105 protein-coding genes and 6 pseudogenes are annotated in these 113679 nt (G+C 59.4%); 69 read left to right on the plus strand and 42 right to left on the minus strand.

Translation table 11 applies throughout. The annotated features are described in order from the left end of the window. The first annotated feature begins 113 nt into the window (after positions 1 to 113). From HP062_RS08325 to HP062_RS08335, 3 genes are read left to right on the plus strand one after another with little or no spacing between them, the layout of a single operon-like run. Positions 114 to 1628: a TolC family protein gene (locus HP062_RS08325; RefSeq protein WP_172792557.1), complete on the plus strand. Its 1515-nt coding sequence runs from the start codon at positions 114 to 116 to the stop codon at positions 1626 to 1628. A gap of 28 nt (positions 1629 to 1656) precedes the next feature. Beyond that, positions 1657 to 2769 (plus strand): efflux RND transporter periplasmic adaptor subunit, encoded by a 1113-nt coding sequence (locus tag HP062_RS08330; protein ID WP_172791242.1) that lies wholly within the window; start codon positions 1657 to 1659, stop codon positions 2767 to 2769. After that, positions 2766 to 5864 carry an efflux RND transporter permease subunit gene (locus HP062_RS08335; RefSeq protein ID WP_172791243.1) on the plus strand — a complete coding sequence of 1033 codons (3099 nt, stop codon included), beginning with the start codon at positions 2766 to 2768 and terminating at the stop codon, positions 5862 to 5864. Before HP062_RS08330 ends, HP062_RS08335 begins: the two co-directional genes overlap by 4 nt. Positions 5865 to 5982: 118 nt before the next feature. Here the strand turns inward: HP062_RS08335 and ppk2 are convergent, their stop codons facing one another. Next, complete coding sequence (gene ppk2, locus HP062_RS08340; RefSeq protein ID WP_172791244.1) at positions 5983 to 6900, minus strand: polyphosphate kinase 2; 918 nt, start codon at positions 6898 to 6900, stop codon at positions 5983 to 5985. Positions 6901 to 7134: 234 nt separating this feature from the next. On the opposite strand from ppk2, the gene pstS reads away from it, so the two are divergent. The 6 genes from pstS to HP062_RS08370 all read left to right on the plus strand — a co-directional run bounded on the left by pstS (position 7135) and on the right by HP062_RS08370 (position 12363). Further along, positions 7135 to 8166 (plus strand): phosphate ABC transporter substrate-binding protein PstS, encoded by a 1032-nt coding sequence (pstS, locus tag HP062_RS08345; protein WP_172791245.1) that lies wholly within the window; start codon positions 7135 to 7137, stop codon positions 8164 to 8166. A gap of 70 nt (positions 8167 to 8236) precedes the next feature. Next, positions 8237 to 9202 (plus strand): phosphate ABC transporter permease subunit PstC, encoded by a 966-nt coding sequence (gene pstC, locus HP062_RS08350; RefSeq protein WP_090454569.1) that lies wholly within the window; start codon positions 8237 to 8239, stop codon positions 9200 to 9202. Beyond that, positions 9202 to 10095: a phosphate ABC transporter permease PstA gene (gene pstA / locus HP062_RS08355; RefSeq protein ID WP_090457824.1), complete on the plus strand. Its 894-nt coding sequence runs from the start codon at positions 9202 to 9204 to the stop codon at positions 10093 to 10095. Before pstC ends, pstA begins: the two co-directional genes overlap by 1 nt. Positions 10096 to 10097: 2 nt before the next feature. Then, entirely contained in the window at positions 10098 to 10931 is an 834-nt protein-coding gene (gene pstB, locus HP062_RS08360; RefSeq protein WP_372242820.1) for a phosphate ABC transporter ATP-binding protein PstB, read from the plus strand. Positions 10932 to 11029: 98 nt separating this feature from the next. Next, positions 11030 to 11728, plus strand: coding sequence for a hypothetical protein (locus HP062_RS08365; protein ID WP_172791246.1), 699 nt, complete (start codon positions 11030 to 11032; stop codon positions 11726 to 11728). Then, positions 11728 to 12363 (plus strand): hypothetical protein, encoded by a 636-nt coding sequence (locus tag HP062_RS08370; RefSeq protein WP_372242821.1) that lies wholly within the window; start codon positions 11728 to 11730, stop codon positions 12361 to 12363. Before HP062_RS08365 ends, HP062_RS08370 begins: the two co-directional genes overlap by 1 nt. An 11-nt stretch (positions 12364 to 12374) precedes the next feature. Here HP062_RS08370 and HP062_RS08375 read toward each other — a convergent pair whose 3' ends face one another. Then, complete coding sequence (locus HP062_RS08375) at positions 12375 to 12788, minus strand: arsenate reductase ArsC (RefSeq protein ID WP_172791248.1); 414 nt, start codon at positions 12786 to 12788, stop codon at positions 12375 to 12377. 125 nt (positions 12789 to 12913) lie between these two features. Next, positions 12914 to 13687, minus strand: coding sequence for a ParA family protein (locus tag HP062_RS08380; RefSeq protein ID WP_172791249.1), 774 nt, complete (start codon positions 13685 to 13687; stop codon positions 12914 to 12916). A 157-nt stretch (positions 13688 to 13844) separates the two neighbouring features. On the opposite strand from HP062_RS08380, the gene HP062_RS08385 reads away from it, so the two are divergent. Further along, positions 13845 to 14627 (plus strand): CHAD domain-containing protein, encoded by a 783-nt coding sequence (locus HP062_RS08385; protein ID WP_172791250.1) that lies wholly within the window; start codon positions 13845 to 13847, stop codon positions 14625 to 14627. Between the two features lie 395 nt (positions 14628 to 15022). Here HP062_RS08385 and HP062_RS08390 read toward each other — a convergent pair whose 3' ends face one another. Together HP062_RS08390 and HP062_RS08395 are read right to left on the minus strand one after the other, a co-directional pair. Beyond that, positions 15023 to 15619, minus strand: coding sequence for a DJ-1/PfpI family protein (locus tag HP062_RS08390; RefSeq protein ID WP_172791251.1), 597 nt, complete (start codon positions 15617 to 15619; stop codon positions 15023 to 15025). A gap of 747 nt (positions 15620 to 16366) precedes the next feature. After that, positions 16367 to 16831 carry a GNAT family N-acetyltransferase gene (locus tag HP062_RS08395; RefSeq protein WP_172791252.1) on the minus strand — a complete coding sequence of 155 codons (465 nt, stop codon included), beginning with the start codon at positions 16829 to 16831 and terminating at the stop codon, positions 16367 to 16369. Positions 16832 to 17200: 369 nt separating this feature from the next. Between HP062_RS08395 and HP062_RS08400 the strand changes: the two genes are divergently transcribed. Further along, positions 17201 to 17710, plus strand: a complete 510-nt coding sequence (locus HP062_RS08400; protein WP_172791253.1) for a hypothetical protein — start codon at positions 17201 to 17203, stop codon at positions 17708 to 17710. Positions 17711 to 17789: 79 nt separating this feature from the next. Then, positions 17790 to 18221 (plus strand): hypothetical protein, encoded by a 432-nt coding sequence (locus tag HP062_RS08405; protein ID WP_172791254.1) that lies wholly within the window; start codon positions 17790 to 17792, stop codon positions 18219 to 18221. Between the two features lie 333 nt (positions 18222 to 18554). Here HP062_RS08405 and HP062_RS08410 read toward each other — a convergent pair whose 3' ends face one another. The 5 genes and pseudogenes from HP062_RS08410 to HP062_RS08430 all read right to left on the minus strand — a co-directional run bounded on the left by HP062_RS08410 (position 18555) and on the right by HP062_RS08430 (position 24524). Then, positions 18555 to 18986 (minus strand): hypothetical protein, encoded by a 432-nt coding sequence (locus tag HP062_RS08410; RefSeq protein WP_172791255.1) that lies wholly within the window; start codon positions 18984 to 18986, stop codon positions 18555 to 18557. Between the two features lie 45 nt (positions 18987 to 19031). After that, positions 19032 to 19579, minus strand: a pseudogene (locus HP062_RS08415) (cupin domain-containing protein). A 553-nt stretch (positions 19580 to 20132) separates the two neighbouring features. Continuing rightward, positions 20133 to 21416: an FAD-binding oxidoreductase gene (locus HP062_RS08420; protein ID WP_010455430.1), complete on the minus strand. Its 1284-nt coding sequence runs from the start codon at positions 21414 to 21416 to the stop codon at positions 20133 to 20135. 52 nt (positions 21417 to 21468) lie between these two features. Next, positions 21469 to 22959, minus strand: coding sequence for an aldehyde dehydrogenase (locus HP062_RS08425; RefSeq protein WP_154913580.1), 1491 nt, complete (start codon positions 22957 to 22959; stop codon positions 21469 to 21471). Positions 22960 to 23147: 188 nt separating this feature from the next. Further along, a complete protein-coding gene (locus HP062_RS08430) occupies positions 23148 to 24524 on the minus strand; it encodes a glutamine synthetase family protein (protein WP_010455434.1) in 1377 nt (458 codons plus the stop codon). A 280-nt stretch (positions 24525 to 24804) separates the two neighbouring features. Between HP062_RS08430 and HP062_RS08435 the strand changes: the two genes are divergently transcribed. From HP062_RS08435 to HP062_RS08455, 5 genes are all read left to right on the plus strand, one after another. Further along, positions 24805 to 25566 carry a gamma-glutamyl-gamma-aminobutyrate hydrolase family protein gene (locus HP062_RS08435; RefSeq protein WP_077749123.1) on the plus strand — a complete coding sequence of 254 codons (762 nt, stop codon included), beginning with the start codon at positions 24805 to 24807 and terminating at the stop codon, positions 25564 to 25566. A gap of 349 nt (positions 25567 to 25915) precedes the next feature. Continuing rightward, positions 25916 to 27058, plus strand: a complete 1143-nt coding sequence (locus HP062_RS08440) for an ABC transporter ATP-binding protein (RefSeq protein ID WP_154913582.1) — start codon at positions 25916 to 25918, stop codon at positions 27056 to 27058. A 29-nt stretch (positions 27059 to 27087) separates the two neighbouring features. Then, positions 27088 to 27969 carry an ABC transporter permease subunit gene (locus HP062_RS08445; protein ID WP_167362304.1) on the plus strand — a complete coding sequence of 294 codons (882 nt, stop codon included), beginning with the start codon at positions 27088 to 27090 and terminating at the stop codon, positions 27967 to 27969. Beyond that, complete coding sequence (locus tag HP062_RS08450; protein WP_010455442.1) at positions 27966 to 28850, plus strand: ABC transporter permease subunit; 885 nt, start codon at positions 27966 to 27968, stop codon at positions 28848 to 28850. The genes HP062_RS08445 and HP062_RS08450 overlap by 4 nt, the downstream gene beginning before the upstream one ends. Positions 28851 to 29057: 207 nt before the next feature. Continuing rightward, positions 29058 to 30155 carry a polyamine ABC transporter substrate-binding protein gene (locus tag HP062_RS08455; protein WP_077749119.1) on the plus strand — a complete coding sequence of 366 codons (1098 nt, stop codon included), beginning with the start codon at positions 29058 to 29060 and terminating at the stop codon, positions 30153 to 30155. 237 nt (positions 30156 to 30392) lie between these two features. Here the strand turns inward: HP062_RS08455 and thpR are convergent, their stop codons facing one another. After that, the gene (gene thpR, locus HP062_RS08460; RefSeq protein WP_154501172.1) at positions 30393 to 30932 is read right to left on the minus strand and encodes an RNA 2',3'-cyclic phosphodiesterase; all 540 of its coding nucleotides are present in this window, start codon (positions 30930 to 30932) and stop codon (positions 30393 to 30395) included. Positions 30933 to 30992: 60 nt separating this feature from the next. On the opposite strand from thpR, the gene HP062_RS08465 reads away from it, so the two are divergent. Then, on the plus strand, positions 30993 to 31187 hold the full coding sequence (locus HP062_RS08465) for a hypothetical protein (RefSeq protein WP_010455448.1): 195 nt from the start codon (positions 30993 to 30995) through the stop codon (positions 31185 to 31187). A gap of 14 nt (positions 31188 to 31201) precedes the next feature. Here HP062_RS08465 and HP062_RS08470 read toward each other — a convergent pair whose 3' ends face one another. Together HP062_RS08470 and HP062_RS08475 are read right to left on the minus strand one after the other, a co-directional pair. Beyond that, positions 31202 to 31555 carry a DUF1428 domain-containing protein gene (locus HP062_RS08470; protein WP_010455450.1) on the minus strand — a complete coding sequence of 118 codons (354 nt, stop codon included), beginning with the start codon at positions 31553 to 31555 and terminating at the stop codon, positions 31202 to 31204. Positions 31556 to 31571: 16 nt separating this feature from the next. Continuing rightward, positions 31572 to 32639, minus strand: coding sequence for a hypothetical protein (locus HP062_RS08475; RefSeq protein WP_010455451.1), 1068 nt, complete (start codon positions 32637 to 32639; stop codon positions 31572 to 31574). A 422-nt stretch (positions 32640 to 33061) separates the two neighbouring features. Here HP062_RS08475 and HP062_RS08480 point away from each other — a divergent pair, with 422 nt between their 5' ends. Continuing rightward, positions 33062 to 33331 carry a hypothetical protein gene (locus HP062_RS08480; RefSeq protein WP_010455456.1) on the plus strand — a complete coding sequence of 90 codons (270 nt, stop codon included), beginning with the start codon at positions 33062 to 33064 and terminating at the stop codon, positions 33329 to 33331. 2 nt (positions 33332 to 33333) lie between these two features. Here the strand turns inward: HP062_RS08480 and HP062_RS08485 are convergent, their stop codons facing one another. The 3 genes from HP062_RS08485 to HP062_RS08495 form a co-directional block, all read right to left on the minus strand. Then, positions 33334 to 33966 carry a PQQ-binding-like beta-propeller repeat protein gene (locus HP062_RS08485; protein ID WP_172791256.1) on the minus strand — a complete coding sequence of 211 codons (633 nt, stop codon included), beginning with the start codon at positions 33964 to 33966 and terminating at the stop codon, positions 33334 to 33336. A 35-nt stretch (positions 33967 to 34001) separates the two neighbouring features. After that, on the minus strand, positions 34002 to 35222 hold the full coding sequence (locus tag HP062_RS08490) for a helix-turn-helix domain-containing protein (protein ID WP_077749114.1): 1221 nt from the start codon (positions 35220 to 35222) through the stop codon (positions 34002 to 34004). A gap of 189 nt (positions 35223 to 35411) precedes the next feature. After that, complete coding sequence (locus tag HP062_RS08495; RefSeq protein WP_077749113.1) at positions 35412 to 36242, minus strand: AraC family transcriptional regulator; 831 nt, start codon at positions 36240 to 36242, stop codon at positions 35412 to 35414. 136 nt (positions 36243 to 36378) lie between these two features. On the opposite strand from HP062_RS08495, the gene HP062_RS08500 reads away from it, so the two are divergent. The 3 genes from HP062_RS08500 (at position 36379) to HP062_RS08510 (ending at position 37757) form a co-directional block, all read left to right on the plus strand. Continuing rightward, on the plus strand, positions 36379 to 36897 hold the full coding sequence (locus tag HP062_RS08500; RefSeq protein WP_169858078.1) for a carboxymuconolactone decarboxylase family protein: 519 nt from the start codon (positions 36379 to 36381) through the stop codon (positions 36895 to 36897). Positions 36898 to 36927: 30 nt separating this feature from the next. Next, entirely contained in the window at positions 36928 to 37179 is a 252-nt protein-coding gene (gene grxC, locus HP062_RS08505) for a glutaredoxin 3 (RefSeq protein ID WP_154912696.1), read from the plus strand. 146 nt (positions 37180 to 37325) lie between these two features. Next, positions 37326 to 37757 carry a nuclear transport factor 2 family protein gene (locus HP062_RS08510; RefSeq protein ID WP_172791257.1) on the plus strand — a complete coding sequence of 144 codons (432 nt, stop codon included), beginning with the start codon at positions 37326 to 37328 and terminating at the stop codon, positions 37755 to 37757. 72 nt (positions 37758 to 37829) lie between these two features. Here HP062_RS08510 and HP062_RS08515 read toward each other — a convergent pair whose 3' ends face one another. After that, positions 37830 to 39035 carry an NAD(P)/FAD-dependent oxidoreductase gene (locus tag HP062_RS08515; protein WP_172791258.1) on the minus strand — a complete coding sequence of 402 codons (1206 nt, stop codon included), beginning with the start codon at positions 39033 to 39035 and terminating at the stop codon, positions 37830 to 37832. A gap of 256 nt (positions 39036 to 39291) precedes the next feature. Here HP062_RS08515 and HP062_RS08520 point away from each other — a divergent pair, with 256 nt between their 5' ends. The 6 genes from HP062_RS08520 to HP062_RS08545 all read left to right on the plus strand — a co-directional run bounded on the left by HP062_RS08520 (position 39292) and on the right by HP062_RS08545 (position 44732). Next, entirely contained in the window at positions 39292 to 39861 is a 570-nt protein-coding gene (locus tag HP062_RS08520) for an Rrf2 family transcriptional regulator (RefSeq protein ID WP_102595026.1), read from the plus strand. 33 nt (positions 39862 to 39894) lie between these two features. Continuing rightward, positions 39895 to 40296, plus strand: coding sequence for a hypothetical protein (locus HP062_RS08525; RefSeq protein ID WP_010455472.1), 402 nt, complete (start codon positions 39895 to 39897; stop codon positions 40294 to 40296). Between the two features lie 11 nt (positions 40297 to 40307). Next, the gene (locus tag HP062_RS08530; protein ID WP_172791259.1) at positions 40308 to 40847 is read left to right on the plus strand and encodes an HD domain-containing protein; all 540 of its coding nucleotides are present in this window, start codon (positions 40308 to 40310) and stop codon (positions 40845 to 40847) included. Positions 40848 to 41054: 207 nt separating this feature from the next. Continuing rightward, the gene (locus HP062_RS08535) at positions 41055 to 42671 is read left to right on the plus strand and encodes an arylsulfatase (RefSeq protein WP_172791260.1); all 1617 of its coding nucleotides are present in this window, start codon (positions 41055 to 41057) and stop codon (positions 42669 to 42671) included. A gap of 68 nt (positions 42672 to 42739) precedes the next feature. Beyond that, positions 42740 to 44008 carry an OmpP1/FadL family transporter gene (locus HP062_RS08540; protein WP_172791261.1) on the plus strand — a complete coding sequence of 423 codons (1269 nt, stop codon included), beginning with the start codon at positions 42740 to 42742 and terminating at the stop codon, positions 44006 to 44008. A 49-nt stretch (positions 44009 to 44057) separates the two neighbouring features. Continuing rightward, positions 44058 to 44732 (plus strand): DUF3313 domain-containing protein, encoded by a 675-nt coding sequence (locus tag HP062_RS08545; protein ID WP_010455479.1) that lies wholly within the window; start codon positions 44058 to 44060, stop codon positions 44730 to 44732. Positions 44733 to 44765: 33 nt separating this feature from the next. Here the strand turns inward: HP062_RS08545 and ligD are convergent, their stop codons facing one another. Genes ligD through HP062_RS08560 form a run of 3 tightly spaced genes read right to left on the minus strand, consistent with a single transcriptional unit; the run spans position 44766 to position 49750 of the window. Beyond that, positions 44766 to 47366: a DNA ligase D gene (ligD, locus tag HP062_RS08550; protein WP_172791262.1), complete on the minus strand. Its 2601-nt coding sequence runs from the start codon at positions 47364 to 47366 to the stop codon at positions 44766 to 44768. Further along, positions 47363 to 48355 carry a class I SAM-dependent methyltransferase gene (locus HP062_RS08555; RefSeq protein WP_010455482.1) on the minus strand — a complete coding sequence of 331 codons (993 nt, stop codon included), beginning with the start codon at positions 48353 to 48355 and terminating at the stop codon, positions 47363 to 47365. Before HP062_RS08555 ends, ligD begins: the two co-directional genes overlap by 4 nt. A 9-nt stretch (positions 48356 to 48364) precedes the next feature. Next, a complete protein-coding gene (locus HP062_RS08560) occupies positions 48365 to 49750 on the minus strand; it encodes an iron-containing redox enzyme family protein (RefSeq protein WP_172791263.1) in 1386 nt (461 codons plus the stop codon). 192 nt (positions 49751 to 49942) lie between these two features. Between HP062_RS08560 and HP062_RS08565 the strand changes: the two are divergent. Continuing rightward, positions 49943 to 50382, plus strand: a pseudogene (locus tag HP062_RS08565) (cupin domain-containing protein). 123 nt (positions 50383 to 50505) lie between these two features. Here HP062_RS08565 and HP062_RS08570 read toward each other — a convergent pair. Beyond that, complete coding sequence (locus HP062_RS08570; protein WP_077749100.1) at positions 50506 to 51228, minus strand: tellurite resistance TerB family protein; 723 nt, start codon at positions 51226 to 51228, stop codon at positions 50506 to 50508. 399 nt (positions 51229 to 51627) lie between these two features. On the opposite strand from HP062_RS08570, the gene pcsA reads away from it, so the two are divergent. From pcsA to HP062_RS08590, 4 genes are all read left to right on the plus strand, one after another. Beyond that, on the plus strand, positions 51628 to 52350 hold the full coding sequence (gene pcsA, locus HP062_RS08575) for a phosphatidylcholine synthase (RefSeq protein WP_010455490.1): 723 nt from the start codon (positions 51628 to 51630) through the stop codon (positions 52348 to 52350). 6 nt (positions 52351 to 52356) lie between these two features. Further along, the gene (locus HP062_RS08580; protein ID WP_010455492.1) at positions 52357 to 52743 is read left to right on the plus strand and encodes a DUF488 domain-containing protein; all 387 of its coding nucleotides are present in this window, start codon (positions 52357 to 52359) and stop codon (positions 52741 to 52743) included. 130 nt (positions 52744 to 52873) lie between these two features. Then, positions 52874 to 53332: a GNAT family N-acetyltransferase gene (locus HP062_RS08585; RefSeq protein ID WP_172791264.1), complete on the plus strand. Its 459-nt coding sequence runs from the start codon at positions 52874 to 52876 to the stop codon at positions 53330 to 53332. A 91-nt stretch (positions 53333 to 53423) separates the two neighbouring features. Next, positions 53424 to 54350 (plus strand): universal stress protein, encoded by a 927-nt coding sequence (locus tag HP062_RS08590; protein WP_010455496.1) that lies wholly within the window; start codon positions 53424 to 53426, stop codon positions 54348 to 54350. 136 nt (positions 54351 to 54486) lie between these two features. On the opposite strand, the gene HP062_RS08595 is transcribed toward HP062_RS08590, so the two are convergent. Next, on the minus strand, positions 54487 to 55299 hold the full coding sequence (locus HP062_RS08595) for a class I SAM-dependent methyltransferase (RefSeq protein WP_077749098.1): 813 nt from the start codon (positions 55297 to 55299) through the stop codon (positions 54487 to 54489). A 37-nt stretch (positions 55300 to 55336) separates the two neighbouring features. Further along, positions 55337 to 55606: a DUF4242 domain-containing protein gene (locus HP062_RS08600; protein WP_172791265.1), complete on the minus strand. Its 270-nt coding sequence runs from the start codon at positions 55604 to 55606 to the stop codon at positions 55337 to 55339. A 183-nt stretch (positions 55607 to 55789) separates the two neighbouring features. Here HP062_RS08600 and HP062_RS08605 point away from each other — a divergent pair, with 183 nt between their 5' ends. Further along, positions 55790 to 56782: an AraC family transcriptional regulator gene (locus tag HP062_RS08605; protein WP_083376418.1), complete on the plus strand. Its 993-nt coding sequence runs from the start codon at positions 55790 to 55792 to the stop codon at positions 56780 to 56782. 9 nt (positions 56783 to 56791) lie between these two features. On the opposite strand, the gene HP062_RS08610 is transcribed toward HP062_RS08605, so the two are convergent. The 3 genes from HP062_RS08610 to HP062_RS08620 form a co-directional block, all read right to left on the minus strand. Next, positions 56792 to 58000 carry a cytochrome c biogenesis protein DipZ gene (locus HP062_RS08610; protein ID WP_172791266.1) on the minus strand — a complete coding sequence of 403 codons (1209 nt, stop codon included), beginning with the start codon at positions 57998 to 58000 and terminating at the stop codon, positions 56792 to 56794. A gap of 171 nt (positions 58001 to 58171) precedes the next feature. Further along, a complete protein-coding gene (locus HP062_RS08615) occupies positions 58172 to 58384 on the minus strand; it encodes a hypothetical protein (protein WP_010455503.1) in 213 nt (70 codons plus the stop codon). 48 nt (positions 58385 to 58432) lie between these two features. Continuing rightward, positions 58433 to 58699, minus strand: a complete 267-nt coding sequence (locus tag HP062_RS08620) for a DUF2790 domain-containing protein (RefSeq protein WP_145308264.1) — start codon at positions 58697 to 58699, stop codon at positions 58433 to 58435. Between the two features lie 307 nt (positions 58700 to 59006). On the opposite strand from HP062_RS08620, the gene HP062_RS08625 reads away from it, so the two are divergent. The 5 genes from HP062_RS08625 (at position 59007) to HP062_RS08645 (ending at position 63322) form a co-directional block, all read left to right on the plus strand. After that, positions 59007 to 59747, plus strand: a complete 741-nt coding sequence (locus tag HP062_RS08625; RefSeq protein ID WP_010455506.1) for a response regulator — start codon at positions 59007 to 59009, stop codon at positions 59745 to 59747. After that, positions 59744 to 61054, plus strand: a complete 1311-nt coding sequence (locus tag HP062_RS08630; protein WP_154501186.1) for a HAMP domain-containing sensor histidine kinase — start codon at positions 59744 to 59746, stop codon at positions 61052 to 61054. Before HP062_RS08625 ends, HP062_RS08630 begins: the two co-directional genes overlap by 4 nt. Before the next feature lie 105 nt (positions 61055 to 61159). Next, complete coding sequence (locus tag HP062_RS08635) at positions 61160 to 61792, plus strand: CDP-alcohol phosphatidyltransferase family protein (RefSeq protein WP_172791267.1); 633 nt, start codon at positions 61160 to 61162, stop codon at positions 61790 to 61792. Continuing rightward, complete coding sequence (locus HP062_RS08640; RefSeq protein WP_077749092.1) at positions 61779 to 62378, plus strand: 1-acyl-sn-glycerol-3-phosphate acyltransferase; 600 nt, start codon at positions 61779 to 61781, stop codon at positions 62376 to 62378. The genes HP062_RS08635 and HP062_RS08640 overlap by 14 nt, the downstream gene beginning before the upstream one ends. Next, positions 62375 to 63322, plus strand: a complete 948-nt coding sequence (locus HP062_RS08645) for a phosphatidate cytidylyltransferase (RefSeq protein WP_010455511.1) — start codon at positions 62375 to 62377, stop codon at positions 63320 to 63322. The genes HP062_RS08640 and HP062_RS08645 overlap by 4 nt, the downstream gene beginning before the upstream one ends. 51 nt (positions 63323 to 63373) lie before the next feature. On the opposite strand, the gene HP062_RS08650 is transcribed toward HP062_RS08645, so the two are convergent. The 3 genes and pseudogenes from HP062_RS08650 to HP062_RS08660 form a co-directional block, all read right to left on the minus strand. Further along, entirely contained in the window at positions 63374 to 64129 is a 756-nt protein-coding gene (locus tag HP062_RS08650; RefSeq protein WP_172791268.1) for a DUF2063 domain-containing protein, read from the minus strand. Then, complete coding sequence (locus tag HP062_RS08655; RefSeq protein ID WP_172791269.1) at positions 64122 to 64961, minus strand: DUF692 domain-containing protein; 840 nt, start codon at positions 64959 to 64961, stop codon at positions 64122 to 64124. Before HP062_RS08655 ends, HP062_RS08650 begins: the two co-directional genes overlap by 8 nt. Before the next feature lie 144 nt (positions 64962 to 65105). Then, positions 65106 to 66439 (minus strand): annotated as a pseudogene (locus HP062_RS08660) (acetamidase/formamidase family protein). Positions 66440 to 66926: 487 nt separating this feature from the next. On the opposite strand from HP062_RS08660, the gene HP062_RS08665 reads away from it, so the two are divergent. Together HP062_RS08665 and HP062_RS08670 are read left to right on the plus strand one after the other, a co-directional pair. After that, entirely contained in the window at positions 66927 to 67973 is a 1047-nt protein-coding gene (locus HP062_RS08665; RefSeq protein WP_172791270.1) for a class I SAM-dependent methyltransferase, read from the plus strand. 79 nt (positions 67974 to 68052) lie between these two features. Beyond that, positions 68053 to 68904, plus strand: a complete 852-nt coding sequence (locus HP062_RS08670; RefSeq protein WP_145308257.1) for an NAD-dependent protein deacetylase — start codon at positions 68053 to 68055, stop codon at positions 68902 to 68904. A 108-nt stretch (positions 68905 to 69012) separates the two neighbouring features. Here HP062_RS08670 and HP062_RS08675 read toward each other — a convergent pair whose 3' ends face one another. Then, a complete protein-coding gene (locus HP062_RS08675; protein WP_102595014.1) occupies positions 69013 to 69915 on the minus strand; it encodes a LysR family transcriptional regulator in 903 nt (300 codons plus the stop codon). A gap of 151 nt (positions 69916 to 70066) precedes the next feature. Between HP062_RS08675 and HP062_RS08680 the strand changes: the two genes are divergently transcribed. The 3 genes from HP062_RS08680 to HP062_RS08690 are packed head-to-tail and all read left to right on the plus strand — an operon-like array spanning position 70067 to position 72657. Continuing rightward, positions 70067 to 70765: a CoA transferase subunit A gene (locus HP062_RS08680; protein ID WP_010455522.1), complete on the plus strand. Its 699-nt coding sequence runs from the start codon at positions 70067 to 70069 to the stop codon at positions 70763 to 70765. A 33-nt stretch (positions 70766 to 70798) separates the two neighbouring features. Continuing rightward, complete coding sequence (locus HP062_RS08685) at positions 70799 to 71464, plus strand: CoA transferase subunit B (RefSeq protein WP_010455523.1); 666 nt, start codon at positions 70799 to 70801, stop codon at positions 71462 to 71464. A gap of 11 nt (positions 71465 to 71475) precedes the next feature. Beyond that, on the plus strand, positions 71476 to 72657 hold the full coding sequence (locus HP062_RS08690) for an acetyl-CoA C-acetyltransferase (protein WP_083376409.1): 1182 nt from the start codon (positions 71476 to 71478) through the stop codon (positions 72655 to 72657). Positions 72658 to 73062: 405 nt separating this feature from the next. Here the strand turns inward: HP062_RS08690 and HP062_RS08695 are convergent, their stop codons facing one another. The 3 genes from HP062_RS08695 to HP062_RS08705 form a co-directional block, all read right to left on the minus strand. Then, on the minus strand, positions 73063 to 74382 hold the full coding sequence (locus HP062_RS08695) for an Nramp family divalent metal transporter (RefSeq protein WP_077749086.1): 1320 nt from the start codon (positions 74380 to 74382) through the stop codon (positions 73063 to 73065). Positions 74383 to 74459: 77 nt separating this feature from the next. Further along, positions 74460 to 74984: a DUF3833 domain-containing protein gene (locus tag HP062_RS08700; RefSeq protein WP_010455527.1), complete on the minus strand. Its 525-nt coding sequence runs from the start codon at positions 74982 to 74984 to the stop codon at positions 74460 to 74462. A 10-nt stretch (positions 74985 to 74994) separates the two neighbouring features. Continuing rightward, positions 74995 to 75528 carry a chalcone isomerase family protein gene (locus tag HP062_RS08705; RefSeq protein ID WP_010455529.1) on the minus strand — a complete coding sequence of 178 codons (534 nt, stop codon included), beginning with the start codon at positions 75526 to 75528 and terminating at the stop codon, positions 74995 to 74997. A gap of 164 nt (positions 75529 to 75692) precedes the next feature. Here HP062_RS08705 and HP062_RS08710 point away from each other — a divergent pair, with 164 nt between their 5' ends. From HP062_RS08710 to HP062_RS08720, 4 genes and pseudogenes are all read left to right on the plus strand, one after another. Beyond that, a complete protein-coding gene (locus HP062_RS08710) occupies positions 75693 to 76487 on the plus strand; it encodes a hypothetical protein (RefSeq protein ID WP_172791271.1) in 795 nt (264 codons plus the stop codon). A gap of 109 nt (positions 76488 to 76596) precedes the next feature. Beyond that, positions 76597 to 77466, plus strand: coding sequence for a DMT family transporter (locus HP062_RS08715; protein WP_256666145.1), 870 nt, complete (start codon positions 76597 to 76599; stop codon positions 77464 to 77466). A 41-nt stretch (positions 77467 to 77507) separates the two neighbouring features. Further along, a pseudogene (locus HP062_RS31310) lies at positions 77508 to 77695 on the plus strand (glutathione S-transferase family protein); the annotation flags it as partial. Between the two features lie 91 nt (positions 77696 to 77786). Then, positions 77787 to 78374: a hypothetical protein gene (locus tag HP062_RS08720; RefSeq protein WP_010455538.1), complete on the plus strand. Its 588-nt coding sequence runs from the start codon at positions 77787 to 77789 to the stop codon at positions 78372 to 78374. A 3-nt stretch (positions 78375 to 78377) separates the two neighbouring features. Here HP062_RS08720 and HP062_RS08725 read toward each other — a convergent pair whose 3' ends face one another. The 3 genes from HP062_RS08725 to HP062_RS08735 form a co-directional block, all read right to left on the minus strand. Beyond that, positions 78378 to 79094: an alpha/beta hydrolase gene (locus HP062_RS08725; protein WP_145308252.1), complete on the minus strand. Its 717-nt coding sequence runs from the start codon at positions 79092 to 79094 to the stop codon at positions 78378 to 78380. A gap of 183 nt (positions 79095 to 79277) precedes the next feature. Beyond that, on the minus strand, positions 79278 to 80390 hold the full coding sequence (locus tag HP062_RS08730; RefSeq protein ID WP_010455542.1) for a succinylglutamate desuccinylase/aspartoacylase family protein: 1113 nt from the start codon (positions 80388 to 80390) through the stop codon (positions 79278 to 79280). A 202-nt stretch (positions 80391 to 80592) separates the two neighbouring features. Beyond that, on the minus strand, positions 80593 to 81372 hold the full coding sequence (locus HP062_RS08735; protein WP_077749081.1) for an ABC transporter substrate-binding protein: 780 nt from the start codon (positions 81370 to 81372) through the stop codon (positions 80593 to 80595). A gap of 245 nt (positions 81373 to 81617) precedes the next feature. On the opposite strand from HP062_RS08735, the pseudogene HP062_RS08740 reads away from it, so the two are divergent. Beyond that, a pseudogene (locus HP062_RS08740) lies at positions 81618 to 82261 on the plus strand (type 1 glutamine amidotransferase). A gap of 190 nt (positions 82262 to 82451) precedes the next feature. On the opposite strand, the gene HP062_RS08745 reads toward HP062_RS08740, so the two are convergent. Further along, positions 82452 to 82886, minus strand: a complete 435-nt coding sequence (locus tag HP062_RS08745; protein ID WP_083376405.1) for a rhodanese-like domain-containing protein — start codon at positions 82884 to 82886, stop codon at positions 82452 to 82454. A gap of 102 nt (positions 82887 to 82988) precedes the next feature. Here HP062_RS08745 and ftrA point away from each other — a divergent pair, with 102 nt between their 5' ends. Beyond that, complete coding sequence (gene ftrA, locus HP062_RS08750; RefSeq protein ID WP_172791272.1) at positions 82989 to 83963, plus strand: transcriptional regulator FtrA; 975 nt, start codon at positions 82989 to 82991, stop codon at positions 83961 to 83963. Between the two features lie 109 nt (positions 83964 to 84072). Here the strand turns inward: ftrA and cobF are convergent, their stop codons facing one another. Together cobF and HP062_RS08760 are read right to left on the minus strand one after the other, a co-directional pair. Continuing rightward, positions 84073 to 84828 carry a precorrin-6A synthase (deacetylating) gene (gene cobF, locus HP062_RS08755; protein WP_169858089.1) on the minus strand — a complete coding sequence of 252 codons (756 nt, stop codon included), beginning with the start codon at positions 84826 to 84828 and terminating at the stop codon, positions 84073 to 84075. After that, positions 84828 to 85388 (minus strand): histidine phosphatase family protein, encoded by a 561-nt coding sequence (locus HP062_RS08760; protein ID WP_172791273.1) that lies wholly within the window; start codon positions 85386 to 85388, stop codon positions 84828 to 84830. Before HP062_RS08760 ends, cobF begins: the two co-directional genes overlap by 1 nt. Before the next feature lie 341 nt (positions 85389 to 85729). On the opposite strand from HP062_RS08760, the gene HP062_RS08765 reads away from it, so the two are divergent. From HP062_RS08765 to HP062_RS08800, 8 genes are all read left to right on the plus strand, one after another. Next, positions 85730 to 86584, plus strand: coding sequence for a MurR/RpiR family transcriptional regulator (locus tag HP062_RS08765; protein ID WP_077749076.1), 855 nt, complete (start codon positions 85730 to 85732; stop codon positions 86582 to 86584). A gap of 2 nt (positions 86585 to 86586) precedes the next feature. Then, entirely contained in the window at positions 86587 to 87231 is a 645-nt protein-coding gene (locus HP062_RS08770) for an isochorismatase family cysteine hydrolase (RefSeq protein WP_172791274.1), read from the plus strand. Next, positions 87228 to 88559: a glutamine synthetase family protein gene (locus tag HP062_RS08775; RefSeq protein WP_077749074.1), complete on the plus strand. Its 1332-nt coding sequence runs from the start codon at positions 87228 to 87230 to the stop codon at positions 88557 to 88559. Before HP062_RS08770 ends, HP062_RS08775 begins: the two co-directional genes overlap by 4 nt. Then, on the plus strand, positions 88543 to 89295 hold the full coding sequence (locus tag HP062_RS08780) for an N-formylglutamate amidohydrolase (protein WP_172791275.1): 753 nt from the start codon (positions 88543 to 88545) through the stop codon (positions 89293 to 89295). The genes HP062_RS08775 and HP062_RS08780 overlap by 17 nt, the downstream gene beginning before the upstream one ends. A gap of 56 nt (positions 89296 to 89351) precedes the next feature. Next, positions 89352 to 90701, plus strand: a complete 1350-nt coding sequence (locus tag HP062_RS08785) for an APC family permease (protein WP_077749072.1) — start codon at positions 89352 to 89354, stop codon at positions 90699 to 90701. 119 nt (positions 90702 to 90820) lie between these two features. After that, positions 90821 to 91837 (plus strand): arginine N-succinyltransferase, encoded by a 1017-nt coding sequence (locus HP062_RS08790; RefSeq protein WP_010455565.1) that lies wholly within the window; start codon positions 90821 to 90823, stop codon positions 91835 to 91837. A gap of 61 nt (positions 91838 to 91898) precedes the next feature. Further along, positions 91899 to 92933, plus strand: coding sequence for an arginine N-succinyltransferase (astA, locus tag HP062_RS08795; protein WP_010455566.1), 1035 nt, complete (start codon positions 91899 to 91901; stop codon positions 92931 to 92933). A 333-nt stretch (positions 92934 to 93266) separates the two neighbouring features. Beyond that, complete coding sequence (locus HP062_RS08800; protein WP_010455567.1) at positions 93267 to 94136, plus strand: oxaloacetate decarboxylase; 870 nt, start codon at positions 93267 to 93269, stop codon at positions 94134 to 94136. 94 nt (positions 94137 to 94230) lie between these two features. On the opposite strand, the gene HP062_RS08805 is transcribed toward HP062_RS08800, so the two are convergent. Both HP062_RS08805 and HP062_RS08810 read right to left on the minus strand, forming a co-directional pair. Further along, positions 94231 to 95472, minus strand: coding sequence for a M20/M25/M40 family metallo-hydrolase (locus tag HP062_RS08805; protein ID WP_172791276.1), 1242 nt, complete (start codon positions 95470 to 95472; stop codon positions 94231 to 94233). A gap of 123 nt (positions 95473 to 95595) precedes the next feature. After that, complete coding sequence (locus tag HP062_RS08810; RefSeq protein ID WP_172791277.1) at positions 95596 to 96669, minus strand: diguanylate cyclase; 1074 nt, start codon at positions 96667 to 96669, stop codon at positions 95596 to 95598. A 182-nt stretch (positions 96670 to 96851) separates the two neighbouring features. On the opposite strand from HP062_RS08810, the gene HP062_RS08815 reads away from it, so the two are divergent. The 3 genes and pseudogenes from HP062_RS08815 (at position 96852) to HP062_RS08825 (ending at position 100844) form a co-directional block, all read left to right on the plus strand. Continuing rightward, positions 96852 to 98306, plus strand: coding sequence for an NAD(P)/FAD-dependent oxidoreductase (locus HP062_RS08815; protein ID WP_172791278.1), 1455 nt, complete (start codon positions 96852 to 96854; stop codon positions 98304 to 98306). 22 nt (positions 98307 to 98328) lie between these two features. After that, positions 98329 to 99275, plus strand: a pseudogene (locus tag HP062_RS08820) (alpha/beta fold hydrolase). Between the two features lie 177 nt (positions 99276 to 99452). Beyond that, positions 99453 to 100844: a VOC family protein gene (locus HP062_RS08825; protein WP_145308224.1), complete on the plus strand. Its 1392-nt coding sequence runs from the start codon at positions 99453 to 99455 to the stop codon at positions 100842 to 100844. A gap of 171 nt (positions 100845 to 101015) precedes the next feature. Here HP062_RS08825 and HP062_RS08830 read toward each other — a convergent pair whose 3' ends face one another. Beyond that, positions 101016 to 101693: a type 1 glutamine amidotransferase domain-containing protein gene (locus HP062_RS08830; protein ID WP_010455574.1), complete on the minus strand. Its 678-nt coding sequence runs from the start codon at positions 101691 to 101693 to the stop codon at positions 101016 to 101018. A 416-nt stretch (positions 101694 to 102109) separates the two neighbouring features. On the opposite strand from HP062_RS08830, the gene HP062_RS08835 reads away from it, so the two are divergent. The 8 genes from HP062_RS08835 (at position 102110) to HP062_RS08870 (ending at position 113664) form a co-directional block, all read left to right on the plus strand. Further along, positions 102110 to 102625, plus strand: coding sequence for an Hcp family type VI secretion system effector (locus tag HP062_RS08835; RefSeq protein ID WP_033058787.1), 516 nt, complete (start codon positions 102110 to 102112; stop codon positions 102623 to 102625). Positions 102626 to 102756: 131 nt separating this feature from the next. Continuing rightward, the gene (gene tssI, locus HP062_RS08840) at positions 102757 to 104799 is read left to right on the plus strand and encodes a type VI secretion system tip protein VgrG (RefSeq protein ID WP_172791279.1); all 2043 of its coding nucleotides are present in this window, start codon (positions 102757 to 102759) and stop codon (positions 104797 to 104799) included. Next, entirely contained in the window at positions 104792 to 105691 is a 900-nt protein-coding gene (locus HP062_RS08845; protein ID WP_172791280.1) for a DUF4123 domain-containing protein, read from the plus strand. The genes tssI and HP062_RS08845 overlap by 8 nt, the downstream gene beginning before the upstream one ends. After that, positions 105688 to 109050, plus strand: a complete 3363-nt coding sequence (locus tag HP062_RS08850; protein WP_172791281.1) for a toxin VasX — start codon at positions 105688 to 105690, stop codon at positions 109048 to 109050. Before HP062_RS08845 ends, HP062_RS08850 begins: the two co-directional genes overlap by 4 nt. Further along, complete coding sequence (locus HP062_RS08855; RefSeq protein ID WP_372242815.1) at positions 109050 to 110150, plus strand: DUF6708 domain-containing protein; 1101 nt, start codon at positions 109050 to 109052, stop codon at positions 110148 to 110150. The genes HP062_RS08850 and HP062_RS08855 overlap by 1 nt, the downstream gene beginning before the upstream one ends. Positions 110151 to 110576: 426 nt before the next feature. Next, the gene (locus tag HP062_RS31020) at positions 110577 to 111626 is read left to right on the plus strand and encodes a DUF6708 domain-containing protein (RefSeq protein WP_245006759.1); all 1050 of its coding nucleotides are present in this window, start codon (positions 110577 to 110579) and stop codon (positions 111624 to 111626) included. 71 nt (positions 111627 to 111697) lie between these two features. Then, positions 111698 to 112792, plus strand: coding sequence for a DUF6708 domain-containing protein (locus HP062_RS08865; RefSeq protein WP_372242816.1), 1095 nt, complete (start codon positions 111698 to 111700; stop codon positions 112790 to 112792). Positions 112793 to 113286: 494 nt separating this feature from the next. Then, positions 113287 to 113664, plus strand: a complete 378-nt coding sequence (locus HP062_RS08870; protein WP_172791282.1) for a DUF6124 family protein — start codon at positions 113287 to 113289, stop codon at positions 113662 to 113664. The last annotated feature ends 15 nt before the right edge of the window (positions 113665 to 113679 follow it).

Here is a 113679-nt window from a genome sequence, read left to right on the forward strand (position 1 = left end):
TCCACCACGAACGAGCGCTCGATATGGCGACCGAACGGCGACCCTTCGCTGACGACTTTGCGCACACCGAGCCCTACGCTGATGCCACCTCGAATTTTCACGAGTCCAATCCGATGTCGCGACTTCCTACTTTCCATCTGTTGACCCGCAACGGGCAGACGCCCCTGCAATATGCCGAACGCGTGGTCAGCGTCGTCATGGGGGCAGCGCTCGCCGCATCTGTTGCCCTGGTCTTGAACGGTTGCTCCACGGAGGTGCTCACGCCGTCGGTAGAACTGCCGAGCAACTTTTCCACGAGCACGGCCTCCGAAATGGAACCTGAGGCGGCATGGTGGGAGGTCTACCACGACCCCGTGCTGACGGATCTGGTGCGCCGGGCAGCGCGCGAGAATCGCGACGTCAAGATTGCCGCCGAGCGCCTGCGCGCCGCGCGTGCCGGCGAAACGGTCAGCCGTTCATGGCTGTTCCCGAGTGTCGGCGCATCCGCCTCCGGCAGTGATCGCAGCAGCGGCTACAGCTCGGCCACGAAACAGGGTTATCCGGATACCAAGACCACCAGTGCGGGCCTGGACGTCTCGTGGGAGCTCGACTTGAGCGGCCGCCTGCGCGCCGGCGCAGCGGCGGCCGACGCCGATGCGCTGGCCGCGGAGCACAGCATGCGCGGCGTACGCCTGCTGGTGATGAGCGACGTCGTCAGCAACTACTTCACACTGGTCGGCGCGCAACGCCAGGTCGCGACGCTGCGCGCCATCTCAGCGATGCAGGACGAGACACTGCGTCTGGTTTCCGCTCGCCAGCAGGTGGGGCTGGCATCCGCCTTCGACGTCGAACGTGCGCAGACCGACGCCTTGTCGGCGCGGGCGCAGATTCCGCCGCTGGAAACACAGGTGGCTGTGTCGCGCCATCGTATTGCGGTGCTGATTGCCGACCAGTCCTTCAATACCGCGAACATCCAGTCTTCGATCAGCGATGTGGCAGTGGTGCCCGAGGCCAAGCCAGGCCAGCCCGCAGAGCTGCTGCAACGTCGACCTGACGTGCTGGCGTTGATGGCGCAGCTCGATGCAGCCAATGCGCGCCGCAAGCAGGCCGCGGCCGAGTGGTTTCCGCGGCTGTTCCTCGACGCCTCCTTCGGCCGCCAGGGCTTGAGCCTGAACGGCGCCGATCTCGGCGTTGCACGCTTCACTAACGTGGCGGGTTTGCTGGCGATGCCGCTCTTTAACGCTGGGCGCACGCAAGCAATCAACGATGCGGCCGAAAGTGCTCAAAAAGAGGCGCTGCTGCGCGCCGAAGACGGCATCGTGCGGGCGCTCGAAGATGTAGAGAACGCCCTCGTCACGCTGGCGCAAGAGCGGCGCCGCGCCGGGTCGCTGCAATTGGCCGCCGCGTCCGCCGAGGCTGCACAGAACCGCGCCCAGTCGCTCTATAACCGCGGGCAGATCGACCTGTTGCCACTGCTGGATTCGCAGCGCGCGCGCCTGGCGGCACGCTTGAATTCCAACGAAAGCAACACCCGCCTGCTGATCGATAGCGTGCAGCTCTATAAGGCACTGGGCGGGGGCTGGCAGGTGTTCGAACAACCCGCTACTCCCACAGCAGCCACCGCAGCCGACCGGCCACCACTTTCCTGAGAATTTCGTTTTACAAAGAGGAACCGCCTTGAAAACCTCCCTTACTGCGGCCGGCGCTCTGGCCGTAGCCGTCATGCTTTGCGCGTGCAGCCCGGACCAGCCAGCGGTACAGGCACCCCGACCGGTGCGCACAGCTGAAATCAGCTACTACAACGCTCGCGACATCAATCGCTACGTGGGTACCGTGCAGTCGCGGCACGAAGTAGACCAAGCCTTCCGCGTGGGCGGCAAGATCGCCCAGCGCAAGGTCGATGTCGGCCAGTTTGTGCGCAAAGGCGACATACTGGCGGTACTGGATGACAGCGACTACCGCCTCGCCGAAGAAGCGTCGCGACAGCAGTGGACAGTTGCCGTCGAGCAGACACGCCAGGCCGACTCGGACCGCCAGCGTCTGACCGCACTGAAGGCTGACGGCTCGGTCAGTGCGGCCGACGCCGAGCGCGCGCAGACCAATGCGCAAACCGCGCATGCAACTGCCGAGGCCGAGGCACGCAAGCTCGAACTCGCGCGCAACCGGCTCAAGTACACCGCATTGCGCGCCTCGCGCAGCGGGGTCGTCACGGCTGTGCGCTTTGAGGCCGGGCAGGTTGTGCCGGAGGGTCAAGCGGTTGTCTCGATCGCGAATCCGGATGAGTCCGAGATCGTCATCGATGTGCCCGAGAATCAACTGGCCGTCTTCAAGGACGCGCGTTTCAAGGCGTCGCTGGCCAGTGCGCCGGGCGAGGTCTTCGATGTCACGCTGCGTGAGCTATCGCCGCAAGCCGCAGCGCAGACGCGTACCTATCGCGCGCGGCTCAAGCCGTTGCAAGCGCTGCCGCTGGGCGCCACCGCCACGGTGACGGCCGAGCGAGTCATGACAAGTGTCTCTGTGGCGGCAGTGCCAGCCACGGCATTGACGCAGAACGGCGGTCAGCCGGCGCTGTGGGTGGTCACGCCTACGGGCAAGGATCCGGCAGGCATAGTTGATCTGGAGCGTGTGGCCGTTTGGGGTTACCGCAACGACGAGGTGCTCGTCTCTGGGCCGCAGGCCGGCGCATTGGTCGTCACCGCCGGCGTCCAGAAGATGACGTCCGGATTGAAGGTCGCGCTCCCCGGTGCGGCGATCGTTGACGCCAATACCACGCAGCAGGCAGCCCGATGAACAACTTCAACCTCACCGACTGGGCGCTGCGCCACCGCGCTATCGTTCTGTTCATGCTCCTCATTGTCGCGGTGGCTGGCGCCTTCAGCTTCACCCGACTCGGCCAGCTCGAGGATCCGAACTTTTCCGTGCCGTCCATGACCGCCATGGTCATCTGGCCGGGCGCCACTGCCCAGCAGTTGCAGGACCAGGTCCTAAACCGCATGGAGAAGAAATTCGAGCAGATCGACAACTTCGAGAAGGTGGTCACCTACGCGCGGCAAGGCTACGCAGGCATGACGCTCACCGTACGCGGCGGCACTTCCAAGGCTGACCAGCGCGAAGCCTGGTACCAGGCGCGCAAGAAACTCAACGACCTGAGCCTCGAGATGCCTGACGGCGTGATCGGCCCGATCCTGAACGACGAGTACGGCGACGTGTATGGCCTGATGTACGCCATCAAGGGCGACGGCGTCGGTCAGGCCGACCTGTCGCACGCGGCCGAGGACATCAAGCGCCAGATGCTGAAAGTGCCGATGGTCAAGAAGATCGATCTCATCGGCAAGCAGGCCGAGCGTGTCTACGTCGAGTTCTCGCACGAGCGCCTGGCCGCGCTGGGCATTACACCGCTGACCATTGCCGAAAGCCTCAAGAGCCAGAACGCCATGGTGCCGGCGGGCCAGATCGACACCCGCGGCGACCGCGTCATGGTGCGCGTGAGCGGCCAGTTCGCCAGCGAAGAGGCGATCCGCAACGTGCCCATCTCTGCGAGCGGCCGGCAGATCAAGCTCGGCGACATTGCGACCGTTACACGTGGATTCGAAGATCCGCCCACCTACACGGTCCGCCACAACGGCCAGCCCGTGCTGATGCTCGGCATCACGATGACCAGCGACGGCAACATCGTGGACCTTGGCAAGGCGATGGACGCGGCGGTCGCCAAGATCCAGTCCGAGCTGCCGCACGGCGTGGAACTGGAACTCGTGGCCGACCAACCCACCACAGTGAGGGATGCAATCCTGGACTTCGGCCGCGCGCTGGCCGAGGCGTTGATCATCGTGATCGCGGTGAGCCTGGCCAGCCTGGGCTGGCGCGCCGGCCTCGTGGTCGCGGCCACGGTGCCGCTGGTGCTGGGCGGCGTGGCACTGGTGATGCTGGCGATGGGCTGGAACCTCGAGCGTATTTCGCTCGGCTCACTGATTATCGCGTTGGGACTGTTGGTGGATGACGCCATCATCGCCATCGAGATGATGGTGGCGAAGATGGAAACCGGTATGGACCGCGTGAAGGCGGCCGCCTTCTCCTATCAGTCCACCGCGATGCCGCGCCTGACCGGCGCACTCATCACGGTCGTAGGCTTCCTGCCGATCGGCCTCTCGAAGTCCACCACCGGCGAATACGCGGGTGGCATTTTCTGGATCGTTGGCGCCGCGGTGCTGTTCTCGTGGATCTGTTCCGGCATCTTCACACCGTACCTGGCGGTCAAGATGCTGCCCAACGACTTGGGCACGCACCAGCACGCCGATCCGCACGACACCAAGTTCTACCGCAGCTTGCGCCGCTTGATCGATACCGCCATCGAGCGTCGCTGGGTAGTCATCGGTGCGACGGTTGCCGCTCTGGTGCTTGCTCTGGCCTGTATCAAGCTGGTGCCGCAGCAATTCTTCCCCAACAGTTCGCGTCCGGAGCTGGTCATAGACCTGCGCGTCAAGGAAGGCTCCTCGTTCGCGGCGACGACCGAGCAGGTCAAGCACATGGAGGAGATCCTGGCGAAGGACGAGGACGTGCGTTTCTATACCGCCTATACCGGCGCCGGCGCACCGCGCTTCTATCTCTCGCTCAACCCCGAACTGCCCAATCCGGGATTTGCCCAGTTCGTTGTGATGACCAAAGACCTGGACGCACGCGAGCGGGTACGTGCGCGACTGGTGGCCTCCGCTGACCAACAATTCCCCCAGGCGTGGGTGCGCGTGACCCGGCTCGAATTGGGCCCACCTGTCGGCTACCCGGTGCAGTTCCGCGTCGTCGGGCCTGATACCCAGAAGGTGCGGCAGATCGCTCGCGAGGTGGAGAACGTGATTGCGTCCAACCCGAAGGTGCGCGACCTCCAGCTCGACTGGAACGACCCGGTGCGCACGCTGAAGGTCGAGCTTGATCAAGACAAGGCAAACGCACTCGGTCTCACGCCGGCGGACGTGTCGCTGGCGACCCAGACTGTGATGAACGGCGCAACCTTGTCGCAGCTGCGTGAGCACGAGGAGCTGATCGACATCGTCGCTCGCGCCGTGCCCGCCGAGCGCCTGAGCCTCGACACGCTGAAAGACATCAACCTCTACACGCGCCAGGGAACGGTGGTGCCACTGTCGCAAGTCGCACAAGTACGCTCTGAGCTGGAAGAGCCAGTGCTTTGGCGCCGGAACCGCGATATGGCAATCACGGTGCGTGCCGACGTGAAGGATGGCGAGCAAGGTGTATCGGTGACTCAGGAGATCCAGCCGTTGCTCAAGGACATCGAAGCGAAGCTGCCCTCGGGCTACCGCATCGACACGGGCGGAGCCGTTGAGGAAAGTGACAAGGCCAACAAAGCGCTGCTCGCGGTGGCCCCGCTGATGCTGATCACCATCCTGCTGTTGCTCATGCTGCAACTGCAGAATTTCTCTCGCATGTGGATGGTCGTGCTGACCGCACCGCTGGGGCTGATCGGTGTGGTGCCGACGCTGCTGGTGTTCCAGTCGCCGCTGGGCTTCGTTGCAATCCTGGGTATCATCGCACTGGGTGGCATGATCATGCGCAACGCAGTGATCCTGATCGATCAAGTGCAGATCGAAATCACTGAAGGGCGCGACCCGTGGAATGCTGTGCTGGATGCCGCCATACACCGGGCCCGTCCGGTGATGCTGACGGCGCTGGCGACCGTACTTGCAATGATCCCGCTGACGCGCAGTGTGTTTTGGGGGCCGATGGCAATTGCGATCATGGGCGGTCTTACGGTGGCGACGCTGCTAACGATTTTCTTCGTCCCTGCATTGTACGCCGCATGGTTCAAGGTGGTTCGCCAGACGACCGCTGACGCTCATCAGTTACAGGGGGACGCCACGTTCGCTTCTGACTTGTAAATGCCGGGGCACTGTGCCCCGATTTCACCGCAATTAGAAGGCTTGCGAGGCGGTCGTTCAGGCTATCCGGCTTCGAATGCTGCTCTCCAATCGAAGGGCGCCTCGCTCCAGCCTCTCTTTAATAGACTTGAGGAACGATGAGTTCCGGTGGCGTCGGACTGCGGGAGTAATCCTCCTGTCTTACGCGTTGCGGTAGTTCGATCACCGGTAACTCTACTTCTTCATAGGGCATCTGCCCGAGCAGGTGGTGGATGCAGTTAAGTCTTGCTTTCTTCTTATCATCGGCTTGCACCACCCACCATGGCGCTTCGGCGATGTGGGTGCGTTCCAGCATTACTTCCTTGGCCTTGGTATAGGCTTCCCAGCGCCGACGGGACTCCAGATCCATTGGGCTGAGTTTCCACTGCTTGAGCGGGTCGTGAATGCGACTGAGAAAGCGCAGGTGCTGTTCCTGGTCGGAAATGGAGAACCAATATTTGATTAGCTGAATGCCGGAGCGTGCAAGCATTCTTTCGAACTCTGGCACAGTGCGGAAGAACTCTTCGTACTGATCGGCGTTGCAAAAACCCATCACCTGTTCGACGCCTGCGCGATTGTACCAACTACGGTCGAAGAGCACGATCTCACCCGCTGCCGGCAGGTGTGAGACGTAGCGCTGGAAGTACCACTGAGTACGTTCGCGGTCATTGGGTGCAGGCAACGCGGCAACCCGACACACGCGAGGATTGAGCCGTTGGGTAATGCGCTTGATGACACCACCTTTGCCCGCGGCATCACGACCTTCGAACAGAATGACTACTTTGTGGCCTGTCTTTACCACCCAGCTTTGCAGCTTCACCAATTCGCCTTGCAGGCGGAATAGTTCGCTGAAATAAACTCTTCGAGCTTCCTTCTCACTTCCTTCCTCTACCGGCTCATCGAACAGAGCATTCAGGTCAGTGCCGTCTTCGGATAATTCCAGTTCCAGCTCTTCGTCACTGTGATCAAGCAGCTCACGGCGGATGCGCTGTATCAGTGTGTCTTCGGTTGATAGCATAGGAGCAACTCGCGTCGGGAAGGGCCTGACTCAGTGTTAGTCGTACTTGGTTACGAAGTAATTACAAAAACTTTTGCTTCAAAGCAGGCCCGTATCAAGGGAGGCTACGGGTGCAAGGCGATATCGAGCTGGCAGACAAGTCAATCAGCGAGATCTTGTGCCATCGGACTTTCATAAAGGCGTAACAAGATTGTTGCAGAGTTTCGGAGCCCGCTATCACAAGGAGTTCCTTCGATGAAAAATTTGATGAAGTCTGTTGCGCTCGCCATTACGGTTTCTCTTTGTGCAACCTCAGTGTCTTTCGCTGCTGAAAGCGTTCGACTGACAGGTTCCGGCGCCAGTTTTCCGGCTCCGATTTACCTCACTTGGTTCAAGGATTTCAGCAAGAAAACCGCTGGCGTCACCGTGGATTATCAATCCAAGGGCAGCGGTGCAGGTGTGCAGGACTTTTTGAACAAAACGGTCGATTTCGCCGCCAGCGACTCGGCGATGAAAGACGAGGACATCGCCAAGGTTGCCGAAGGCGCGCAGTTGCTGCCGATGACAGCGGGTGAAATCGTCCTGGCCTATAACCTGCCAGGCAGTCCTAAAGGGCTGAAATTGCCACGCGATGTTTACTCCAACATCTTCCTGGGCAAGATCACCCAATGGAACGACCCGCAGATCGTCGCGGCCAACCCGGAGCTGAAACTGCCTGCTACACCGATCACCGTTGTCGTGCGTGCAGATTCCAGCGGCACCACCGCGGTATTCACCAAGCATTTGGCGGCAATCAACCCGGCGTTCAAGCAGGAGTTGGGTGAAGGCAACACCGTCAACTGGCCAGCCAGCGACAAATTCATCAAATCGCCTAAAAACGATGGCGTGACCGCTACCGTACGTCAGACCCCGGGCGCCATTGGCTACATCGAGTACGGCTTCGCCAAGCTGGCCAAGGTCGACTTTGCCCAATTGCAGAACAAGGCCGGTCACTACGTTGTGCCGAATGCCGAGAGCGGTGCCGAGGCTCTGGCTGCGGTGAAGATGCCTGAAAACCTGGTGGCCTGGCTGCCTGATCCGGATGGCGCCAAGTCCTACCCGATCACTTCCTACACCTGGATGATCTTCCGCAAGCAGAATGAAAGCCCGGCCAAGGCCAAAGCCATGCGTGAAATGGTCGAGTACAGCCTGACTGAAGGTCAGAAAATCGCCGATTCGATGGGCTACATCCCCCTGCCGCAATCGGTCGTCGATCAGGTTCGCAAAGCTTCCGCCAACATCCAGTGACGCTCGCGAGACATCTCGGCGTGTGCTTCCAGCCTCGCCGAGAGCGTTCTCCCCTACGCCGGAATAGCCCATGAACAAGCCATTTGTCGTACCGGTCAATCCGGATTCCGCCTGCCGTCCACCGTCTGCAAAGGATTTTCTGGTTGATCGCACCTTCCGCGCACTGGCGCGCATCGGTGTGGTTCTCGTTCTGGCGCTGGTCTTTGCCTTGGTGTTCGAGGTGGGACGCAAGGCACTTCCAGGCATGGAGAAACACGGTTTTGACGTCCTTTTGGGGACCGTGTGGGACGTGAACCAGGGCAAGTACGGCATTCTGCCGGCCATTTGGGGCACGCTCTACAGCGCCTTCATCGCCTTGATGATCGCAGGCTTTTTCGGCGTCAGCATGGCGATTTTCCTGACCCAGGATTTCCTGCCCGCGAAACTGGCGGCCGTTTTTCGCACCATTGTCGAATTGCTCGCCGCCATTCCCAGCGTCGTTTATGGACTGTGGGGCATCTACGTGGTGATCCCGGCCATTCGTCCCCTCACGGATTGGCTGAACAGTGAACTTGGCTGGATCCCCTTTTTCGGCACGACCTTGAGCGGACCGGGGCTGTTACCTGCCGCGCTGGTGCTTGCCATCATGATTCTGCCGACTATTGCCGCCGTTTCGCAGGATGCCCTCACCGGCGTTCCGATGAAAACCAAGCAGGCGGCCTATGGCATGGGAACCACCCATTGGGAAGCGATTCTCAAGGTCATGGTGCCCTCCGCTGCCACCGGCATTTTCGGCTCGCTGGTGCTGGGTCTGGGCCGGGCCTTGGGTGAAACGATGGCCCTGGCCATGTTGGTAGGCAATTCGAACAACATTTCCCTTTCTCTGTTTGCACCCGCCAACACGCTCGCGGCCTTGTTGGCGCTGAACTTCCCCGAGGCGGGACCGACCGAGATCGAGGTGTTGATGTATGCAGCACTGGTCCTGATGCTGATCACCCTGATCGTGAACGTCATCGGCTCCATGATCATGGTCTATGCCCAGCGTGGTACTAAATGATGACTGACATCACTTCTTCGACAGCCGCTTTGCCCAGTCTGCAGCGCAAGTTTGAAGGACGCGCCCTGCGCAGCCTGGTGTTAACTACGCTGGTCTGGGCTGGCGCCCTGCTGGCCAGCGTGCCCCTGATTTCCGTGCTCTACATGCTGATCACACGTGGTGGTGCCCGCCTCAGCCTAGAGGTGTTCACCGAACTGCCGCCGACCGGCTTCGAGACGGGTGGCGGCTTCGGCAACGCGATGGCGGGCACCTTCGTTATGGTCGGTATCGCCGCTGCCATCGCGGTTCCGGTCGGCATCATGGCGGCCATCTTTCTGGCTGAGCTTGGGCCGGACAGCAAGCTGGCCAACGCCGCGCGCTTTGCCGCCAAGATGCTCACCGGATTGCCTTCGATTTTGGCGGGTGTTTTTGCCTACGCCCTGGTGGTGATGACCACGGGCACCTACTCGGCACCGGCAGGTGGCGTGGCGCTGGCAGTATTGATGCTGCCCATCGTTGTGCTGACGGCTGAAGAATCGATGAGGATGGTGCCCAAGATCATGAAGGATGCTGCCTACGGTATGGGCTGCACCCGATCGCAGGTGATCTGGAAAATCGTACTGCCTACCGGCCTGCCAGCGATCCTGACCGGCGTGATGCTGGCGGTGGCCCGTGCAGCCGGCGAAACCGCGCCGCTGTTGTTTACCGCCCTGTTCAGCAACTACTGGATCTACCACGACGGCAGCCTGGCGGTGATGAATCCGACCGCATCGCTCGCCGTACTGATCTACAACTTCTCCGGCATGCCGTTCGACAATCAGCTTGAGCTCGCATGGGCGGCCTCGCTGGTGTTGGTGATGATCGTGCTGATCGTGAATATCGTCAGCCGAATCTTCGGCAAGCCAAAGTTTTAAGAATGGGAGCACATAGTGTGAATGTATTATCTGCGCAAAAAGTTGCCCCGCTCGAGACACAGGTCCCTGTGGTCATGGACTGCAAGCTGGACAAGATTTTCTACGGCAATTTCATGGCGGTGCGTGACAGCCATGTGCCGATCGAAAAAAACAAGATCACCGGATTCATCGGTCCTTCGGGCTGCGGCAAGAGTACCGTACTGCGCAGCCTCAACCGGATGAATGACCTGGTCAAAGGCTTTCGCTTCGAGGGTCATGTGCATTTCCTCGGGCAAGACGTTTATGGCAAGGGCGTTGATCCCGTGGTCGTGCGCCGCTATATCGGGATGGTGTTTCAACAACCAAACCCGTTCTCGATGAGCATCTTCGATAACGTCGCTTTTGGCCTACGCCTCAATCGCTACCAGGGCGACCTGGGTGATCGCGTCAAGCACGCCCTGGAGGGCGCGGCGTTGTGGGATGAAGTAAAAGACAAGCTCAAGGTCAGCGGCCTGTCCCTTTCGGGCGGCCAACAGCAACGGCTGTGTATCGCCCGCGCCATCGCGACCGAGCCGGAAGTCCTGTTGCTGGATGAGCCGTGCTCCGCACTTGACCCGATCGCCACCCGCCGTGTCGAGGAGTTGATGGTCGAGTTGAAGAAGGATTACACCATCGCGCTGGTGACTCACAACATGCAGCAGGCGATCCGTGTCGCTGACACCACGGCATTTTTCTCGGTGGATATTTCCCAGGGTACGCGTACCGGCTATCTGGTTGAGATGGGCCCCACGGCCCAGATATTCGACAATCCCCGCGAGCAAATGACGAGCGATTACATCAGCGGCAAATTCAGCTAATCGACAAACGTCCAGTCAAGACCGAAAGCAGCGAATGGCAAACGACATTGGCATGCCTTCGGTCTTTTTACCTCTCACACTTCTAATCAGGATTGCCAATGTCCGCAAAGCGTCGTCTTGATTTGCCAGCAATCGAGCGTGCACTCCGTAAGGTGCAGGGGCGCTTTGCCGAGCTCAGCAGGCACTTCACCGAGCCGCGTGATCCCTTGACTGACGAAGTGCTGCGCAATGTGGTTGATGGCTATGCGCTGATTGACGACTATGTCGCCCGTGGTGTCGATCTGTTCGATCTTCAGCAACTGAACCTGATGCTGGAGATCAATGCCACCGTTCTCTGCGGCCGAGACCCGGCACGTCGTCTGGAGTACGCTCAGCACCTCGCGGCTACCGAAGAACACTTCTTCAACAACGTTGAAGGCGGGATAAAGGACTTGTACAACTGGTACTGTGCGTATCGCAGCGAATCTGTCTGGAAACGTGCGGCCGGTGTCTATGTACGGATCCTCAGCAAGCCGCAATTGTTCATTGAAGGCAATAACCGCACTGGGTCGCTGATCGTCAGTTACTTGCTCATGCGTGCAGGGCTGCCGCCGTTCGTACTGACGCTGGACAACGCCGAGGGTTACTTCAACCCGTCATCCGTCATCCGCAACTCCGCCAAACATGGCGTCAAGGCCTTGTACGAATTGCCCAAGATCAAGAAAAAATATGCAGCCTTCCTGGAAGAACAAGCGCCTGATCCAAAGGAATTTTTTGTGAGCGACAAACCAGTGCCCATCTATCTGGGGGGCGAATGATGAGCAGGTATCCGATGCTCGACAGATGCCGGGTTTCCAGCGGTCGAGCGTGGCAAGCAATCAAGCGTTCCATTCCGATGGACGCGTTCAGCCGCCAGCGCATCCGTATTTCGTTTGATATCGATGACACGTTGGCCTGTCAGACCCATCACTGCGCTGTCGAGCACAGCAGGCTACCGGCTTTTGTTCATCGTTGGCTGGGCGAGCCATTGCGTAGGGGAACACGCGACCTGACCCGAGAGTTACGCCGACAGGGATGCAGCATCTGGGTCTACACGTCGTCCGGTCGGACACCATCTTACATCCGGCGCTGGTTATTGCTGCACGGTATCCACGTTGACGGTGTGGTCAACAGTGTTCGGCATAACCATGCCCTGACAGCGCATGGGCTTTCGAACTCTCCTTCGAAGTTTCCACCCGCATTCGATATCGACTTGCATGTCGATGATTCCGAGGGCGTGCAGATTGAAGGCTATGATCACGGTTTTCGCGTCGTGGTCGTGCGTCCGGATGATGAGAACTGGGCGCAGAGCGTTTTAAATGCAGCAGCTGAAGTCCAGGCACAGTTAGCTTGGCAGCAACGGCACAGAAACACGGAGCCTGCGCAACAACGCTCAGAAGCTTTTTTCTCCTGAATTTCGAAACATCACGACCTTGTCTTTACTGTGACGAACATTTTGATGCGGTCGTGAATCTCCTGGAGTGCATGACGGAAAGGTTCATGTTTCTCACTGGTCGTCGGGTCTTCAAAACTCCACATGATCGCTTCATCGGAAGACGGTATTCGTGAGGCTTCTTCGGAAGACTTATCACACAGTGTGATGACGTAGTGGAACTGCTGTCCTTCAAATTCATCGATCGATTTGCTACGCAAGCCATTGCTCTCTATGCCTATGTGTTCGAGAGACTCCAGGGTGCGAGGATCAACCTCGCCGGGTTCGAGGCCAGCACTGAAAGCTTCAAAGTGTGAAGAATCAGTGTGGCGAAGCAGCGCTTCGGCCAGCAAGGAACGGACATCGTTTTTAGCGCAGACAAACAGCACCCGGAATTTGTCAGCCATTCCTTTCACCCCGCTTGGACAGTTGATCTGAAAAATGCCAATGCTCAGTTAAGCAGCGTTTTCGATCGCCCGATCTCAAGTCGATGGAATGCACTATTTCCAAATTTTTCAGTGCCCGTGCCGATTCAGTCTGCCTCCTCCAGCAGGTGCAAGAGATCAACAAACTGGCCTGTCAGCTTGTGATGCCGGTCGAGGTGAATCAAAGGTTGGCAGCGCTCATGTGATTCACGCATCTTCACCGAACTGCCGAGATACACCGGAAGAATCGGCAGCCCTTCCGCGATGAGCTCTTCGACCAGATTGCGGTGAAAGCCAGTGGTGCTGACGTAGTGATTGATGACAATCCCTTCAACGACCAATGACTCATTATGGTCCCCCTGAAGTTCTGCCACCTGTGCCAGCACCTGGTACAACGCCTGACGAGCGAAGGTATCGCAATCAAATGGAATCAAAACCGCATCCGCGGCGATGAGTGCACTGAACGTATAGAAGTTAATCGCCGGCGGCGTATCGATATAAACCCGGTCGTAATCCTGGGAAATGTCGTCCAACAGCCGACGCAGCTTGTTTATCTTGAACTTCGCTTCCAGCTTGGGCTGTAAATCCGAAAGCTCGCGACTGGCAGTGATGAGGTGAAGATTGTCGTAGGGTGTCTCAACGATATGAGCGCGGCTTTTTTTGGCTGCCGGCCCCGTAGACAAGGTTTGCTTGAAAAAGTCCGCAATACCCACCGGGATGTCGTCCCCGGTCAGGCCGGTGAGGTAATAAGTGGAGTTGGCCTGGGCGTCCAGGTCGACAACGAGCGTCCGGTAGCCTTCCATTGCGCTTGCAGCAGCCAGGTTGCACACGATACTCGACTTGCCTACCCCACCTTTTTGATTGAAAACAACACGACGCATCAACATCATTCCTGCGACAAAAGATTCCAGTTTATCGACCTCCCGCGAATCCACAGCGGCAACTTGATGAATTTTATATTGCAGTGCCCGTGCGCAATGGCTGTAACGAACAATAGCTCTGCTACGCTCTGCGAACACACTCCAAGCGAGGACGATGATGTCTTTTGTCGACGATTTTGTGGCTCAGATCATTTCCCTGGAGGTCTCCCTCTATCACTCGCGCGCTCGGCTGCAAGCCAACAGTGACAGCGAAGCGCTGCATGATCTGAGGATTGCAGTACGGAAAATACGAAGCCTTTTGCGACCGCTGCGCAAGATGCCGGAGATTATCGAATTGAGTCAGGCCGCCGCTGAGGTTGGCAGAGCGACGACTCCCACGAGGGATCTGGAGGTCATCGTTGATGAGCTTCGGGAAATGGGGTACCCGCGCCAAGCGATGAGCCGAAGCGCAACCTTGACAGGACAATATCGGAAGATCATCGGTAGCCCAATGCTCGACAAACTGTTTGGCGAACTGGATCGATGGCCAGAGTTGTTCAGGACTGCCCAGCGAGCCGGCGAACTGGCTGATGTCAAAAGACAAATCCAGAAAGCCCTGAAGAAAAGAATCACTCAGCTGATCGCTGGACTTCGGGATAAACATTTTGACCGGCACGAGCTGAGGATCATCGTGAAAAACGCAAGATACCTCTCCGATGCGTTTCCGACACTGTCACCGCTCAAGGCAAAATCCAGGGCTCAATTGAAGTCGGTACAAGCGTCGCTCGGCTCATGGCACGATCATCATCAATGGTGCCTGCGGGCCGAGGCGGAACCTGATTTGCTCGAAATCGCACCGTACTGGGAAGTCGCGTCAGAGCAGGCGCTGGCTGATGCCGAGCTAAAATTGGCGTCACTCCTTGATCACCTAGAGAAAGACCTAGCGAAGTCTAAAGAATGACATCAATTCGCCTCCAAAGCCCCGATATAGAGCCTCTGATACATTTTGAATCATCTAAAAAATGCGCTACCCTCCGCCACCTCAACAGCAAAGGGTTTGCAGAGGAAAATCACTATTGAAACAAATGAGCAAGGAAGCGGTTGCAAAGTTTGGCTAGGCGAAACGGCAGTTTCGTTCCCCAGCCTAGAGGACGCTAAAACCTACATTGCTCAACTCGAAGAGCGGATAGAGGCGGCCTCTCATGTATTTGGCCAGGATGATGGAGCGCCGAAAGTTAATTAAGCATCTCGTAAGAGGTCGACCATGAGGCCAGTCTGCATACGCGGCCTGATTACCCGACAAAACTGAGCATTAACCATCACCGCTCTAAGAACCATTAGCAGCCACTGCTCGACTTAAAGAAACGGCGAAATATTCGCCATTGCACGCGTTATGTAAACGTCCTTCTCCCCCACCGGAGCAACGTAGTGAAGAGCACTACGTGCAGCCTCTGCACCAGCTAGGCGGGAGATGAGCCAAGCGGCCAGATACTGCGACGATAAGCAGCCGCCAGCGGTTGCGACATTGTCCTTAGCCACAAACGGCTGATTGAGCACCGCCACGCCGGCCTCTTCAACCCATGGCTTGGTAATAAGATCCGTGCAAGCCGGAACGTCATCTAGCAAGCCGAGCTTTGCAAGTATGAGCGTGCCCGAGCACTGGGCCCCCAAGAGTTGGCGAGCTGGGTCTAGTTTCAGTCGAGACATCAGTGCGTCGTCCGCGACGACGTCCCGAGTCAATCTCCCACTACCCACCAGCACCGCATCCGCGCCGCAGGCTTCCTCTAACGACGCCTGCGCCTCGACCATCAGGCCGTTCATCGATAGCACCTTATCTGTGGGGCTGGCGATAGACACTCGCCAATCAGGCTTTTGAACCCGGTTGAGGATGCCGAACGAAATGAGCGAATCGAGTTCGTTGAACCCTTCGAAGGTAAGGATCGCAATGTGCATGGTGCTCTCGCGCCAGAAAAGTCTTGAGGCTCATCGTAAAATCAACCGACCAATACATTCAAAAAATTGTAATGGATACATTTCAGGTAACTGTGGCGTCTTCACAGCCATTCGGCTCCACTCTTGAGCGTCCGCTATGGGTCCGTTCTCTGCCGGTCATGGCCATACAGCGGGAGGGTCAAATCCGATGCAAATGATTGGTCAGGTCGAATGCAAATGGGTGGGCAAGTCAGTTCGATTACCCAGCTTGAGGCGGGCTTGAAAGAAAGCAATAAAAAGCCCGGTTGCAGGGCCGGGCTTGTCTAGCTGCGTGGGTTGACCAGCAACTAACCCCCACCCGAGTTTCCTCCGCTACTGCTACCACTCCCCTGCCCCTGTTCACCTGTCTTTTGATCCGGCAGGTGTCGGGCCGTTATCGGTTGTCCCGCCGTCGGCCCCTTTAGGAAGTGAACCTGCGTCGGGGTCTGCGTTGGTGCTTTTAGGTGCAGGGTCGCGGCTTTGACTCGTGCCATCAAGTAGAGGTGGTCCCGGGTGTTGAGTCAGCTGCAATCGCATACAGCGAACTGCCAGACATCATGACTGCGAGCGTCAGCACCGCCATTTGTGATTAATCATGTTGGTTCTTCCTGAGCGTGGGTAACACGACATTGGAAGGATTAGCCGCGAGAACGTGCCGGGCAGTGTACGAGCGGTTGACGTCTGTGCAGAAGTCGCGGCGGCAACCCTGCCCGCCTTCTCCGACCAAGGCTAAAGCCTCTTCACCATTGGCACACACGCCAACTGGAGCCCTGAAGGCGCATGGTAAATAGCAGGTTCGTCACCCACGAAACCGCAGCGTCGGTAAAAATCAGCCGCGTTCAACGTAGCGTCCAGATTGACCGCCTTCAGGCCCAACTCCCGCGCCAGGCATTCCAGATGGCTGAGTATCTTCAAGCCGATGCCTTGTTGCATGAAACCCGGCAGCACAAAGATCGCGCCGATTTCGCTGTTGTCCAGATCAAGCATCCCTGTCGCCACCGGTTCACCTTGAATGCAGCCCAGGTAAAAGTGCTTTTCCATTAAGTCGCTGTAACCGTCCTTGGCCGCGCCTGCCGTCCAGGCAAGCATCTGTTCTGCGGTATAGGCGCCGATGCATTGGTGCCGTATCGCTTGAAGGCGGATATCGAATGCGGTCTGGGCATCGCTTGGTTCGGCGCGTCTGATCTCGAACATTTCATTCTCCTTGAGCCATCGGTGGACGGAGAACTAAAAAGCCCCGTCCATTTCTGGCGGGGCCTTGGGTAACTACGTCAATTCCTGCGAACGCGTGACCTCACGGCCCGCCAGCGGCGGTCATGGAGGAACACATCATGTTCATGCGGGAAATGTAGATCATGGGTCGATAGTGTTTTGGATGAACGGGGTTGTCAATTTTGATGGGGAAAATAAATGCGTTCCCTTGTACATATTTCGCTCCTCACACTCTCTTTTTCTGTCTTGGAACTTTTTAACCAGATGATGTCGATATGATGGCGCGCCACAACATCAATCAGTGGGCCAACCAGCGCCAGGCTGTTTCCTGGAAAACCATGGACGTGTGTGATGAGACTGATTATTGCAGCGCTTTTGATGCTTAGCGGGTATGCCCACGCCAGTTGTGCCAGCATCAGTGACAGTGACCAGCGCTACTACTGTAATGCTAGAGCAGGTGGCGGGAGCTGTGCGGGTATCCGTAACTCAGGTTTGCGCATTGCTTGTTATGCGGAGACCGGCAACGTCAGAGGCAACGGCAACGGCAACGGCAACGGCAACGGCAGCGTCAGAGGCAATGGCAATGGCAATGGCAACGGCAACTTCAGCGGCAGTTGTGCCGCCATCAGCGACAGTGACCAGCGCTACTACTGTAATGCCAAAGCAGGTAACGGAAGCTGTGCGGGGATCAATAACTCAGATTTGCGCAATGCTTGTAATGCGGAGACCGGCAACGGCAGTTGTGCGGGCATCAATGACAGTGACCAGCGCTACTACTGTAATGCCAAAGCAGGTAACGGAAGCTGTGCGGGTATCAGAAACAGCGACCTGCGCAACCAATGTAATGCCTTGAATCACTGAGAGCACGGCTCATCCGAGTCCCCATTCATCCTGGGCCACTCCGCGCCATGCGGCTCCCTGGTAATCAAGGAAGTGTGCAATGAGACTAATACTCGCAGTGATGCTGATGTTCAGCAGCTACGTTTACGCCAGTTGCGAAAACATCAGCAACGATGACCAGCGTAACTATTGCAAGGCGCGTGAGGGCCGAGGCGGTTGTCAGAATATTAAGAACGACGACCAGCGCAACGCCTGCAAAGCGGAAACGGAGGGTACGAGTGATTGTGGAAACATTCGCGACAATGACCAGCGCAACTATTGCAAAGCCAAGCAGGGTTCGGGAGGGTGCCAAAACATCAAGAACGACGACATGCGCAATGCCTGCAAAGCGCAAACAGAAGGTACGAGTGACTGTGGAAACATTCGCGATGATGACCAGCGCAATTACTGCAAGGCCCAGCAAGGCTCCGGAGGTTGCCAGAACATCAAGGACGACGGTCTGCGCAATCAGTGCAAATCCATCGCGCCTTAGCTGAACGGCACAGCGACAGCCGCGTGATAAAGGTGACAGGTCTTTTGTTTAAATAGATCTGTCACCTTTTCCATTAAGCCATCCGTGGACGGAGAACTAAAAAGCCCCGTCCATCTCTGGCGGGGCCTTGGGTAACTACGTCAAATCCTGTGAACGCATGACCTCACGGCCCGCCAAAAGCGGTCATGGAAGTGCACATCATGTTCATGCGGGGGATGTAGGTCATGGGTCGATAGTGTTTTGGATGATCCGGCTTGTCAATTTTGAGGGGGAAAATAAAGGCGACCCCTTTTACCTCTTAACATTCTGGGGTTTGCCCGAAAGCAACATCACCTAACGCCGGCGACCTGGGTTCCACACATAGTGACTAAAGACAAAGACGGCAGCAGCGAAGGCAATAAACAGCGAGCCAACGGCAAGCCAACGAGGCAAATCACTCAAGAATTGGATTTTATCTATTTGAGGGATAGACAGAATGGTCCCAATTGAAGCGCAGGTGACGATACCGATTATCGAGGCTCGCACGCTTGTGTATTTGCCATCCAACGTTTCATCGAACTCAATTTTTCGCATCATCGGAGCGTAGTAACGCAAGCCGAAAAAACAGAAGATCCCGTAAGTGAAAAGCCCTACAGCGTTGAAATATGCGTCTTCCAGAGTGGTCAACTCCTTCAGGCCCAGCATCACTATCAGAGTGTAAAAAGCTGAACAGGCGAAGACCATTGGCCATGCCCAGAGGTAGTAGCGAAACGTTCGAGCGTCCATAAACACATAATCCATTATGGGGGAGGCTATGAGGTTGTTAGCTGATCAGAAGTTGGCCGGGGTGTTAGCGCTGATGATTTCCGCTTCATCCTGGCCAATATTGCGGAACTTGTGAGGCAGCGTCGTCGGGAAGTAATAGCCGTCGCCAGCGTTGAGCACGCTGATCTGACCATCAACCGTCAACTCAACCGTCCCCCGCGTAACCAGCCCGCACTCCTCGCCTTCCGAATGCACAATCGGCTCTTCCCCGAACTCGCCCCCGGCGCGTATTGCTCACGTAACAACCGCATCTGCCGACTCGGCACCGAAGCGCCAATCAACAGCAGCCGCAACCCATGACGCCCAAGATCCGGCTGTTCATTGGCGCGGAATACGTATTGATGCTCACGCGGCGGTTGGTCGAAGGTGAAGAAATCCGCCAAGGACATGGGAATGCCTTCGAGCAGTTTTTTCAGGGAGCTGACGGAGGGACTGACGCGATTCTGTTCGATCAGGGAGATGGTGGCATTGGTGACGCCGCTACGCCGGGCCAGCTCGCGCTGGGACAGTTTGTAGCTTTCGCGTACTAATTTGAGTCGTGAGCCCGTGTCCATGACAGCCTTATGCGAGAAATACTTAAGGGTTATGGGGGTGGATGGCGGGCGACTTTTGGCCGCGAAAGTACCGCTTCCCTGTCCCGGAAATGTGAAAGGCGGGTATTAAATCACGTTTGGTGGTGTTGCTCAGCAGGTTCGATAACTGGTTAGTGAAAAAGCTGAGGGTGCTCATGTCAGACCGTTTGGCGATGTGGGTTCGGGGGGTGTCAGGTGGCGGTGATGGTGGCTGATCTGGCGCCATCGCGAGCAGGCTCACTCCTACAGTTTGGGCCGGGCGTACACACATTCTGTGCACGCCACAGATCTCCTGTAGGAGTGAGCCTGCTCGCGATGGCGGTGTGTCAGGCGACATTGATGGTGGCTGATCTGGCGCCATCGCGAGCAGGCTCACTCTTACAGTTTGGGCCGGGGCGTACACACATTCTGTGCACGCCATAGATCTCCTGTAGGAGTGAGCCTGCTCGCGATGACGGTGTGTCTGGCGACGTCGATGTTGACTGTGCCGCCGTCTTCGCCAGCAAGCTTGGCTCCTACAGGGATTGCGTTAGGCTTAGATCCCGAACCGATCACGCAGCGCGTAGTACGCGGCGCCCATGGCAGTGAGTGGCGCCTGGAAGGTGCGACCGCCGAGCATCGGCATATGCGGGAGCGAGGCGAACGCGTCGAAGCGTTCGGCGTCGCCGCGGATCATTTCCGAGATCAGTTTGCCGGCCAGGTGCGAGCAGGTGACGCCGTGGCCGCTGTAACCTTGCATGTAGTAGGCGTTTTTCTCGATGCGGCCGAATTGCGGCATGCGTGACATGGTCAGCAGGAAGTTGCCGGTCCAGCGGTAGTCGATCTTCACGTCCTTCAGCTGTGGGAAGGTCTTGAGGATTTTCGGCTTGATCAGTTGCTCGATGTCGTCCGGTTCGCGGGCACCGTAGACCACGCCGCCACCGTACAGCAGGCGGTTGTCGGCGGTGAGGCGGTAGTAGTCGAGCAAGTAATTGCAGTCTTCGACGCAGTAGTTGTTTTTGATCAGGCTGCGCGCAACCTTTTCCGACAACGGTTCAGTGACGACGATTTGCGAACCGCACGGCATGCTTTTGCGCGTGACGCGGTTGTCGAGGTCTTGCGGCAGGTAGGCGTTACCGGCGATCAGCAGGTACTTGGCGCGCACGACGCCTTTGGCGGTGCGCACGGTGATCGGTTCGCCGTAGGTGATTTCCACCGCTGCCGATTGCTCGTAGATTTTGCCGCCCAGGCCGATGATGGCCGAGGCTTCGCCGAGGGCCAGGTTCAGCGGGTGGATGTGGCCGCCCTGCATGTCGAGCAAGCCGCCGACGTAGTTGTCGCAACCGACTTCGCGCTTGATGTCGGTCGCGTCGAGCATGGTCAGGTTTTTGTTGCCGTAACGCTCCCAGCTGCTTTTCTGCTCGGCCAGGCCTTTGAGCTGCTTTTTGTTCAGCGCAGCGAAGATGCCGCCCGGCTTGTAGTCGCACTGGATGTCGTAGTGCTGTATGCGCTGACGAATGATGTCGGCGCCTTCGAAGATCATGCTGCCGAGGACTTCGGCGGTTTTGTCGCCGTAGCGTTCTTCGATGACATCAACGTCGCGGCTGTAGGAGTTGACCAGTTGGCCGCCATTGCGACCGCTGGCGCCGAAACCGACTTTGGCGGCTTCGAGCACGGTCACGCTGTAGCCCGCTTCGCAGAGGAACAGGGCCGAGGACAGACCGGTGTAGCCGGCGCCAATGATGCAGACGTCGCAGTCCACAGCTTGTTCCAGGACGGGGAAGTCGCCGGTGAAGTTGCGGGTTGCGGCGTAGTAGCTATTTACATGAGTCTGTTTCATAGGTTTCTCCGATGGTCGCCGACACAAGCCGGCGGCCGCCGTTGTAGAAGTATTAGAGCTTGATCCAGGTCGCTTTGAGTTCGGTGTATTTGTCGAACGCGTGCAGCGATTTGTCCCGACCGTTACCCGACTGCTTGTACCCGCCGAACGGCGCGGTCATGTCGCCGCCGTCGTACTGGTTGACCCAGACACTGCCGGCGCGCAAGCCACGGGCGAAGGTGTGGGCCTTGCTGAGGTTGCTTGTCCACACGCCGGCAGCCAGGCCGAAGATGCTGTCATTGGCGATGGCCAGGGCTTCTTCCGCGGTGTCGAAGGTGATCAGCGACAGCACCGGGCCGAAGATTTCTTCCCGGGCGATGGTCATGGCGTTGGTCACGCCGTCGAAAATCGCCGGCTCCACGTACAGGCCACCGGTGGCTTCGAGGGTGCGACTGCCGCCCGCGATCAGTTGCGCGCCCTGGTCTTTGCCGACCTGGATGTAGCGCAACACGTTGTCCAGTTGACGCTGATCGACAACCGCACCGACGGTGGTTTCCGGATCGAGTGCGTGCCCCGGTTTCCAGGCTTGCAGCGCTTCCACCAGCAGCGGAATGAACTGCTCGCGAATCGAACGTTCCACCAGCAAGCGCGAGCCGGCGGTGCAGACTTCGCCCTGGTTGAAGGCAATCGCACCGGCCGCCGCTTGTGCTGCCGCGCGCAAATCCGGCGCGTCGGCGAACACCACGTTCGGGCTCTTCCCCCCTGCTTCGAGCCAGACGCGTTTCATGTTGCTTTGCCCGGAATAGATCAGCAGTTGCTTGGCAATCGCGGTCGAGCCGGTGAAGGCCAGCACGTCGACGTCCATGTGCAACGCCAGCGCCTTGCCGACGGTATGACCGTAACCCGGCAGGACGTTGAACACGCCTTTGGGGATGCCAGCGTCCAGTGCCAACTGGGCGATGCGGATGGCGGTCAGTGGCGACTTTTCCGAAGGCTTGAGGATGAACGAGTTGCCGGCCGCGAGCGCCGGGGCGAACTTCCAGCTGGCCATGATCAACGGGAAGTTCCACGGCACGATGGCGGCGACCACGCCCGCTGGCTCGCGGGTGATGAGGCCCAGTTGATCATGCGGCGTGGCGGCGACTTCGTCGTAGATTTTGTCGATGGCTTCGGCGCTCCAGCGGATCGCGTTGGCGGTCGCCGGGATGTCGATGTTCATCGAGTCGTTGATCGGCTTGCCCATGTCGAGGGTTTCGAGCAGGGCGAGTTCTTCCTGGTTGGCCAGGATCAGATCGGCGAAGCGGATCAGGATGCGCTTGCGCTCGGCCGGGGCAAGGTTGGCCCAGATACCGGATTCGAAGGTACGGCGCGCGACGGCCACGGCTTCGTTGGCATCGGCTTCGTCGGTGCTGGCGACGTTGGTGAGGAAGCGACCGTCGACCGGGCTCATGCATTCAAAGGTGTCGCCGCTGAGTGCCGGGCGGTATTGGCCGTCGATGAATGCGCGGCCTTCGATAGTGAGGGACTGGAAGCGTTGTTCCCAGTCGCTGCGAGTGTTTGTCATGGTTGTGACTCGACGCAGAGGAATAAGTGATCGTCAGTTAAAACCTGAAATGCAACCCCCTGTGGGAGCGAGCCTGCTCGCGAAGGCAGCGGCACAGTCAACATTGAAGTTTTCTGACACACCGCTTTCGCGAGCAGGCTCGCTCCCACAGTTGATCGGGTTTTCAGCCTGGAACCGGGTTCAAGCCATCAAACGGTATGCAGATACCAGTTGTACTCAAGGTCGGAGATGGAGTTCTCGAACTCGGCCAGCTCGCTTTCCTTGCACGCCACGAACACGTCGATGTACAGCGGGTCGATGTAACGGGCCATGACTTCGCTGTCGTCCAGCTCGCGCAATGCATCGCGCAGGTTGTTCGGCAGGCTCTGCTCGTTTTGCTCGTAGCTGTTGCCTTCCACCGGGGCGCCCGGCTCGATCTGGTTGGTCAGGCCGTGGTGAATACCGGCCAGCACCGACGCCATCAACAGATACGGGTTGGCATCGGCACCCGCCACGCGGTGTTCGATGCGCACCGAATCGGCGGAACCGGTCGGCACACGCACGGCAACGGTACGGTTGTCGATGCCCCAGCTCGGCGAGTTCGGTACGTAGAACTGCGCGCCGAAACGGCGGTATGAGTTGACGTTCGGGCACAGGAAGGCCATCTGCGCCGGCAGGGTCTCGAGCACACCGCCGATCGCGTGTCGCAGCGCGGCGTTCTGCTCGGGATCCTCGCTGGCAAAGATGTTGTTGCCTTCTTTGTCGAGAATCGAAATGTGCACGTGCAAACCGTTGCCCGCCTGGCCCGGATACGGCTTGGCCATAAACGTGGTGTCCATCTCGTGGTCGTAGGCGATGTTCTTCACCAGACGCTTGAGCAACACCGCGTAGTCGCAGGCCTTTATAGGGTCGTTGACGTGATGCAGGTTCACTTCGAACTGCGCCGGGGCGCTTTCCTTGACGATGGCGTCGGCAGGAATGCCCTGCTCTTTCGCGCCTTCAAGGATGTCTTGCAGGCAGTCGACGTATTCATCCAGGTCGTCGATCAAATACACCTGGGTCGACACCGGACGCTTGCCCGAGACCGGCGAACGTGGCGATTGCGGGCGACCGTTCACGTTGTCCTGGTCGATCAGGTAGAACTCAAGCTCGAACGCCGCGCAGATGGTCAGGCCCATGTCGTCGAACTTGCGCACCACATTGGCCAGCACTTCACGCGGGTCAGCGAAGAACGCCTCGCCTTCCAGTTCGTGCATGGTCATCAGCAACTGCGCGGTTGGACGCTTCTGCCACGGCTCGATGCTCAGAGTGCCAGGGATGGGATAGCAGATTCGATCCGAGTCGCCGATGTCCAGACCCAGGCCGGTGCTTTCCACCGTAGAACCATTGATGTCCAGAGCAAACAGAGACGCCGGCAGGTTAATGCCTTTTTCGTAAACCTTATGAAGACTGGTGCGTTCGATGCGCTTGCCGCGCACCACACCGTTCATATCCGCAATCAGAAGGTCGACGTACAAAACCTCAGGATATTTCTTAAGGAATGCGTTTGCTTCGTTGAGTTGAACGGTACGCAGAGGGACCGACATGATGCACCTATTAGCTGTTAATTATTATGTTCACTACCTTGTTGCGAGCCCAGTCAACCCGAACGGCAAAGTGAAGTCAATAGCGAACACTTGGCCTCTCCACCTTTATTTTCGGGCCTTTTTGGGGGACGAGAGTGCCATAACGGTCTTGAGCACCGCGTAAACCCTGAGGATCGGACGATCGGCGTTTAGAATTTTTTACATGAGAGTTGTTAATTAAAATCAACAAGGCTAAGCTCCGGAAAAGCTCGTTCAAGTGTGAAACTTCGAGGTGATAAAAATGGCATTCAAGCCATTGATCGGCGTTACAGCGTGCGTCAAACAGATTGGCCTGCACCCCTACCACATCAGCGGCGACAAGTACTTGCGTGCTGTCAGCGTTGCGGCTTTGGGGCTGCCCGTCGTTATTCCTTCCCTAGGCGAATTGACCGATATCGACGACCTGCTCGCGCAGCTCGACGGTCTGTTGCTGACCGGCTCGCCCTCGAATGTGGAACCCTTCCACTATCAAGGCCCGGACAGTGCCCCCGGCACGGATCACGATCCGGCGCGGGACGCCACCACCCTTCCTTTATTGCGTGCAGCCATTGCGGCGGGCGTGCCGGTGCTCGGCATCTGCCGCGGCTTTCAGGAAATGAACGTGGCGTTCGGCGGCAGCCTGCACCAGAAGGTGCATGAACTGCCCGGCATGCTCGATCACCGGGAAGCGGACAGTCCCGAGCTGGCGGTGCAATACGCCCCGGCGCATACCGTGACGGTGCAACCGGGTGGCGTGTTCGAAGCGATGGAGTTGCCCGCCGAGTTCAGGGTCAATTCGATTCACAGTCAGGGTATTGATCGATTGGCGCCAGGCCTGCGCGCCGAAGCGGTTGCGCCGGATGGTTTGATCGAAGCCATTTCGGTGGAACACAGCCAGGCGTTTGCCGTCGGCGTGCAATGGCACCCGGAATGGCAGGTCCTGTCGAACCCGCCCTACTTGAGCATTTTCCAGGCGTTCGGTGATGCGTGCCGGCGACGGGCCGCGTTGCGTAAAACCCGCTGACTTAAAACAACCCTTTACTGCCCCCGCGAGTCAGGCGGGCGTGTCTTTGCGCGTCCGTGACTTGCGACAACAACACACTGCGATAACAACAAGTACTACCAGGCAGCCAGGACGGCGGCGCCGAACAAGCCCGATCGATGCGGATCAGGCGAGCGCAACCTCTTGTAGGAGCGAGGCTTGCCCGCGAAGGCGGAGTGTCAGTCGACATCATCGTTACCTGATACACCGCCTTCGCGGGCAAGCCTCGCTCCTACAGGGTTCGTGCTCCGACTGAACCTGTCCGGGCTAGCAATCCACTCTTAAGTCAGGCCGCGTTGGCCCGACGACTGAAACCTGTTGGGAGTTTCACATGGCAAACGCCTCCAGCATCTACAGGAAGGCTCTTGAGGGTCACCAGGCACCGAAAAAGGTGCTGGTGAAAGTCGACCGCGTCACCAAGAAATTCGACGAAACCACCGCGGTGGATGATGTCTCGCTTGAGATCCATCAAGGCGAAATCTTCGCCCTGCTCGGTGGTTCCGGCTCCGGCAAATCGACCCTGCTGCGCATGCTCGCAGGCTTCGAGCGCCCGACCGAGGGACGGATTCTGCTCGACGGTGTCGACATCACCGACATGCCGCCGTATGAACGGCCGATCAACATGATGTTCCAGTCATACGCCTTGTTCCCGCACATGACAGTGGCGCAGAACATTGCCTTCGGCCTCAAGCAGGACCGTTTGCCCGCCAGCGAAATCGACGCCCGCGTTGAAGAGATGCTGCGCCTGGTGCACATGACCCAGTACGCCAAACGCAAACCCCATCAATTGTCCGGCGGTCAGCGTCAGCGCGTGGCCCTCGCCCGCTCCCTGGCCAAGCGTCCGAAGCTGTTGCTGCTCGACGAACCGATGGGCGCCCTGGACAAGAAGCTGCGTTCGCAGATGCAACTGGAGCTGGTAGAAATCATCGAGCGGGTCGGCGTGACCTGCGTGATGGTGACTCATGACCAGGAAGAGGCCATGACCATGGCTGAGCGCATCGCGATCATGCACCTGGGCTGGATCGCGCAAATCGGCAGCCCGGTCGACATTTATGAAGCACCGGTCAGCCGCATGGTCTGCGAGTTCATCGGCAACGTGAACGCCTTCGAAGGCACGGTGGTGGAAGACCTTGAAGGTCACGCGATCATTCATAGCCCGGACCTGGAACAGAAGATTTACGTCGGTCACGGCGTCAGCACCTCGGTGCAGGACAAGTCGATCACCTACGCGATCCGCCCGGAAAAAATGTTGGTCAGTACCCTCAAGCCGGACTCTCGCTACAACTGGTCCCAAGGCAAGGTGCATGACATCGCTTACCTCGGCGGTCACTCGGTGTTTTACGTGGAATTGCCTGGCGGCAAAGTCGTGCAATCGTTCATGGCCAACGCCGAACGCCGTGGCGCGCGACCGACCTGGGACGACAAAGTCTACGTGTGGTGGGAAGACGACAGCGGCGTGGTACTGCGCTCATGAAAACACTCAATCAGCGGTTCATGCGGCTGATGCCGAGTGGTCGAAAGCTCGTCATCGGGATTCCTTTCCTGTGGCTGTGCCTGTTTTTCCTGTTGCCGTTCTTCCTGGTGATGAAGATCAGCTTCTCGGAAGCGGCCCTGGCCATTCCTCCTTACTCCGAGATCTACACCTTCGCCGAGCAGAAATTCCAGCTGCTGCTGAACCTCGGCAACTACTCGCTGCTGACTCAGGATGAGCTGTACATCTCGGCCTACTTCGGCTCGTTGAAGGTCGCGTTTTTAAGCACATTGATGTGCCTGGTGATCGGTTTTCCGATGGCCTACGCGATCACCAAGGCCAACAAGGAAACGCAAAACGTTTTGCTGCTGCTGATCATGATGCCGACCTGGACCGCGATCCTGATCCGCGTGTATGCGTGGATGGGCATCCTCAGCAACAACGGTTTGCTCAACGGTTTTTTGATGTGGACCGGGCTGACCGATCACCCGATCGAGATCCTCAACACCAACACGGCCGTGTATATCGGTGTGGTTTACGCCTACTTGCCGTTCATGGTGCTGCCGCTGTACGCCAACCTGGTCAAGCACGACCAAAGCTTGCTGGAGGCGGCGTCGGATCTGGGTTCGAGCAACTTCAACAACTTCTGGAAAATCACCGTGCCGCTGGCCAAGAACGGGATCATTGCCGGTTGCATGCTGGTGTTCATTCCGGTGGTCGGTGAGTTCGTGATTCCGGAGCTGCTGGGCGGCCCTGAGACGCTGATGATCGGTCGCGTGCTGTGGCAAGAGTTCTTCAATAACCGCGACTGGCCGGTGGCGTCTGCCCTGGCGGTGGTGATGCTGTTAATCCTGATTGTGCCGATTCTGCTGTTCAACCGCAGCCAGGCCAAAGAGATGGAGGCACGGGGATGAAACGCTTCGGATTTTCAAAGTTCATGCTGATTTTCGGCCTGTCGTTTATCTACTTGCCGATGCTGATTCTGGTGATCTACTCGTTCAACGCTTCCAAACTGGTGACGGTCTGGGGCGGCTGGTCGTTCAAGTGGTACGCCGGTCTGCTCGACAACACGCAACTGATGGGCTCGGTGGTGCGCTCGCTGGAAATCGCCTGCTACACGGCGATTGCGGCGGTGGCGCTGGGGACGTTGGCGGCATTCGTGCTGACTCGCGTGACGCGCTTCAAGGGTCGCACCTTGTTTGGCGGTTTGGTGACCGCGCCGCTGGTGATGCCGGAAGTCATCACCGGCCTGTCGCTGTTGCTGCTGTTCGTGGCGATGGCGCAGTTGATCGGCTGGCCGATGGAGCGTGGCATCGTCACCATCTGGATCGCCCACACCACGTTCTGTGCGGCGTACGTCGCGGTGGTGGTCTCGGCGCGTTTGCGTGAGCTGGATTTGTCCATCGAAGAAGCGGCGATGGACCTTGGGGCGAAGCCGTTCAAGGTGTTTTTCCTGATCACCATTCCGATGATCGCGCCGTCACTGGCGGCCGGCGGCATGATGTCGTTTGCCCTGTCGCTGGATGACTTGGTGTTGGCGAGTTTCGTCTCGGGGCCGGGTTCGACGACCTTGCCGATGGAAGTGTTCTCGGCGGTGCGTCTGGGAGTGAAGCCTGAGATCAACGCCGTGGCCAGCCTGATTCTGTTGGCCGTTTCGATCGTGACCTTCATGGTCTGGTACTTCAGCCGCCGTGCCGAAGCCACCCGCAAACGTGCGATCCAGGAAGCGATGGACCAGACCGCGAGCGAATCGTGGCAGCAACCTGAAAAGCGAATGGTGGAAGCGACGGTTTAGGTTGTTGAGTTAACTGTGGCGAGGGAGCTTGCTCCCGCTTGAGTGCGCAGCACTCAACCAATTGGCAGGGTCGCCAGAATTCTTGGGGCCGCTTCGCAGCCCAGCGGGAGCAAGCTCCCTCGCCACAGGTTGTGTATTGCCCCACAGGTTTTGTGTTTACCGCATTTTTGCTTTGTGTCACTGAATAAAAAGAATGGAGTTGTACCGATGAAAATGTTTGGCAGGACTCTGCTGACACTGTCCTTAGTGGGCGCGATTGCCACCGTTGCCCAGGCCAATGACAAGGTTCTGCGCGTCTACAACTGGTCGGATTACATCGCCCCGGACACCGTCAGGAAGTTCGAAGACGAGACCGGCATCCGCGTGACCTACGATGTGTTCGACAGCAATGAAACCCTTGAAGCCCGTCTGCTCGCCGGCAAGTCCGGCTACGACATCGTGGTGCCGTCCAACAGTTTCCTGGCCAAGCAGATCAAGGCCGGGGTCTATCAGGAACTGGACAAGTCGAAGCTGTCGAACTGGAAAAACCTCAACCCGGTGCTGCTGAAAAACGCGTCCGCCAGTGACCCGGATAACGGCCACGCTTTCCCGTACATGTGGGGTTCGATCGGCATTGGCTTCAACCCGGCCAAGGTCAAGGAAGTGCTCGGCGCCAATGCACCGACCAACTCCTGGGACTTGCTGTTCAAACCGGAAAACGCGGAAAAACTGAAAGCGTGCGGCATCAGCTTCCTCGACTCGCCTACCGAGATGCTCCCGGCGGCCCTGCACTACCTGGGTTATCCGGTGAACTCCCAGGACAAGGCTCAGATCGCCGAAGCCGAAGCGCTGTTCATGAAAATTCGGCCGTCGGTGGCGTATTTCCATTCGTCGAAATACATCTCCGACCTGGCCAACGGCAACATCTGCGTCGCGGTCGGTTACTCCGGGGACGTGCTGCAAGCCAAGGCGCGCGCCCAGGAAGCGGGCGACAAAGTGAAGATCGATTACAGCATTCCGAAAGAAGGGGCCGGCAGCTTCTACGACATGGTCGCGATCCCCAAGGACGCGGCGAACGTGGAGAACGCCTACCTGTTCATGAACTTCCTGATGCGCCCGGACATCATCGCCGAGATCACCAACAACATCGGCTACAGCAATGCCAATGCGGCGGCCACACCGTTGGTGGATGAGGCCATCCGGGATGATCCGGGGTCGTATCCGCCGCAAGCGGTCATGGCGACGCTGTATGCGATTCCGGATATGCCGATCGGCGTTCAGCGCGTGATGACTCGGGGCTGGACGCGGGTGAAACTCGGGAAATAGTCGCTCAATGATCGTTCCCACGCTCTGCGTGGGAATGCAGCCCGGGACGCTCCGCGTCCCTTCCAAAGCCGAACGCGGAGCGTCCGGGGAGGCATTTCCACGCGAAGCGTGGGAACGATCACTGTCAAAGTTTCCGTTCACGCAGCGCCTTACCACCGCTGCATCCTCTCTGACGAACGGCCTCACCTGGCTTCCTCGGTTAAGGTGAACTTAGGCGCCCTCCTCGGGCGCCTTTTTTTATGCGGGGGCCAGCGGCCATTCCGCCAGCGCCCGATACCGCCCCTTATGGGATTCAAACAAGACAAAGCGATCAGCCCGCAGGAAAAATTCGGGCGGCGTCGCGGACTCAGGCACCGGCATTCGATAATCACGCATCAACGTCAGGTGCGGCCGAAACGCCTTCGGCGTCTCTTCAACGCCAAACGGCAACATCGCCTGTTCCAGCGCATACACCAGACGCAACAACTCCGGCGGTGCCTGCTCCGGCGCCAGGACCAACACCCCTGCCCGGCGCCAGACCTCCATTCGATCCAGCGCCAACCTCAGCGGTATACCCGGTATGTGGACCTTCTCGGCCGCCGTACAGATCTCGCCAATCTGCGCCACGCCGACAGCCCCCAAAAACAACAATGTCAGGTGAAAGTTTTCCGCCGGCACCGGACGCCCGCTGCGCAGCTCAAGGGCGCTGCGCCATTGAGCAATGGCCTTGCGCTGCTGCGGCGGGCAATTGAGCGCGAAAAACAGCCGCTTGAACGGTTCACGGGATTCGTCAGTCATGCCTGGCAGCTCCTGACATGCACGTTATAGTTGAACCAACCGAATCAACGGGAGGGGGCCATGCGACAGATCATCAGCAAAGAGCCATGGTGGGCAATGCCACCGAAACCGGGGCAGGATGAGTCCGAGCTGGAATGGGGCTGGCTGGTTCACTATAGCGAAGGTGAGCCGCGCTTCGAATTCGTCAGGGAGCGGCCGACGGACAGCGAGATCCGCAACCGCAAAAGCTGCAGGATCACCCCGTCGCCGGAGTGATCCTTTCGACGGGATCAGGCCTTCACGATCATTTCAAAACCACCAAAGACCAGGCGCTGGCCATCGAAGGGCATCGGATTGACGTCCGGCTGCATCCGCGGATCGTTCATCATTTTGTCCATGCCCGCGTTACGGGTGGCCTTGTCCGGCCAGATGATCCAGCTGAACACCACGGTTTCGTCCTCCTTGAGTTTCACCGCCATGGGAAACGAGGTTACTTTGCCGTCCGGCACGTCGTCGCCCCAGCATTCAGCGACGCTGAGCGCGCCGCACTCCTTGAAAATAACGGCGGCGGTTTCGGCGTGTTTCTTGAATTTTTCGCGGTTGGCGGTGGGCACGGCAGCGAGGAAGCCATCAACGTAGGACATGGTGTTTCTCCTTCGGTTATGGAACGGTCTGCTGGGTAGTCGATTCTGTCGGGCTCCAATCGACAGCGCCGCCGCCCGAACTGACCGACGGTACGTCGGCGCTCTCCGCCAGGTTGCCCTCGATCTGCGCCGCCATGTACAGCGTCCCCGCCATGACGCCGGAGGTCGGGTTCTGCACGAGTTTCATCCAGGCCTTGTCGAACGTATTGCCCAGGCTGGCGCGAATCAGCGCTTCGCTGTCCGGCCGGTCATTGGCCTGAATAATCGCCCGAATGCCGGCTACCCCCACCGAAATCAGGGCGCCGGCCAGTTTCCCGGCTGCTGCGGCCACCGCACTGGCCGCGCCTCGCGGGGCCATTTCGGCCTCCATCCGTTGACTGGCGCGCTTGGCCACCGGCGCCATGGCGGTGTCGGTCGAATCAACGCCTTTGTCGCCCCCCGCCTTGTGGATTTTCTCGATCAACGCCGCGTAGGCCGGCAACGAATTCAGCGGTTGGGTGTGCACGACCTGATACAGCGACGCATCACGCGCGGGCGGTGGCCCGAGTGCTATCGCGGGGATTTTCTGGATGCGGCCGTTGAGCTGGGCCATCGGCACGCCGTGGCGCTGGGAGATTCGCTGCAGTTCCTCCTGAAGAATGTCCACGTAGAAGGCCGTCGCCAAGCCGAGAATCGCGTCGGGATCGATCTCTACCGCGACCGGCGCCAGCACGCGTTTCTGGTATTGCTCCAGCAGGTAGGCCGCCAGGCGCTTGGCCGAGGCATCCTGCTCACCCTTGGCACTGAGGCTGTACCAGCTGACCTTCACCGATAGCCATTCCTGGGTCCAGTAACTGCTGAACCAGGGAATGAAGTTCTCTTCGGTCAGTTGGTAGACCCGCGTGCGCCAGTAATCCATGGCACCCCGGGCATAGATTTTGGTCTGCTCGGTCGCGGACTGCGACGCGGCGACAATCTCCTGGTCCACCTGCCGCCAGGTGCTTTGCGACACCACCACGACCGGCGCCACCACCGGGGCACGCACAGGCGTGGCGCATCCCGCCAACACCACCATCACGGGGACGATCAGCGAACGCAGGTTCAAGATCGCGGTTCCTACAGTGTTCCCCGGACGGTATGTCCGGTGTTCAAAGGACTGTTTATTTGAGTATAGGTGGCGGGGTTTGTTCGCTTGGAGCTGGTGGTGTTTTCCAGGGCCTCATCGCGAGCAGGCTCGCTCCCACAGTGGTCTGTGGTGAAACACAGGCTTACGAACGACGCCAATCCCTGTGGGAGCGCGCCTGCTCGCGATGGGGCCCTGAAGATCACCATCAACGGCGTCGATACTCACCATCGCGACGATTGCCTTCCGCTAAAAAACCGCCAGGCGCAGGATCAACCCATCCCAAGGCAAAAGCCCATACCGGAGGGGAAAATCATGTTGATCCATCTGCTGACCTGCCTGGCCCTGACGGCCGTTACGCTGACTGTCTTTTCCTACATCGTCCTCGCCAAGGAGCGCAGATCATGATCCACGCCATTACCCTTTGCGTAAGCTTCCCGGTGTTCGGCAACAACTTCTATTCGCAGCCATTCGTCTCTCGCAAAGAGCTGTCACTGGTGTTCGACAAAAACTTCGAGGCATTGCTGATACCGGCAGCCGCGAACCACTTCAACAATGAAGTGGTCGGGCTCAACGATCAATTCCGGTTCCTCAATGACGTGTTGGTTGAACACCTGCTGGAGATCGAATTGGCCCAGAGCGCACCTCGGTCTTCGCGTCAGTTCACGTTTTAGGATCAGGCGGGCCGACGAACGGCCCTCACCTTGCCACTATTGCCTCCGCCGCAAAAAAATCGGTCAGCACCGTCGGACTCAAGCCCTGACACGCCGACACCGGTTGGTAATGTGAGGCTTTCCAGCACCTCGCCGGTGTTCGGGTCTACTCGCCGCAATTCACCTTCCTCACCTTCCCAAGTGCCGTGCCAGAGCGCGCCTTCCACCCAGGTCACCCCGGTGACGAAACGGTTGGACTCGATCGTGCGAAGAATCTTGCCGGTGTCGGGGTCGATTTGATGGATCTTGCGTTCGCGATACTGGCCCACCCAAAGCGTGCCTTCAGCCCAGGCGAGCCCTGAGTCGCCCCCACCGCCGGGCGCCGGAATGGTGCCGAGTACACGACCATTCGAAGGATCTATCTTCTGGATGCGATCATCGGCGATCTGGTACAGGTGCCGGCCGTCAAAGGCTGTTCCGGCATGCGCGGCGACATCGATGGAACGAGGCGTCTTACCGCTTACAGGGTCGAGGGCGTTGAGTTTTTCTCCGGAGGCGAACCAGACGTGCTCGCCGTCATAAGAAACGCCATGCACGGCGTCGACGCCCGGAAAGGGTCCGTATTCGTGGATGATCTCGGCAGATGATTGCTTCATGGTTGCATCCTCTTCGTTGGGTGGTGGGATGGATCCTAGTCACCCGGCACCCAAGCTGTGAGTAACAAAGTCGTCGCGAATCCAGACAGCGGCGGCGTCATCCAGCGCCGGGCGCGCCCGCGACCAAATGACTGCACTTTGCCGGCGGTTGCCAGCGAATCGAGGGCCCGTTGCACCGTGCGTTGACTGGCCTTCAGCGCCAGGGCCAGCGCCGAACTCGACCACGATTCGCCGTCGGCCAGGAAGGCCAGCAGCGCCGCCTGGGGCTCTTCGACGGGCCACGCAAGCACGACAACGTCATCAGCACTCTCTGGTTGCAGCGCAAACCCGCGTTTCGTCGCACTGATACCGGCCAGAGGTTTCAGCGCTTTGCGAAGCCGACCGATTTCGACGCGCAGTCTGGCGCGATGGGACTCATCGGTGAGCTTCTGGCGAAAGGCCTGGGTGATCAGTGTTTCCCGCGCCACATCCTCGGGCCAGGCTTCGGCCAACGCCCGCACGAGGGTGAACAACACCGGTCGTTTGGCCAGGGACACCGACATCCCCGCGCCGCGCACGCCGTATCGGCACGCGTCGACGACCAGAGACGGTGAACTCAGCAATGCTTCCACCTCATCCAGCCGCAGGGGGCGTTCTTCACCCCGGGCAATCAGTCGCGCAGCGGGCGTGTCGAGCACTTGGGCGGCGTGTTCAACCTCGGCGGTGAGCGCGGGAATACCGGCGTCTGAGGCCGCACGTTCGGCCCTTTCGAGCGCAGACCGCGCCCTTCTTGTTTCGAGTCGCCGCACGGCGATCCCGGCCACCACTAATTCATGAACGACGCGCAATGCCGGCGGCAGCGGTGCGGGGTCGAGCTCGGCGAGCAAACGGTCGACCTCATCCAGACGCCCGATCAACAACAAACGCCGAACCTGCAAATACCGCGCATGGGCCGCATTCGCGCCATCGCCATGCGCCTGCAAGGTCACTCGCGCCGCTTCGAGCGCCTTCACCGGCCAGCCGAGATCCCGTGAAGCCAGGGCGATTTCGGCCTCGGCGACCACGCACCGCGCCCGGGCCACAGGCGCTTTCGGACCGAAGGCACGTGCGGCGCTGCGCACCAACGCCTTGGCCCGGACCAGATCGCCCAATTGCGCCATGGCGATGCCGCGAAGCGCCAGCGCAGGGGCATCGTCGCGCAAGGCAACCCGGTTCAGCGCACCGAGGGGATCGCCCGCCGCGAGTGCGTGCGCTGCGGCGGTGATCAGTGAGTCCATTTGAATTGCGCCACAGGTGTCACTCCCACGGTTCGGTGCCCGTAGATGAGTCTATCTCACGCCCACCCAACCTGTGGGAGCGAGCCTGCTCGCGAAAGCGGTGGGTCAGGCGCTATCGATGTTGGATGTGCCGACCTCTTCGCGAGCAGGCTCGCTCCTACAGGGAATGTGCTTGATCGACGAGGGTGGTCACCGCGGGCGTTTGGCGTCTTGCAACCACTCGCGCGGGCTGGCACCGGTTTTACGACGAAACGCCCGGGCCAGCGCCGAGGGGCTTTCGTAGCCGACTTCATCGGCGATCAGCGCGATGGACTTGCCCTCACGCAAACGTTTCTGCGCCAGGCTGATCCGCCAGCTCACCAGATAGTCAACCGGCGTCTGCCCCACCACCGAGCGAAAGTAGTCGGCGAAACTGGCCCGGGACATATTGGCTGCCGCCGACAGTTCGGCCACGGTCCAGGCCTTGCCGGGCGCGTCGTGCATCAGGCTCAAGGGGCGCGCCAGGCGTGGGTCGGCGAGACCGGCCATCATCCCGGGCGTCTGGTCACGGCTGGTCAGGATGTGCCGCAACAACTGAATCACCAGCAGTTCGAACAGCCGATCCATCATCGCTTCGCGACCACAAATGCCGCCGAACGCCTCGCTGAACAGCCAGTCCAGCGTGCCGGCCAGGGTCGGGATACTGTCGAGTTTGAGCACCAGGTATTCAGGCAGCGCGGCCGCCAGGGCGTTGCCCGCCCCACCGTCGAACTCCAGAGAGGCGCACACCAATTGAGTGCCCGACGCTTCGCTGGCGAACAAGCGGTGACGATAAGGTCGCGGGAAAAAAATCAGCGTCGGTTCATTGAGCTGCAGGACTCGCTCATCAGCCAGTTTGAGCGTCAGTTCACCAGCCTGAAGCAAATGCAGGTGCCCGGTGGCCTGTTCGCCATCGAAGGACGTGACGCCGCAAAAATCGCCACTGTGGAAAGTGCCGGCACTGACACCGAAATGCGTGAGCAAGGTGGACAAGCGATCCATGGAACGACTCCCCGGGGAACATATCTGGACGATCTGTCGCATATCCTCGACGATTTGCACCCTTAAGGCCAGCAATGATCCATAGCATGGACCCCGTACCCAGCGCATACCGCGCTTGAATCGACGGAGTCTCAACATGAGCCGCATCGCCCCCCTGAACCTTGAACAAGCCACCGACACCACTCGCCCGCTGCTGGAAGGCGTGCAGAAAAAAATCGGCTTCTTGCCCAACGTCTTCAAGACGCTGGCCCATGCCCCCGCCGTCCTGTCGGCCTATCTGCAACAGTCGGTGGCCCTGGGCAAAACATCCCTGAGCGCCCCTGAAAAAGAAGCGATCTTCCTGGCCACTTCGCAGGTCAACGGTTGCGACTACTGCCTGGCGGCGCACACCGTATTTGCCGGCAAGGCCGGGCTGTCCGCGCAAGACATCGTCAGTGCTCGACACGGCCAACTCAACGCATTTGCCACGCTGGCCCGGCAAATCACCGAAAGTCGCGGCCACCTGAGTAACGAGCAGATTGAAGCGGCGCGTGCAGCCGGCATCACCGATGCCAAGATCATCGAGGTGGTCGCCCACATTGCCTCGCAGACGCTGACCAACTACCTCAACAACCTGGCCCTGACCGACATCGACTTCCCTGCCATCGATGCTTGAGGCGGATGTCTGACCCGAGGAGTACACCCCATGAGCACTGTGACGCTTTACACCACCGACACCTGCCCTTATTGCCGCAATGCCAAGGCGCTGCTGGCCAGCAAAGGCATCGCCAGCCAGGAGATCAATGTTCAATCGAACCCCGGAAAATTCCAGGAAATGCTCACCCGCAGCGGTCGTCGCAGCGTGCCGCAGATATTCATCGGTGACACCCATGTCGGAGGCTTCGACGACCTGGCCAAACTGGACCGTCAAGGTGCCCTGCTATCGATGCTGGCCTGAAGCTGCAATCCAAACCCCCTCCCTTTAACCGGCAAGACTTCTATCAGCCCATAGAAGTCTTGCCACGTCGTTTTGCCACTATTCATTAAATTTCCGCTAGGTTGTACGATGACCGATGAGTCACTCATAACAACAAGGAACTACCCATGAAAAAAGTGAACGTGCTGATTGGTTTTCTGTGCCTCTTCAGTGGCTACGTGATGGCAGCCCCTGCTCCGGGCGAGAAGGATGTGGCGCAGGCGGTAGACCATCTGACGCAAGCCATGCTCAACAAGAACATCCCCGAACTGAAAGCGCTTACTGCTGAGAACCTGACCTACGGGCACTCGAGCGGCAAGGTCCAGGACAAGAAAGACTTCATCGCCGATATCGAAACGGGCAAGAGCGCTTTCAAAACCCTGGAAATGCAGAACCAGACCATCACCGTCTCGGGTGATGTAGCGCTGGTTCGTCATCATTTTTCGGCACAGGCGATCAAGGGCACCGAGGTGGTCCCGACTGAAATCGAAAACTTCCAGATCTGGCAAAAGAAGTCCGGCAAATGGTTGCTGGTAGGCCGGCAAGCCTTCCGCATCTGAATAAAAAAATCCCGCCCAAGGTGACTTGAGCGGGATTTTTCATACAGGCAGCCTTATCGAGACAGCTGCTTATCAGGCCACAACCGGAATCATCGGGTCCGCAGCCGCCAGCGCAGTTGCGCGGTCAGCGGCCGGCGGATAGATCCACACCGTATTGATCTGGGTCTTCAGCGATTTGCCTTCCTCCTTGACCAGTTTCACCTGGCGATCCCAACCCTCGGTGTACACCGCGCCCCACGCCCCCAGATCCAGACAGGTAACGTACTTGGGCTGGCTGTACGCCTTCGGCGCCACGCCCAGGATTTGCGCAGCGACGTTGTTGCCGGCATGACGCCCCAGCGAGATCGCGTGTTGGCAGGTCATCATGGCGTAGTTGCCGATGTCATCCGCGGCGGCATAAGCCACATCACCGGTGGCAAAGATGTCGTCCTGACCGATGACTTTCAGGTGGGCGTCAACGTGCAGGCGACCGAGGTGGTCGCGTTCGGCCGGGATCTGCTCGGTCAGCGAGCTTGCCCGCACCCCGGTGGTCCAGACCACAGTCTTGGCGTCGATGCGTTGGCCATCGGCCAGGGTCACACCGTTTTCATCGACAGCAACGACCGACGACTTCAAGCGCCATTTCACGCCCAGCTCAGTGCTGGCTTCGGCGATCGACTGGCTGATTTCGCTGCCCATGGACGCCCCGACTTTTTCACCGCGATCGACGATGATCACTTCAATGTCAGCGTCCTCGCCGAGGATGGCCCGCAGACGCGCCGGCATTTCAGTCGCCGTTTCAATCCCGGTAAAGCCGCCACCGGCCACAACCACGGTGTTTCGAGCTTTACTTTGCGGCAGGTTGGCCAGGGATTTCAGATGGTTTTCCAGGCGTATCGCCTGTTCAATCTGGTCCACGTCAAAGGCGTGTTGGGCCACGCCCGGAGTGTTGGGCAACGCGAGACCGCTGCCAGTGGCCAGAACGAGTTTGTCGTAGCTGCACACCTGTTCGGTACCCGATGCATCGGTGTAGCCGACTTGTTTTTGCTGCACGTCGATGGATTGCGCTGCGCCCTTGATGAACTTCACACCGACGGCATCAAACAGGTCGCCAAGGGGTGCCGCCAGTTGATGAGCATTCGGCTCGTAGAAGCGTGGACGCACCCGCAGCTCGGCTTGAGGCGCCAGTACCGTGACGTCTACGTGGTTGTGATCATGGATGTCCAACAGGCGCGTGGCGCTCAATGCCGTCCACATGCCACCGAAACCTGCGCCGATGACCAGAATGTGCTGTTTCATTGTTTTAACTCCGAAGAAGACCAAAGACTGAACTCGTCGCCGAGCTGACAACGGCGACTATAGTGATCCTAGTTACAAGGCGCAACGACCTTCTATCGATGGTTATCATCACACATTCAGATACCTCGACAATCCAGACACAAGCTTCTATCCATATGCAGCACAGGACAGACAGGCGATCTAGGCATACCGATGCTTCGTTGCACCCCTGACAATCGGCTGGTAACATTGGCGACTCATTCAGTCGGAGATAACCATGTCTCTCTACAGCGCGGGCGTTGAGTACGGCATTCACTGCCTGCTTTTTCTGGTGGGCGATTACGGCGACAGCCGTGAGGCAAGCGTGCGCGACCTCGCTGAGCTGCAAGGCGTGCCGCTGGACTACCTGGCGAAAATCTTCACCAAACTGGCCAAGGCCAAACTGGTGGTCGCGACCGAGGGTGTGCGCGGCGGGTTCAAACTGGCGCGGCCGGCGGACGAAATCAGCGTGCTGGACATCGTTAACGCCATTGATGGCCAGAAGCTCATCTTCGATTGCCGTGATATCCGTGGGCGTTGCGCGTTGTTTGAAGGCTCCCCGCCGACGTGGGCAGTGGAAGGTCATTGCTCGGTTCACGCCGTCATGATGACCGCGCAGAAACGCATGGAAGACGCCCTCGCCCAGCAGACCATTCTCGACCTTGCCCGCAGGGTCGGACGTAAAGCCCCGGCCGAGTTCGGCGCCCAGGTGGACAACTGGATCAATGATCGTCGGGAAAGGAAAACGGTGACCGGCACTCAGCCCGACGGCGAACAGATCATCCCGGTGACCGATATTTCCGACTGACGATTCGTCTGGGGCGCTCTATGATTAAGGCCCATGACGACCTCTGCTCCGATCCGCTCACCCTGCCCGCCCGGCGCCTGCATCTGCGGGCGAGACCCGTTGCTGGAAACACCGGGCGCGGACGTGCGCATCCTGTTTCTGACCCGACAGGAAGAAAAGCGTCTGCTCGATCGTCTGGAAAACCTGGAAAGCCTGGCTGACCTCGAACGCTTGCAAAACCGCATGTACGCACAACTGGGCATCCGTGTGGACATCGTCCCCAGCTTCAATGAAGTGCGTACCATGCGCGGCATCGGCATCACCCTCGGCGAGTTGCCGGGCTTGTGCCGCAAGACCCGCCAGTCGATCCCCGCCGCGATTCGCCGCAGCCTGGAGAAACGCCCGGAGATCGCCTTCGAGATCCTCAACGCCAATGACCTGTTGCGCGACGCGTGAGGTCCGTACCGATGAATCCCCTTCTCGAATTCCCCGTGACCGACGAAATACTCACGTCCTACGCCCTGGCGATCGGTGCCGATTTGTTGGGTTATCGCAATCACATTTACCGGGTGCTGAACTTCTACCGCGCGATCAGCGGCATTGAAGGCCTGCCCTCCGAAGCCGTGCAGATCGCCGGGGCGTTTCACGACCTGGGCATCTGGACCGATCAAACCATTGATTACCTGGAACCCTCGGTGCGCCTGGCCACCGACTACCTCGCCAATCGGCAACTGTCGCACTTGAGCGGCGAAGTGACGGCACTGATCCTGGAACACCACAAAGTGCGGTCCTACGCTGCCGACCATGCGCTCAGCGTCGAGCCCTTCCGACGCGCCGATATCATTGATGTGTCGCTCGGCCTGCTGACGTTCGGCCTGCCGCGGGCCTACATCAAAACGGTGAAGTCGGGACTGCCCAATCATGGTTTTCACGGGATGCTGCTCCGGCAAACCGCACGGCAATTCCTGCGCTCCCCGCTCAAACCGCTGCCAATGTTTCGCTGGTGATGGAGTCGTCGGGCAGGGATTGGTGCGAAAAGATCAGTTGAATCCGGCCATCGCCGACCATGCTGTAAAGCTCATGAGACAGCTGCACATCACTGTCAATTACTACTGGATATTTCCCAGTTCATACCTACGCTCTTTCGGGGGATACCCATTTAAAAAAGGTCGGGGGGCCTGACTTCGGTACTTATCAGTACGCAGGAGCTGCTCATGAACCAGACAAAATTAACCCGGTTGTTTGCTGTTTCAATGTTGTTGTCTGCAATGGTTCTACCCGGCATCACCCAAGCGGCCGACAAACCCGCCCCCAACATCGTGGTCATCATGGGCGACGATATTGGCTGGTCCAATATCGGCGTCTACAACCAGGGCATGATGGCCGGCCGGACCCCCAACCTCGACCAGCTCGCTGCAGAAGGCATGCGCTTTACCGACTACTACGCCGAAGCCAGTTGCACCGCCGGGCGTGCCAATTTCATTACCGGTGAACTGCCGATCCGTACCGGCATGACCACGGTCGGCCAGGCCGGCTCACCTGTCGGTATTCCCGCTGACGCGGTCACCATTGCCACCGCGCTCAAGGCCATGGGTTACTCCACTGGCCAGTTTGGCAAAAACCATCTGGGCGACTTGAACGAATTTCTGCCCACCGCGCACGGGTTCGACGAGTTCTTCGGTTACCTCTATCACCTCGACGCCATGGAAGACCCGGCACACCCCAATTATCCGCAAGAACTTCTGGCCACCGTTGGCCCGCGCAACATGGTCCACAGCTGGGCGACCACCACCGACGATACGACGGTGATGCCGCGCTGGGGCAAGGTCGGCAAACAGAAAATCGAAGACGCCGGTACGCTCTATCCCGAGCGGATGAAAACCGTCGACGACGAAATCCGCGACAAGGCTTTCACCTTCATCGACAAGGCCAAGACCGATAACAAACCGTTCTTCCTGTGGCTGAACCCGACCCGCATGCACATCGTCACGCACCTGTCCGATAAGTACGAAGCGATGCGCACTTCGCAGAATGGCTGGTCGGAGCAGGAAGCCGGCATGGCGCAGCTCGATGACATCGTCGGCGACGTCATGGCCAAGCTGAAAAAAGACGGCATGGATGACAACACCATCGTGATTTTCACCACCGACAACGGCGCGGAAAACTTCACCTGGCCGGATGGCGGCACCACACCGTTCGCCATGGGCAAAGGCACCGTGATGGAAGGTGGCTTCAGGGTTCCGGCGATCGTTCGCTGGCCTGGCAACGTACCGGCCAACACCGTGGCCAATGGCATCATGTCCGGCCTGGACTGGTTCCCGACCCTCGTTGCCGCCGCCGGCAACCCGAACATCGCCACCGAGCTGCTCAAGGGCAAGCAACTGGGCGACAGAACGTACAAGGTCCACCTCGATGGCTATGACCAGACACCGATGATCACCGGTAAAGGTCCGTCGAACCGGCATGAAGTTTTCTACTTCGGCGAAAGTACGCTGGGTGCGATCCGTATCGATGACTTCAAGTACCGCTTCATCGATCAGCCCGGTGGCTGGCTGGGGGCTAAGGTCACGCTGGACATGCCGGTCCTGACCAACCTGCGGCTCGACCCGTTTGAACGCGCCGGGTGGCCGGAAAACATGGCAGCCAGTGGCTCACTGGAGTACTTCGAGTGGTTCAAGTTCCAGTTCTGGCGCTTTGTGTTTGTACAGCAGCAGGTGGTCAAACTGGCTGAAACGGCGGTTGAGTTCCCACCCATGCAAAAAGGCGCGAGCTTCAACCTGGAAGCGGTCAAAGCCAGGATCGAAGCGGCCCGGGCGGCCATGGCCAAGTAGACAGGCGAATACATGGGTGGCGGCTGCCAGCCACCCGCGTTCATGACGGACATCCGCTGAGGTGATCCATGCAATTAAAAACAGCCGTCCTACCCGCCTTCACCCTGTTTGCGCTGTGCTGCCAGCAGGCCCAGGCCGGCGGCATCATGCTCTATGAAATCGGCACCGATAACGTGGGGCTTGCCAACGCCGGTGCCGCCGCCCGCGCACAAGGCCCTTCCACCATCGCCAGCAACCCGGCGGGCATGAGCTATCTGCCAGGTACGCAGATTACCGGCGGATTGCAGCTGCTCTACGGCGACCTGAGCTTTGATCGCGACTCAAACACCAACGGCACGGGCAGCGGCAGTGGCAATGCCTTCGACCCGATTCCCGGCGGCAGCTTTTTCATCAGCCATCAATTCGACGACCACTGGAGCGTCGGTTTCGGCAATTACGGCGACTTCGGGTTGGCGGCCAACTACGACAACGACTGGTCCGGGCGCTATTTTGCGCAGAACGTCAGCCTCGCCGGTTTGTCGTTTGTGCCCAGCGTGGCGTATCGCTTCGATGATCAATGGTCGGTGGGCGTCGGTGTGAAAGCCATGTACGGCATGCTGCAAGCGCAAACCGCGATCGATCGTTCACCCTTTGGCTTCACCGACCGCAGCGACGGCCAATTCAAGTACAAAGACAACGATTGGGGTTTTGGGGCGAATGTGGGGGTGATCTACGCCCCGCAACCCGGCACCCGTATTGGCCTGGCCTACACCAGCAAGGTCGATCTGGACTTCGAAGACCGGCTGGATGTGAAAGGCGACGGCCGTTTGCTGGAGCGCGTCAACAACACCAATACCCAACTCGACATGACCGTGCCGCAAACCGCGACCCTGAGCCTGTTCCAGCAACTCGACCCGCGATGGGCCTTGCTCGCCTCCGTCAACTGGCAGGACTGGTCCGAGTTCGGCGATATCGCGGTGCAAGTCGACACCACCGCAGTCGGTTCACAATCGACCACCGTCGACGCCCATTTCAAAGACACCTGGCAACTGGCCCTGGGCGCGCAGTACCAGGCCACCCCGCAGCTGTTGTGGAATTTCGGCGTGGCTTACGACAGCAGCGCCGTTTCCGACGGCAACCGTACATTTACCGTGCCCATGGACGAATCCTGGCGCATTGCGGCCGGGGCCACCTATGCTCTGAACAAGGTCACCGACATTAACGTCAGCTGGGCCATGGTCTGGCTTGGCGACATGCCGGTCGACCAGACCAAGTCCACGTCGGGCACTCGAACTTCCGGTCAATTCGACAATGCCTGGATTCAAGCGGTGACCGGAAACATGACCTGGCGTTTTTGATGCCTGCAATCGAAAAAAAAAAGACAACCCCCATGGAGCACACACCACAATGAACCTGTCCCGGAAATTATTCATCGGCGTCGCATTGACCAGTCTGCTACTCGGGGGCTGCACCTCGAAAGTCACCGAAAAAGACCAGTACTCGGGCTTCCTTACCGACTACAACAACTTGCAGCAAGTCACCACCACCAGTGGCGAAACCGCGATGCGCTGGGTGAGCCCGTCCTGGAATCCAAACGCCTACGACACCGTGGTCTTCAACAAACTGGAGCTCTATCCGGCACCCAAGCCGACTGAGCGGGTCAATCGGCAAACCCTGGATGAACTGCAGAACTACATGACCAGCAAGGTCAAAGGTGTGTTGGGGCAGAAATACCGCGTGGTATCGAGCGAACAATCAGCGCCGGGCGGTTCAAAAAAACTGATCATGCGCGCGGCGATCACCGGGGTGAATGCCGAAAACGAAGGCATGAGATGGTATGAAGTGGTGCCTGTCGCGGCCGTTGTCGGTGGTGTTTCCGCTGCCAGCGGGCATCGGGATCAGGACTCCACGTTGTTCATCGAGGCCGAGTTTAAAGACGCCAGCACCAACCAGACCGTGGCCAAAGTCGTGCGCAAAGTCTTCGGCAGCACGCTGTCCAATGCCAGCCAGGAAATCACCGCCAAAGACTTCAAAGTGGCGATCGACAAACTGGCCAGCGATTTGCAGGCGTTTGTCCGGTAGCGGCAGCTGCAAAGAGCGCGACTAACCAAGACGCTATTTTTTCATTCCGACCCGCCGACGCATGTCGGCGGTGATGGTTTGCCGGGTTTTCTTCAAGTCTGCCCAAGGTTGATCACCCACTTCAGCCAGTCGTTCCTGCACGTTGTGGATATTCCACTGATTACCGCCCTTGAGCTCTGCCACCTCTTCCCGAAAAATCGGCACTGACACCGGCAACCCTTCGCGGGTGCGGGCGGCATAGGCGCAGATGGTAGTGGCACCCAGTCCGTTGCGCAGGTAATCGATGAAGATCCGTCCGACGCGATTCTTCGGCCCTGACACCGCCGAAAAGCGCTCCGGCAGCAACTTCGCCATGTGGCTGACAATTGCGTGGCTGAAGTCCTTCACCTCGTCCCAACCGTGCTTGCGGGTCAGCGGCACCACCAGGTGAATCCCCTTGCCGCCGCTGGTCTTGAGGAAGGCCTTGAGCCCCAGTTCATCCAGTACCGACAGCGTCAGCTGAGTCGCCTCGACCATGCTTTTCCACGGCAGCGCCGGGTCCGGGTCGAGGTCGAGAACGAAGCGGTCAGGTTTGTCGAGATTCTCCGTGGTAGCGTTCCAGGTGTGCAGTTCCACCGTGCTCATCTGCACGGCGCCAATCAGCGCTTCGGCGTTGTTGATGATCATCACCGGTTGGCCGGTGACGTCCTTGTCCAGCGTGGTGATGCCCGGAATGGCCAGGCGCTCGGCGTTTTTCTGGAAGAACAGCTCGCCGGCGATCCCGTCCGGGGCGCGCACCAGCGCCACCGGCCGATCCTTGAGCTCGGGCAGAATCCATTCGGCGACGCTGGCGTAATACTCCGCCAGCTGCACTTTGGTGGTGCCGCTGCTCGCATCGATCACACGGTCCGGGTGGGTGATGCGCACTTTGCCGTCGCCGAGGCCGACTTGTGAGGGCGCGGGCGCTGCCTTGGCCGGTTTCTTTTTCGTCGCGGTGGCCGGTTTGTCAGCGGCGGATTTCCTGCTGGTCTGGGCTTTCACGGCTTTCGCACGCTCCTCGGTGATGTCTTCGGCGGGCTTGTCATCGCGCAAGCCATGGAATACGGCATGGCGCACCGACCCGTCCTTGGTCATCTCGGCGAACGCGACTTCGGCGAGCAACACCGGTTTGAGCCAATGCACACCCTTGGCGTCGAAACCGGTCGGCGGATTGACCACCGCCGGTTTTTTCACCTGCAACGGTTTGAGCTGTTCATAAATGTGCTTGAGCGTGGTCTCGTTGAAACCGGTGCCGACCTTGCCAGCGTAGCGCAACTCGCCGCTGTCCCGATCATGCAATCCCAACAGCAACGCGCCGAAGGCATTGCGCGCACCTTGGGGATCGGTGAACCCGACCACGACGAATTCCTGCCGATGTTTGCACTTGAGCTTGATCCAGTCACTGCTGCGCCGCGACACATAAGGCGACCCCAGGCGCTTGCCGATCAGCCCTTCCATCTGCATTTGGCAGGCACTGTTGAGCAAGGCTTCCGGCTCCTCGCCGAACGCGTCGGAGAAGCGCAGCAAAGGATCTTTATTGGGTTTGAGCACCGTTGCCAGCGCGACCCGCCGCTCCTCGACCGGCACCTCGCGCAGGTCCACGCCATTGAGGTAAGGCATGTCGAACAGGTAATAAAGGATGTTGCCGCTGCGATTGGATTCAAAGGCATTTTGCAGCGCCTGAAAGTCCGGCACACCCTGCTCGTTAGCCACCACCATCTCACCGTCGAGCCAGGCCGATTCCAGGCCCAGAGCGGCCAGCGCCTCGGCCTGTTTCGGCAATTTGTGGGTCCAGTCGTGGCCGTTGCGGGTGAAGAGTTTCACCTCGTCGTGGTCGATGCGCGCCATGATCCGGTAGCCGTCGAACTTGATCTCATAGCTCCACTCGCCCGGCGGGGCTTTTTCCACCAGCGTCGCCAATTCCGGTTTGAGCTGGTCGGGCAGCCTGGCCTTGTGAGCCCCGGTGAGTTGCGCCGACTGCTGTTTAGCCGCGACCTTGCGCGCCGGCTTCTTCACCGGTTTGAGCTTGGCGGCGGTCTTGGCCTTTTTGGGGACAATGGTGCGGTCACTGAGCACGCTGTCGGGCTCGGCGGCGACCACGTCGTAATCACTCTCGGGTTTCGCCGCGCTGTCCTGATGCTTGATAAGAAACCACTGCTCCTGCTTGCCCGGCATGTGCGTGCGGACCAGGTTCCACAAGCCGCCGAGTTTCTCGCCCTGCAGCTCGAACTTGAGCTTGCCTTTGGCATAGGCCTTGGCCGGATCTTCCTGGGGGATCCACACGCCCCGGTCCCAGACAATCACATCGCCGGCACCGTAATGCCCTTCGGGTATGCTGCCCTCGAACGTGGCGTAATCGATCGGATGGTCTTCAACGTGGACTGCCAGGCGCTTGACCTTGGGGTCCAGCGAAGGGCCTTTCGGCACGGCCCAGCTTTTCAGTGCGCCATCGAGTTCCAGGCGAAAGTCATAGTGCAACCGCGAGGCATCGTGCTTCTGGATACAGAACTGCAAGGCATGGTCTTTCGCAGTTTTCTTGCCTGAACGTTTCGCGGCGGGCTCAGAGGTCGCCGAAAAATCGCGCATGCGGTTGTAATCGTCCAGATTCTTGTTCATGGCGCACCTGCTGGCTCGACGCGTCCCCCAATGCCGGGGCCGATGCGCGTGACGATCAAGGCCACGACCGCAATCCGCTCCACCCGTTGATAGCCCGGTGTCAGCAACTCTTCACCGAACACATCGGGATCGAGTTCGCGATAGGTCCAGCCGAACATCGGCGATTCAAGACGCGGAGTCAGTGCCTCAAGAAACGGATCCTGGCCATCGATCATTGCCACCCCGGTGTACAGCACCAAAGAGCCACCGGGCGCCAGTCGAAGCAACGCCTGCTCGACAATGCGCAACGATAACTGCGCACCGAGAGCGCCGCCACCATGCCGGTAAGCGCGCTCGGTGGGGTCGGCCATGTAGGGCGGATTGGCGACGATCAGGTCGAACTGGCCGTCGACGTCCTGCAGCACATCGCTGGCCTCGACCGTGACGTTAGCGACTTCCGCCAGGGCCGCGTTGACCGCCGTCAAACGCAGCGCCGCGGGATTGATATCGACGGCCAGCACCTCGGCTTCACGGCGTGCGCGGGCAATCACAATCGCCCCGACACCCGCGCCGCAACCAATGTCGACGGCGCGCCGGATCGGCGCGAAGGATTGTTGAAGATGAGCGTGGATCAGCTGCGCAAACCGGTAGCTGTCCGGTCCGAAAAACACCGCGTCCGCCGCGTCGGTGGGAAACCCCGAGTGCACGAACAGCAAATCATCGAGGCTGGACCAGCGCACGCGGCTTTTCAGTCGGCCGTTGCTTTCTTGCAGCACGCCCGCCTCCTGCAACTGCCGCTGTTCATCGGTCGACAGCAGGCCCGGTTCGAATGAGCGCGACCAGCCGAACACGTCGCGCAAGGTCCGGGCGTTTTGCCCAAAGGCACGGTCGTTGACCCGCTGGTGCGTGAGCGGCGTCGGGGTGATAAACCGGTAACCATCGGCCTGCAAACGGCGCCCCAGCTGCACCAGCGCCAGATCGGCAGCGCCCAGTTGTTCTTCCTGATTCATGCCGTGCTCCTATCGCAGGCTGGATTTGAGTTCGATGAACCGTCGCGTAGCCATCAGGCCGGCTGGATGGGAATGCCGATGGGCCGACAACCACGGGATCAGCACGGGCATCTGCTCGTGTGCGGCAAGCCCCTCCAGCGAGGTTTGCAGGCTCTGGATATCCGGGTCGTTGTCGGGCACTGGCGGTTCTGTCGCGACACTCGTGCCTCGGCGGACCGCTGTGGCTGAGCGCTCAGGCGTCCAGTTGCCGGCAATCCAGTCATGCAGCAGCTGTTTTTCATAGGGGCTGAATACGCCGAACATGGCGGCACCATCCCCCTCGATCAACTGCCAGAAGCGACTGGCCTGAGGATCCTGTCCGCGCTTGATCCAGCCCTTTTTTTCCATGGCGGCAAGGAACCCTGGCAACTGCTCCGGCGCGGACAGCCATTGGTTGACGGTCTTGCCTTCAAAACGGCAGTAGTCGGAATGCATGTGCTGGCCGAACGGACGCTTGCGCTCAAGCATGTTGAGCAACTCGGCGTCGAGGTCGAACGATTCGATGATCGCGCGACTGCCCTGCCCCAGATCATTGAGTCGATAACCCAGCGCGACCCGACGCAGAAAGTCTTCGCGATCGCCTTCCACCGGCAGCAGTTGCAGCACCGACTGCACGGCTTTTTGCGCGTGGCCGGTGCTGGCGTTGTCGATGGTCACGTGCAGGGTGAAGTAATACGGATCGATGCCCAATTCGCTGAGTTCATAGGCGCTGATCAGCAGGTGCAACGGCAGCTGTTCGTAGCCCAGGTTGTAGCCGATCACCTCCGGCAAAAACTCGTCGGCGGATTCGCCCAGCGCCAGTTGTATCGCGCCCTGCAGGTAATGCTCGTCGGCGATCACCCCAGGGTCTTGCAGACCATGTTCGGCGAGCAGCTTGCGGTAGATCACCACATGATTCTGCGCCGGGTTGCCGTCGCCGAGCTCTTCCAGATAGGTGCAGATCAGCCCTTCGAAACGAGGGTCGCGCCACTGACGCAACAGGCCGTACAACCAGGCGCCGTCGACCAGTTTGGTCGGGGCCACGGCTTGCAGGAAAAACAGCGCGTGGGCCTTGTTAGTGAAAAACTGCCGGGGCCCGCCTTCTTTGCGTTGTTGCAGGTAGTCGGCGTATTGGCGGGCAACGTCGACGCTGTGGTGTTCGACGAACGATTGCAGGGCCGACAGGTCCGTTGGCATTTCTTGAGGCAAGTGGGTGGCGTGTTCCAGCTGCACTTCGAGAAAGCTTCGCGCCAGAGCACGCCGTTGCTCGGGGTCGACGCCCAGCAGCAGGTGTTCATAGGCTTGTTTGAGGCTCCCGGCGGCCGGGATCGGGTGTTCGTGGGCGGGCCGCGATTCAAGTCGTGTCAGGGCAGTCATGGGCGCATCTCTCGGTCTAAGGCCAGTGGCAGGACGTTGAATCAACACGTCTCTACATCAGCAGAGCGATTTGCCCGGAGAAAAATTCAATCGACGTTGAAATCGCCCTGACGGACGGACCTGTGCAGCACCGCCCGCCCGGTGCACGCGGCCTATAATCAGCGGGTGCGGGGTCATCTTCGGAGAGCAATCATGCGAACGGTGCACGTCATCGAGCAATCGCCGGCACCCGTAAATGTCGTGGGCGAGGCGATCACCATCCTCGCGGGCGGCGACCTCAGCAAGCCCTTTGAGATGCATATCCAGGAAGGCGTGCAAGGCGGTGGGCCGCCGCTGCACTTTCATCCGTGGGACGAGGCGTTCTATGTGGTCGACGGCCAGGTCGAAGTGACCGTGGCGGGCAAGTCCACCACCGTCTCTGCCGGGGGGTATGTGCATATCCCCGGGGGTTCGATCCATGCCTACAAGAACATCAGCCCTACCGCGAAGATGATTGGCGTGGTGTCGGATCCGCGGGCGGGCAGTTTTTTGCGGCGGTGGATCAATTAAGGGTACCGGAGGATTTACCGCGGATACTGGAGATTGCCGAAGCGTACGGGGTTATTTTCCTGGTGCCCAAACCGGCAGTTTGACCGCGTTATCGTTCTTCGCTAGCAGGCTAGCGCCCACAGGGACCTTGCGCACACCGCAAGTCCACTGTGGGCGCTGGCCTGCTAACGAAGGCGGCCTGAAAGACAACCCGGTTTAACGGGCCCCTAAACCGCACCACCCTTGGCCTGCTGCTCCAGATGCACTTGCAGCTCAGGGTCAATCTTCAGCGCCGCCGCCAGCTCATCCAGATAGTTGCGCTCGGCATCCTGCTGATCGTCCACCAGCATCACGCTGGCCAGGTACATCTCTGACGCCATGCCAGGATCCGTCGCCGACTGCGCCACATCGGCGGCATCCAGCGGCCGGGCCACTTCGTCATCCAGCCATTGCTGCAATTGCGGGTCGTCGGTGTGACGGCCCAGTTCGGTACTGATCATCTGTTTCTCGGCGTCGTCGATCCGGCCATCGGCCTTCGCTGCAGCAATCAACGCCCGCAGCACAGCATGGCTGTGCTCCTCGACTTCCGGGCCGGACAAAAGGTCTACGGTGCGCGGCGCCTGTTGCGGCGCAGCCGCCTGACTGCGTTGCCACGCCTGATACGCCTGGAAGGCCATCATCCCGAGCGACGCCAGGGCCGCATAGTTGGTGCCGCCACTTGAGCGGGTCCGGGTCGAGCCGCCCAGCGGTGAGCCGCCGCCGAGCAGGCCACCGAGCAAACCACCCAATCCGCCCCCGCCCATGGCTGAACCACCGCCACCGCCCAACAAGCCGCCGAGCAATCCGCCCAGACCGCCGTCGATGCCGCCCTGGGCAGATGCGCCACCCTGTCGCTCCCTGGAGCCCTGGCCGGCCCGCAGGAGTTGTTCGAGCAAATCGCTGGTGTTCATGACGACGTCCTCATCGATGGGAGTGACCCGGTCAGGCAACAATAGTCCTCGCCGGCAAATGCGCCATTACCGTTTGGCCTGTGGCGAGGGCGCTTGCTCCCGCTTGAGTGCGTAGCACTCACAAAAACCGGCATTGCTGCCACATTTTTTTGGGGCCGCTACACAGCCCGGCGGGAGCAAGCTCCCTCGCCACAAAAACGGGTAAGCCTGTGTGCCAGTGTTCAGTGAACAGCACTGCAGATTAATCCAAAGTATTTTTTGCCGGCCCAGCTAAGATTTACTGGCGGTGAACCTTATTCCCGGATTTCCGGTCGATACCTGCAACCGAACCGGTTTGCCGCCGCCCTTGATAATGAGGGTGATGACTGGCTTGCTTCATCTATCTGGAGAACGCCCCCCGTGATATCCACCCTACACATCGCCAGACTCAAAGCATGGGGCGCCCATGGTTTTACCGCCACCGGCGTGGTCACTGCCTTCCTCGCCACCCTCGCCTTACTGGAAAACCAGGCCACCAACTGCCTACTGTGGCTGGGCGTGGCCCTGATCGTCGATGGGCTGGATGGTGCCCTGGCACGCAAGGTCAATGTGCAGTCGGTGTTGCCGAGTTTCGATGGATCGATTCTCGATCTGGTGATCGACTACCTGACGTATGTGTTCATCCCCGCGCTGTTCATCTATCGCTACATCCCCTTGCCGGACTACACGCTGCTGCTGACCGTGTCGCTGATTCTGGTTTCGTCGCTGTTTTGCTTCTGCAACGTCAACATGAAAAGCAAAGACAATTACTTCCAGGGCTTCCCCGCCGCCTGGAACGTCGTGGCCCTGTGCCTGTACATCATTGCCCCGTCGCCGTGGATTACCTTCCTGACGATCATTGGCCTGGCCTTGCTGACCGTGACCCGCATGAAGTTCCTGCACCCATTCCGCGTGCGCAAGTTCATGCCGATCAACATTGCCGTGACCGCCATCTGGCTGCTGTGCAGCTTGTCGCTGGTGGTCAATCACCCGGTCATCAACCCGATGGTCATGGGGCTTTGGCTGCTGATGTCGGCTTACTTCCTGGGGATCTGCATCTGGCGCACCGCAATGGAGTGGTTCGACGGATCGCGCCAAAAGTAACGCAGCATGGCCATCCATATCGTTCGACTCGGCTCGCCGCGCCTGCCTGATGAAGGGCTGCGGATCGGCACGGTACGCCGCCCCCCTCGTGGTGTACCGAAGGCCGAGTTCGCCCGTCGGGACTTTTATGATGTGTGGCAGCCACTGCTGTCGCCGAGTGCGGAACTGGTGGCCGAAGCCAAAGCGGCCACCGATGACAAAGCCTGGGAGGCCTTTCGGCGCAAGTTCAAGGCGGAAATGAACCACCCGGCGCCCAGTCAACTGCTGGATCTGCTGGCCGCCCTCTCCCATCAAACCGCGCTGGCGGTTGGGTGTTATTGCGAGGATGAAGCGCATTGCCATCGTTCTGTGTTGCGGGAGTTGCTGGCAGCACGCGGCGCACAGATTGCCTAGATCCCTGTGGGAGCTAGCCTGCTAGCGATGACTGCTTTCCAGCCGATGTAGATGTCGACTGACACTCAGCCATCGCGAGCAGGCTCGCCCCCACAGGGGAATTGGATGTTCAAAGGACTGAGGTAGCACCATGGAACCGCAAATACGGCCCGCCACCGCAGCTGACGCGTCCGCCATCAGCCAGGTCATCATCCAGTCGCTGCGCCAGTCCAATGCCCTGGACTACTCACCCGACATCATCGAGCAGGTGGAAAAGAGCTTTTCCACCGAGTCCATTCGCACGCTGCTGACCCAACGCCAGGTGTTCGTCGCAATGATCGACAGTCATATCGTGGCCACGGCCAGCCTTGATCGCGATGTGGTGCGAAGCGTCTTTGTCGACCCTACTCAACAAGGACGCGGCCTCGGGAGGCAATTGATGGCCACGATCGAGTCCATCGCCGCCGAGGCCAAAATCGAGGTCTTGCGCGTCCCCTCCTCCATCACCGCAGAAGCCTTCTACTTCAAGCTGGGCTTTCGAAAAGTCCGCGACGAATTCCACGGAGCCGAGCGTACGATCATCATGGAACGGCGACTGACCTCCCTCTGACTGCCACGCCCACCCAACCTGCGCCGGTCTGACGGACGGGAGGTCGATCATGGTCAATACTTAGGGGATTGAACGACGCGGGAGGTTCGACATGTCTGGTCAATCACGCTTCATGCTGGTCGCCTCGCCACTGATGGAACACAGCCCCGCCTTCGACAGAGCCGCGGCGCTGGCCAAGGCTGAAGATGCGGCGTTGCACATCGTGGCGTTCGATTACCTGGAAGGCCTGGCCACCGCCAGCCTGGTCAACGAAAAGGCCTTGGAACAAATGCGTCTGGGCTACGTCGATCGACACCGCCAGTGGCTCGAAGAACAGGCCCGTCCCCTGCGCAAGATCGGCGTCCACGTCACCACCGAGGTGGCGTGGGTCGAACGCCCGCTGGAAGAAATCCTGATTCACCTCAAAGAGCAGCCGATGGACGTGCTGATCAAGGCGCTGGAGCACGAATCACTGCTGTCGCGGTTGTTGTTTACCCCGCTCGACGTGCATTTGCTGCGTGAATGCCCGGTGCCGCTGCATTTTGTCAGCCATGCCGTTCACGCCCTGCCACGCAAGGTTGTCGCGGCGGTCGATCCTTTTCATCGCGATGATCACTACAAAACGTTCAATGACCGGATCCTGCACGAAGCGTCGAAGCTGGCGAGTGCCTGTAACGCCGAGCTGGACGTGGTCTACGCCTATGACCTTTCCTCGATCAGCGCAGACGAGTTCGGCTTTGACAACGGCTCGGCGTTTTTCAATTCCGGCAAGGCCAAGACCCTGTTCGACTACCAGGAGGACGCCTTCAATGAATTGGCCGAGCGCAACGGCATCGCGCCCGAGCAGCGGCACATGATCATGGGAAACCCGGCCAAGGTCCTGACCCGCTATGTCGACGCCTACGACGTCGACGTGATCGTCATGGGCCGGGTCGGCCATCGCGGTCTGGGCCGGTTGATCGGCAGCACAGTGGAACACCTGCTGTACAAAATGCCCTGCAGCGTGTGGGTGGTGTACACCGAGCGGGTGGATGAGTAACGCCCTCTACAAAACACCGCATCCCCTGTAGGAGCGAGGCTTGCCCGCGAAGACGGAGTATCAGTCGACCACGATATTGCCTGACGCTCCGTCTTCGCGGGCAAGCCTCGCTCCTACAGGGTTTTATGTTGTCTGGTTAACGTCGGGTGATGACGACCTCCAGGTATTCACTCGGCACCACCACCGATTTCTCTCCCGCTCTGTTCATCCGGTTGATCAGCTCAGTCAGGTCGCTTTCAAAGGCTTGGGCTCCCTCGGGAGACAGCGCCGCGAAGGCCTTGTGGACCGGGCCGTACCAGGTGCGAAACGTATCGATGAAGTGCGCCGCCGAGCGATAACGGAAGTTGAAGGTGCGGCGCGTCACCTGGACCTGAAAGTCACGCTCATCGAAGTGCGAGTGCAACCAGGCTTCGGTTCCCCAGTTTGAAGGCGGTTGTGCGCCTGGCGGTGGCGGCAGGTGTTTGCCCAGGGTCTTGAACATCTGGCCGACAAAACCTTCAGGTGTCCAGTTGGCCAGGCCGATCCGGCCGCCAGGACGGCAGACCCGCGCCAGTTCTGAAGCCGCTTTGGCCTGATCCGGCGTGAACATCACACCGAAGGTCGAGAGCACCGCATCGAAGCTGGCGTCTTCGAACGGCAGCGCCTCGGCGTCGGCGACCTGGAAGGTCACCTCCAGGCGCTCGGCCCGGGCCCGGTCTTCGCCGCGCTCCAGCAGCGCCGCCACGTAGTCGGTCGAGGTGACGTTGCAGCCTCGGCGTGCAGCGGCGAGCGTCGCATTGCCGTTGCCGGCGGCCACGTCCAGCACGCGTTCGTCGCAGAGCAAGTCACAGGCTTCAGCCAGTTGCTCGCCGACAATTTGCAGGGTGGTGCCGATCACGGCGTAGTCGCCGCTGGCCCAGGAGGCCATCTGGCGGTTTTTCAGGGCAGTGAGATCAAGGGGGGTACTCATTAAATCTGCTCCGTAAGGATTGGAACGCGGACCCGGCTTACTCCGCCGTGGTCGGATCGATGATGTGAGTGACCTGGGAAATGCGGTTGGCCGGGAAACCGCTCTGCCTCGCGTGCTCCTGGATCAGCGCTTCGCTCGGCGAGATGTATACGCAGTACAACTTGTCACCCGTGACATAACTCTGAAGCCACTGCACCTCCGGCAAGTCGCGCAATGCCCGGCAGGACTTTTGCGAAGCGGCTTTCAAATCCCTTTCTGACAGTGTTCCTGCACCTGGAATCTCGCGTTCTATGACGAACTTTGGCATGGCAACCTCTCAGTCTTGTTATTGATGACAGGGTCGGCAGTGGCCCTGTAGGCAAACTATCGCTCCGGCGCGGGCCGGCGTCCTGCCCGATCGTCGGGCAACACTGCCCGATCGTCCGGAGAATTCACGTTACCCGGCAACGCGCTCACAATCAGAAAGCCCTTAGTCGCATGGGAAGTCACCATGGACGCCCTGTCCCAAACCCTGCGCGTCGTCCGCCTGGTCGGCGCGATTTTCATCAATGCCAGGTTCACGGCGCCCTGGTGCTACCAGTCGCCCAGTGCCGACACGGCGGCCCCCTTTCTGGAACCCGGCGCCGAGCGGGTGGTGATATTCCACCTGATCACCGAAGGCGAGTGCTATGTCGAGATGGGAAACGCTGCGCCGCTGCGTCTGACCGCCGGCGATGTGGTGGTATTCCCTCAGGGCGATGCCCATCGCATGAGCTCGCAACCGGGGCTGACGCCGGTCACCGGCAAGCGGCTGGACGTGGTGCTGGCGCGCCGTCCCCGGCAACTGAGTTACGGCGGAGGCGGCGCGGTCACGCGGCTGGTGTGCGGTTATCTGGCCTGCGATACGCGGTTGGCGGGCATGTTGCTGACGGGATTGCCGGCGGTGGTCCGGGTCAATGTGCGCGGCTCCAATGCCGGAATCTGGCTGGAATCATCGGTGCGTTATGCGTTGGCCGAAGCACGCTCGCCCAGGCCCGGGGGCGAAGGTGTGTTGGCGAAACTGGCCGAGGTGTTGTTCATCGAGGTGTTGCGCCTGTACATGAACGAACGCGGTGAAGGCCGGACCGGCTGGCTGGCCGGTGTGGGTGACCGGATCGTCGGTGCCGCCCTGAATGCGCTGCACAAAAAACCCTGTCACGCCTGGACCCTGGATGAACTGGCGCGAACCGCCGGCACCTCAAGGTCGGTGTTGGCAGAACGCTTTGCGCAGTTGGTGGGGAGTTCGCCGATGCAGTACCTGACGCAGTGGCGGATGTTGCTGGCGGCGAACCTGTTACGCAGCAGTAACAGTTCGTTGATGCGGATTGCCGAAGAGGTGGGCTACCAGACCGACACGGCCTTCAGCCGTGCCTTTCGTCGAGAGTACGGCGCGCCACCGGCGGCGTGGCGGCGCAATCAGGAGAAAAAACCAATGGCCCGCGGCGCGCAGCCTGTGAGCCATTGATGTCGAGGGTTACGCCGAAGGTGCCTTGGCCTCTTCCAGCAGTTGCTGAATCATCTTTTCCTGGGTTTCGTAGGCGCCTTCACCGAAGTGGGTGTAACGCACCTGGCCCTTGGCGTCGATCAGGTAGTGAGCGGGCCAGTACTGGTTGTCGAAGGCGCGCCAGATCGCGTAGTTGTTGTCGATGGCCACCGGGTAGGTGATGCCGAGCTTTTTCACCTGGTCCTTGACGTTGTCGATGATGCGCTCGTAACCGTATTCAGGGGTGTGGACGCCGACAACCACCAGGCCATCCTTCTCGTATTTTTTCGCCCAGTCCTTCACATACGGCAGGGTGTGCTGGCAGTTGATGCAGTCGTAGGTCCAGAAGTCCACCAGCACCACTTTGCCTTTGAGCGAATCATTGCTCAGCGCTGGCGAGTTCAGCCACTGGACGGCACCGGACAGCGACGGCATGGCACCCTGGGCGTTGTCCATGGAGTCGGCCCTGACCTTGCTGACGAAGTAGTCGACGACTTTCGGCACGCTTTCCATCACGCCTTTTTCGAGGCTGCTAACGCCTTCGGACGAGGTGCCGGCCAACAGTGTCCGGTCGGCACCGGTGGAAATCACCGCCACGGTCGCCAGCACGGCAACACCGGCACCACGACGCAACCAACCAGTGACCGGGATCGACACTTTCAAGCGATTGACCAAACCGCGACCGGCGAAGATCAAGGTCCCCAGGGACAGTGCGCTGCCCAGGCCGTAGGCCAGCAGCAACAGGCTGGTCTGTGCGTTCGCACCCTGGAGCATGGCGCCGGTGAGAATCACCCCGAGGATCGGGCCGGCACACGGCGCCCAGAGCAGCCCTGTGGCCACACCGATCATGACCGAACCCAGCGGGCCGGACATTTTGCGGGTGTCGGGATCAAGGCGATTGCCCAGCGCCACGAACGGACGGGCCATCCAGTCACCGACACGGGCGGAAATCAGCGACAGAGCAAACAATCCCATCACGAAGAGCGCGATGTGACGACCGGTGTTGTTGGCTTGCACCACCCACTCGCTGCTGACCACCGCCAGGCTGGCGATCAGGGCAAAGGTCAGGACCATGCCGCCGAGGGTCAGCAGAATGGATGAACGGGTGCGTTTGACACCAGCGAACAGGAACGGCACCACCGGGAGGATGCAGGGGCTGAGGACGGTCAATATGCCGCCCAGAAAAGCGATGAGAAACATGGTAATCACCTTGAAATAGAGAAGAACGACACACCACCTACCCCCTGTAGGAGTGAGCCTGCTCGCGATGGCGGTGTGTCAGATAACACTGATGTCGATTGACACTCCGCCATCGCGAGCAGGCTCGCTCCTACACTGGAATTGTGGTGTTCACAAAACAGGGTTCGGGCATCAGGCCTTCTGGTTTTCCTGTAGCTGACCTTGCGGCGTGCGGCTCGAGCCGTCCTGTGCGAGGAAGGCATGAGCGCCCTGCTCGGCCACCGGCGTCAGCTGGAAGCAGGTCGCACTGCCACAGCTTTTCTGTTCAACAGCGGCATTGGCATGGGCAGCCGCGCCGGCTGCGGAGAAAGCAACAGCGGTCAAAAAGCGGGTGACGTTGTTCATGGTGTTCTTCCTGTTTCAAAGGGGGTTGGCAATCGGTCCGCGAAGGACTCAGTTGTCCGCGTTGCAGCCGTCAGCAAATTTGCGGTAATCCAGCACCTGGGTTTTGTGCTGGGAGTCCAGGTAGGTCAGCTGGGCATTCACAACCCCGCAGGAAGGCGCGGCGTCTTCTTTCAACGACACCACTTTCTTGATGTCCAGGTGGGTGCCGTAGGTGTAGGTTTTGGCGCTGACATCGGCGGCTTCGGCGCGGGCCGACAAGGTGCAGATGTTCAGGGCGGCAAACAGGCAAGCGGCGTAGATGGCTTTGGTGTTCATGGCGGTTTCCTCAAGGCTTCAATGGGTAGGTCGTTCGATTGAGCAGAGGCGGTGTGGGTTGCCTCGATGGAACCCATTAGAAGCTCGCGAGGTATCTCGTCTGTGTCGAAAACAGCCGCGTGTAAATCGGTACGTATCAAAGCCGGCCCCTGATACAGAGCGATACAAAACCCCTGGAAAACCGCATTTTTGCCTTTGTATGTATCCGTCGCTACGCCAGATACACTGCAATACAAAGGGCTGCGGGCGAGCGGGCCAAGGCTCGATAGACTGCGCAACATCCCCCATTGATAGAGGCTTGGCCCCCATGGAACACGTCGATCACATTCTCATCGTGGACGATGACCGCGAGATCCGGGAACTGGTAGGCAACTACCTCAAGAAGAACGGCCTGCGCACCACGGTCGTCGCCGATGGACGCCAGATGCGCAGCTTCCTTGAGTCCACGCCGGTGGACCTGATCGTGCTCGACATCATGATGCCGGGCGACGACGGCCTGATGCTCTGCCGCGAGTTGCGCGCCGGCAAACACAAGGCCACGCCGGTGCTGATGCTCACTGCCCGCAACGACGAAACCGACCGCATCATCGGCCTGGAAATGGGCGCCGACGATTACCTGGTCAAGCCGTTCGCCGCCCGTGAACTGCTCGCGCGAATCAACGCCGTACTGCGCCGCACGCGGATGCTGCCGCCAAACCTGGTGGTCACCGAAAGCGGTCGCTTGCTGGCGTTCGGGCGCTGGCGCCTGGACACCTCGGCCCGGCACTTGCTGGACGAAGACGGCACCATGGTCGCGCTCAGCGGTGCGGAATACCGATTGCTGCGGGTGTTCCTCGATCACCCGCAGCGGGTGCTCAATCGCGACCAGTTGCTCAATCTGACCCAGGGCCGCGACGCCGATCTGTTTGACCGTTCCATCGATTTGCTGGTCAGCCGCTTGCGCCAGCGCTTGCTGGACGATGCCCGCGAACCGGCCTACATCAAAACCGTGCGCAGTGAGGGCTATGTGTTTTCGCTGCCGGTGGAAGTGCTCGGTGCGCCGTCATGAACCTCACCCTTCGTTGGCCCCGCACCCTGGCCTCGCGCCTCTCGCTGATCTTTCTGATTGGCCTGATCCTGGCGCAGGCGCTGTCCTTCGGCGCGCAGTATTACGAGCGTTACGAAAGCGCGAAAAACACCATGCTCGGCAATCTGGAAACCGACGTCTCGACCTCCATCGCCATTCTTGACCGCTTGCCAGCCGAAGAACGCATGGGTTGGCTGCAACAACTGAACCGCCGCAACTACCGTTATTTGCTCGACGAAGGTTCGCCGGGCGTGGCCATGAGCGACACGCCCATCGCGATGACATCGATCAAGGACGCCATCGGCAAGGATTACCCGATGACCGTGACGGACATTCCCGGCGAACAGAAACACTTTCAGGTGCACCTGAAACTCGCGGACGGCAGCCCGGTGACCATCGACGTCAGGCCATCGATGGTGCCGTTGTCGCCGTGGTTGCCCATCGTTCTGCTGGGCCAGTTGGCGCTGATGATCCTCTGCACCTGGCTGGCGGTGAGAATCGCCATCCGCCCCCTCACCCGCCTTGCCGAGGCCGTGGACAACCTTGATCCCAACACCCACGCGGTGCACCTGGACGAAAAAGGCCCGACCGAAGTCGCCCACGCCGCCATCGCCTTCAATTCGATGCAGGCACGCATCGCCGCGTACTTGAAAGAGCGCATGCAACTGCTGGCGGCGATTTCCCACGACCTGCAAACCCCGATCACCCGCATGAAACTGCGCGCCGAATTCATGGACGACTGCAGCGAAAAAGACAAACTGTGGAGCGATCTCAGTGAGATGGAACACCTGGTGCGCGAAGGCGTGGCCTATGCCCGCAGCGTTCACGGCGCCACCGAAGAAAGCCGCCGCACCGACCTCGATTCATTCCTCGACAGTCTGGTGTTTGACTACCAGGACGTGGGCAAAGACGTGACCTTGGGTGGCAAAAGTGGCGCGGTGATCGACACCCGGCCCCATGCCTTGCGGCGGGTACTGGTAAACCTGACGGATAACGCTCTGAAGTTCGCCGGCGCCGCCGAGCTGTGGGTGGAAGCGAAAAACGGCGGCCTCTCGGTGAAGATCATGGATCGCGGACCTGGCATTGCCGAAGAGGAACTGGCCCACGTGATGGAGCCGTTTTATCGGGTAGAGAATTCGCGCAATCGCAGCACCGGCGGCACGGGGCTGGGGTTGGCGATCGCGCAGCAATTGGCGTTGGCGCTCGGGGGATCGTTGACGTTGAGCAATCGTGAGGGCGGCGGGTTGTGTGCGGAGTTGAAGTTGCCGCTTCGACCTGGCAGTCAGTAAACAGACACAAAGGCCAAGGAAAGCCTTTATATTGTCGGACACCGTCGTGCAGCAGCCGACGGCGATGCCCTGATAGCAACCGACACTTATATGGATATTGGCAAAATGGATGACAACCGAAGGCCCATCAAGACGCGCTCTGCGGGCTGGGCGAAATACATCACCGACCTTCTGGTGAAACGAGACATCTCCCCCAATCAGATCTCCGTCGCCAGCATCGCCTTCGCGCTCGCCGGGGCGGTGGCACTGAATCTCGATAACGGGCTCATCGGCTCGATCCTCTGCGCCGTCGGCATTCAATTGCGCCTGCTGTGCAACCTCTTCGACGGCATGGTGGCGATCGAGGGCGGCAAGAAATCCGACATCGGCAGCCTCTACAACGAATTCCCCGACCGCATTGCCGACAGCCTGCTGATCGTCGCGCTGGGGTATGCCATCGGCTACGCCGATCTCGGCTGGTTCGCGGCGCTGGCCGCGGCACTGACGGCGTATGTCAGGGTGTTTGGCGGCTCGATTGGCCTGAAGCAGAGTTTCATCGGCCCGATGGCCAAGCAGCATCGAATGGCCGTGATGACCGTTGCACTTCTGTTGAACGCTGTCGAGGCCACCGTTTATGGCACTCACTACGTGCTGTTGATCGCGTTGGTCATCATCGCTGTCGGTTCAGCCGCGACCTGCGTCACGCGAACCTTGGCCATCTCGCGCCAGCTGAAGGGGAATCACCATGTGGATCAGTAACGCGCTGATTTCTGTTCTTCGCTTCCTGATCGGCGTCACCGCCCGATGGGAAAGCCCGCCGGACCTGACACGCCAGCGCATCTATTTCGCCAATCACTCCAGTCACATGGACACCCTGGCAATCATCGCGGCGCTGCCCCCGGAAGCCCGGGTGAACGTGAAACCGGTCGCCGCTGCGGATTACTGGGGAAAGAACAAATTTCTGTCGTACATCTCGCAAAAAGGCCTGAACGCAGTGCTGATCGAGCGAAACCCGGCGCCCGGCGTTAACGTGCTGGAGCCGATTTTCGACGTGGTGCGGGCCGGCCATTCGATCATCATCTTTCCGGAAGGCACGCGTGGCAGCGAGGCGTTGCCCGGTCCTTTCAAATCAGGGCTGTACCGTTTGGCCGAGACATTCCCCGAGGTGGACCTGGTCCCCATCTACCTGGAAAACCTGCATCGCTCCATGCCAAAAGGCAAACACGTCCCGCTGCCCATCATCTGCACGATCCGTATTGGCGACCCGCTGCCGAGGATAAGCGGCGAGGAAAAACAGGTGTTTCTGGATCGGGCGCGTGAAGCGATTGTGAGGTTGTCGGAATGAATCTTGACGAAAAGTTCTTGTGGTTCTTCGGCGCCATTGCCGTCCTGTTGGCAATCGCTTCGGTCATCGGCCGGATTCTGGCGAAGCGCGCCAAAACAGAAAGCTCGATGTCGACCATCGAGAACCTCAACCAGCGGGTGAATGCCTGGTGGGGCATGGTCATCATCTTCTTCGTGTCCTACCTGCTGGGCGGGAACGCGACGGTTATTCTGTTCGGCTTCATTTCGCTGTTCGCGCTCCGGGAGTTCATTACCCTGACGCCGACCCGGCTGGGCGACCATAACGCGCTGTTTTCGGCGTTCTTCATTCTGATCCCGCTGCAATACGTGCTGATCGGCACGCACTGGTATTCGCTGTTCACCCTGTTGATTCCGGTGTACGCGTTCCTGCTGTTGCCGGCGATTGCGGTGCTGAGCCAGGACACCGACGCTTTTCTGGAACGGGCGGCCAAGATTCAGTGGGGGGTGATGATTTGCGTCTACTGCATCAGCCACGCGCCGGCCCTGTTGCTGCTGGACCTGGAAGGTTTCAAGGGGCAGAACGCGCTGCTGCTGTTCTATCTCGTGTTCGTCGTGCAACTGAGTGACGTGTTGCAGTACGTGTTCGGCAAACTATTGGGCAAGCACAAAGTTGCGCCGCTGGTGAGTCCGTCGAAAACGGTGGAAGGCTTGGTCGGTGGCGGTCTGTCGGCCACGTTGATTGGCGGGTGCATGTTCTGGATGACCCCGTTCAGTTTCTGGCAGTCGCTGCTGATGTCGCTGGTGATCGTGGTGATGGGTTTTCTGGGTGGGCTGGTCATGTCCGCAATTAAACGCAGCCTGAGCGCGAAGGATTGGGGGACCATGATCAAAGGGCATGGCGGCATGCTGGATCGGATGGATTCGATCTGCTTCGCGGCGCCAATTTTCTTTCACCTGACGCGGTATTTCTTTTCCGCCCCATAAAATAGACACCACCCCTGTCAGTGATCGTTCCCACGCTCTGCGTGGGAACGATCATGCAAACCCAATCACCCCTTCGCCATGCATCTGCCGCAACAATGCCGTGCCACTCGCCATAAACTCCGGCGATCCAACGGCCCCCGCCTCCACTGCCAGCCCTTCCAACTGCGCCTGCCCGTCCAGCTCGGGAAATTCCTCGATCCGCTGCAACAACCGCCACGCCAGCGGGCTCAGCTCGGAAAATTTCACACTCCAGTCCTCGGCTCGACGCACCAGCAGCAAAGTCGGTTGAACCGGTGGCGCTTCCGGTTGATGATCCGGCCCCACCAACTGCACCGGCCAGGCATAAGCCAACGGCCACGCCAACGGTGACACCAGCAACGGTCGCGCCAGAATCAACGCCACATCACTCGGCGGCAACGGCTCCGCTTCGGACTGTTGCAACGCCATTTCGACCCACTCGTAATGCGCCAGCTCCACCATGAACGGAGGCCACACACCTTCGCTCAATGCACTCGGTTCCGAGGCCAGGAACTCGACAAACTCCTGGGCGATTTCGCCGAATTTCGGGGTACGCGCACGACAGTCCCGCAGGAAGATCCGTACCAGCGAACGCCAGCGCTCATCACCGAGAATCTTGATCAGCACCGGAAAGGTCCCGCTAAGCAACAACGACAGGTTGGAAAAAATCAGGTCGCGGTAAACCTGTGCCCGCGCCACATCCATCCCGGCTGGCGGCGCGCAATGGTCCGGGTCACGCAGGTACAGACCCAATGTGTTTTGCTGGTCAAACAGGCCTGGCTTATCCAAGGTTCACCCCCTCGGCCTGCAAGCGACGAATAGTCTGCAATTCAGTCACCAGTTCAGAGAACGCGGGGAAGTTGAAATCCCGCTCCAGCAATGTCGGCTGTGCGCCAAACCGGGCGTAGGCCTGGGCCAGCAACGACCAGACCACCGGTTTCACCGACGCGCCATGGGTGTCGATTTTCAACGTGTCGGACTCATCGAAGTGCCCGGCCACGTGCATCGCCACCACCCGGCCCGAATCGATGCCGGCCAGAAAGGTCTGCGGATCGAAGCCATGGTTGATCGAGTTGACGTAGACATTGTTGACGTCCAGCAACAGGTCGCAATCGGCTTCACGCAACACCGCGTTGGTGAACGTCACTTCGTCCATATCCTGCTGCGGCGCGGCGTAGTAGGAGACGTTTTCCACCGCCAGGCGCCGGCCGAGAATGTCCTGGGCCTGGCGAATTCGCGCGGACACGTGGTGCACCGCTTCTTCGGTAAACGGCAACGGCAACAGGTCGTAAAGGTGACCGTCATCGCTGCAATAACTCAAGTGCTCGCTGTACAGCGGCACGTTGTAGTGATCGAGGAACACCCGCACTTCCTGCAAAAACCCGACGTCCAGCGGTGCCGGCCCACCCAGCGACAGCGACAAGCCGTGGCAAGACAACGGAAAACGCTCGGCCAGGGCCCGCAGCGCATGGCCATGGGCGCCGCCGATGCCGATCCAGTTTTCCGGCGCAACTTCCAGGAAATCGAAATCGCCGGTACGGGCGGCCTGGAGGTCCTTCATTAATCCGCGACGCAAGCCAAGCCCGACGGTCGCTTTCGCTGAGGTGATGGGGGTCTGCATGGTGTCGATCTCAAGGGTTGCCAGTACGGAGTCACAGTTAACCGAAGCGATGTATCGGGGCTGTGTTCCGGTCCGGCAGAACATCGTGGCGGTTGTATCGCCGACGGGCCTGTACACACTCCGGTACAGACCCTTCGGCAGGCGTTACGCCAGGTCGTATTTCTCGCGTACCAGATGGCCGATGCCGATGCGATCGAGCACGTTCATCGGGCACAGGAAGGTCACGCGCACGGTGCCCGGCAGGCGGCTGATATCGATCGAGCCGGTGATGGTCGCGCGGTTGAGCACTTCGTCATACGGCAAACCGGTGACCGAAGCGGCACGTTTCAAGCCGTTCTCGACGGCGACGTTGAGGTTCTCGCCGCTGCCGATAAAGGTGATCGGCCCGCTCTGCTCGATTTCATGCTGACCCCAGCGCTCGCCCAGTTCGCGGACGTTCTGCCGTTGTTGGCCATTCATGGGCCGGGCCATCGGCGGCAGATCGTCGAGGTTTTGCAGGAGGATCGGCCCGTCCAGGGTCAGGTTCTTCACCACTTGCACCACCACCTCGGTTTCCCCGGAGCAGTCGGTGGCGTGCCCTGCGATCTCGCCGTTGCCTTGCTGGGCATGCATGTCGCCCATGTACACACCGGCCCCGGCACTTTCACCGGACAGATCAACACGCAGCCTTCGCGGATCGAGTTGGTGTCCATGTGGCCGTCGGTCTTGGCCGCGTGCAGCTCTTCGCGGGTCATGCCGAAACGGTGTGGGGCGTTGATCAGGTATTGGCCGAAATCGGCGCAGTTGTGCGAATCGGGCAAGTCACGGGACGGCGTGGTGCCGATGTTTCCGAGGAACGGGCGCATGTGCGCGGCAACCCCGGGGATGTCGGCACGGGCCAGAGACAGGATCGAATGCTGGGCGGCGAATTCCGGCAGCGCCGACATTTCAGAGGCATTGCCGGCCAGTCGGTTGGCGACGTCCTGGTTGACGGTCAGGCTGACCTGATTCTGTGCATCGAACACAATCACGTAGCCATGGCTGAAGCGAAACGCACTGACCTCGGCGCCGCAGTTGTTACAGCGAATCGACTCCTCGCCAATGCCTTCGACATGACTGGCCGGGTGGTCGGTGCCGCATTTGGAGCAGAATTTGGCGACGAACGGGTCGCCGTTGTAGCGCCCCTCAACAAAGCTCATGACCCCGGACGACGTCGCCAGCGAGGTGACGCGCATGCTCTTGATCTTGATCGCCACGGCGTCGCCGATTTCCGCGCCAGCGATGGCCACCGGTTGCGTCACTTCGTGGCCGCCCTCGAAGGCGGGCGTGATCATCGGGCCCCAGCAACCCGGCGGTGTGCCGGTGATCAGGGTGCCGCCGTCGGCGAGCGGGCCGAGCATCGGCTGGCTGGGGCCAATGAGACCGTTGGTGTACTGATCGACGCGCAGATGGTTGACGGGAGCGGATTTCAGGTCGGTTTCAGGCACGAGCGTGGTCATTATTGTTCCCTTCACGGAGTCACGAGCAAAGACGGCCGCCTGTTGCGACGACCCTGAAAAGTGCCTCGACAGCCCCGGATTTCGGGCGCTGGTTAGCCTTTACAGTTCATCGCAGGTTTGTATCTGGTCTGTGTTCGGTGGGAGCCGCGAATGAAGTGGAATGTATCGGGACGGCGGCTGGATACAGTGCGATACACGTCGCAAATTCTTGTAGGAGCGAGGCTTGCCCGCGAAGTCGGAGTGTCAGGCAATACTTTTGTCGACTGACACTCCGACTTCGCGGGCAAGCCTCGCCCCTACAGGGATTTGTGTCGGCCAGGGGAATGGCGCTTTCGTCGCTTCAGGCCGCCGCGCACGGGGCTCGGACTAAACTTATTGCACGCGGGACGTGCACAGCGTCCTGTTCATTCCCACGACCACCGCCCAGAGGTGTACGCCTCGATAAACAAGGCCTCTGGACCGTGATCCTGCTGAAGGAGCACATGTGATGGACGAGGCCAGACTCAATGACTTCATGGGCAAACTGGTGAACGACATGGGCGGCGCGGCGATGCTTGCCAACGTCATCCTCGGCGAAGAGCTCGGCCTGTACCGGGCCATGGCCGACAGTCAGCCGATCACCCCTGAAGCACTCGCCGACAAGACCGGCTGCAACCCCCGCCTGCTGCGCGAATGGCTCAGCGCCCACGCCGCTTCCGGCTACATGGAACACGAGAGCGGCCAGTTCCGCCTGCCCGAAGAGCAAGCCCTGGCGCTGGCGATCGAAGACTCGCCGGTCTATATCGCCGGCGGTATCGGGGTGGTCGCGTCGTTTTTCCATGACAAGGACAAACTGGTCAACGCCATGCGCGGCAACGGCGCCCTGGCCTGGGGCGATCACCATCCGTGCATGTTCAGCGGCACGGAGCGGTTCTTCCGCCCAGGGTACAAAGCGCACCTGATCGCCGAGTGGCTGCCGGCCCTGGAAGGCGTGGTCGCCAAATTACAGGCGGGCGCCAAAGTCGCCGACATCGGCTGCGGACACGGCGCCTCCACGGTGATCATGGCCCAGGCGTTCCCGGACTCGCGGTTCGTCGGCTTCGACTACCACGCACCGTCCGTCACCGTCGCGACCCAGCGCGCCGAAGAAGGTGGCGTGTCCGGGCGTGCGCGGTTCTTTCAGGGCACGGCGAAAAGCTTCCCCGGCGACGACTATGACCTGATCTGCTATTTCGACTGCCTGCACGACATGGGCGACCCGGTGGGCGCGGCGAAACACGCCTATGACGCTCTGAAACCGGACGGCACGGTGCTGCTGGTGGAACCGTTCGCCAACGATTCGCTGGACGAAAACGTCACCCCGGTTGGCCGGCTGTTCTACGCCGCCTCGACCTTCATTTGCACGCCGAACTCGCTGTCCCAGGAAGTCGGCCTTGGGCTCGGCGCTCAGGCGGGTGAAGCGCGGTTGCGCAAGGTCTTCACCGAAGCGGGGTTCAAGACTTTCCGGCGGGCCACGGAAACGCCGTTCAACCTGATTCTGGAGGCGCGAAAATAACCACGCCGCTCACGGGCTCGCATTCGGCAGGTTGGCAAGTGCTACGCTGCAAACACTCAAGATACCCGGAGTGTTGAACATGCTTGACCGCCGCATCCGCGAACAACTCGACCGGCTCCAGCAGCTGATGGCCGAGCAGCCGTTCATGGTCCTGACCGGCGCCGGCATCAGCACCCCGTCGGGCATTCCAGACTACCGCGACAACGAGGGCGTTCGGCGTGGCCGGCAACCGATGATGTATCAGGAGTTCCTGTCGGCCCCGGAATCACGGCGCCGCTATTGGGCGCGGGCGATGCTCGGCTGGCCGCGCGTGCGCCAGGCTCAACCGAACGTGGCCCACGAAGCCCTGGCCAGTCTGCAAAGCAGCCGGCAGATCAGCGGGCTGATCACTCAGAACGTCGACACCTTGCACGATCAGGCCGGCAGCCATGATGTGATCGAACTTCACGGCAGCTTGCACCGGGTGCTGTGCCTGGACTGCGGACAGCGCAGCGAGCGGGATTCGATCCAGCACCTGATGGAGGCGCAGAATCCCTATCTGGCCGGGGTCGATGCGGTGCAGGCGCCGGACGGCGACACGTTGCTGGATCCGGCGTTCGAGGCGCGGTTCCAGGTGCCGCATTGCCCGCATTGCGCGGGTGAGCGGATGAAGCCGGACGTGGTGTTTTTTGGCGAGAACGTCGCGCAGGTGACGGCGGCCAAGGCCATGGCAGCGGTGGAGCAGGCGGCGGGATTGCTGGTGGTGGGCTCTTCGTTGATGGCGTATTCGGCGTTTCGCTTGTGCCGGGTGGTGGCGGATCAGGGCAAGCCGTTGATGGCGATCAATCTGGGCAAGACCCGGGCAGATGACCTCCTGGATATGAAGATTGAGGCCTCGTGCGAACAGCTGTTGCCCTTGCTGGCACAGCACCTCTCCCCCTCATCACCCTAAACCCCTGTAGGAGCGAAGCTTGCTCGCGAAGGCGTCGTGTCAGTCGACTTCAATGTTGAAGGCGCCGGCCTTTTCGCGTGCAATCCTCGCGCCTACAGGGGATTGCGATCAGGGCATGGACACTCGCTCGCCCAGATTCTCGGCTTTGAGGATATCGAACAACGCCTGCGCCGCCGCCGACAGTTCCACTCCTGGCTTGGTCAGCACCCCGATTGCCCGCTCCACCACCGGGTCGCGCAAGGTAATGCACCGTGCGCCCAACTCGCGCATCTGCCCGGCGCACAGGGCTGGCACGGCGCTGACGCCCAATCCGCTGGCCACCATCCTTCCGACTGTCGCCAACTGATGGCTTTCAAACTCCACCGGCAATTTCATCCCCCGGGCCTGCAAGTGTTCTTCCAGCATCACCCGTACCGTCGACGGACGCTGCAAGGTAATGAACGGTTCCTGGAGCAACGTCTGCCAATCAATGTCGTGCCGTTGCGCCAAGGGAGAGTCGTCCGGCACCACGGCAACGAAACGGTCCATATACAACGGCGTGAATGCCAGCGATGAACTCTGCGACGGCTCAAACGCCACCCCCAGCTCCACCTGCCGGTCGCGCACCATTTCCAGCACTTGCTCGTTGATCACGTCGTTCACCGTGACGTTGACCTTGGGATAACGGGCGCGAAAAGTCTTGAGGATCGGCGGCAGCAGATTGCCGGCAAACGACGGCATTGCCGCCAGGGTCACGCGCCCGCGCTGGAGGGTGAAACGCTGGCGCAGTTCATCCTCGGCGTTGTCCCAGTCCGCAATCAGCCGGCGAGCCAGGGGCACCAGGGATTCGCCTTCCGCCGTCAACGCCACATTACGTGTGTTGCGGGTGAATAGCCGGCCGCCCAGCCCCTCCTCCAGCGCTTTGATGGTCAGGCTCAAGGCCGATTGCGACAGGTGTAACCGCTCGCAGGCCACGGCGAAACTCAGGCTCTGGGCCACGGCCAGGAATGCGCGGATCTGCTTGACTGTCATGGGCGCGGGCTCCAACGTATTAAAGATAATTGATTGGTGAGTTTTATCTATCAATCAACCTTAAAAATCAACTTAACAAATAAATCATCCAGCGAGACACTCCTACCCCATACGGCTAGCCAGCCGCCCACAAAGAATAAAAGAGGTGCATATGGCAGGTTTCGACAAGCGCGTGAGTTCCTATGAGGAAGCTCTGGCAGGTCTTGAAGACGGCATGACTGTGATCGCCGGCGGCTTCGGCCTGTGCGGGATCCCGGAAAACCTGATCGCCGAGATCAAGCGCAAGGGCACCCGTGACCTCACCGTGGTTTCCAACAATTGCGGCGTCGACGGTTTCGGCCTCGGCGTGTTGCTGGAAGACCGGCAGATTCGCAAAGTGGTGGCCTCCTACGTCGGTGAGAACAAACTGTTCGAAGACCAACTGCTCAAAGGCGAAATCGAAGTCGTCCTTACCCCGCAAGGCACCCTCGCCGAAAAAATGCGCGCTGGCGGTGCCGGCATCCCCGCTTTCTTCACCGCCACCGGCGTTGGCACTCCGGTTGCCGATGGCAAGGAAGTGCGCGAATTCCATGGCCGCAAGTACCTGATGGAAGAATCCATCACCGGTGATTTCGCCATCGTCAAAGGCTGGAAAGCCGACCACTTCGGCAACGTGATCTATCGCCACACCGCCCAGAACTTCAACCCGCTGGCCGCCACTGCCGGCAAGATCACCGTGGTCGAAGTCGAAGAAATCGTCGAACCCGGCGAGCTGGAACCGTCGCAGATCCACACCCCTGGCATCTACGTCGACCGAGTCATTTGCGGCACGTTCGAGAAGCGCATCGAACAGCGCACCGTGCGTAAGTGATCCCCAGCCCCCGGACCTGAAGGAAAAATAACAATGGCACTTTCCCGCGAACAAATGGCTCAACGCGTCGCCCGCGAAATGCAGGACGGCTTTTACGTGAACCTGGGCATCGGCATTCCGACCCTCGTTGCCAACTACATCCCTGAAGGCATGGAAGTCATGCTGCAGTCGGAAAACGGCCTGCTCGGCATGGGCCCCTTTCCTACTGAAGAAACCATCGATGCCGACATGATCAACGCCGGCAAACAAACGGTGACCGCGCGTATCGGCGCGTCGATCTTTTCCTCGGCCGAGTCCTTCGCGATGATTCGCGGGGGTCATGTCGACCTGACCGTGCTGGGCGCCTTTGAAGTCGACGTGCAAGGCAACATCGCCTCGTGGATGATCCCCGGCAAACTGGTCAAGGGCATGGGCGGCGCCATGGACCTGGTGGCCGGCGCGGACAACATCATCGTCATCATGACCCACGCGTCCAAGGACGGTGAGTCCAAGCTTCTGTCCAAATGCAGCCTGCCGCTGACCGGCGCCGGGTGCATCAAGCGTGTGCTGACCGACCTGGCTTACCTTGAAATCGAAAATGGCGCGTTCATTCTCAAAGAACGTGCGCCGGGCGTCAGCGTCGAAGAGATTGTCGCCAAGACCGCCGGTAAACTGATCGTGCCGGATCACGTTCCGGAAATGCAGTTCGCTGCCCAGTGAGGAATTCTTCCATGCAAGACGTCGTTATTGTTGCCGCCACCCGAACCGCCATCGGCAGTTTCCAGGGCTCGCTGGCCAATGTGTCCGCCGTTGACCTCGGTGCCGCGGTGATCCGTCAGCTGCTGGCACAAACCGGCCTGGACGTTGCTGAAGTCGATGAAGTGATCATGGGCCAGGTGTTGACCGCCGGTGCCGGGCAGAACCCGGCGCGCCAGTCCGCGATCAAGGCCGGCCTGCCGTTTACCGTGCCGGCGATGACCCTGAACAAGGTCTGCGGCTCGGGTTTGAAAGCCTTGCACCTGGCCACTCAGGCGATCCGCTGCGGCGACGCCGAGGTGATCATTGCCGGCGGCCAGGAAAACATGAGCCTGTCCAACTACGTCATGCCCGGAGCCCGCACTGGCCTGCGCATGGGTCACGCGCAAATCGTCGACACCATGATCAGCGACGGCCTGTGGGATGCGTTCAACGATTACCACATGGGCATCACCGCCGAGAACCTGGCGGACAAGTACAACCTGACCCGCGAGCAACAGGACGCCTTCGCCGCGGCCTCGCAGCAGAAAGCCACGGCTGCCATCGAAGCCGGGCGTTTTGTCGATGAGATCACACCGATCCTGATCCCGCAGCGCAAGGGCGATCCGCTGTCCTTTGCCACCGATGAGCAACCGCGTGCCGGCACCACCGCTGAAGCGCTGGGCAAACTGAAACCGGCCTTCAAAAAGGACGGTTCGGTGACTGCCGGTAACGCCTCGTCCCTGAACGACGGTGCCGCCGCCGTGATCCTGATGAGCGCCGACAAAGCCAAGGCCCTGGGTCTTCCAGTGCTGGCGAAAATCGCCGCTTACGCCAACGCGGGCGTCGACCCGGCAATCATGGGCATCGGCCCGGTCTCGGCCACGCGCCGTTGCCTGAGCAAGGCTGGCTGGTCCATCGACCAATTGGACCTGGTCGAGGCCAACGAAGCCTTCGCCGCGCAATCCCTGGCGGTGGCCAAGGACCTGGAATGGGACTTGAACAAGGTCAACGTCAACGGCGGCGCCATCGCCCTCGGTCACCCGATCGGTGCGTCGGGCTGCCGGGTGCTGGTGACCCTGCTGCACGAAATGATCAAGCGCGACGCCAAGAAAGGCCTCGCCACCTTGTGCATTGGTGGTGGTCAGGGCGTGGCTTTGGCGATCGAACGGGCGTAAAGCGTTCAACAGACTGCGCGGGGACCCACGAAGAACCGCGCGGCCTGGTAACACCCCCGGTGTTCCTGCGTTGCAGGCTTTTGTGGCGAGGGAGCTTGCTCCCGCTGGGTTGCGAAGCAGCCCTAAAATCCCGGCAATTGTCGAAGATTTTGCGAGCGCTTCGCGCTCGAGCGGGAGCAAGCTACCTCGCCACAGTCAGTATCTGTATGGGCTGACAGTCATCAGAAGCACCGGGTTCTTTTTTTGCCCCAGCCGTCAGGCAAATTTCACCAGGTTCAGCGTGGGCAACGGGCCGCCCGGAAAACCGCGTTATCGTTCATCGCGAGCAGGCTCGCTCCCACAGGGTTTTGTGTTCACCTCAGACCCACTGTGGGAGCGAGCCTGCTCGCGATGAGGCCAGCCCAGTCACCCCAAAAATTGCAAGATCAACCAGCTATTCGCCCCACTGATCACCCCAAACAACCCCCACGCCAACACCCGCGTCGGCCAGCGATTCACAAACGGCCCCATCAATTTGTGATCGTTGGTCATGCGAATCAGCGGGTACAACGCAAACGGCAACTGCAGACTCAACACCACCTGACTCAACACCAGCAACTTGCCGATCGCATTGTCACCCATCAGCCAGACGCCGATGAACGCCGGGATCAACGCCAGCCCCCGGGTAATCAGCCGTCGTTGCCAGCAGGGAATCCGCAGGTTCAGATAGCCTTCCATGATCACCTGACCCGCGATGGTCCCGGTAAACGTCGAGCTCTGCCCGGACGCCAGCAAGGCCACGCCAAACAACACACTGGCCAAGGCGCCGCCCACCAGTGGGTCGAGCAAGTGATAGGCGTCCTGGATGTCCACCACATCGGTATGCCCGCTCTGATGAAAGGCCGCCGCGGCGAGGATCAGGATCGCCGCATTGACCAGCAGCGCCAACGCCAGAGAGCCAATGGTATCGATCCGCGCCAGTTTGACCGCGTCCCGCTTGCTGGCCAGGTCCTTGCCGATCATTCGGGTCTGTACGATCGAGGTGTGCAGGTACAAGTTATGCGGCATCACCGTGGCCCCGAGGATGCCAATGGCCAGGTACAGCGGCGCGGCATCGCCAATGGCAGACAGGGACGGCGTAAATCCACGGGCGACGTCCGGCCAGTACGGCTTGATCAGCAGCAACTCGACGAAGAAGCACACGCCGATGGTGCTCACCAGCACCAGCATGATCGCTTCCAGGCGGCGGAAACCACGGTTTTGCAGGGCCAGCACCAGCAGCGTGTCAAACGCGGTCAGCGCGATGCCGACAGTCAGCGAACAGCCCAGCAGCAAGTGAAAGGCCAGCGCGCAACCGAGCACTTCCGCCAGATCGGTGGCGATGATCGAGATTTCCGCCAGCACCCATTGAGTCCGCGCGGTCCGTGTGCTGTAGCGCTCCCGGGACAGCTGCGCCAGATCGCGGCCGGTGGCGATGCCCAGGCGCGAACACAGACACTGCACCACCATCCCCGCCAGACTCGCCAGCAGCACCACGAACAACAGGCTGTAACCAAAACGCGAACCGGCCTCGATGGCGGTCGCCCAGTTGCCCGGGTCCATGTAGCCGATGGACACCAGCAAGCCAGGACCGGCAAAGCGCAGCATGCGTTTGAAAAATGAAGCGTTGGGATCAACTGCAACGCTGCCCGCCACTTCCGGCGGGCAAAATGGCGCAGTGCCAACCTTGGGCAAACTGAATTTCACGGACACATCCGTCGACAGTTGGAAAAGCGCAGCTTAGACGTTTCAGCCCCTGCGCCCAAGGGGCAAATGCCCGGGTATCAGGCGCCGTGGCGGCGGAAGAACAAGGTCACCTGGCCCAATTCAACACCAAACTTGGTCATGGCGGAGCGATTGGCCATGGTGTTTTCGTCCAGCAAGTACATCCAGTCGTCGAAATGCACCTGGTAGACCTTGTCGTCCACCGGCAGGCTCAGTTCATAGCGCCAGTGCAGCGCGTTGCCGGCGACCTCACCGCGAGACTCGCCGACCACATCGCCGGCCGTACCGCGCCAACGGCCAGGGCCGTCCGGGTACAACGTCCAGACACGGGTCTGCTTCGTGCCGTCGCTGTAGGTAAAGGCTTCATGCATGATCAGGTTCTGACCGTCCATTCGGCTGTTGATCAGCACATGAAAGCGTTTGACCACCTCGCCCGAGCGCTTCTGGAACATTCCCCAGCCATCCACTCGCCCGACGAAGAACCCGGGTAGATCGAGCTTGGGGTTTTGCTCGCTGTAATGCTGCACATCGACGCTGCAGCCCGCCAGGCAGACGCACAACACCAGCAGCAGATTTTTCAACATGTCATGCACCTCAAGGCTTGGCGCTGCCCAGCAACTGCTGGCGCAACTCCGGATTACGTGTACGTGGGTCGAGCCAGATATCGAAAAAGGCCCGGGCGAATTGCGGGTCTTTCACTTCGTGTTGCGGCTGCTGGCCGACAAAGAACCGCGCGCCCTGCCCCGGCAAATAAACGCCGGTAATGCGCATGCCGGCTTTTACGTCGACGAACGACTGTTGCATCTGCACCTTCCAGCGCTCGAGTTGCTCGGTGCTGACCGAGGCGCCGGACAACCGCTTGATTTCATCGACACTGGCCTGCACCAAATCATCGCGGGAAATGCTGCGCTGATAGATCAGCTCCAGGGCAAACGGCTGATCTGGTGCCAAAGGCCGGGCCGCACTCCAGAGCCGAGCGTTGTAGACATCGAATCCGAACACCCGAAACTCGCCGGCACCGATGATCTGCGCGCCGGGCAATGCCTCCTGCCAATTGGCCAAGGCCTGGGTGCATGACAATCCCAGCAACAACACACCGTGATACAGGCGCAACCGGAGTCTGTTCATCGCGTTTTTCTCACCATGGGCACCTGTTAAAAACTTATACGCAAAGCTACGTTTTGTACAATTATTTGAGTTGCAAGTTTTGTATACAAAACCCCCTCATTCCTAGAGCAATCCTGCGTCCGCAGTGCTAACGTTGGCGCCTCACTCAGGTCGGAGACGTGTGCGTGCTGATGCTCAAGCTGCTGGTGATTCCAGGCTTCCTCTTGTTGATTTCCCTGGCTGGCAAACGCTGGGGCCCCAGCGTGGCCGGTTGGCTGTCGGGATTGCCGGTGGTGGTCGGGCCGATTCTGTTCTTCCTTGCCATCGAACAAGGCCAGGTGTTCGCCGCTCAATCAGCGACGGCGGCGTTGTCGGCGATGTCCGCGATGATTGCCTTCTGCGTGACCTACGCCCAGGTCGCTCAACGGACAGGATGGCCATGGGCGTTGACCATTTCACTGCTGGTCTGGTCCGCCGTGGCCGTGGTGCTCTCGCTGATACCCCCCTCGCTGATGTTCTCGGTGATCGCGGCCGCCACCGCACTGCTGGCGGCGCCGTACCTGTTTCCCAGTGTGCAACCCATCGTTACAGGCCCGGCGCCGAAGTCCGACAGACTGCTGCTGCGCATGATGGCCGGCGCCCTGCTCACCCTCGCCGTGACCTTACTCGCCAGCACCGTCGGCGAAGGCTGGAGCGGTTTGCTCGCGGTGTTCCCGGTACTCGGCAGCGTGATGGCGGTGTTTTCCCAGCAAACCCGCGGCCCGGCGTTTACGGCAGCATTGCTGCGGGCGACGGCGACCGGCATGTATTCGTTCGCGGCGTTTTGCCTGGTGTTGGCGCTGGCGTTGCCCGACATGGGCATGAGCGCCTTTGCCCTCGGTGTTGCGGTGTCCGTGGGGATGTTGGGCATAACCAGGCGCTTGCTGGCGCGACCGATCAACTCGACGACCGAGACTGGACGATCAGCGATCAAACGCTAAGCTCCTTCACATCCAGAGGGCCAGGATGTCGCCCGCTACGTGCTGAAGGAACAGACATGAGTCTCGCATCGTCCCTCGTCCGTCCCCCCACTCAGCCACCGCCGTTGGCGTGATCGCGATAGTTCTCTGGTCCTGCCTCGCGCTGTTGACCACCCTCACCGAAGGCATTCCGCCCTTTGAACTGCTGACACTGAGCTTCGGCATAGCGTTTGTGGCGAGCCTGGTGATTCTGGGTCGGCGCGGGCTCGCCGGCTTCAGTAGCTGGCGACAGCCCTGGGCGGTATGGGTGACCGGGTTCGTGGGCATTTTCGTTTATCACGCGCTGTATTTTTTCGCGCTCAAAGTAGCCCCGGCGGCCGAAGCCAGTCTGATCAACTACCTGTGGCCGCTGTTGCTGGTGCTGCTCTCGGCGTTCTCGGCCGGGGAAAAGCTGCACAAGCGGCAAATGCTCGGCGCGCTGCTGGGGCTGGCCGGCACCGCGTTCATCATGCAACAACACGGCCCGGAGGCTGGCGCCTCGATGCCCATCGCCGGTTATCTCGCGGCCTTCGGCTGTGCGGTGATCTGGGCCGGTTACTCGGTGATCAACCGACGGTTCAACAACGTGCCCAGCAGCATCATCGGCGGGATCTGCGGTATGTCGGCCGTGTCCGGTCTGATTTGCCATCTGGCCTTCGAAACCACGGTACTGCCTGATCCCGGCCAATGGACCGCGATTGTGGTGCTTGGCCTCGGGCCGGTCGGGTTGGCATTTCTTGCCTGGGACCACGCCACCAAACACGGCAGTCTGGCGACGCTGGGGGCGCTTTCCTATCTGGCACCGTTGATATCGACGTTATTGCTGCTTGCCGTGGGACGCAGCCAGGCCGGTCCGATCCTGATCATCCCTGCCGTGTTGATCATCGCGGGGGCGGTGATCGCCACGTCGAGCGCAAGCGATAGAGCGCCCGCAACACGTTCAATTGTTCCGAACGAGTAAAGCTACCGAACCCGATGAACGTTGCCCTGCTACTCGAAGCGTCTGGCTACGCGCATTACATCCTCGGCGAGAACGGCCTGGCGGCCTACCCGAACGTCAAGCGTCTGTTCGATGAAACAGCGCCCGCCCGGGCGCCCAGCGTGCGCAGGATCTCAGGGAGAAATGGGTGTTCAAGACCGAGTTCAACGAAGAAACCCGTCATAACCTGTTAGCGCAAAATCAGGCCTGAGACTGTGGTGAGGATGGTTTTCGGCAGCTGCTACAAATCGTGTTCCATGGGATGATTGCGGCGAATGCGCGATCATCCCTGGAGTTTCCAAATGTCATTGTTGAGTAAAAAAGCCGTTGTCCTGTTACTGACGGCGGCCGCCAGCCTGGGGGCGTTGAATGCCTCTGCCGCCAAGGCCACCGCCAGCGATAAAGCGCCCGCGCAAGTGGTCTCGATGCTCGGCGGCAAGTTCAAGTTCACCCTGCCCAAGGGCTTCATCGCCAACCCGCTCCCGGCCGGCGACGCGGCTACCGGTACAGCCGGGGCAACGGGCACCATGTACACCAACCAGACCACCAAAACCGTCGTAATCGCCGCTGAAAACACCATCCCCGGTGGCGCCAACGTCAAGGATAACGACGGTCCGTTCCTCGACTCCGCAGCGGCCGACTTCGCCTCCGAACAAGCCAAGGCGCTGCCGGACTTCACCAAACTCAGCGAAAAAAGCCTGACGCAGAAAGGCACCGGCCTGGGCTTGCGGCAGATCGACAGCACCGCCACCCAGGGCGGCGGCAAAACCCTCGACACCACAGTGATGGCCGCGTCCAACACGCGCATGGCGATCGTTCAGGTGATTTCCCGCCTCAGCGACAACGGCGGCCACGAGACGCTGGTCAAGCAGATCGTCAGCGGCAAATAAGCTTCAGGGGTTGAGGCGCTGCAACCAGGCGCTCAAATCCTGCATTTCGGTGGCACTGATGCTGTGACCGACACCGGGGTAGGCATGAAATTCAGGCTTGAGAGACAGGCTCTGTAACAGGCTGTTGGCCTCGGTGCCGTCGATGTACGGCAAGCGTTTGTCTGCCGTGCCATGACCGATGAAGATCGCCAGCTTCTGGCGTTTTTCATCCGGTTTGAGTTCGGATTTCAGCACCGGCAGAATCCGCCCGCTCAGGGCCGCAATCCCGCCGACGGCTTCGGGATGACGCAGCGCCACCTCGTAGGACATGATCGCGCCTTGGCTGAAACCTACCAGGAAGACCTTGTCGGGTTCGGTGTGATACTTCTTCGCCGCCTGTGCAATGAAGTCCAGCAGCACCTGGCCGCTGGCCTTCAGATCATCGGTCTCACCGTTGTAGGCAGCGTTGCCCTTCTCGCGGAACCACTTGTAACTGCCCTCCTCCATCACCATCGGTGCCCGCACTGACAGGAAGGTGTATTGCGCAGGCAATTGATCTTTGATATCGAACAGGTCCTGCTCGTTACTGCCGTAACCGTGGAGGAAAATCACCAGGGGCTGGTGGCGGGACTCGGGATGCGCCTGCTCAAGGTATTTGAGCGGCAGATCAGTGTGCAGCGGGGGTTCAGCGTGGACGGTGGCCGAGGCCAGCAGCGTCAGCAGAGCGAGAAACTTCAACATAAACCTTCCTTCACAAGTGCAGGATTCGGGGGAGCCTAACACTGTGCGCACAGCAAGGGGATTTGTGGTGCTGTTGATGCCGTCTTCGCGAGCCGGCTCGCTCCCACAGTGGATGTGTGTCGCACATCAAACCTGTGGGAGCGAGCCTGCTCGCGAAGACGCCTTTGGCAATGGCGACAACCCTCAGTCGTTAACCAGTTTCCCCACCCGAATCACCTCACGCCCCGCCACCTTCGCCTGCCACGTCCCCGGCTGCGTATACCGCCCGCGATCAATCGCAAACAACACACCGCTGGTCCCGGCGCGAACGGTTGTCACGCGGTCGCTCAGCGGATCAACCACCTCAAACAGCGCATCGCCCTTCTCCACCCACTCACCCGAATCACGCAGAAAACTGACGACACCGTGATGCGGTGCAAACAGGTATTCGGTGCCCTCGAACGGCATGCCTTCACAGCACTCGCTGGGTGCCGCAGGCCAGGTGCCCGTGATGAAACCCTGCTCGGCGAGGAACCCCAGAATCGCCTCGCAATTGGCCTGGGCCTGATCGACTCGCGTATCGCCCATGCTGCCCAGTTCCAGCGTCGTCGCCAGATTGGCCGGGGGAATCGCCGCCTCGGGGAAGGCCCGCGCCAGGCGCAGCCACGGCGACGAACAGGACTCATCGAATGAACTGCCGCCGGAGTCTTCACAGAGCAACGCCACCCCGGCCTTCAGACGCGCGGCCAGGGATTGCCACTGCGGCCAGTGTTGTGGCAACGCATACAAATGAATGGCCGCATCGAAATCGCAATGCAGGTCCAGCGTGATGTCAGCCTCGCAGGCGTGCCGCAGCAGCAGGCGGTGCATGGCTTCCAGCTGCGAAGCCGGTGCCGGCAAGTCGTCGAGGACTTGGCCCATGGTCTGGCGAATCAGCGCGATGTTGGCCTGCGCATCTTGACCCAACTGGTCGCCAATCAATGCGGCCACCGGGGTGCTGAGTTCAACGAAGGCGCGGTTGAAGTTCTTGCCGCTGCCCAGCTCGAAGCGCCCCATATGGCTGCCTTGCAGGTGCTGGTCAAGACCGATCGGATTGGCCACCGGCACCAACTCGATCACGCCCTGCAACTGGCCCTGGGTTTCGAGTTCGGCCAGGCGTTTCTTCAGCTCCCAGGCTGTGCGCATACCGGGCAACTCGTCAGCGTGCAGGCTGGCCTGGATGTAAACCTTGCGAGGACCCGCGCCGTAACGAAACACGCTGAGGGTGCGTTCGGTGCCCAGGTGGCTCCAGGGCAGAGGATGGTCGATGCGTTGCATGGTCACTCCTGAATGGCTGAACGGCGAAAATCACCTGTGGGAGCGAGCCTGCTCGCGAAAACGGTGGGTCAGTCAACATAAATGCAGCTGAACGACCGATTTCGCGAGCAGGCTCGCTCCCACAAGGGATTTCATTTCAACACAGAGCGGGCATAAAAAATGGCAACCGCGTCAACGGTTGCCACTTTTTTGAACGGCGTGATTACTGGCCGTAAACGTCAAAGTCGAAGTACTTGTCTTGCACTTGCTTGTACTTGCCGTTGGCGCGGATTTCGGTGATGGCGGTGTTGAATTTGTCGGCCAGCGCAGTATCGCCCTTGCGCACAGCGATACCGGCGCCGCCGCCGAAGTACTTGGCGTCTTCGTAGGTCGGGCCGACGAAAGCGAAGCCTTTACCGGCGTCGGTTTTCAGGAAACCGTCGTCCAGGTTGACCGAGTCGGCCAGCAGCGCGTCTACGCGACCGGACACCATGTCCAGGTTGGCTTCCTGCTGGGAGCCGTAGCGAACCAGGTTGATACCGGCCGGAACCAGCACTTCGGTGGCGAAGCGGTCGTGGGTGCTGGCGCGCAGCACACCGACTTTCTTGCCCTTGAGTTCGGTCAGCGGGTCCTTGATGTCGGTGCCTGCCTTCATCACGAAACGGGCCGGGGTGTGGTAGTACTTGATGGTGAAATCGACGTTCTTCTTACGATCGTCAGTGATGGTCATGGACGACAGGATCGCGTCGATTTTCTTCACTTTCAGTGCCGGGATCAGGCCATCGAATTCTTGCTCGACCCAGGTGCACTTCACTTTCATCTGCTCGCACAGCGCGTCGCCGATATCGACGTCGAAACCGGTGAGTTTACCGTCAGGGGTTTTCATCGAGAATGGCGGGTAACCGGCTTCGATACCGATGCGGATCGGCTTGGCGTCATCGGCCACGGCGGTCAGGGACAACATCGACAGTGCCAAGGCACCAAACATCACTAGCTTCTTCATTTATAACTCCTGTGTGCGGAGGCTTTTATTGGCAGCTTTCGAATGACTTTCGGTCGGTGAAGATCGAAGTGGCCGGCAGTCTAGAATGGCTTCTAATGGGCAAATTGTTTTTAAGCGACAAATACTTATAGAAACGTGGCTGCTCCATTCAAAGCCCTTGAAGCGTGCGCCAAGGCGGTGCAAGGACTGTAGGACAAGCCCTTTTTTCAGACAAAACCTACACGCAAAAACTACAGAGAGTACCGATGCCCACCTTGAATCTGATCCAGCACCACCCCGCCGAAGGTCCAGGCGCCATTGCCAATTGGGCAGCGTCCAGAGGGGTGACGCTGAACATCTTACGCGCCGACCTCGGCCAGTTACCGCCGGTTAGCGCGGCGCCCGTGATCGTGCTGGGCGGACCTTATGAATCCAACGCCGGGCCGGCGTGGCTGGAAGCAGAACGGCAGTGGCTGGCGGCAAGCCTGGATCAGGGCGCGGCGGTGTTTGCGATTTGTCTGGGGGCGCAGTTGCTGGCGCTGAGTCTGGGAGGAAACGTGCGGCGGATGGATCGGTCCGAAACCGGCTGGACCACCGTGACGTTCGTCGATGGCCGGACGCTGAAGGTGCTGGAGTGGCACGAAGACGCAATCGACTTGCCGCCTGATGCGCAAGTGCTGGCCAGCAGCGATCAATGTGAACAGCAGATGTATCGCGGGGGCCGACGCGGGTGGGCTTGCAGTTTCATCCAGAGTGGAATGCGGAGTCGGTGGCCATGCTCAATGCGCACTTTGGAGAGGAGTCGCCGTTGCCTCGGGGGCAACAGGACAGCGCCGCCCATGCAGCCGTGTTCGAATGGTTGCAGGCAACGCTGGATGGGTGGTGGGCAGCGTGCTCAAGCAGTCGCTGAACTAAGGATTGACGGGCTCCTGTGGCCAGTGAGCCTTTGTGGCAACGGAGCTTTTGTGGCGAGGGAGCTTGCTCCCGCTGGAGTGCGAAGCGCTCCCAAAAATCTTCGACAATTGCCAAGATTGCGGGGCTGCTGCGCAACCCAGCGGGGGCAAGCTCCCTCGCCACGATGGTTCAGCGGTGTCTGAATATCAGCATTCGCAACCGATAGCGGTGGTAGCAGGCCGCTGCACCGCAACACTCAGTTCCAACCCCTCATCCAGCCACCCGGTCACGCCGCCGATCATCTCCTTGACCGGGTAACCCAGCGCCGCCAGCTTCACCGCCGCCTTGTGCACACCGTTACAGTGTGGCCCGGCGCAATAGACCACAAACAAGGTGGACGTCGGGTAACCCGCCAGGCTCTCGGCGGTGAGCAGGCGTCCCGGAATGTTGATCGCGCCGGGCACATGCCCGCGTTCGAACGCCAACGGTCCGCGAACGTCCACCAGGACAAAATCCACATCGCCGGACTGCTGGCTGCCGTACACGTCGGAACAATCGGTTTCAAAGGTCAGACGGTTGCTGAAGTGCATCAGGGCAATGGCCGAAGGGGCTGCGGGAATGGCGCGGACCTGGCTGGTCATGGGCTGTACTCCAAAGTCTTGAGTGGGTATGAGAAGACTTTATCCGCCCGACGCTTGCGGCTACAGTGGCGCACAAGACACTTACCGGGAACTTTCCGCCAAATGCAACCGAACCCTGGATTGGTCGCGATTCTGGTCTACGACGGCCTCTGTACGTTCGAATTCGGCATCGCCGTGGAGATCTTCGGCCTGGCGCGGCCGGAGTTCGACTTCCCTTGGTATGAGCATCGTATCGTCGCCGTGGATCAGGGCCCGATGCGCGCCATGGGCGGGATTCAGGTGCTGGCCGATGGCGGCATGGAACTGCTCGAAGAGGCCCGCACGATCATCATTCCCGGCTGGCGCGATCGCAACGCGCCGGTACCGGAACACGTGCTCGCCGCCCTGCGCCAGGCGCATGCGCGGGGAGCGCGGTTGCTGTCGATCTGCTCCGGTGTGTTTGTGCTGGCGGCGACCGGCCTGCTGGACGGGCACGGCGCCACCACCCATTGGCGCTATGCCGCTGAGTTGGCCGAACGTTTTCCGAACATTCGGGTGGACCCGGATGTGCTCTATGTCGATTCCGGTCAATTGATCACCTCGGCGGGCAGCGCGGCGGGGATCGATGCGTGCCTGCACCTGGTGACGCGGGACTTAGGCACGCAGGTGGCCAACTCCGTGGCGCGGCGCCTGGTGATGTCGCCGCAACGCACCGGCGGTCAGGCGCAGTTTATTCCTACGCCCGTCAGCCCGACGCCGCGCAGCGATTTGTCCCGTGTCATGCAGTGGGCCCGGGAACGCTTGCACGAACCGCTGGAGGTTCGCGAACTGGCGAGCGAGGCGGCCATGAGTGAACGCACGTTTCTGCGTCGGTTTACTGAAGCCACCGGCATGCCGCCCAAGGCGTGGTTGCAGCATGAGCGGCTGGCGCGGGCGAAGGAGTTGCTGGAGAGCACCGGGCAAAACACCGACCAGATTGCCGCGCGGTGTGGGTATCGCTCGGTGGAGAGCTTTCGCGTGGCGTTTCGTGGGGTGGTGGGCGTGCCGCCGTCAGTGTATCGGGAGCGGTTTGGGCGTGGGGTCAAAGCCATTATTTGAGGTGCGCTTGAGGGCCTCTTCGCGGGCAAGCCTCGCTCCTACAAAGGCGACGCAATACCTGTAGGAGAGAGGCTTGCCCGCGAAGACATCAGCTCAGGCACCGTTTACCTCAAGGCTTGCGCAACAGGTAAGTATCCATAATCCACCCATTCGCCACCCGCGCCGCCTTGCGCACCCGCTCAATCTCCGGCGCCACGTCCTTGAGCTTGCCGCTGATCAGGATTTCATCCGGCGTCCCCAGATACGCGCCCCAGTAAATCTCCGTCTCCTGATCCGCCACTTGATGGTAGGAATCCTCGGCATCGAGCATCACCACGAGGCTGTCGGCATCGCTCACTTGCCCCGCCGCCAGCCGTCGGCCAGTGGTGATTTCAATTGAGCGGCCGATGCTATTCAGCGGTACCTTGTGTTGCGCCGCCAGCGCCTGAACGCTGGTGATTCCGGGGATCACGTCATACTCGAACGCACAACGGCCCGAGGCCAGGATCGCCTGCAAAATCCGCAGGGTGCTGTCGTACAACGCCGGATCGCCCCACACCAGAAAACCGCCGCACTGGCCGTCGGACAGTTCCTCATTGATCAGCCGCTCGAAGGTCTGCTGCTTGGCGAGGTTCAGATCGTCGACACTGGTCTTGTAGTCCACCTCCCCGCGCTCGCGTTCCGGGCTATGGGCTTGGACGAAGCGGTAGTCGTGACCGGTGATGTAGCGCTCGCAGATCTCACGGCGCAGGTCGATCAATTTGTCCTTGCTCTGGCCCTTGTCCATCAGGAAAAACACGTCGACGAGGTTCAGCGCCTTCACGGCCTGCATTGTGATGTAGTCAGGGTTGCCGGCGCCGATGCCGATGACCAGCAGCTTCTTCATCAAATTTCTCCTTCAAGCAAACGCAGGCGCCAGCGGCCGGTGAACCGCAACTCGACGGCCGACAACGGTTCGACGTCGATCAGGTTGAATGCCTTGGCCTGCAACACCTGCGTCAGTGCTGCGCGAATGACAAAGGGATGGGTGATGGCAAGGACATGCCCCGGTGTTGCCACAAGGGCCTGGAGCCACTGCGCCACGCGTTCACAGAGTTGCGCGACCGACTCACCGCCATGGGGCGCCGAGGTCGGATCATCTAGCCAGGTTTGCAGTGCATCGGGTTCGGACTTTTGCAGGTCATTGATCCGCACCCCGCTCCACCGTCCGAAGTCACAATCCCTCAGGGCCGAAACGATTTCAACGTTATTGCCAAACAACTCGGCGGTCTGCTGCGTGCGCAACTCCGGCCCACAGAGCACCCGTGGCGCCCCCTCGAACTGACTGCTGCGCGAACCCTTTGCCAATTGGCCATAAAATTCCAACGGCTCATTCGTAGGAAAACTCGCCAATTTTTGTGCGACTGTTCGCGCGTGGCACATCAGGGTCAAACGGGTTGCCTGCACGGTTTATCACCCTGTCGATGAAATGGAAAACGGCTCGATGCCGCCGATAATCACGCAATTGTGCCGCAAGACGCTTGATCCAGGGCGTTTCGTTTGCATCAGTACCGACGCGACGCGAGCTTGTTTAACCCATTAAGTTAGGCAATCTCTGACACCCGTGTGGGCGATGGACTACAAAGCCAGTCGACTTCCGTGTAGCCCTCAGCGCACGGGCTTTTCGCCCCATTTTGGGGCCTTAAAAAACCACGGAAAAATTCGCTAGACATGTAGCATGCGCTACATAAATACTGTTTTAGCGATTTATGAAACAAAACCGACATACCCATCCAGCAGGAGCCCGGATGCCCTCTCTCAGAGACCTGATCACCGATCCCGCCCTGGACCTTACGCCGGCGGAACGCAAAGTCATCCGTGCCTTGCTGGACCAATACCCGCGTAACGGGCTGGGACCGATGTCACGCTTGGCCGAACATGCCGGTGTCAGCGACCCCACCATTGTACGGCTGGTGAAAAAACTGGGTTTCAGCGGTTACGCCGATTTCCAGGATGCCTTGCTCAGTGACATGGACCACCGCCTCCGGTCCCCCAGCGCCCTGTTGCAGCTTCGTTCTCATGTTCAGAAAGACGACGCCTGGAGCCATTACCTGGCGGAGACCCATCGGGCGCTGGTGGATACCCATGCGCTGACCCAACCCGAAGATGTGCGGATTCTGGTGCAGTGGCTGCTCGATACCCGTCATCAGGTTCACTGCTTTGGCGGGCGCTTCAGCAGTTTCCTCGCCAATTATTTGCTCAACCATTTGCGCCTGCTGCGCCCGGGCTGTTTCGCCCTGGAAGACAACGCACAACTGCCGGACCGGCTGTTCGACGTGCAGCGTCAGGACGTGGTGCTGGTGTTCGACTATCGCCGCTACCAGTCACAGGCCTTGCGCGTAGCCAATGCGGCGAAAAGCCGATACGCCCGGGTGGTGTTGTTCACGGACATCTATGCTTCACCGCTGCGGGAAATGGCCGACCTGATTATCAGTGCGCCGGTGGAATCGGTGTCGGCCTTCGACACCATGGTTCCGGCGCTGGCCCAGATCGAGGCGCTGATTGCCTGCCTGACCCTGCGCAGCCCGGAGCTGGCCGATCGCCTGGAAGGCATCGATGCCCTGCGAACCGATTTCGCCACCCACCTGCTGGAGGATAAATAAGGATGTTCACGCTCCCCCACCACTCGCCCCGGGACTTGCCGTTCACTGCCGATCACACCGCGCTGTTGCTGGTGGACATGCAGCGTGCCTGGCTCGAGCCGCAGTTCGACCCGCACCTCAACGGACCGGATGGCGAGTACTTCCTGACCCGCACCCACATGCAGGTGGTGCCCAATCAACGCCGGTTGCTCAGTGCCTTTCGCAGCGCGCAGCAAAATGTGCTGCACACGATCATCGAAAGCCTGACCGCCGACGGCCGCGACCGCTCGCTGGACCACAAGCTCTCGGACATGCACTTGCCCAAGGGCAGCCCCCAGGCGCGGATCATCGACGACCTGACGCCGACAGAAAACGAAATCGTCTTGCCCAAGACTTCTTCCGGGGTCTTCAACTCCACCAACATCGACTACGTGTTGCGCAACCTTGAAACGCGGCACCTGATCATCGCCGGCATCGTCACCGACCAGTGCGTGGACATGGCGGTGCGTGACGCCGCCGACCTTGGCTACCTGGTGACGCTAGTGGAGGATGCCTGCGCGACCTACACGCCGGAGCGTCATCAAGCCTGCCTGAACGCGATCAAGGGTTACTGCTGGATCACCGACACCCAGACCGTGCTCGGCCGGTTGCAGGAGATGCAAGCATGAGCGAACGCCTGTCGCCGCTGCCCATGACCACCCTCGTCACCACCGACCTGATCGGCGTGACACGTGGCCGTTCGTTCCCGACGGACGAACTTGAACATTACCTGGCGACGGGCTGCGGCTGGGTGCCGGCCAACAGCGCCCTGACCCCGCAAGACATCATCGCCTCCACCAACCCGTGGGGCGCTTATGGCGATTTACGCCTGATTCCCGACCTGAGCAGCCGGGTGACAGTCAGTAACGGCCCGGATGCCGCGGCCCCGGCGCTGGACTTCATCCACAGCGACATTCACGAAACCGATGGCCGCCCGTGGGGCGCCTGCCCACGCACGTTGTTGCGCAATGAAGTGCAGCGGTATCGCGCCGAATTGGGCTTGCAGGTCAACGCCGCGTTCGAACATGAATTCAACCTGAGCAGCGGCGCGGCCGATCAGCTGGCGTTCTCCCTTGAGGCCCAGCGTCAGGGCGCCGAGTTCGGTGGCTGGCTGCTCAGCGCCCTGCGCGCCGGTGGCGTCGAACCGGAAATGTTCCTGCCCGAATACGGCAAGCATCAATACGAAATCACCTGCCGCCCCGCCCTCGGTGTGGCCGCTGCGGACCGTGCGGTGAACGTGCGCGAGATCACCCGCGAGATCGCCCGGCAGATGGCCCTGGACGTGAGCTTCGCGCCGAAGACGTCCGAGCATGCCGTGTGCAACGGCGTCCATCTGCATGTCAGCCTGTTGGATCTGGACGGCCAACCGCTGATGTACGACGCCGGCACGATCAATGGCCTGTCGACCCTCGGCCAGCACTGGGCCGCCGGCATCCTTCATTACTTGCCAGCGCTGTGCGCGTTTACCGCACCGACACCGGTGTCCTACGAGCGCTTGCAGCCGCATCACTGGAGCGCCTCCTACGCCTGCCTCGGCCAGCGCAACCGCGAAGCGGCGCTGCGGATCTGCCCGACCGTGAGTCTGGGCGGCAAATCGGTGGCGGCGCAATACAACCTGGAATTTCGCGCCATGGACGCCACGGCGTCGCCGCACCTGGCGATGGCCGCGCTGCTGATCGCCGGTCGCCTGGGCATCGAGCAACGCCTGGCCTTGAACGCGATCACCGATGAAATCCCCGATTCCCTGAACGAAGAACAACGCCAGGCCCACGGCATCGTCGCCCTGCCCGCCTCCCTTGCCGAGGCGCTCGAGTGCCTGCGCAATAGCGAGGCGCTGATCGAAGCCCTGCCGAGCGCGTTGATGGACACCTGGTTCGCCCTTAAAACCGAGGAGCTGACGCTGACGGAACAGCTGTCCCCCGCCGAACGCTGTGAGCACTATGCACGCCTGTACTGAATCCGCTGAACTTGGCCTGTACACCGAGCCCGCGTACACCCTGAGCCGCGAAGGCTCGGCGCACCCGTTGATTCTGGTGTGTGAACACGCCAGCCGTTTTATTCCACCCGGGTTGAATGACCTGGGCCTGAGTCACGACGCGGCCCGCGAGCATATCGCCTGGGACATTGGTGCGCTGGCGCTTGCTGAAGGTTTGTCCCAGGCACTGGGGGCGACGTTGCTGACGGCCAATTACTCACGGCTCTTGATTGACCTCAACCGCCCGCGCCATGCCCCGGACAGCATCCCGCTGCAGAGCGAGATTTATCCGATACCGGGTAATCGGGATCTGGACGAAGTCACGCGCGAGTACCGCCGCGAATGCCTGTTCAAGCCGTTTCATGCCCGGCTGCAAACCTTGATCGACCAACGAATCGCCCAAGGGCGGCCGGTCCGGGTGGTCGGCATTCACAGTTTCACCCCGGTTTTCCACGGCCAACCGCGCGCGCTGGAAGTCGGCGTGCTGTTTGGCGAAGCCAGGGACTACGCCCAACGATTGATTGACGGGTTGAGCCAGCACCCCTTGAAGGTTGCCAGTAATGAGCCGTACAAAATCAACCCGCTGGGCGACATGACCGTGCCGGTGCACGGCGATGCACGGGGACTGGAATCGGTGTTGATCGAGGTGCGCAACGATTTGCTGCGCACCGCTGAAAACGTCAGTCGCTGGGCAGGTTATCTGGCTCCGCTGTTGTAAGAAATCGCGTCAAACCCGCAGCATGCAGCTGCTTTCATCCCAAGGAGTAGGGCTTCATGGAATTAGAAGAATTCGGCTACAAGCAAGAGTTGCAACGTAGCCTGTCGCTGACTGACCTGGTGGTGTACGGGATGATCTTCATGATCCCCATCGCCCCGTTCGGTGTGTACGGTTACGTCAACGCCGAAGCACCCGGCATGGTGCCGCTGGCCTACATCATCGGCATGGTGGCGATGCTGTTCACCGCCCTGAGTTACGGCAGCATGGCGCGGGCCTTTCCGATTGCCGGCTCGGTGTATTCCTACGCGCAACGCGGCCTCAACCCCCATGTCGGGTTTATCGCCGGCTGGCTGATGCTGCTCGATTACCTGCTGATTCCACCGCTGCTCTACGTGTACGCGGCCATGGCGCTGAATCACCTTTACCCTGACATCCCCAAGGTCGGTTTCATTCTGGCGTTTCTGGTCAGCGCGACCTTCGTCAACCTGCGGGGGATTACATTCACTGCCCGCATGAACATTGTCTTTCTGCTGGCGCAACTGGTGGTGCTGGGGATCTTCCTGTTCTACGCCTGGAATGCGCTGCACAGCGGCGGCGGTAACGGTCAACTGACCCTGGCGCCGCTGTACAACCCGGACACCTTCAATTTCGCCCTGCTGATGCAAGCCGTGTCGATTGCGGTCCTGTCCTTCCTCGGTTTCGATGCGATCTCCACCCTCGCCGAAGAAATCAAGGGCGACCCTGGCCGCAGCGTCGGCAAGGCAGCGCTGATTACGCTGCTGGTGATGGGCGTGATCTTCGTCGTGCAAACCTGGATTGCCACAGACCTGGCGGCCGGCATGGGCTTCACCTCCGCCGACACCGCGTTCTATGAAATCGCCGAAATCGCTGCCGGCAGCTGGCTGGCAACCCTGACTGGCGTGGCCACCGCCCTGGCCTGGGGCGTGGCGGTTGCCATCACCTCGCAAGCGGCGGTATCGCGTCTGCTGTTCGGCATGGCCCGGGACGGCAAGCTGCCGAAAGTGCTGGCCAAGGTTCACCCGAAACACAACACCCCCTACCTGAGCATTTACCTCGTAGCGGTACTGTCGCTGGTGATCTGCTACCTGTTCATCAACTCGGTGGACACCCTCACTTCGCTGGTGAACTTCGGCGCGCTGAGCGGTTTCATGTTGCTGCACCTGACCGTGATCAATTACTACTGGCGTCGGCAGAAGTCCGGCCAGGTGATCCGTCACCTGGTCTGCCCGGTGGTTGGCTTCATCATCGTCGCGGCCATCATGTACAACATGGGGGTCGATGCACAAAAACTCGGACTGATCTGGATTGCCCTGGGCCTGGTGTATCTGTTTTTCCTCAACAAACTGGGCGCCAGCACAGCGTTGCCCGACCCGAGCAACGGCTGACAAGAAAAAGAGCGGCGTCTGACAAGAAATCAGGCGACCGCCGATTTAATGCGTGGAAACCGACAGTGATAGTCAGGTTCGGCACACAGCGCCGAACCCTTTGATACAGGAGTACATCCATGCTGGTCTTACGCCCAGTCGAGTTAGCCGACCTGCCCCAGTTACAGCAACTGGCGCGCGACAGCCTGGTCGGTGTCACGTCCTTGCCGGACGACACTGAACGCCTGCGCCTGCGAATTCTCGACTCCTGCGCCTCGTTCGACAAAGACGTGGAAGGTCATGGCCCGGAGAACTATTTCTTCGTGCTGGAGGATCTCGCGGCCCGGCGTCTGGTGGGGTGCTCGGAGATCCTTGCCACCGCCGGCTTCAACGAACCGTTCTACAGTTTGCGCAACCGTCACTTCACCAGCGCCTCCCGGGAGCTGAACATCGAGCACGGCGTACCGGCGTTGTCTTTGTGTCAGGACCTCAGCGGCCACACCTTGCTACGGGGCTTTCACATCGAAACAGCGCTGGTGCGCACAGCGTTTTCGGAGTTGCTGTCCCGGGCGCGCCTGTTGTTCATTGCCGCCCATTCGCAGCGTTTTGCGCAAGCGGTGATCACCGAGATCGTCGGCTTCAGCACCGAGGAGGCGCAATCACCGTTCTGGGATGCGCTGGGCAAGCATTTCTTCGACCTGCCCTACGCCGAAGCCGAGCGGCTCTGCGGTCTGGAGAGCCGGACCTTCCTCGCCGAACTGATGCCGCAATACCCGATCTACGTGCCGATGCTGCCCCAGGCTGCGCAGGATTGCATCGGCCGGATCCACCCCGATGGCCAGGAGGCCTTCGACATTCTTGAGCGTGAGGGATTTGAAACCAACAGCTACATCGACCTGTTTGACGGTGGGCCGACGCTGTACGCGCGCACCTCGAACATTCTCTCCATCGCCCAAAGCCAGACCGGCACGACGCAACGGGCTTCGCTGATCGATGCGTGCGGCCGTTACCTGGTGAGCAATGACGCGCTGAAGGACTATCGCGCGATCGTCGCCGAGTTGAATGTCCAGGCCGGGCAACCGGTGGGGTTGAGCGCCGAGATGTGTGCTGCCCTGAACGTCACCGATGGCAGCCCGATCCGGCTGATCGCCCTGTGAGCAGCACCCGGCCCCATGCCCAACGACAGCGCCCGAACTGGCGCGAAGAAGGAGCTGCATCATGATTGTCCGCCCGGTTCGCATCACCGACCTGCCCGCCTTGATGGATCTGGTGCAACAGGCCGGCCCCGGGTTTACCACCCTGCCGGCCAACGAAGAACGCCTGGTGCACCGGGTGCGCTGGGCCCAGCGGACCTTCGCCGAGCAGGTCGAGCGTGCAGATGCCGATTACCTGTTCGTGCTGGAAGATGACGATCAGCAAGTGGTCGGCATCAGTGCGCTGGCCGGTGCCGTTGGCCTGCGTGAACCCTGGTACAACTATCGGGTCGGGCTCACCGTCAGTTCGTCGCCGGACCTGGGTATTCAACGGCAGATTCCGACGCTGTTCCTGAATAATGAAATGACCGGGCAATCGGAAATCTGCTCGCTGTTCCTGCGCCCCGATCAACGCCACGGCAGCAACGGTCGGTTGCTGTCCCTGGGGCGCTTGCTGTTCGTGGCCGAGTTCCCGCACCTGTTCGGCGACAAACTCATCGCCGAACTGCGCGGCAGCGCCGACGAACACGGCTGTTCACCGTTCTGGGACAGCCTGGGCCGGCACTTCTTCAAGATGGATTTCAGCCACGCCGATCACCTGTCGGGGCTGGGCAGCAAATCGTTCATCGCCGAACTGATGCCGCGCCAGCCGCTTTACACGTGCCTGCTCACCGAACAGGCCCAGGCCGTCATCGGCCAGGCCCACCCAAACACCGAACCGGCACTGAAGATCCTCAAGGCCGAAGGTTTTGTGCATCAGGGTTACATCGACATCTTCGACGCAGGCCCGGTGATCGAAGCCCCGGTCGCGAAAATCCGCACCGTGCGCGACAGCCAACCGCTGGTTTTGGCTATCGGCACGCCCGACGAGCAGGCCCCGGTGTGGCTGATCCACAATCGCCGCCTGGAAAACTGCCGCATCACCACCGCCCAGGCCAGGCTGGTGGGCAACAGCCTGGTCGTCGACCGACTCACGGCCAAACGCCTGCAACTGCAACCGGGTAACTCGGTGCGGGCCGTGCCGTTACCCAATCGGCAACAGCAGGCGGTGGCAGCGTGATCAGATCCTGAGTCCTCCCCCACCCTTGTGGTGAGTGCGGTTCACCTGTGGCGAGGGAGCTTGCTCCCGTTGGGCTGCGAAGCGGCCCCAAAACTGCCACCCTAATCTATTTTTCCAGACACACCGCCCCCATCGTTTACGACTGCTGCGCAGCCGAACGGGAGCAAGCTCCCTCACCACAGGTAAACCCGCTCGTCACAGAGGTCCGCGTCTATCTGAGCCCCCAGCAAAATTCGTCATCATCTTCCCCTCCTTCGCGTGATAGCCTTTTGTTCCTTCGGCGTTGACACCTTTGCTCAAGCCTTTCCATTCCTTTGTATTGGTGGAACTCATATGTCCAGGCTTTCTCATCAAGATTTGCGCCGTAACTTCCGCGAGCTGTTTGCTTCCAACACCTGCTATCACACGGCGTCGGTCTTCGACCCGATGTCGGCCCGCATTGCCGCTGACCTGGGGTTTGAAGTGGGCATCCTCGGCGGTTCTGTTGCCTCGTTGCAGGTGCTGGGCGCTCCCGACTTTGCCTTGATCACTCTCAGCGAGTTCGCCGAACAGGCCACGCGCATCGGTCGAGTGGCCCAATTGCCGGTCATCGCCGACGCCGACCACGGCTATGGCAACGCGCTCAACGTGATGCGCACCATCGTCGAACTGGAACGCGCCGGCATCGCCGCCCTGACCATCGAAGACACCCTGCTGCCGGCGCAATTCGGCCGCAAATCCACCGACCTGATCGGCGTGGCGGAAGGCGTCGGCAAGATTCGCGCGGCACTGGAAGCCCGGGTCGACTCGGAAATGGCGATCATCGCGCGGACCAACGCCGGGATCCTGCCGGTTCAGGAAGTCATCAGCCGCACCTGTCATTACCAGCAGGCCGGTGCGGACGGGATTTGCATGGTGGGCGTGCGGGACTTCGATCACCTCGAACAGATTGCCGAACACCTGAGCGTGCCACTGATGCTGGTCACCTACGGCAACCCGCTGCTGCGCGATGACAAACGCCTGGCCGAACTGGGCGTGCGGGTGACCATTGATGGTCATGGCGCGTACTTCGCGGCGATCAAGGCGACGTATGACAGCCTGCGCGAGCAACGGCAGATCTTTACCCAGGCGTCGGATTTGAGCGCTACCGAGCTGACTCATACGTATACGCAGCCTGAGGAATATATCCGTTGGGCGGAAGAGTTCATGAGTGTGAAGGAATAGCGCTGCTGCTTGTAGCGCTGTAGGACATCGATTTTACTAACACCAAAAATCCCTGTGGCGAGGGAGCTTGCTCCCTCGCCACAGGGAACAATTTTCAGCGCTTCGCCAACTCCATGATCATCCGCGACAGCAGATAAATCCGCGGCGCTACGCTCTCCACCTCCGCGTATTCTTCAGGCGTATGAATATTGCCGCCGACAATCCCGAACCCATCCAGTGTCGGCGTACCCACCCCGGCCGAGAGGCTGGCGTCTGCCGCCCCGCCGCTGCCTTCTTCCGTCAACTTGCGCCCGATCTCGCCGTAAATCCCCTGAGCCATGGCCATCAGCCGATCCGATTCCGCCGTTTGCGGCATCGGTGGCAAACCGCGTTGTAGCGTGGTGGTGACTTCGGTATCAGGAATCAGCTTGTCCTTGGACACCCGCGCCAGGTCCTTCTCGATCCGGTCGAACTCTTCCGGTACCGCCGCCCGCACGTCGGCCTTGGCCGTGGCCTGGTCCGGAATCACGTTGGTGCGATCGCCCGACTTGATCACGGTGAAGTTGATGGTGGTTTTCTTCTCGGCGTCGCCCAGTTTGCCGAGTTGCAGAATCTGGTGCGCCGCCTCCATCGCCGCGTTACGCCCCAGCTCCGGCGCAACACCGGCATGTGCGGCTTTGCCTTTGACTTCCACCACCGCCGTCGCGCTGCCTTTGCGCCACACCACCAGGCCATCCGCCGGGCGGCCCGGTTCGAGGTTGAGGGTCACGTCGTGGGCCTTGGCGGTTTTCTTGATCAGGTCGGTGGCGATGTCCGAGCCGGTTTCTTCGCTGGCATCGAGCAGGAAGGTAATTTGAGCGTAGTCCTTGAAATCGAGGTTTTTCAGGACTTTCAGTGCGTAGATCCCGGCGACGATGCCGCCCTTGTCGTCCATCACGCCCGGCCCGTAGGCGCGGCCGTCCTTGATATGAAAAGGGCGCTCGGCGGCCGAGCCTTCCTTGAACACGGTGTCCATGTGCGCCATCAGCAGGATTTTCGCCTTGCCGGTGCCTTTGAGGGTCGCGATCACGTGGCTGCTTTTGTCCGGTGTGTTCGGTACCAGTTCGATGGTGGCGCCGAGTTTTTTCAACTCGTCGATGGCGATGTCGCGCACTTGCGTCAGCCCGGGTTCATAGCCGGAACCGGAGTCGATGTTTACCAGACGCTCCAGCAGTTTCAGGGCTTCACCCTTGTACTGTTCGGCGTCGGCGAGGACTTGTTTGTGGGGTTCGGCGAAGGCTGCAGGGGCGAATGCGCCGAGGGCGAGGGTCAGGCCTAGGCTGGTGGCCAGCAGGGAACGAGGGAGATTGAGCGTCATGAATCGATCCTTGTTTCGTGTCGGGGGTCAAAAACACCCTACCTGACTACGGCGCAAGGCTCTAGACCGAATGCGACGCACACGAACCTGAGGCCGATCCCGCAGGGGGATGTGTGCAGGCCCTCAGACCGGGTCGAGCAGCTCGTGATGGGGTTTGCCGTCTATGCGGTAGATCACGCGGTTGCGGCCGGTGGTCTTGGCTTGGTAGAGCGCCTGGTCGGCATCATTGAGCCACAACGTGGCGTCGGTGTGTGACGGGTCGAATGCCGCCAGGCCAATGCTCAAGCTGACTTTCAGCGCCGGGTTCTGCTCGTAGCCCAGGGTCGCGAAGCGATCACGCAAGGCGTCCATGGCAGCCGCTGCGCTGTCGAGGGGCAAATCCGGGAGGAGCACGCAGAATTCGTCGCCACCATAGCGCCCCGCCACATCGGTCGCCCGCAAGTTCTGCTTGAGCATTTTGCTCAGTTGCCGCAGCACGATGTCCCCGGCGACGTGGCCGTAGGTGTCATTGATGGTCTTGAAATGGTCGATGTCGATCAACGCAATCGCCCCGCCCTGCTGCTGGCGTTGGCAACGCTGGAATTCAACTTCCAGCTGGTCTTTCCAGGCGCCATGGTTCAGCAGGCCGGTGAGGCTGTCGGTACGGCTCAGGGCCAGCAATTCGCGTTTTTGGCGGCCCAGGGTGGTGGCCTGTTGAAAACAGATCCAGCCCAGCGCCAGCGGATACAGGCTCAGCAAGGGCAGACAGGCGTAGAGCTGCAACGGGCTGGTTTGCGCAACAAAGGCCGGTGTGAACACCAGCAGGCCGACACCCACCCCGAGAATCTGCACAACCGTGCCCACCAGCAGGAACCGCAAACCGCCGATCGCCACGTTGTTCATGGCCATCATGGACAGCGTCGCCGCGCTCGGCAGTGGATTGAACTGCATGGCAGCGACCCAGAATCCACCGAGAAAGGCGTCGACGAGAATGTTGCGATGTTCGGCGTGAAACGGCACCTTCGCCCGACGCGCCCATTGATAGGCAACATGCGGCCAGAGCACGCCATTGACCACCATCAGCCCCCAGACCCATGGCGCCGGCTTGAGTGGATACATCGCCGCGCCTACGCACAACAGGCCCAAGGCCAGGCCCAGGGTTCGCGATGTATAGAGCCTTCTGGCCAGTGAAAGCCCTTTTCCTCCCGTTTTTCCCATAAGGGCCTCTGCGTCACACAACGGAACCCGACAAAACACGGGGTGCGGGTGTGGTGGGAGTCTATCAGGGCAACGTTAAATAGCCATCACCGGCGGGCAGCCTGAATCCTGCGCAGTCTTTGTCGGCCATGTTTGGGCTATACATGAAGGAAGAGTTGGATAAACAACGATAAAGGAGACCCATGCAGACTTTTCAGGTGTTGATCATCGGCAGCGGTTTTGGCGGTCAGTGCGCGGCGATCAATCTGCTCAAGGCAGGCATCGACGATTTTCGCCTGCTGGAACGACGGGACTTTTTTGGTGGAACCTGGTGCCAGAACACCTACCCCGGCGCGGCCGTCGATGTGCCCTCGCCGCTCTATTCGCTGTCCTTCGCCCCTTACCGCTGGACGCAAATGTTCGCCGGTCAGGCTGAACTGCATCACTACACCCAGTACGTGGTGGAGCACTTCGGCCTGCGGGACAAGGTCGAACTGCAAGCCAATGTCGAGCGCATCGAATGGGACGCCGACGGCCAGCGCTGGGCGGTGCACACCGGCGCCAAAGGCACGTTTTACGCGCAGTTCCTGATCAACGCGACGGGGCCGCTGAGTCAACCGGTGGTGCCTCATTTCGAAGGCCAGGAACGCTTCCAGGGCAAGACGTTTCACACCAACAACTGGGATCACACCTTCGATTACCGGCACAAACGTGTCGCCATCGTCGGCAGCGGCGCCAGTGCGGCCCAGGTCATTCCGACCATTGCCCCAGACGTCGAGCGCTTGCATGTGTTCCAGCGTACGCCGCACTGGGTGTTGCCCCGCGCCGACCGTACCTTCGGGCCTTTCCAGCGTTGGCTGCTGGGCCTCAAACCGGCATACAAACTGCTGCGCTGGATGCTCTACTGGCAGTTCGAAACCCGGGTGATTGCCTTCAAATACTCGAAACCGGCGATCCGCATGGTCCAGCAACACGCCCTGCGCTTCCTCAAGCGCCAGGTGCCTGACCCCGAATTGCGTCGCAAACTGACACCGGACTTCACCATCGGCTGCAAGCGAGTGATCGTCTCAAGCACCCTCTACCCGGCACTCGGGCGCAGCAACGTGACGCTGCACAGCCGCGAACAAGGCATCGCGTCCATCGACGAAACCGGCATCGTCACCCAGGACGGTCAGCACATCGACCTGGACCTGATCGTCTGGTCCACCGGGTACGACGCCACCGACGGGGTGATTTCCTACCCGGTCACCGGTAAAAACGGCACCCGGCTCAAAGACGTCTGGGCCCAGTACCCGCGGGCTTATCTGGGCACCAGCCTGCCGGACTTTCCCAACTTGTTTATCGTCACCGGGCCCAATACCGGCATCGGCCACACCTCGGCGCTGTTCATCATCGAGTCACAGATGAATTACATCCTCGATTGCATCCGCACGCTGAAAGAAAAGGGTTTGCGCAGCATCGAAGTACGCCCCGAGGCAGAACGTACCTACACTGAGATGATCCACCGTGAAATGGAGCGCACCGTCTGGAAGTCCGGGGGCTGCCACAGTTGGTATCAAAGCAAGAGCGGTCATGTGATCGCCATGTTCCCGGGGTTCAGTTTCAGCTATCACCGGTTGACCCGGGCACTGAAACCCGCCGACCACATTTTGTCCTGAACACGTAAAAGGAAGATGCCTGATGCTTGTGTTGGTTGTCCTTATCGCGGTTTTTGTGGCCTGGAGCTGGCTAAGTTACCCGGCCATCGGCTATTGGCTCTATGACCTGAATATGGCCCTGGAAGCCAAGCTGTATCGGCTGCACAAAATCGTCGTACCCATCACGGAAATGACCGTCTCGACCTGGCAAGGCGGGCCCTATGAAGCGTCCAGCAGTGTGCTGATGCTGCACGGCTACAGCGCCGACAAGAACATCTGGCTGCGCTTCGCCCGGCATTTTGTCGGCAACTATCGGGTGATCATCCCGGACATCGCCGGTCACGGCGAAACCGGCTTCAAGGCCGGTGGCGGCTATGACATCCCGCTGCAGGCCAAGCGGATGATTCAGCTGCTGGACGTTTGCGGAGTCGAAAAGGTCCATGTGATCGGCAATTCGATGGGCGGCTACATCGCCGCGTGGCTGGCGGCGACGTACCCGGACCGGATTGCCTCCGTCGCCCTGATCGACCCGGCTGGCGTCACCGCCCCGAGGCCAGCGACCTGGAGCGACATCTGGCCAAGGGGCACAACCCGTTTCTGATCAACTCGCGGGAAGAATTCCAGCGCTTCTACGCCATGACCATGGCCGAGCCACCGTGGGTGCCGGGCGTGGTGCTGGACGCCATCGCCCAGCGTTATGAACAGAGTCGTGATGAGCTGGAAGAAATCTTCAACGACTTCCGCGCCAGCCCGCCGATGGAGCCCAAACTCCCAGACATCAAGTGCCCGGCGCTGCTGCTGTGGGGGCGCAAGGACCGTCTGATCGATGTCAGCAGCGTGGCGGTCTGGAGTAAAGGCATTGCTGATTTGCGCGTGGACATCTGGGACCACATTGGCCATATGCCGATGGTCGAACAACCGGCCAATACGGCACGGTTGTATCGGGAGTTCCTCGGATCGCTGCGTTCGGAGAGCCGTTCGCACCTATAGTCGCCAATCAATCCTGCAGGACCGCCGTCCGCTCGCTCCTACAGGGTTTGTGGGCAGCCAATAGTGCGAAGCAGTCCTTGGCAGAATGAAGTCCGTAAGATTCTTCGTTTGTCGGCGTTGCAGAAGGCTGCGATCTTTTCCCCCATCCTTCACGTCACCGCGCCAGGAATTTTTTTCATGAGCCACCCAAGCTTCGTCAGCCCTGACCTGATCCGCCAACGCTTCTCCAAAGCGATGTCCGACATGTACCGCGAAGAAGTGCCGCTGTACGGCGCGCTGATGAAGCTCGTGGAGCAGACCAACCGTCACGTGCTCGACAGCGATCCGCAGGTGGCCCGCCAGCTGAACAGCACCGGCGAAATCGAGCGGCTGGACCTGGAGCGTCACGGCGCAATCCGCGTCGGCACCGCTGGCGAACTGGCCACCCTCGCCCGATTGTTCGCGGTCATGGGCATGCAACCCGTGGGCTATTACGACCTGACCCCGGCCGGCGTGCCGGTGCACTCCACCGCGTTCCGCGCCGTGCATGAAACCGCCCTGCAAGTCAGCCCGTTCCGGGTATTCACCTCACTGCTGCGCCTGGAACTGATCGAAGACCTGGAGCTGCGAGCCTTCGCTCAATCGGTGCTGGATAAACGCCAGATCTTCACCCCGACAGCCCTTGCCCTGATCGACCGCGCCGAAACCGCAGGCGGTCTGAACGAACAAGAGGCGCAGGACTTCGTCGAACAGGCGCTTGAAACCTTCCGCTGGCACCACAGCGCCACGGTCACCGCCGAGCAGTACCAGAAACTCAGCGCACAGCATCGCCTGATTGCCGATGTGGTCGCGTTCAAAGGCCCGCACATCAATCACCTGACGCCGCGCACCTTGGACATCGACATCGTCCAGGCGCAAATGCCCGCCCACGGCATCACGCCCAAAGCCGTGATCGAAGGCCCGCCCCGCCGTCAGTGCCCGATCCTGCTGCGCCAGACCAGTTTCAAGGCGCTCGACGAACCGATTGCCTTTACCGATCAAGCCGGGACACGCGGCAGCCACAGCGCACGCTTCGGTGAAATCGAACAGCGTGGCGCGGCGCTCACCCCAAAAGGCCGGGCACTTTACGACCGCCTGCTCAACGCAGCCCGTGATGAGTTGCAGGACTTCCCCAACGAGGCCAATGCCGCACGCTACAACGCGCTGATGACGCAGCACTTTGCAGAATTCCCTGACACGTATGAAGGCATGCGCCAACAGGAACTGGCGTACTTTCGTTATTTCGTCACGGAAAAAGGCCTGGAGGCGGATGAGCTGAAATCGTTGTCGCTAGACGATTTGCTCAGCGGCGGGTACTTGCGGGTCGAACCGTTGGTGTATGAAGATTTTCTGCCGGTCAGTGCGGCGGGGATTTTCCAGTCGAACCTGGGGGATGCGGCGCAGGTGAATTATGGCGTGCATTCGAACCAGCAGGCCTTTGAACAGGCGCTGGGGCGGCCGACCATTGATGAATTGGGCTTGTATGCCGAGACGCAGCGGCGTTCGATCGAACAATGTTTTGAGACCTCGAGATTGTCGCGTCTGATTTGACTCAACGAACTGCCAGCCGATTGCAATGTGTGGCGAGGGAGCTTGCTCCCGCTTGAGTGCGCAGCACTCACAAAATCTCCGTTATACGTAGAATTTTTGGGGCCGCTTCGCAGCCCAGCGCGAGCAAGCTCGCTCGCCACATAGAATCTTCAATCCGCTGAGATTCCGTGTTTAGCGGAGTTTTGCCAACAGCGCCTCAGCGGCAGCCTCGGACGACGCCGGGTTTTGCCCAGTGATCAGCAGGCCATCGGTGAGCACATAACTTGCCCAATCCGCGCCCTTGGAATACTCACCGCCCTTCTCTTTCAGCATGTCCTCCACCAGAAACGGCACGACCTTCGTCAGTTGCACCGCCTCTTCCTCAGTGTTGGTGAACCCCGTCACCCGCTTGCCTTTGACCAACGGCTGGCCATCCGCACCCTTGACGTGACGCAGCACACCCGGTGCGTGGCAAACGGCCGCGACCGGTTTATCCGCCTTGATAAACGCTTCGATCAGCGCGATCGAGTTCTTGTCTTCGGTCAGGTCCCACAACGGCCCATGACCGCCCGGATAGAAAACCGCATCGTAATCTTGAACCCTCGCGGTGCTCAGCAGCGCGGTAGACGCCAATGCGGACTGGGCTGCGGAGTCTTTGCGAAAGCGATCAGTGGCAGCGGTTTGGGCGTCCGGCTCGTCGCTTTTCGGGTCCAGCGGCGGCTGGCCACCCTTGGGCGAAACCAGGGTCAGCTGTGCACCGGCATCCTTGAAGGCGAAGTACGGCGCGGCGAATTCTTCCAGCCAGAAGCCGGTTTTCTTACCCGTGTTGCCCAATTGATCGTGGGACGTTAAAACCATCAGGATTTTCATGTCGTTCTCACTCCACTTCCAGGTTGTTTGGACGCTCGACGGCGCTGTTTTTATGGACCACTCAGCCCATTGATTCGTTGCACCGAGTTCCAGACACCTTCACGTGATGGCGCAAAGCCTTGCTGTGCAAGAAGTTGCGCACTGCTCGCACCAAACACGCTTGCAGGATCGCTGATCGCCCGGCCTGCCAGGCTCTCCGGCCAAGTGCGCAAGTTCTTGCGCAGTGCTGCGCAAGAACTTGCGCACATTCATGCGGCGCTCCTTGCAAAAACCTTCCCGGCACTTTAAAAAAATCCTCAACACCTTGATTTATATAGCCTTAACCGTTTCTGGCACGGACCTTGATAACAGTCAGGCACCCACCGGGCGATACCGCCTCCCGGGCACCCTCACTATATTCAGCAAGGAGCACATCCATGGCTACTCCAGCGTACATGTCCGTCACTGGCGAAAAACAAGGTCTGATCACCGCCGGCGCATTCACCGCCGACTCGGTTGGCAACACTTATCAAGAAGGTCACGAAGACCAGGTCATGGTTCAGGCTTTCAGCCACGACGTGATCATCCCGCGTGACCCACAGTCCGGCCAGCCAACCGGTCAGCGCGTTCACAAGCCAGTCGTGATCACCAAGGTCTACGACAAGGCTTCGCCACTGCTGCAAGCTGCTCTGACCTCCGGCGAGCGCATGAGCGAAATCGTTATCCAGTGGTACCGCACTTCGGCTCAAGGTACCCAAGAGCACTATTACACCACCAAACTGGAAGACGCGATCATCGTCGCCATCAACAACAAAATGCACAACTGCCAGGATCCGTCGAACTCGCACTTCACTCACCTGGAAGAAGTGCAATTCACCTACCGCAAAATCACCTGGACCCACGAAGTATCCGGTACTTCGGGTTCCGATGACTGGCGTCTGCCGGTCGCCTAAGTCAGGCTGACCGTCACAAGCATCGGCCAGCTCTGCTGGTCGATGTTGTTTCCGCCCTTCCAGAATTTCGCGTCCGTTGACCCGGTTTCCGGGTGTCAGCGCATGCCGCAGCACTGCACGAGGAACAAGGGATGTTCGCGCCGGCCAATCAAACTCACTTTGCCCTGACCATCGAAGGTCTTTCCAGCGACTTCCAGGTCTTTTCCCTGCAAGGTCGGGAAGCCATCAGCCAGCCTTTTGTGTTTGAGGTGGAGCTGGTCAGTGAACAGCCGTCCCTGGACCTCGAGACCCTGCTGCACAAACCGGCCTTTTTGCAGCTCTCGCCTGACGGCAGCGGCATCCATGGCCTGATCTATCGCGCCGCCCAGGGTGATTCCGGCAAACGCCTGACCCGCTACGCGGTGACCCTGCGCCCGCAACTGTCCTACCTTGCGCACCGCATCAACCAACGCATCTTCCAGAACCTCAGCGTGCCGAAAATCATCGGCATGGTCCTTGAAGAGCACGGCATCCAAAGCAACGCCTATGAATTCAAGGTCGGGGCGATCTATCCCGAGCGCATTTATTGCGTTCAGTACGATGAATCGGACCTGCAGTTCATCCAGCGCCTGTGCGAGGAAGAAGGTATCCACTACCACTTCCAGCACAGCGCCACAGCCCACAAACTGGTGTTCGGCGATGACCAGACGGTGTTCCCGAAACTCGCACCCGTGGCCTACCAGCAAGACTCCGGCATGGTCGCCAACAACCCGGTGATCAAGCGCTTCGATCTGCGCCTGGAAACCCGCACCAGCCGCACCACCCGCCGCGACTACGACTTTGAAAAGCCGCGCCTGACCCTCGAAAGCGAAAACCGCGGCGACGCCCTGCCCGACCTCGAAGACTACGACTACCCCGGCCGTTTCATCGACCGCGAGCGCGGCAAACACCTGGCCAAGCGCAACCTGGAACGCCACCGCAGCGACTTCCAGCTGGCCGAAGGCAAAAGCGATCAGCCGTTGCTGGTCAGCGGCCATTTCCTGGCTCTGACCCAACACCCGAAAGCCAAATGGAACGACCTTTGGCTGCTGACCGAAGTCCTGCACGAAGGCAAACAGCCGCAAGTGCTGGAAGAGTCGGTGACCAGCGACACCACCCGCCTCAAGGGCGATTTCCACCAGGGTTATCGCAACCGCTTCCAGGCCACCCCGTGGGACGTGCCGAACCGTCCGCCGCTAACGCAAAAGAAACCGCGCATCCTCGGCAGCCAGAGCGCCGTGGTCACCGGGCCCAAGGGTGAAGAGATCCACTGCGACCAGTACGGCCGAGTCAAAGTGCAATTCCACTGGGACCGCGAAGGCCAGGCCGACGACAAGACCAGCTGCTGGCTGCGCGTATCCTCCGCCTGGGCCGGCGCCCACTACGGCGGCATTGCCATCCCGCGGATCGGCATGGAAGTGCTCGTCACCTTCCTCGAAGGCGACCCCGACCAACCGCTGATCAGCGGCTGCCTGTACCACAAGGAAAACGTCGTCCCCTACCCGCTGCCGGCGAACAAAACCCGCAGCACCTTCAAAACCTTGAGTTCCAAGGGTGGTGGCGGCTTCAACGAACTGCGCATCGAAGACAAAAAAGGCCAGGAACAAATCTTCCTGCACGCCCAGCGCGACTGGGACGAAAACGTCGAACATGACCAGAAAATCCGCGTCGGCAACGAACGCCACGACACAGTCGAGCAAAACAGCTACAGCGAATTCAAGGCCGAAGAACACCACACCGTCTACGCCGACCGCAAAGTCGAAGCCCGGGCGAACGACCACCTGACCGTGGGCGTGAACCAGCACATCAAGATTGGTACCGGGCAATTCATCGACGCGGGCCAGGAGATTCACCTGAGCAGCGGCATGAAAGTCGTGTTGGAAGCGGGCAGTGAGTTGACGCTGATCGGGGGTGGCAGCTTTATCAAGATCGATGCTGGCGGCGTGACCATGAGCGGGCCGGTGATCAACATGAACTCCGGGGGTGGGCCGGGTAGCGGGACGGGGGCGGCGCCGTTGTTGCCGGGGGTGTTGAAGCAGGCGGATGCGGATAAGGCTGGGCAATTGTTGGTGCCGGCACAGCGGCAAGCGTTGATGCAGAAGAAGCCGATCTGCGCGATCTGCGAGAAGGCCAAACTGGAGGCGCAAAATGCTTAAGTCCGATTGGCCCCTGGAAAATGGGCTGCCTCAAGGATTGCCGTGGAATGGCGCGGTCGGTTTGCTGCTGGATGGCGTCAGCGTCGAAAAACTGCCCCAGCACCTTTATCAATGGTCGGACGATCCGGTGTTCGAGCCCCTCTATCTCGGCACCCAATGGGCTGCATTGGGCGACGTTTCGCCGTGCCTGGTTCAGATAAAAGCGCAGAACAATCCCATCCTCGCGAAATTTCTGGCTGAGCCCCGCCAGGAATGGGGCTACCTGGTGTTCAGCGATCAACCCTGGGCACAAATGGTCGAGCACTTCCGCTGGCTGACCAGCGTCATGCACCCTCAGGGTGAAGAAGTCCTGCTGCGCGTCGCCGACCCTGCCGTAACCCACGCATTGCTCAGCCACGCCGAGAGCATCAAGGACCCTACCCTGTTCGGCCCTTGCTCGCAGATCGTCGCCGCCGACGCGGCGCTGGGCTGCTGGCACATCAACCAGCGACCGGGCAAAGCCTCCCAGCCCAACCACAGCAAACGCTACCGCTTGAGCGACGAGCAACTCAGCCAACTGGACGAAGTGAATTTCCGAAGCATCGTCCTGCGCCTCGACCAACACATGCACGAATACTTTCCGACCTATCAGGCACAATCGACGCCGTTGCAGCGCTGGGAACATCTGCACGCAATGGCATCGACCTCGTATGATCGCGGCTTCAACACCGAACTCGACATCACACTTTATGCCAACATTCACGGGTTTCTCGGTGAGCGAGCGCTGGAGGAACATCCCGACCTGGATGCAATACTCAAGACCCCATCGGAACAAACGCCCGCACAGCGACTCGAACGGGTCGCTGATATTGCCCAGGAACGGGCTGAAACCCCGCTGAGGAGCCAAGGATGACAACGCCAACATTGACCGGCAAAAGCCCGAACAACGTTGCAAAAAGCCGGGACGACGGCAAGTGTGCCATGGGCGGCTGCTCGCTGATGAAGGCTAAAATCCAGCTCATCCCACTGCGTTACGGTCTAGTCGAACGACTAGACCCATCCAGCGCACTGGCGATGCCGTACAAAACCACTTCTCGCCCACTAGGCATTCGCTTGATGCGCGACGGCTGGCTCTACGTCATCGTCGACAAAAAACCTCAAGCCGTCATGCACGAATACCGAATCCAGAACGGCATCGTGACCCAACTGCTGTGGGAAAAGGGCGAAATCACCGCCAACAAACGCGAAAGCAACGTGGGCGAAGCCGTGCTGGTCTTCCCGCGTTTGAGCAAGCTCTACGTCAACTACTCCGAAGTGCAATGGACCGCCGCCAAATGCGCGCAGGTCATCAAGCACAAGTCCGAGCGTGAATACTTCATGCAGGCAGTGGACCTGACCAAGGCTGATCCGGAGAAAGGCGCGGCTAATCTGTTGACGCCAAGTCAGGCTGAAAAGTGGATTGCGGAAGTTGCAGAGCAGCCGAGTAAGGAGCCGGCGGTTACGGGTGCCAAGCCTGAGGAGAGCAAAGACTATCTGTGGGAGCAAACACCTCACTTCAAAAAAACTCAGTTGGGTGCGCTCAAAAAGCAAGTAAAGGCAGAAAATGAGCGTGACCATCTTTACTTGGTGGTACAGGATGACTTGGGCGTGTTGCGCGATCTCGCTGAGCATCAGGATTTGGTCACTGGCTGGATCAGTGACTGGAGTGACGCTGAGGCCAATCAAAAGAAGTATGTGTTTGGCTGTTATATCGAGTCGCTATATAGGGTAACCGGCGATACGATACTTAAAGCCGCTCAAGGCGATCCGCGCTTTGCCGAACTCAAGGACGAAACCACCGAAGAACAGCGACAGTCCATCGTCGATTACGTCAATATCAAAAACCAAACTCATTATTCAGGTGCGGGTACACAGCGTGGTGCTGTCGCAGCTTCAAAGTTGCGTATGCGCACAAGTCTTGGCACTTTGTACACCAAGTATGAAGACTTGATCGATTCTATTGACGACAATGCAGATGATGCGCTAGATGGTGCAAAAATGGGGCAAGACGGCATCAATGACCTAATTGATCGCCCCGCTATGGAAGCTTTCCTGAAACAGCAACGAACTCAACTCAGCCGCTGGAACAGGCGATTGGACTTGATCACAGATGACCGAGTCAAATTAGCAAGCGAAAAACGCTTCCATCGCTCCGCCTGGTATTTCGACTCTAAGCTGTCTAATCAAATAGAAACATCTTTAGCCACTGAATATGCATGCTTGAAAGATATTTGCCGAACAGACAAGGCGACTGATGCGATCGCAGAGCTGATCGAAAAACAACCCGGCTTTACAGTACCTACATTCTTCACCCTGAGCCTTACAGATCAAAAAGATTTTTACGCGAAGATGAGCTCGATTGTAAAAACCGTACGCGATATCCCTCTTTCCACTGGTGACTACAAGGGAATAAAGGATCTTAGTGTCGAGTTCAAAAAACTATTGAATCAAGACCTTCCCGCAGCAATGAACCTCAGCGAAGACGGCATAACTTTCGACCAAACAAGAAGCACTGCATACGAACCAGCCAAACAACTTCGATTAGCGAACGCTCTTGAAGAGGCCATGCAAAGCGTGCGCAGTGGCCAGCCCATTGATCCAGCGAAAGTTCTACGCCACATTCCCGGTGCAGCGTGGATTGACGTACTAAGAACTTTCGGCAAACAAGGGATGACCTTGGAGTTCGCGTCGGCGGAACAAGCTCGATCGTATAAAGCGGATTCAGAAAAAGCCGGCGAGATTCGTAAAAAAATGGCTTCGCTAAAAAACGAAATCAAGCAGATGCTGGCGAATGAACGTAAGGGTAAAGCACCTAAAGGCAGTCATCGTGCATTGATTGCACAACGCAAATCCATTCAACAGATGCTCCCTCCCCTGGAAGCAAGCATTGCTTCCGCTATGAGGCTGGTAGGTGAAGGGCCCAGCAAAATCGGATTAAAGATTAAGGGCCTGACCAGCGCACAAGAAGTCGAGTTCCACCGTATGGCAGAAGACTATCGATTAAACCGCCCGGACAAAGTGAAAGGTCTTGGAAAAGATATATTCAAATCGGCAGGTGGAGATATTTTCGCGTCAGCGGTCATGGTAGTTCAAATCATGAGCTTTCTAACTGTTCAGTCGGAGTTCTCTCGTAAAAAAGATGTTGATTTTTCTGACAAACTAGCAGTAACCAACTCATTTTTCTCAATGCTAGGCGGGATATTTGCTGCCGCTCAAGGGATATCGATAACAACCTTAACAGCAGCGCAACGCAATTACTCAAGCGCGGCCGGAAAAATCAAATTGGCGGCGCGTTTTGGCAGACTCACAGGTGGACTGGGATTAGCCGCGTATGGGTTTGGAGCGTCGGCCGCAGCGATTAGCTTGTATGGAGAGAAAGGTTCAGTAGTCAAATGGACAGAAGCGTTAAGATCAGGTGACGGGGGCAAACTGGCTGGTGCTTCTATGACTCTTGTTGGAGATTCTGGACAACTTGCTGTTAATGGTTGGGCAACGGTTCGTACGGGCCAATATATGTACGAGGCCGCGTCTAAAGTCAGCGAAGCGAGAGCAGTTGCGTGGGCAACAGCAGGTGGCAGAGTCCTCAGCGTGGCGGCACGTGCAAATTTGATCGGACTTGGACTCACAATTTTGCAGCTCGGCGGTGAGTGGATCTACAACCATTACAACAAATCAGAATTGGACAAATGGTTACAGCAAGGTGCATGGGGTAAAAAAAGTCTGCAACGCCCACTGGAAGTGGATCGCCTGCAATTGGCAGACATTACTGCGGCACCTCAAGTAGGCTTAAAAAATATTAATGGCCAACCAATGGCTGTGATTAGTATTCCGGGTATCACGACTAGTGAGTTAGACCACGTAAGTTTCGAACTAGAGGCATACTGGCTAAACAACTCACCCCATTACAAATGGGAACCGTGGACCGAGCCAATGGTATATCAACTAAATCTTCTCAGCACTCCCGACGAACCACTTAAAATAGGTCTTGAGATTTTTCAACACGAAGCTAATGCGATGCACGGGTTAGCTATTAAACTGCGCTATCATCCTCTCGCTGGAAATAGCGCAATCCGTGAGAAATTCTTTCAGACAATGACGCTTAACGCAGGGAAAGAAAAAACGATTCCTTCTATTCCCGCCTTACGCGTCCGCAATGCCAGTGCGCCATCATTGGTCGTGACTACTGATCTTCTCAACGTGCCTGGCCCCACCCAACGCCCCGGTAAAATTTGATGCCTTTACAGAACCAATTACCTCGTGACGATATGCTTGGACTGAGCAAAAAAAGACCTGTATCCGGTGAAACACGTAGTTTTGTAACTGGAGAGGCTGTTTTCCTTTCTCCACTTCCCGTACCTACGGGTAGCACTCCAATGGATCTGGGCGGTAGCTTCATCGAGGTCAATGAGACCTATCTCGATGTAGGTAGCAGCAACTTTGGCAAGGCATTTCAGGCAAGAGCGATGATCGGCCTTTGTATGGGCTTTGTAATTGCATGTCTATTAGTTTTACCGACGATCATGGGATTTTCGACCTTCAACAACCCTTTTGGCCGTGATTTTTCCTGGTACTTCAGCGAGTTCTTTGAGTCGGGTTTATATATTTCAGGATGGGGAGGAACAGCGTTCGCGGCCCTTGGTCTGTACGTCGTCATAAGCACGACACGAAAAAAATCTCAAACCCGTCCTATACGCTTCAACAGGCAACGCCGTGAGGTCTGTTTTTTCGCGGACGGGTCTGATGAGCCTGTGATTCAGCCATGGGAAGGGATGGTGTCCTGGCTCTCGGTCAGCACTGGAGTCACCGGTGTAGGCGTCATTAGTACTTATACATTCGGCATGGCTTTCGACGATCTAAAAGCCGATACGGTGCATTTTGTAAACCAAGGTGTAATGACCCCAACTCATGGTTTGAGTAAGTGGGAAGCGATCCGCCTCTACATGGAGAAGGGACCGCAGTACTGCCCGAATAAAGCACCTTACGAGGGTCGCCATACTTTCGATCAAGAACGTGCAAATATGCACGAGGAGTACCAACACAACGAGCGTTCCGCTCTGAGCATTGGCTGGTGGTATTTTTCTCATGCAATCACTTTGTGGCGCTTTCCGTACTGGGTAGCTGAATGGGATCATCGTTTCAGCATGAAATCTCTACCTGCATCCATTGCCGAGTGGTCCAAATCTTTGCCCTCTGAAAAATGGGCCAAACCCAGCGCCGCTCTAAAAGAACAAAGCATGAAGATCGAAAAAGCCTTTGCGCAAGGGCAAGACTTCATGACGTACTTTAAGGCCAACCTAAAGGAAGCCAAGGCAGAAGAATCAAAAAATTATTAAATGGAGTTGATTAGCCGTGTCCACGCATGAATACAGTCGACTACCCCACCGGAGAATTTGGATTCAGGTCCGGCGTAAAGTAAACGTCGACGACGGCCACTGGCTTAAGAGTATGACCTGCAAGACCGCCTGAACACGGAACACGGAACACGGAACACGGAAAAATAGCGGAAAAATAGGGGACAGATTTATTTTCTACGCAATCACGAAAATAAATCTGTCCCCTTTTGGTTCAACTTAAACTGCGATTGAGTGTTCAGCCTGACATTGCGAATGTCCCCCTGAAAGCTACGGACGAATACCTTTATTACCCCGTATCTTTAAGTTTTCTTGGGGCTGGAAAAAATAGCGTCGTTAATGGCGAGCCATCCGTCCGAGCCAGTCGAACACCATTACAGTGGGTCGACGTGAAACCGGAGCATCTACATGCTTGAAAACAAATATGATCGGCTGCCTCACGCAGGTGATGTCGAGAGAGAACCGGGAACTGAGATAGTCTATTTATCACCAAAACCGGTACCGACCGGAGTGCTACCTTTCAGTGCGCGCCAACTGCACCGCTATGCCAATGAAGTTTTCTTAGACTTTGCCATCTCCCGAGGAAGTTTTGAGTTTATGGCCCGAGCAGGAATTGGGGCGGTGATGTTCCTGTTAATTTTTCTTTTTTTTACAACGGGGTTTGCGTCTTGGATAAGAAGAGATGTAGAGCCGTTTTGGAGTAGTTGGCTTGATTTCTTTACAAGCATTGCGGTTTGGGGTTTTGTGGGAGCACTTGCAACTCTTTACCTTTGCGTATTTTTCTTTGCAATTCGCCAAGCCAGCAATCAACCTCCCATACGCTTCAATCGCCAGCGTCGGGAAATTGTTTATGTTCCCAAGAAGGGAATGACCCCTCGTTATGTGCCGTGGGAAGAGGTTATCGCGAGCGTTTCAGTTAGCAAGCTGATCACTCAATATGCTGTAATCCCCGAGTTCAAACTAATGATCGGACTTCGCGACAAAAATGGCGATGTGCTTTGGGTCAGTGTTCCAAGTGGAAATTTGAACCAAGCCATAGCTGAGTGGGAGGCCATACGTGTCTATATGGAGGAAGGGCCTCAAGCGTTACCCATGAAGCAATCAGATGAATTCGAAGCAGGATCAGTCGCGTATTTCCATATGTGTAGACAAGGATACCGTTCTCATCATTCATTCCTACGGTATATCTGGGGATTTTTGATTATTCAGTTTTTCAGTGGCTGGACGATACCTTGTTACATCGCAGCCTGGATCAATAACCGCCCCAAAGCCGCCTTCCCTAAAGAAATCCTGGAATGGTCAAGACCTCTCCCCCTCGAGCAACACGCTATGCCAAGCGAAGCGTTGCTCAAGGAGAGCGCCGAAATCCGGAAGGCCTTCACCAAAGGTCAGAATCTGTTGGATTACTTCAAGGTGAAATTTGCCGAACCGAACCAAGAGACTGAGGCCACCACCTGATGAGCCGTTTTGTTGAAGCATAATTACGATCGACTACCTCATGCCGGACATGCATTTTATGGTTATCCGGCTTGACACCTACTTCTCCACAGTACGACAAGTTCGATATTCGACAGCAGCGCCCCATCGCTGGTGAATATCGACGCTTTACTACTGGCGATGCGGTGTTTTTCTCGCCACTACCCGTTCCGACCGGACAAATCCCAATGGATCTCGGCGGAAGTTTTGTTGAAGTCAACGACACCTATCTGGACTTGGGTAGCAGCAATCTCACCAAGTCTTTCCAAGCACGATTAGCTGTGTCACTCCCAACAGTCGTAGTTATCGTTTGTCTATTTGTTCTCCCAACATTGATGGGCTTCGCAGCATTCATAAACCCATTCGGCAGAAGCTTCTGGTTTTACTTCAACGATTTTTTTGAGTTCGGAATATCACTAGCGCTCTGGTGTGGAGGGGGAGCAGCGCTGATTGGCCTGTACGCGATTATCAGCACCACAAGGAACAAAGCCCGCGCCAGACCCATCCGATTTAACCGTCAACGCCGAGAGGTCTGTTTCTTCCCGAATGGCTCCGACGAAGCCGTGATCCAGCCTTGGGAAGACACGGTTGCGTGGATCTCAGTCAGCACCGGATTCACTGGAGTAGGCGTAATCAGTAGCTACACCTTTGGCATGGCCATAGATAATCCCAAGGCCGATACGGTGCACTTTCTCACACAGGAGGTCATGACTCCTGTTCATGGACTAGGCAAATGGGAAGCCATACGTGCCTACATGGAAAAAGGACCGGATTTCTGCCCTGGTAAAGCACCCTACGAGGGTCGCCACACCTTCGATAAGGAACGACAAGACATGCACGAGGAATACCAGCACAACGAACGTTCCGCATTAGGAGTTGGTTGGTGGTACCTGACACACCTGATCACTTGGTGGCGCTTTCCTTACTGGGTAGCAGAATGGGACCATCGTTTCAGCATGAAATCTCTACCTGAATCCATTGCTCAGTGGTCCAAACCGTTACCCTCTGAACAATGGGCCAAACCAAGCGCCGCTCTGAAAGAGCAAAGCATGAAGATCGAAAAAGCCTTTGCTCAAGGACATGATTTCATGGCGTACTTTAACACCAACCTAAACGAAACCAAGGCAGAAGAATCAACAAATAATTGAATGGAACTGAACAAACTTTATGGTTTTCTGCATGACACCTACCTCTCCGCAGTACGACGAGTTCGATATACAAAAGCAGCGACCTATAAAGGAAAAGGGGGACGGATTTATCTTCTATGTAACCACGAAAATAAATCTGTCCCGAGATCCGTCCCATTTGATTTCAATACATCTGACAGTCACGTCGGAGATTTCCTGCAAGCTACGGCGTATATTCGAACTTGCGCTCAGCTTCCCATGCCGATAACCTTCGACAGTCGCTGCATATTAGTGACCGGTTTTGACAGACCGAACGTTATCAAGGCATGCAAGTGCCGTCATGTGAACAGTTGGCACTTTTTTATGCCCGCCGTTCCGTATTATGGCGGCTGTGCGTGGGGCACCTTCGGGTGCGCCGGGTTCCTTGATCCTCGGTCTGTCAACCCGCGCACAGCTGCCACCCTTCTTGTTTGACAGCGAGTAGTGGTAGCTCCATTTGATCAAGGAGATTCACCATGAAAAAGATCACCCCAAATCCCCCTGGACTCTCGGATTCCGCTGCCCCTTTAGACCCGCTAGAACTCAGCAAAGCAACCCAACGCGCCGTCAGCGCCCGCCTCCGTGACCCAAAAAGCCCTGACCCCGTCAGCCACGTCTTCACCATCCTCCCCAACATCGACCCCGAAACCCTGCTAAGTCACGCCTGCGAAACCCTCGCTTCACTCAACGTCCTCACTACTGACCTGGCCTGTGAACTCGAAGGTTCACACCGCAGCCTCGCGCTGTCGATTCAGCAATTGGCCGTCCTGGGCGAGTTGCTGGTAAACCGAGCGCTGGACAATCTTGATCCACCCGGCGATGCGTCCGACGTTGCGTCGGGCACTGAGTCTTGAGAGAAGGAGAATCAG

The organism is Pseudomonas sp. B14-6, assembly GCF_013260315.1.
Classification (GTDB): domain Bacteria; phylum Pseudomonadota; class Gammaproteobacteria; order Pseudomonadales; family Pseudomonadaceae; genus Aquipseudomonas; species Aquipseudomonas mandelii.

What these genes read in the sequence shown, in the direction of transcription:
- HP062_RS08370 (WP_372242821.1), top strand. Translation starts at nt 11,728, where the DNA reads ATGAGCAGGTATCCGATGCTCGACAGATGCCGGGTTTCCAGCGGTCGA.
- HP062_RS08515 (WP_172791258.1), bottom strand. Translation starts at nt 39,035, where the DNA reads ATGAAACAGCACATTCTGGTCATCGGCGCAGGTTTCGGTGGCATGTGG.
- pstC (WP_090454569.1), top strand. Translation starts at nt 8,237, where the DNA reads ATGAACAAGCCATTTGTCGTACCGGTCAATCCGGATTCCGCCTGCCGT.
- ligD (WP_172791262.1), bottom strand. Translation starts at nt 47,366, where the DNA reads ATGAACAAGAATCTGGACGATTACAACCGCATGCGCGATTTTTCGGCG.
- HP062_RS08845 (WP_172791280.1), top strand. Translation starts at nt 104,792, where the DNA reads ATGCTTAAGTCCGATTGGCCCCTGGAAAATGGGCTGCCTCAAGGATTG.
- HP062_RS08745 (WP_083376405.1), bottom strand. Translation starts at nt 82,886, where the DNA reads ATGACCAGCCAGGTCCGCGCCATTCCCGCAGCCCCTTCGGCCATTGCC.
- HP062_RS08655 (WP_172791269.1), bottom strand. Translation starts at nt 64,961, where the DNA reads ATGCAGACCCCCATCACCTCAGCGAAAGCGACCGTCGGGCTTGGCTTG.
- HP062_RS08470 (WP_010455450.1), bottom strand. Translation starts at nt 31,555, where the DNA reads ATGTCCTACGTTGATGGCTTCCTCGCTGCCGTGCCCACCGCCAACCGC.
- HP062_RS08400 (WP_172791253.1), top strand. Translation starts at nt 17,201, where the DNA reads ATGAGACTGATTATTGCAGCGCTTTTGATGCTTAGCGGGTATGCCCAC.
- HP062_RS08705 (WP_010455529.1), bottom strand. Translation starts at nt 75,528, where the DNA reads ATGAACAGACTCCGGTTGCGCCTGTATCACGGTGTGTTGTTGCTGGGA.
- HP062_RS08595 (WP_077749098.1), bottom strand. Translation starts at nt 55,299, where the DNA reads ATGAGTACCCCCCTTGATCTCACTGCCCTGAAAAACCGCCAGATGGCC.
- HP062_RS08395 (WP_172791252.1), bottom strand. Translation starts at nt 16,831, where the DNA reads ATGTTCGAGATCAGACGCGCCGAACCAAGCGATGCCCAGACCGCATTC.
- HP062_RS08855 (WP_372242815.1), top strand. Translation starts at nt 109,050, where the DNA reads ATGCCTTTACAGAACCAATTACCTCGTGACGATATGCTTGGACTGAGC.
- HP062_RS08870 (WP_172791282.1), top strand. Translation starts at nt 113,287, where the DNA reads ATGAAAAAGATCACCCCAAATCCCCCTGGACTCTCGGATTCCGCTGCC.
- HP062_RS08815 (WP_172791278.1), top strand. Translation starts at nt 96,852, where the DNA reads ATGCAGACTTTTCAGGTGTTGATCATCGGCAGCGGTTTTGGCGGTCAG.
- HP062_RS08730 (WP_010455542.1), bottom strand. Translation starts at nt 80,390, where the DNA reads ATGCAACGCATCGACCATCCTCTGCCCTGGAGCCACCTGGGCACCGAA.
- HP062_RS08615 (WP_010455503.1), bottom strand. Translation starts at nt 58,384, where the DNA reads ATGAACAACGTCACCCGCTTTTTGACCGCTGTTGCTTTCTCCGCAGCC.
- HP062_RS08420 (WP_010455430.1), bottom strand. Translation starts at nt 21,416, where the DNA reads ATGAAACAGACTCATGTAAATAGCTACTACGCCGCAACCCGCAACTTC.
- HP062_RS08495 (WP_077749113.1), bottom strand. Translation starts at nt 36,242, where the DNA reads ATGGATCGCTTGTCCACCTTGCTCACGCATTTCGGTGTCAGTGCCGGC.
- HP062_RS08810 (WP_172791277.1), bottom strand. Translation starts at nt 96,669, where the DNA reads ATGGGAAAAACGGGAGGAAAAGGGCTTTCACTGGCCAGAAGGCTCTAT.
- HP062_RS08425 (WP_154913580.1), bottom strand. Translation starts at nt 22,959, where the DNA reads ATGACAAACACTCGCAGCGACTGGGAACAACGCTTCCAGTCCCTCACT.
- HP062_RS08685 (WP_010455523.1), top strand. Translation starts at nt 70,799, where the DNA reads ATGGCACTTTCCCGCGAACAAATGGCTCAACGCGTCGCCCGCGAAATG.
- ftrA (WP_172791272.1), top strand. Translation starts at nt 82,989, where the DNA reads ATGCAACCGAACCCTGGATTGGTCGCGATTCTGGTCTACGACGGCCTC.
- HP062_RS08720 (WP_010455538.1), top strand. Translation starts at nt 77,787, where the DNA reads ATGTCATTGTTGAGTAAAAAAGCCGTTGTCCTGTTACTGACGGCGGCC.
- HP062_RS08455 (WP_077749119.1), top strand. Translation starts at nt 29,058, where the DNA reads ATGAAAATGTTTGGCAGGACTCTGCTGACACTGTCCTTAGTGGGCGCG.
- HP062_RS08335 (WP_172791243.1), top strand. Translation starts at nt 2,766, where the DNA reads ATGAACAACTTCAACCTCACCGACTGGGCGCTGCGCCACCGCGCTATC.
- HP062_RS08450 (WP_010455442.1), top strand. Translation starts at nt 27,966, where the DNA reads ATGAAACGCTTCGGATTTTCAAAGTTCATGCTGATTTTCGGCCTGTCG.
- HP062_RS08385 (WP_172791250.1), top strand. Translation starts at nt 13,845, where the DNA reads ATGTCTTTTGTCGACGATTTTGTGGCTCAGATCATTTCCCTGGAGGTC.
- HP062_RS08480 (WP_010455456.1), top strand. Translation starts at nt 33,062, where the DNA reads ATGATCCACGCCATTACCCTTTGCGTAAGCTTCCCGGTGTTCGGCAAC.
- HP062_RS08325 (WP_172792557.1), top strand. Translation starts at nt 114, where the DNA reads ATGTCGCGACTTCCTACTTTCCATCTGTTGACCCGCAACGGGCAGACG.
- HP062_RS08690 (WP_083376409.1), top strand. Translation starts at nt 71,476, where the DNA reads ATGCAAGACGTCGTTATTGTTGCCGCCACCCGAACCGCCATCGGCAGT.
- HP062_RS08485 (WP_172791256.1), bottom strand. Translation starts at nt 33,966, where the DNA reads ATGAAGCAATCATCTGCCGAGATCATCCACGAATACGGACCCTTTCCG.
- HP062_RS08380 (WP_172791249.1), bottom strand. Translation starts at nt 13,687, where the DNA reads ATGCGTCGTGTTGTTTTCAATCAAAAAGGTGGGGTAGGCAAGTCGAGT.
- HP062_RS08440 (WP_154913582.1), top strand. Translation starts at nt 25,916, where the DNA reads ATGGCAAACGCCTCCAGCATCTACAGGAAGGCTCTTGAGGGTCACCAG.
- pstA (WP_090457824.1), top strand. Translation starts at nt 9,202, where the DNA reads ATGACTGACATCACTTCTTCGACAGCCGCTTTGCCCAGTCTGCAGCGC.
- HP062_RS08375 (WP_172791248.1), bottom strand. Translation starts at nt 12,788, where the DNA reads ATGGCTGACAAATTCCGGGTGCTGTTTGTCTGCGCTAAAAACGATGTC.
- HP062_RS08490 (WP_077749114.1), bottom strand. Translation starts at nt 35,222, where the DNA reads ATGGACTCACTGATCACCGCCGCAGCGCACGCACTCGCGGCGGGCGAT.
- pstB (WP_372242820.1), top strand. Translation starts at nt 10,098, where the DNA reads ATGGGAGCACATAGTGTGAATGTATTATCTGCGCAAAAAGTTGCCCCG.
- HP062_RS08625 (WP_010455506.1), top strand. Translation starts at nt 59,007, where the DNA reads ATGGAACACGTCGATCACATTCTCATCGTGGACGATGACCGCGAGATC.
- HP062_RS08430 (WP_010455434.1), bottom strand. Translation starts at nt 24,524, where the DNA reads ATGTCGGTCCCTCTGCGTACCGTTCAACTCAACGAAGCAAACGCATTC.
- HP062_RS08530 (WP_172791259.1), top strand. Translation starts at nt 40,308, where the DNA reads ATGAATCCCCTTCTCGAATTCCCCGTGACCGACGAAATACTCACGTCC.
- HP062_RS08540 (WP_172791261.1), top strand. Translation starts at nt 42,740, where the DNA reads ATGCAATTAAAAACAGCCGTCCTACCCGCCTTCACCCTGTTTGCGCTG.
- HP062_RS08775 (WP_077749074.1), top strand. Translation starts at nt 87,228, where the DNA reads ATGAGCGAACGCCTGTCGCCGCTGCCCATGACCACCCTCGTCACCACC.
- HP062_RS08850 (WP_172791281.1), top strand. Translation starts at nt 105,688, where the DNA reads ATGACAACGCCAACATTGACCGGCAAAAGCCCGAACAACGTTGCAAAA.
- HP062_RS08790 (WP_010455565.1), top strand. Translation starts at nt 90,821, where the DNA reads ATGCTGGTCTTACGCCCAGTCGAGTTAGCCGACCTGCCCCAGTTACAG.
- HP062_RS08525 (WP_010455472.1), top strand. Translation starts at nt 39,895, where the DNA reads ATGACGACCTCTGCTCCGATCCGCTCACCCTGCCCGCCCGGCGCCTGC.
- HP062_RS08410 (WP_172791255.1), bottom strand. Translation starts at nt 18,986, where the DNA reads ATGGACGCTCGAACGTTTCGCTACTACCTCTGGGCATGGCCAATGGTC.
- HP062_RS08365 (WP_172791246.1), top strand. Translation starts at nt 11,030, where the DNA reads ATGTCCGCAAAGCGTCGTCTTGATTTGCCAGCAATCGAGCGTGCACTC.
- HP062_RS08700 (WP_010455527.1), bottom strand. Translation starts at nt 74,984, where the DNA reads ATGTTGAAAAATCTGCTGCTGGTGTTGTGCGTCTGCCTGGCGGGCTGC.
- HP062_RS08560 (WP_172791263.1), bottom strand. Translation starts at nt 49,750, where the DNA reads ATGACTGCCCTGACACGACTTGAATCGCGGCCCGCCCACGAACACCCG.
- ppk2 (WP_172791244.1), bottom strand. Translation starts at nt 6,900, where the DNA reads ATGCTATCAACCGAAGACACACTGATACAGCGCATCCGCCGTGAGCTG.
- thpR (WP_154501172.1), bottom strand. Translation starts at nt 30,932, where the DNA reads ATGACTGACGAATCCCGTGAACCGTTCAAGCGGCTGTTTTTCGCGCTC.
- HP062_RS08445 (WP_167362304.1), top strand. Translation starts at nt 27,088, where the DNA reads ATGCCGAGTGGTCGAAAGCTCGTCATCGGGATTCCTTTCCTGTGGCTG.
- HP062_RS31020 (WP_245006759.1), top strand. Translation starts at nt 110,577, where the DNA reads ATGCTTGAAAACAAATATGATCGGCTGCCTCACGCAGGTGATGTCGAG.
- HP062_RS08765 (WP_077749076.1), top strand. Translation starts at nt 85,730, where the DNA reads ATGCCCTCTCTCAGAGACCTGATCACCGATCCCGCCCTGGACCTTACG.
- HP062_RS08675 (WP_102595014.1), bottom strand. Translation starts at nt 69,915, where the DNA reads ATGACAGTCAAGCAGATCCGCGCATTCCTGGCCGTGGCCCAGAGCCTG.
- HP062_RS08500 (WP_169858078.1), top strand. Translation starts at nt 36,379, where the DNA reads ATGAGCCGCATCGCCCCCCTGAACCTTGAACAAGCCACCGACACCACT.
- HP062_RS08405 (WP_172791254.1), top strand. Translation starts at nt 17,790, where the DNA reads ATGAGACTAATACTCGCAGTGATGCTGATGTTCAGCAGCTACGTTTAC.
- HP062_RS08680 (WP_010455522.1), top strand. Translation starts at nt 70,067, where the DNA reads ATGGCAGGTTTCGACAAGCGCGTGAGTTCCTATGAGGAAGCTCTGGCA.
- HP062_RS08635 (WP_172791267.1), top strand. Translation starts at nt 61,160, where the DNA reads ATGGATGACAACCGAAGGCCCATCAAGACGCGCTCTGCGGGCTGGGCG.
- HP062_RS08835 (WP_033058787.1), top strand. Translation starts at nt 102,110, where the DNA reads ATGGCTACTCCAGCGTACATGTCCGTCACTGGCGAAAAACAAGGTCTG.
- HP062_RS08545 (WP_010455479.1), top strand. Translation starts at nt 44,058, where the DNA reads ATGAACCTGTCCCGGAAATTATTCATCGGCGTCGCATTGACCAGTCTG.
- HP062_RS08780 (WP_172791275.1), top strand. Translation starts at nt 88,543, where the DNA reads ATGCACGCCTGTACTGAATCCGCTGAACTTGGCCTGTACACCGAGCCC.
- HP062_RS08770 (WP_172791274.1), top strand. Translation starts at nt 86,587, where the DNA reads ATGTTCACGCTCCCCCACCACTCGCCCCGGGACTTGCCGTTCACTGCC.
- HP062_RS08570 (WP_077749100.1), bottom strand. Translation starts at nt 51,228, where the DNA reads ATGAACACCAGCGATTTGCTCGAACAACTCCTGCGGGCCGGCCAGGGC.
- HP062_RS08735 (WP_077749081.1), bottom strand. Translation starts at nt 81,372, where the DNA reads ATGAAGAAGCTAGTGATGTTTGGTGCCTTGGCACTGTCGATGTTGTCC.
- HP062_RS08600 (WP_172791265.1), bottom strand. Translation starts at nt 55,606, where the DNA reads ATGCCAAAGTTCGTCATAGAACGCGAGATTCCAGGTGCAGGAACACTG.
- HP062_RS08585 (WP_172791264.1), top strand. Translation starts at nt 52,874, where the DNA reads ATGGAACCGCAAATACGGCCCGCCACCGCAGCTGACGCGTCCGCCATC.
- HP062_RS08640 (WP_077749092.1), top strand. Translation starts at nt 61,779, where the DNA reads ATGTGGATCAGTAACGCGCTGATTTCTGTTCTTCGCTTCCTGATCGGC.
- HP062_RS08800 (WP_010455567.1), top strand. Translation starts at nt 93,267, where the DNA reads ATGTCCAGGCTTTCTCATCAAGATTTGCGCCGTAACTTCCGCGAGCTG.
- pstS (WP_172791245.1), top strand. Translation starts at nt 7,135, where the DNA reads ATGAAAAATTTGATGAAGTCTGTTGCGCTCGCCATTACGGTTTCTCTT.
- HP062_RS08390 (WP_172791251.1), bottom strand. Translation starts at nt 15,619, where the DNA reads ATGCACATTGCGATCCTTACCTTCGAAGGGTTCAACGAACTCGATTCG.
- HP062_RS08510 (WP_172791257.1), top strand. Translation starts at nt 37,326, where the DNA reads ATGAAAAAAGTGAACGTGCTGATTGGTTTTCTGTGCCTCTTCAGTGGC.
- HP062_RS08670 (WP_145308257.1), top strand. Translation starts at nt 68,053, where the DNA reads ATGCTTGACCGCCGCATCCGCGAACAACTCGACCGGCTCCAGCAGCTG.
- HP062_RS08555 (WP_010455482.1), bottom strand. Translation starts at nt 48,355, where the DNA reads ATGAATCAGGAAGAACAACTGGGCGCTGCCGATCTGGCGCTGGTGCAG.
- HP062_RS08465 (WP_010455448.1), top strand. Translation starts at nt 30,993, where the DNA reads ATGCGACAGATCATCAGCAAAGAGCCATGGTGGGCAATGCCACCGAAA.
- HP062_RS08620 (WP_145308264.1), bottom strand. Translation starts at nt 58,699, where the DNA reads ATGAACACCAAAGCCATCTACGCCGCTTGCCTGTTTGCCGCCCTGAAC.
- HP062_RS08785 (WP_077749072.1), top strand. Translation starts at nt 89,352, where the DNA reads ATGGAATTAGAAGAATTCGGCTACAAGCAAGAGTTGCAACGTAGCCTG.
- HP062_RS08610 (WP_172791266.1), bottom strand. Translation starts at nt 58,000, where the DNA reads ATGTTTCTCATCGCTTTTCTGGGCGGCATATTGACCGTCCTCAGCCCC.
- HP062_RS08665 (WP_172791270.1), top strand. Translation starts at nt 66,927, where the DNA reads ATGGACGAGGCCAGACTCAATGACTTCATGGGCAAACTGGTGAACGAC.
- HP062_RS08435 (WP_077749123.1), top strand. Translation starts at nt 24,805, where the DNA reads ATGGCATTCAAGCCATTGATCGGCGTTACAGCGTGCGTCAAACAGATT.
- astA (WP_010455566.1), top strand. Translation starts at nt 91,899, where the DNA reads ATGATTGTCCGCCCGGTTCGCATCACCGACCTGCCCGCCTTGATGGAT.
- HP062_RS08520 (WP_102595026.1), top strand. Translation starts at nt 39,292, where the DNA reads ATGTCTCTCTACAGCGCGGGCGTTGAGTACGGCATTCACTGCCTGCTT.
- HP062_RS08580 (WP_010455492.1), top strand. Translation starts at nt 52,357, where the DNA reads ATGGCCATCCATATCGTTCGACTCGGCTCGCCGCGCCTGCCTGATGAA.
- HP062_RS08830 (WP_010455574.1), bottom strand. Translation starts at nt 101,693, where the DNA reads ATGAAAATCCTGATGGTTTTAACGTCCCACGATCAATTGGGCAACACG.
- HP062_RS08645 (WP_010455511.1), top strand. Translation starts at nt 62,375, where the DNA reads ATGAATCTTGACGAAAAGTTCTTGTGGTTCTTCGGCGCCATTGCCGTC.
- cobF (WP_169858089.1), bottom strand. Translation starts at nt 84,828, where the DNA reads ATGAAGAAGCTGCTGGTCATCGGCATCGGCGCCGGCAACCCTGACTAC.
- HP062_RS08535 (WP_172791260.1), top strand. Translation starts at nt 41,055, where the DNA reads ATGAACCAGACAAAATTAACCCGGTTGTTTGCTGTTTCAATGTTGTTG.
- grxC (WP_154912696.1), top strand. Translation starts at nt 36,928, where the DNA reads ATGAGCACTGTGACGCTTTACACCACCGACACCTGCCCTTATTGCCGC.
- HP062_RS08805 (WP_172791276.1), bottom strand. Translation starts at nt 95,472, where the DNA reads ATGACGCTCAATCTCCCTCGTTCCCTGCTGGCCACCAGCCTAGGCCTG.
- HP062_RS08590 (WP_010455496.1), top strand. Translation starts at nt 53,424, where the DNA reads ATGTCTGGTCAATCACGCTTCATGCTGGTCGCCTCGCCACTGATGGAA.
- HP062_RS08630 (WP_154501186.1), top strand. Translation starts at nt 59,744, where the DNA reads ATGAACCTCACCCTTCGTTGGCCCCGCACCCTGGCCTCGCGCCTCTCG.
- HP062_RS08725 (WP_145308252.1), bottom strand. Translation starts at nt 79,094, where the DNA reads ATGTTGAAGTTTCTCGCTCTGCTGACGCTGCTGGCCTCGGCCACCGTC.
- HP062_RS08605 (WP_083376418.1), top strand. Translation starts at nt 55,790, where the DNA reads ATGGACGCCCTGTCCCAAACCCTGCGCGTCGTCCGCCTGGTCGGCGCG.
- tssI (WP_172791279.1), top strand. Translation starts at nt 102,757, where the DNA reads ATGTTCGCGCCGGCCAATCAAACTCACTTTGCCCTGACCATCGAAGGT.
- HP062_RS08825 (WP_145308224.1), top strand. Translation starts at nt 99,453, where the DNA reads ATGAGCCACCCAAGCTTCGTCAGCCCTGACCTGATCCGCCAACGCTTC.